Raw genomic sequence first — 115,343 nt, forward strand, 5'->3', positions numbered from 1 at the left:
CGGTGAATAATTTTAGAGTCTATGATAAATTCAATGATACACCTTCAACATATATGGCCAAGCATACGCCCAAAAGGATAGCATTTACGTTCGCAGGTCGCCGCGATATGATGCGTAATCAGGTCATTTGGATGCGGGAACTGTTGGAAGCAGGTGTCCTTGACACATGGCATGTTTGGGATTTTACGCGCAATGAAGATGATAGACGTTGGTTAGAAGAAGAATTCTGTAACGACCATTTTGTCACGCATACTAAGCCAGATTCTAACAATTATGTTCCATTTTCCTTTCGAGGAATGGACGGGGCTGCGATTCAAGTATCCTCTCGAAGTGATGTCCATCTACTATTCGAGCTTGAGAACGGTAAGAAATTTGAAGTGGCGATCGGAATCGCATTGAACTCGGTATCCCTTTTAAGGGAGTTCGATGGAGAATACTTTGAGCATGCTGAGCCCATTAAAACTTCTTCCGTAGTTTTACAAGAGAAAGAAAAAAACTCTCTCACTTTTGATTTTGAAAAAAAATCTTTTTCAGTATTCTGTGAAGGAGTTGCTGTTTTTTCGAATATTCCCTTGAAAGGTTCAAGAGTAGAAAAAATAAGCGTAAAGACTGGATATGGACACAAAGGTGTTTGGGAGTACAATACAAATACTTCTTCTAAGATAAAAGTTATATCTACCAATATAGACTCCGACTCTTCTCTTGTTAACTTTAATAGTTGTTACCGATACTATACAGATCGAGTATATGCTCACTCAACTTTTTTGAAAATAGATGATGACCTTATCGATCTGGATGCCAAGCAGCTGAATGCTATGCTTAATTATGCCGAGTCTTCTGATGGCATGGAGATTGTAAGTGCTAACGTAATTAACAATGATCAGTGTTTATATAATCAAATAAAATATGGTTTCTTTGAAAATTCTTCTTTGAACCTAAAAGCTGATTTGATGACAATGGGGCCCTTCTTCAATACACCAGACCTTTGCGAAAAAGCACATATTTATTACCTACAAAACAGAGAAGATTTCTGGAATAAAGCTCGTTCAATTGATGAAGTGACTTCTGTTCCTAAGTATGATAGGCTGTCCATCAATTGTATTGCTTTTAAATATGATATACTTGTCCTAATGAATTCTTTTCCCGAATTAGCAGACAAAAGAGGAGATGAAGAAATAATGACAATGATGTTGCCTGCATTCGGTGTTAAGAAAACAATATTTAATAAGTGCATGGCTTCACATTTGTCTTTCTTCACTCAGGTTCCGGGATGGGATCAAAAAGAAATTATTGAAGCATATCATAAATTATATTAGTAGTGTTGATAGTACAATAAATATTCCTAGGCGAGAGGTGAAAATTATCATGAATGATTTTGTTAAATGCATTGATTTAACTAAAAGATTTCATGTTGGAAAAACCTCTCGCCTAGTTTTAGACAAAGTAAATTTAGATGTAAGAAAAGGTGATAAAGTTGGGATCCTAGGCCGTAATGGTGCAGGCAAATCGACTCTCATAAAATTAATCGGAGGCGTCGAACAGCCAACTTCAGGAAAGATCCATAGAGGAATGACAGTTTCTTGGCCTTTAGCGTTTTCTGGAGCTTTCCAAGGGAGCTTATCTGGTCATGATAACTTGAGATTTATATGCAGGGTTTATGACCTGGACTATAAAGAAACCCTTGAATACGTAGAAGGCTTTGCTCAGCTAGGAAAACAATTTTATGATCCTGTCAAAACTTATTCATCAGGTATGCATGCACGATTAGCCTTTGCCCTTTCTTTGGCGATAGAATTTGATTGCTATTTAATAGATGAAGTTATTATGGTTGGGGATGCTCGATTTGCACAAAAATGTGAAGATGAATTATTTACTAAGCGCGCAGATCGAACCCTTCTTATCGTTTCGCATAGTACTGACTTTATAAAGTCAACATGCAATAGAAGTGTTTTAATTTATGATAGAAAGATACACTCTTGTTCTTCAGTTGAGGAAGGTATAGAGAAATATCATCTTCTCTAGATTTACCATATTAAGGATTCAATGATGGGTTCAGATACAACTCACAATAGGCGGAGTGCATTAAGACATGCTAATCCAACCCTATTACAAGCTTTTTTGGTTCAATACCGCGTAATTAAAGCCCTCATGATGAGAGAAATTCATACGAGATATGGAAGAGAAAATATAGGTTTCTTATGGGTTATAGGAGAGCCAATCCTTTTTTGTGCTGGCGTTGCCATCGTATGGACGGCTATCAGACCTTCTCACGAACATGGCCTTCCCATGACGGCAATGGTGGTAACCGGTTATATTCCACTTACAATGTATCGTCATACGATGGCCCGGTCCATCAAAGCGTATGCTGTCAATTCTACTTTGTTATTCCATAGACTTGTTACACCGCTAGATATCATCATAGCACGAACTATATTAGAAATATTTGGAACAATATTGGCCGGAGTTATAGTTTTGTTTGGATGTATTAGTCTTGGATATATGGAGCAACCCCAAGATTGGGGGCTAATATTCCTATCAACTGGACTAACTATTTATTTTTGCCTTGCATTTTCAATGATTATTGCAGCCTTAACGGAACGTTCTGATCTTCTAGAAAAAGCAATGGGAATATTTTCCTATCTTTCACTTCCTTTCACCGGAGCCTTTGTAATGGTGGAGTGGGTCCCTCCTCATTATAGATGGATTTTGCAGCTATCTCCATTATCTAATTGTATTGAAATGCTAAGAACAGGACAGTTTGGAATTCACGTTGTTACATATTATTCAGTAAGTTATATTTTAACATCATGTACGATCTTGATGATTATTGGGTTATATATGACCAAAAATATTAGACCTCATATTGACCTAGTGTAATAGACTTTTCAATCTAAAGAGTGCAATTCTGGACACTATTAGATATTGAAGACGAGGCGGATTTCTTATCTGCCTGTCATAAGTATTATAGAGTCCGTGTTTTTCTGATCAGAGCAGGTTCCTCTGAGAGAGGCTTATTGAAGGTGTCCGCTCAAAGAGAAAAGAAACCACCCAAGAACCGTCAGCGACGATTCTGCGATTTTTCTGGTGGCATCAGAACAGTCGACATGGCGCTCTTGGCTGCTCACGTGGAGGCTAGGCTTTGGTACAAAGCTTTGAAGTGGTACGGACGGACACGGTAAAGTGATGTCTTTCACGCTTTCACCTGAGCAAGCACATGAATTATCCTTTACTTATACCCCCCCCCCCTTGATGACCTTTCCCCACCGCCGGGTTATGGCATCTGCGTCCGTGGAGCACGTCCTATCATTTCAACACGGCGAAATGATCCTGACATCAGTTGTCCAAAATGGGCTTGCAGACACCGCCATCTGATTGACAATCTGTGAGCAAGCCTCAAAAAACGGCGGGCTGTCGCAACCCGATATGAAAAGACTGCTCTTTCCTTTCTCTTCGTTGCCTTCATTACTGTTACAGCAGACTCCCTTAATGTTATTAATAGTTTCAAAATCTCTATTGTATACTTTTAAAAGAAGAAAGTGGATCTAAATCTAATTATCTTTTTCGAATGCACCTGCAATACGAAGATCAACATTGTCTTCCACATAAGGAATGAACATTTTTATGCCGAAATCACTTCGTTTTATTGTTGTCTGAGCTTCAAATCCAGCCGTATATTTCTTGCTCATCATACTTGTGCCGGCTCCAATGAAACGTACTTTTAATATCTCTGGTTTCGTGACGCCATGCAGTGTTAATGCCCCCTCAACAGAAGCACTATCCTTCCCAGTCTTCACAATTTTAGTAGCCGAGAAATGAGCTGTCGGAAATTTTTCAGCATCAAACCACTCTTTACCTTTAAGTTCATCATTCAGCTTAGAGCTTGTGGTCAACAGTGAACTCAAAGGAACATCGATGCTGAGTGATGTATTCTTAACCTCAACGGGGTCGAGAACCATCGTCCCCTTTATCCCTGACAGAAGACCAGTGTAATGGCTAAATCCTAGATGAAGAACCGAAAAAACAACCTGTGTATGATTGGGGTCAACGTGATACGTCCCCGCACTGACTTGGCCTGAGGCAGGATCCGTCTGTGCAATAGCTGGCATCCCCCATGACAAAGCCATAACAAGCGACGTCGCTACAATGGGGTAAGAGACTTTCATCATGCACTTTCCTTAGACATTAATAATCGATTCCATAGGACAACCCCACACTAGAACCGGGGTCATTTTCAGGTGTCGTAAAGCCTGTTACCTGTCCGCCTGTTCCTACGGTCGTATTCAGCTTGAGATTTTTGGTAAGATCAACACGTACTTGTGCCTGAGCACCCTTACCAGACAATCCCTCTCTAGCACCAACATAGACACCCTTCATCACATATTTTCCAGCTTCAACGCTACTTCCCCCATTTTCGACGCTTCCCCCTCCACCTATACCGAGATGGTCTAACCCTAAGGTGTTCCGCACTGTTCCTAGTGGATCAAAAGCCGATCCCCCTGTAATTTGCACGACAGCCGCCCCGAGCTCTGCTAACTGTGTTGCAGAGAGCGACCCTCTATTTTGCCCAAAAAGAAGAATGGAAAGAACCTCATCACGAGGAAGTTGTGGTGTGGAAACAAAATCAATTTTGGGAGTACTCGCATGCCCGGAAACAAGAAGACTCGCTAAAGTACCATTTGCGTTTCTGTCCGCTCTAAAGTCTACAGTGGGGTCAATCTTATTTGTTACGCCGGCTCCATCAAACCCAACTCTTCCTTGGGTAAAATTAAGGCTAATCCCCGCAAGATTAAAGCTTCCCCGCCGCAGATCAACTCCTCCTGCGATAGCCGGTGATGCACTCGTTCCTCCAACATTGAGCTTCGCTTGCATCTCAGCAAAGAGCCCATGCCCTCGCACGAAAAGCTTCCCCGGAGATGTCACATCGACATTTAACCCAATAATGAGAGGAGGAGCGGCAGCCTTCCTCTCCTGCTCTTTTTGTAGAGAAATAAGCTCCAGCTGTGGAACAGAAGCCGGCATTGAGTCTGGAATAGTAATAGAAGCCTCTGGGATCTTTACCTTCCCTGCAACATCCAAACGAGTTGTCGCTTGGCCAAAAATATGCAGCTGGCTATCAACCGTTTCCTCAAGCATGTCACTTTGCAATGGTTGAGCATGATCCATAACAAAATTGAGATCAACCGGCAGCCCTGGACGAAGGGCTCCGACCTCCCCTGTCAGATTCATCGTCCCTTTACCTGCATGAATAAGGAAACGTTGAATATGTACCGTATCACCATCAGCGGTGACGTCTCCTGTAATACCAGAAAGATGAACACCTTGAGCATAATGATCGAAACTTCCGTCGCGCATCGTGACCTGACCTGTCACACGCGGTTGCTTCAACGCTCCATTCACGGCCATATCAAGAGAAAGCTGACCACTTACCCCCATGCCTGAAGCACCTAACAGGGCATTGGCTAAAGAAAGGTCAACATTCCCTTTTGCTGTGAGACCGAATTTCCCATCACCTTGCAAAGGGACAGCTCCCTGCACAGCCATCAGAGCCCCTTTCCCTGCCTCCAAATGCGCTTGAACTTGGGCTATTTTCCCATGCAGATCTGTTTGTACATGGAATGAGGCTGGAGGGAGAGAAGCGCCTGGGTCTGTCTTCATATGCAGCCCACGCCCATCCATAGTGACCTGCCCTACAGGAGCCAATAAGGAACCATGTACAGCAGCATGAGCATCAAGCACACCATCAGCCTTCAATGATGGCACAAAAGGTGTCGCTAGCTCCGGCGTAACATGCTGGATAGACGCTTCAAGTGCTAAATCTGGTTTGATATGCCCAGCGACATTGATCATTGCCGATTGACTACGCCCTGCCTGCAACGTTGCTCTCAAATGGTCAACACCAGTCGTCGCTCCATATGACATAGTAGCTGGAGCCATTAACTGAAGCTGCTCTCCCTTTACATCTGCCTTAAGACTTTTCAGCTTAAGCTGCTTTTCAGGGATATTTTCGACAGCCGCCATCGTTAAATGGGCAGCCCCACCCAGAATATGGTCAAAATCCCCTTTTGTTGTGAGTGCTAACGCTGACTGAGGCCCTATAATGTGCGCTTGAAGATTCCCCGTGATTTTTTGAGCCTTTATCCCTTCAACTATTAAGCGAATATCTGCGTAAGGATCATCTGGTAAGTGATTAAGCGTGCCTTTAAGGTCAATATGCCTCAAAGCATAATCGGCCATCGCCACTTGGCCATCCACAGCTAATTGTAAACGTTCCTGTTCAGATTCACTTTTCTGTCCCGCTTGTCCTTCTTGCTGCGTATGTAACCCAACGGTGAGATGCCCACTGATGGGTTTACCAACCAATGGACGAAAAACATCCAATCGGCGAATAGCAACATCAAGGTCTCCTTTCGGAATTTTGTGCCCAGCGGGGAGAATCACGAACCCTTTCCCTTGCATACTCGCCCAGTCTAAAGCTTTGAGATCAAGAGTTAGAGAACCTTGTGTGTCACGCTTAAAATTGGCCCGCACTTGTACCGGCGACCGATTTAGCTCACCCGTAAGCTGCACCCCGCCATCTGGATATGATGGGAGGTGTTCAACATGAGCCTCCAGAGAAAGTGGTGCTGTTTTTATAACAGTTCCTGCTCTTTGAATGCCAAAGAGACTTTTCAGCGTTACTGTTGCCTCAAGGTCATTGAGCGCTCCTTGAGCTAAAACCGCCAAATCTGCCTTGCCGCGTAAGGTCGATTGAGCACGACTGAGGTCGGGCAAACGCACATTAAAAGAGGATGAAAGATGCTGATCTCCACTTAATGTTGCCTGCCCATCAAGATGAAGCGCCGCACCATTGAGCGTGAGTTCTTCTAGATGAACCGCATGGTCAGCTGTACGTTTAACGCGAAGCTGCAATTGCCCGTCACGCCCTATCAACTGAGCCGCCTGCTCTTGCCCTCCCGTAATGGAAAGAACTCCTTTGAGCTGGGCCGTTAGATCGTCCTTTTTAGTCTCAGGTAACGCAAAATCTGCATCAAATTGAGTTTTCCCCTGCAAGGACGTTCCGCCCATCGCCCCAGCTAACCCTTCCAACCGAGGAAGAATGAGCGCCAAATGCCCCGACGCAGCAGGCGATAATTTTCCAGATAGAGCTAACTGTAAGAGATCATGTTTCACCGTGAGTGAAAAAGGACGCAACGTTTCCATGGGTTGCATCCCTGCCTCAAGAAAAACGGGGGACAATGCAAAAAGTCTCGGAGCCTTGCCCGGTATCCTCAGCCCATCAATTTGTCCTTTTAAACTCAGCCTCTGGTTCGTATCACCTAAGTCGACATGAATATTTTGTGCCCCGCTCCCGGCCACTGACAATCCCTGAATCGTCAGAGTTCCATTCCCAGCGGGCGCGGCCATACTTCCATGTAGGTTCGCGGCGAGATTAATACTCTCCCAGCCAATGTCAGGACGCAGTGTCATTTGCGGAGATGTCACATGAACAGACAAATCTCCTGCCCGCTGAAGAGGATCAACCGTTCCAGAAATTGTGCTCTGCAAAGGGCCTGATGGAGCCTGCCCTGCTTTCATCCCCATAGACAGATTTAAATGACGGGGAGGGCCATGAATATCGACCCGCAAAGAAAGCGGATCGAGAGCTGGAAGATGCCCAAAGAGACCAACTAGCCCTTCTGCCCCCTCGTCAAAACGCAGCGTAGCATCCGTGTATTTACGCTGTATGGCTGCATTAAGATGAATCGTCCCTGCTTGGTCTTTTCTCTGAATATTCAGTCCAATTGCCATGACCGGCAAAGCATCAAACCGCAAGGGAGCTGAAAAATCAGCGATATTATGAATAAAAGCATGCCCAAAAAGAGACAAAGCAAGAGCCTGTCCAACGAGATCATGACCAAGATCAATCTCCTTGACGGACAGTTCATCAATACGCACGCCTAGAGAAGGCAGCGATGACTTCTTAGATGCTGGCTCGGGCGGTGTGGAGGAAATGGGGGGCCGAGCCACCTCAAGCTTTGCTGCACGTAAAAACGTTACATGAACAGTCTTACGCATAAGATCTAACAAACCTACACGCAAATCTGCCTTTTCTAATGTAAGCCAGATACCCTTATGATCCTGAAGGGTGGCATGATCTACCGTCAACCGCCACGGGAGAATACGTGAAAGGCCCTTAGCATGTACCATATCCCCAGTGAGTGAAGGCAGCTTATCTTCAATCAAACGCTCCCCATAAGGCGTATTAGCCGCAACAAGCACTCCCGCCACAAGAACTAACGGCACACCTGCCAGGAGAGACAGTGCATAGAGAGCAATTTTATGCATCCGTTTCATTAAAAAGTCTCCCCAAGCCCTAAATAGAGCTCCCATTTATCGCCGCGATAAGGACGGTTCATAGGTAATGCAACATCAACACGCACAGGGCCAATGGGTGTGAAATAACGCACACCACCGCCATAACCGACCCGTAATTTTCCATGCCCGGGAATAGAAGATGACCCTACCTGCCCAGCGTCAGCAAACGCCACAACCCCGAAATTTTTAGGGAGCTTTTGACGAAATTCTACTGTTCCAGCATCCATAGAAGTCCCCCCAACGGCATATTTTGTTCTGCCATATTGGGGGCCCACCCCTTGATAACGGAAGCCACGCACAGTAGCTGGGCCCCCAGCATAAAAACGCTGATCGGGTGGAATATTCCACGTTGAAGCCCCTTGAATTGACCCCACGCTTCCTCGTAAAGCAATCACGCTGTTGCCAGGGCGGCTAATGCCCAAATGATGCAAATCAAAATAAGTCGCTATTTGCGCATTCATCGGCAAGAAAAAAGATGTGTCATGTTCTAAGGAAACTGAAGGCGTGACCCCCACAGTAAAGCGGAAACCATGTGTCGCCGGTTCAATAGGGTTACTACGGTGCGTATTATCAAAGTTCACTTGCAATGGGACAGATGCAATAAAATAATTACGTGATGTTCCAAACTGAATAATCTGCTCTTGCTCCAAAGAGAGAGCACCACTCACAAACCAATCTTTCCCAATAGGCTGCGACACCCCACCATGCGCCAACCAAGCCGTCTGATGGTAGGAATATAAAAGCTGCCTTAACGCTTCAACACGCAAATTCAAGATCCGACTGCGCTCCATAAAGTCAGGCTTATTGAAGTCAGCATAAATATCATACCCCAATCCCTGCTGGGCAGTTCCACCGAGGCCTGTTGCAATAGCCGCAAGGCGGAGCTGTTCCCCTCTCCCTAAGAGATTACGATGCAACCATGTAACCCCCGCTCTTCCGCCTAAGTCTGTTGAATAACCAACATCAGCGGTAATACGGTGGCGCTTCCCTTCGATAAAATCAAAGTTAAGGGGCATGGCTCCATTAATGCCTGCCATTAAGTTCTGCGTTTGTGGAACAGGCTGCACTTTTTTGCCATCTTTAACCTGCACCGAAGAAAAAAGCCCCGTCCCGCCTAGGTCTGTTCGAGCAGCTTCGATCACAGATGGTTGATATAGCTGCCCCTCATGAATCGTAAGACGGCGATATATATAATCAGCTTTTACGTGTTTGAGGCCATTCAACGTGAAAGAACCAAGAACAACTTTTGGCCCACGATTAAGAAAGAAACCTGCATCAATAGTTTTTCTCTCAGTATTCAAAACCGCTTGAGGGGCTGAAACACTCGCCTGCGCGTACCCTTGCTCTTGTAAATAAGTCAAAAGCCGGCTCGGTATGGCGAGAATATTCGCAGCAATTGCAGGGTCACCCTCATGAACCTGCAGAACACCTTGCTCTCCCACCGTTAGTTTGTTTTCCTTCGCAGACAATAACGATTCTGTCGTTCCGCTCTTTCCTAAGACAAAGAAAAGCCTTCCCACTTTAAACTGAAGCCCAAGCACAGCTGAAATACGACATTCAACTGTTTTACCTGGGGGTAAGGCTGCCAGAAATGACGCAAGCTGTACATCATCTCCTTCAAGTGACTTTCCCTCCGCGAGAACTTTAATCCCCACATGACCAACATAATATCCACGTGATCGTAGGGCTCCCATAAGGCGCTCATAATCCCCACGAATACGCCCAGCCAGCGCGTAAGGACTAACATCATGTGTTTTTTGTAATGACTTTAAGGAAGACGCCGCCCCCATTCCTTTAGTCACATCAGAATCAGCCGTGGGAGTAATCGCAGTATGATACGCGATCGTTGTAGACTGATCAGCATGCGCTTTTGGAAGCTCACTGCCAAAGGAAGATTGCCCTACCCAGCCAATGATGATTACAGCGACCCTAGCGATCACCCTAGTAAATGGAGGCCTCACACCATCATCCTCAACGCCTTATGACACACCAATAACAGCTATATTTTACGCCATAGCAAAGAATATAAAAAAACTAACTAAGAAACCCAGCTTATTTATGGTAGCCTTAAAACGAATGTAGCTCTTCGCTTCATCATCCCTTAATGATGATTGAAGATCACGATTGCCTTGCCGCCATAAAGGTGCTTATCACGTATCTCATGTCTTCTGTCACGCCTCTCTTGAAAATGCGCCAACACTCTAGCAAGCAACGCCCTCATTTCGATCCGTCTCAGCTCATTCATCGTCAATGCCCCACAACTCCGTCTTCAGTGTGGCGCACGATGCGTTGTGTCTGCCGTCTTTCTGCTGTGCTTGCATGGAGCCTCATCGGCTGTGGCCTCCAAATGCTTTGCGTGATCCTTCCAGGGAAGATGAATCTTCTTTTCCCTCTCTTATTTTGGCGCGTTCTTTGTTTTTTGCTCGGAATCAATATCCGTCAACTTGGCACAATGGCTGGGCATCTCTCCTCTCGTAAAGATGGTCGACGTGTTGTTTTTGTTTCTAACCACACATCCTGGCTTGACGTCTTAGTATTGGGATCCGTACTCCCTGTTTTTTTTATCGCAAAAGCAGATGTTAGAAACTGGCCTTTTATCGGCTTTCTAACGCGAATTGGCGGCACAATTTATATCACACGCAACCGTCAGGAAGCGGCCCAAAATGTGCAAAATGTTCTGGAACGCCTCATTAAAGGGTACAATATTGCTTTTTTCCCTGAAGGGACCACATCTGACGGAAGCGCTGTAAGGCCATTCCTCTCCTCACTTTTTGCGATTGCCAAACCAACGAAAAAAGAGAAAGAAAGAGAAAGAAAGACTGGCCAAGAACTCCCTCCCCTTCTTATCCAACCGATTTCTCTCACATATGACCAACTTGAAGGTCTCCCTGTCGGACGTTCACGCCGGGCTTCCGTTTTTTCATGGTTTGGTGATATGTATCTCATGCCGCATGTATGGTCTTTGGGGAAATGGCGCTCTATGCGCGCAACCATCCTCTTCCATGAACCTTTAAAGCCTGAGGACTTTCCTTCCCGAAAAGCCCTTGCCAGTGCGTCTTATGACCTCATCCGCAGGGGTAATGAAGCCCTCAGACAAAACCGTGTTGACCCTTCATCCCCACACCGCCTTTAATCGGTTCTTTTAGAAAGTTCACTTTTAACGCCCATGTCTGAACACGTTTCTCCTTCTTCGACACCGCATGGTTTGCACATCATCACTTGGGGCTGCCAGATGAATGTGTATGACAGTGCGCGTATGGCCGATGTCTTACGACCACTGGGATATGCTCCCGTTGATCGTCCTGAAAACGCAGATATGATCATCCTCAATACATGTCATATCCGTGAAAAAGCTGCGGAAAAAGTATTTTCGGAGTTAGGACGACTGCGTAAAATTACTGAGGAACGTAAGGAGACAACCGGAAAATCGACGTTCTTAGCCGTCGCAGGATGTGTTGCGCAGGCTGAAGGGAAAGAAATCCTAGCGCGCGCTCCTTATGTTGATCTAGTTCTCGGCCCACAAACTTATCACCGTTTGCCTGAGATGGTGGCACGCGTTGCGCGTGCCGGTGGCGGCGTTATTGATACGGATTTCCCGGTCGAAGCGAAATTCGACTTTCTGCCAGAAGAAGCCGCTCCACAGACAAGTGCAAACCTCACCGCCTTTCTCACCATCCAAGAAGGCTGTGATAAATTCTGCTCTTTCTGTGTCGTCCCTTACACCCGTGGTGCTGAGACGAGCCGCCCTGTATCCTCCGTCTTGGACGAGGCTAAGCGCCTTGTTGAAAGCGGCGTCAAGGAAATCACTCTCCTTGGTCAAAATGTGAATGCCTATCACGGCACATGGGAAGGGCGTTCCGTCACTTTAGCCGAGCTTGCTGATAAGCTCAGGAGCATCCATGGTCTTGAACGCCTCCGCTACATGACCTCTCATCCACGCGATATGGAAGAGACGCTCATTGAAGCCCATCGCGATAATCCGATCTTCATGCCTTTCTTGCACCTTCCCGTGCAAAGCGGTTCTGACCGTATTTTAAAGGCCATGAACCGTGGTCATACAGCTGATGAATATCGTAATATTATCACGCGTCTTCGCCAAGCGCGGCCCGACATCGCTTTGTCCTCAGACTTTATCGTTGGGCACCCTGGTGAAACGGATGAGGACTTTGAAGCCACGATGCAACTGGTGAAAGATGTGACCTTCGCCTGTACTTATAGCTTTAAATACTCGGCTCGTCCGGGCACGCCTGCCGCTGGGCAACCTTTTCAGGTTCCAGAGGATGTGAAAGACCGCCGTCTCGCACGCTTACAGGCACTTCTCCGTGAGCAACAAGATGCGTTTAATGCTTCCCTTCTTGGCACTGTTCAAGATATCCTCGTCAGCAGTACGGGCCGAAAGCCAGGGCAAGTTATGGGACGTTCCCCTTATCTTCAGCCTGTGCATTTTGAAGGAGACCCATCACTGATTGGTCGCGTTGTTAAGGTTCGTATCACAACACAACGCACAAACTCCCTCGGGGGTGTTTTGTGTGAGGAGGCATTGGCCGTTTGACTTCGTCTGCCAAAACTTCATCCTTTTCTCCCTCCAGCGGAGAACATCGTACAACCACGTTGCGATTTAATGACAACCACCTGCTTCAAAAGCTCGTTGGAGATCATAACCGCTACCTTACGAAACTTGAGCACGGGCTTGATGTTCGCTTAACATGTCGAGGTAATAGAATTGCGGTTTCTGGGTCTCCAGAGACCGTTGAGCAGGCCCAAGCAGCCCTGATCGCTCTTTACCGTCAGGTTGAGCAAGGGCATAGTCTTGACGCAGAACATATTGAGGGAATTATTCGCCTCAGCTCTCTTCCTTCCTCTCGTCAAGCAGCCCCTATGCCTCATTCCTCCCCAGCTCGTGAGCATCCACCTGCAGCCCGCCTAAAAGACCTTCCAACCATCCAAACGAAGCGCGGTGTACTCTCTCCTCGCTCCCACGGGCAGACAGCCTATATGGAAGCGCTAGCCCAGCAAGAAATGGTCTTCGGAATTGGGCCAGCAGGCACGGGAAAAACCTACCTCGCCGTGGCGCAGGCCGTCGCCATGTTTCAAGCAGGCCAGGTCGATCGTATCATTCTCTCACGTCCCGCCGTTGAAGCCGGTGAACGTCTCGGGTTTCTACCTGGTGATATGCGTGAGAAAATTGATCCTTATCTACGGCCTCTCTATGACGCCCTACATGACATGATGCCAGGGGACCAAGTGACGCGGCGTATGAGCAGTGGTGAAATTGAAGTCGCTCCTCTCGCCTTCATGCGTGGCCGTACACTAGGCCATGCTTATGTCATCTTGGATGAAGCACAGAACACGACCCCTGCTCAGATGAAAATGTTCCTCACGCGGATGGGACCCAATACCCATATGGCCATCACAGGCGATATGAGCCAAATTGACCTTCCCGCAGGCGTTACATCTGGCTTAAAGGATGCTGTTGCAACACTTGAAGGGGTGCAAGGCATTTCAATCTGCCATCTCACCGCGCTTGATGTGGTACGTCATCCACTTGTCTCTCGTATCGTTGAAGCTTACGATCATTCCTCTTCCGACACCTCATCCCGGGAAGCTCATGACACCGCGAAACCCTATCGCACGCGCTGATCTTATTGTAGAATCGATGCGTTGGTATGGCGCTATTAGCGACCTTGATCGCCTTGTGCAGCGAACATGCCAGATGGTGCGCCGTTTTGGTGGGATAAATGCTAACCAACAAACAGCACCGTCGCTGCTTTTCTCTGACGATCAGCATGTAAAGAAACTCAACTTCCAATTCCGTGGGAAGAACAAGCCAACGAATGTTTTAACATTCGAACCCCTTAGCCCACAGCATGGCGGCGATATTGTCCTTGCTTACGAGACAATGAAGCGTGAAGCCGACAAAGCTCAACGCCCATTGCGAGCGCATGTGACACATCTGCTTGTTCATGGCCTCCTGCATCTCGCTGGGCATGACCATCTCCATCCAGGTGAAGCACGCCGTATGGAAACGTTAGAAACTTATATTATGCGTCGTATGGGGTTCCCTGACCCTTGGAAAACCGGAGCAAAGCCACACGCATGACGTCCGATCATTCCTCAAGTTCTCTTTCAAGCTTTTTCAACTTTTTCCATCGAAAAAGTCGGGACTATAGCCTTCGTCATGCGATTGAAGAAATCGTCAGCGAAGCCTCCCACCGCGCGGCCACATCGCAAGAAACACCTGAGCTTGACCGCCAAGAGCGCGCCCTCATCATGAATGTTCTGCATTTGCGTAACATTACAGCCGATGACGTCATGGTACCTCGGGCAGATATCGTCGCCATGCCCGACCATATCTCTTTTGAAGATGCACTCGCCCTTGTTCGGCAGGAACATCACTCCCGTATGCCGGTCTATCATGACCAGCTTGATGATATTGTGGGAATGATCCACGTCAAAGACCTCATCACTCACCTTGATGAGAAAGCCCCTTTTAATATTCAATCGCTCTTACGCCAGCCCTTATTAATTGCACCCACAATCCCTGTGCTGGATCTTCAATTACAAATGCGGCAACGCCGTACTCATATGGCTCTCGTCATTGACGAATATGGCAGTATCGACGGACTTGTCACGATTGAAGACCTCATTGAGAAAATTGTGGGTGACATCTCCGACGAACATGATGACCCCGTAGAAACACCGTGGATTGAACGGCCTGATGGGTCTATCGACCTTGACGCACGGCTTTCCGTTAAAGAGCTAGAGCAACGCTTCGGAGAGGTTCTTACGTCCGAAGAGCGTGAAGCTGAAATTGAAACAGTCGGTGGGCTTGTCTTCCATCTTGCCGAACATGTCCCTGCTCGTGATGAAGTGCTCACCCACCCAAGCGGCATAGAATTCCGTGTGCTAGAAGCTGATGCGCGCCATATCCTCACCCTCAGGATGCATTTACCTCCTGACTGGAGCAAAAGGCACGATCCTCCCAACTTAGAAGAAGACACATCACCAGCCCTTGACGCTTAAACGGCTCTATGTCGTTGATAGAGTTATTCTCCGCTTTCTTCATTAAGGAATTTTAGTCGTGACCCAGCGTCTTCTCTCTCGCCGTGCCATGTTAGGTGCGCTTCCTGCTTTTGCTGCAAGCACGCAATTTGCACGTGCAGCGGAAACGCCAGATACACGCTTCACCCCTCGTATTATTGGCAATCCTCATGCCCCTGTCCTCGTACAGGAATGGTTTTCCCTCACCTGCACACATTGCGCGCATTTCGCGACAGACGTCTTCCCCGAAGTGCGGAAGAAATTCATTGATACAGGAAAAATTCGCTACCAGTTTCACGACTTCCCACTTGATCAAATTGGCCTGATTGCCGCCGCGGTTGCTCGCTCGTTGCCAGAAGAGCGTTATGAACCTTTCATCATGTCTCTGTTCTCACGTTTACAGCAATGGGCGTTCAGCTCTAACGATCCGATTGAGCATTTACGTCAGGAAGCCGCTCTTGCTGGTATGGCCCCTAGCCGCTTTGACGCTATCCGTAACGATCAAACCCTTGCTAAAGCGCTGTATGAGCAATCGCAAAATGATGGCCGTATCTATTCCATCCAAGGCACGCCGTATTTCCGTTTCAATGACAAACCTTTCGCCCAAGACCCCGAAACTATTGAAAAATTTGCTGAATTAGTGCGTAACGCCTAAAAGCGTTTCTTTACCATCTAACACACACGGTTTTTCATGACGCAGCACAGGGCAACCATTACCCGTTTGGACATTGCCGGGTTCAAAAGCTTTGCTGATGATGTCCACCTGGACATCCTGCCTGGGCTTACGGGCATTGTCGGCCCCAATGGATGTGGCAAGTCTAATATTGTCGAAGCCCTGCGCTGGACGATGGGAGAAAGTTCAGCTCGCGCTCTCCGTGGTGGTGAAAGTGATGACCTTATCTTTGCTGGAACGGGCGCTCGTCCATCACGTAATGTTGCTAAGGTCACGCTTTCACTTGATCATGCCCAAGGCCTCGCTCCCGCTCCTTTTGAGGAAAGTGATGAACTCAATATCTCACGCCAAGCTGAACGTGGGCGCGGGAGCACCTACCGCATTAATGGCCAAACTATGCGGGCACGCGATGTTCAAACGATTTTCGCAGATCTTTCCTCTGGGGCGCGTAGCTCGTCCATTATCAGCCAAAACCGTGTCAGTCAGCTGATCGCCGCTAAACCGGAAGAACGCCGTGCACTCCTTGAAGAAGCCGCTGGAATCACAGGGTTATATGCGCGACGTCGTGACGCTGAATTGAAACTACGCCAATCAGAAAGCAATTTAGAACGCGCTGAAGATAGGCGGCAACAGCTCACCGAGCAGCTGGATGTTCTTGAAGATCAATCAACGCACGCACGGCATTATCGCTCTCTTTCTGAGAAAATTCGTGAATCAGAGCTTCTTTTACTCACCGCACAACATGCTCGTGCTCAAAAATCGATACAACAGCACCAGAAAAACCTTTCTCAAATTCAAGACAAACTTCATAAAACAGAAGCACAGGTTCGCGATGCGGAAAAATATTCTGCTGAGCAAAAAGAAAAAGAAGAAAGCTATCAACACCATATTGAAACACTTCGCCCCGCTATTGAAGAGCTTCGTGTTAGCATTCAGGTCGCCCAAAAAAGCCTAGAACATTCGCAGAAAACCGAACAAGAAACGGCTGAACGGCTTGCACAAATTGGAAATGACCTACAACGCCAGAAGAACACGCGCGACCAACTCACCGCACGCAAAGATGCCCTTGTATCCGAGATCAATACTCTGAAGGAAAAAGAAGCTCTCTTTCCTGAAAAGCAGGAGACACTCCGTGAAGAACTTGAACGCCTCTCTCATGAGCAAGCGGACAAGCAACGTTCTTACGATGAGCTCACTGCTCAGTACAATAAAGAATATCTCCAACACGAAACGCTAAAAAGCCAGCTGAAGGATCGCAACCAACAGCTTAAAAAGGAACGTACTGCGCTCCAAGAGCTTGAGAACGAACACGAAAAAATTCACCAAAAACAGGCTGACTTTCCGTCGCTGCATCATGCTTCTCAGCAAGCAAAGGAAGCCCGCGACCAAGCACAGCATGCCCAGCGAAAACTGCAAGAGGCACAGTCCAGTCACCAAGAATGTGTGGTGGAGGCGAAGCTTGCTGCTCAAGCTCTTAAACAAGCCGGAGAGCAAGAAAAACAGCTTAAAACACGCCTCCATGGTGTAAAGAGCCATCTGGAAAAACTCGAGGAACGCCGCCAGTCGGACGCAACGCAACGCCAAATATTGACAGATTCTCTGCTTTCAGATGAGCAGAAGCACCTTATGGAACACACCATACGCGACGCTAAAAAAACGACCAAAGAAGCGGAAGAACGCGAGAAAACACTCTTCCAGAAAAAAGAACAGGTTGAGCAAGAGTGGCTGACTAAACGCGCTGGGCATGAAGAATGGCAGCGCAAGCACACCGCCTTAACCGAAGAGATTGAACGCCTCACCCACGCTCTACCTCAACAAGAAAAACGTTATCAACATGCTCTTGATGCCATTGAAAAAATGAATCAAGAACCTCTCTCCGCTCACGATGTTGAACAAGCTGAGAGCAACTTCTCTTCTTTAGAGAAAGAGCTTTCCTCCCACAATAAAACACTCTCCAAAGCCCAAAATGAGCTCACGCAAGCACAACGTCATGCGGAGAAAATACGCCAAGAAGTTATGCGGCGGGAAGCGGAACTAGCGCAACTCCAAGGCGAATGCGAAGGTCTCCGTCAAAGCCTTGGAGCCAATGAAACCCAAACACCAGACCCTGTTATTGACCATATCCAAGTTCCTGAAGAGCTTACGCGTGCCCTCGCCTGCGCTTTGACAGAGGGACTGGAAGCCTCACTGTCTCCCCTCCCACTTCCACCTTCAAGCAATCACGAAACATTGCGCTATTGGCGGGATCTACCGATTTTATCGGCAGATGGCGTTGCTTCTTTACACCCCTTGAGCGCGTATATGACCGCTCCAAAAGTGCTCTCACGTGCTCTTTCTTCAGTCTTCTTGGTAGATGACCCGAAGCAGGGCGAAACACTCCAATCCCAGTTAGCTCCAGGGCAAAGCCTTGTCTCACGTGAGGGGCATGTATGGCGCTGGGATGGATTTGTTCGTAGTCATAAAGCTCCATCTGCCGAAACGATACGATTAGAGCAACAGCAGCGCCTTCGCAGTCTTGAAAAAGAAATTAAAACCATAAAAACAGCCCTGACCGAAGCACAGGAAAAATTTACTACCAGCCAAAAAACGCTTGTATCATGCCGCACGCACGTCGCTACGCTCACGCGACAGCATCAGCAGCTTAAAGAGAGCCATGGTAAAGCCCATCTTCAGGCGCAGGAACTGTCACGCCGGTTCTCTTTCCATCAAGAACGGCTTACGCTAGCCCACGAACAGCTAGAGGAGCAGAAGAACGCCCTTCAAAGCCTTAAAGAGCAGCGACAACATCAAGAAAACGCTCTCACGCATTTTCCCAAACAACCACATGATGCGCTTCGCCTCGCGGAAGAAGCCACACACTCTATACAAGAACAGGCACGGCAAGCTCGCGATGCTTATCAAAAACGTCAGGAAGAACTTCATAAAGCTGAACGCTCTTACGAGCAGGCCCTTTTGACGCATAAAACGACGCAAGAGCGTCTCACGGAATTAAAGCTCTCTGACCAGAGGCTCTCTCAAGAAATACGCTCCCAACAGGGAGAGCATAATGAGCTTCTTGAGGAGCAGAAACGTCTTGATGCCAGCACCTTCCATACCCGTGTCGAACAAGGTGACAGCTCACTTTCTGAGGCTGCGGCACAGCTTCAACAGGCCGAACAGGCTTACAAAGAAGCTCAACAACATGCTGACCAACTGACACAGCACTACACACAATTAGAACGTGAGCTCACAGCCCTAAACACCCAATCTGACACTATTGGGCAGCGTATTGAGACGCAGAAAAAAACACTCTCCCATTCAGAAGAACAAACTACACGGCTAGAACAAGAGGCAATGTCCCTTCCAGTTCTAGAAAACACACAACGTGCGGTGACTGAAGCGCAGCAAGCCCTTGAAACGGTACGCACGCACGTACAAAAAATGCACCAGCAGCATGCGCAGCTAAAACAAGAGGAACAGAGCTGTCATGCGCACTATGAAGCTCTTCAGCAGCAACATAAAATGCTTGAAGAAACATTAGACCATCTTCATGAAGAAGAAACCGCGCTCTTGCAGCGGCAAAAAGAACTTCTTCCCTCCCCAGAAAATAGTGAGAACAGCCAAACTGCCCTAGAGAAAAATATAACGCTCTCTTCCGAAAAACTCACGAAACTAGAAGAAAAGATGGAACAGAACCGCAATGCTCTAGAAGCATTGCGTAAAGACAAAGACCAACATTCTGCCCATCGACAACATGATCATCAACAGCGCGCCCAATATGCTGCAGAAGTTATCCGTATCAAAGAGCGTCTGGAACAAGCCTATTCCGCATATGATACGCTCCGCCACAATGCGCCTCTTCCAGAAAAATCCCCCACATTAACGGATGTCACTGCACAGGCCGAGCAACAGTTCCGGCGGAATGTAAGGCGCTTTACGCAGGAACGCGAAGCGCTCGGCCCTGTTAATCTATGTGCTGAAGAAGAATTTCAGAAAGCTCGTAACGAATCAGATCATTTGCTCAAAGAACATACCGAGCTTACCACGGCTATTGCGCGTCTTCGCGGTGGGATTGGAGCTATTAATCGACAAGGGCGCTCAAAACTCACAACGATCTTCACAGAGATCAACCAGCATTTTCAGTCTCTTTTTGAGCGTATGTTTGGAGGTGGGAAGGCGCATCTCGCCATGGTCGGAAGTGACGACCCATTAGATGCTGGGCTCGAGATTTTTGCGCAACCACCAGGAAAAAAGTTATCAACCCTTTCCCTGCTTTCTGGCGGCGAACAAGCATTGACAGCTCTCTCTCTGATTTTTGCCGCGTTCCACTGTACACCAGCGCCGATTTGTGTGCTGGACGAGGTAGATGCTCCTTTAGATGATGCTAATATTGAGCGCTTCTGCCACCTTCTAACCGATATGACGAAACAGACAAAAACACGCTTTTTGGTGGTTACCCATCATCAGCTCACCATGGCGCATATGGATCGTCTTTTTGGCGTTACAATGCAAGAAAGAGGTGTCAGCCGTCTGCTCTCTGTTAACTTAGATGAAAGTATCAAGATGGCTAACGGTTGACGATTACGCCCTGACATCAGACAATCAGCACCTCCTGTTAACAAACCGGATAACCAAGACAGCCGGAGCCGTGAAAGATCGACCTATTTTTGCCGAACCTACACTTTGCGAATCGGTATTGACCCGCATTCGCCAGCATGGGCTGCGCGTTGTGGGAGACGTGCATGGTGATCTCAACGCCTTTCGGCACGCCATCGCAACCCAACGTTATGTCTTACAATTGGGCGATCTTGTGGATCACGGCCCCGATAGCGCTGGCGTGCTTGAAGTCATGCTGGATCTTATTGAGACTCAACGAGGGATGTTCGTCCTTGGAAACCATGACCGCAAACTCGGCCGTGCTTTAGAGGGACGACGACTGAGACGCGATCCACCGCTTGAGGAAACACTTAGGCAAATTAGCCTTTCTGCTCAGGATGATCTCGCTCAACGTGCACATGAAGCTATTCGTCATGCACCGGCTTGGCAGCGATTAAATAATATTATTTTTGTCCATGGCGGCTTTCACACAACCATGCTGTCATCGCCACCTCCTCCAACGGGACTGGACGATATGTCTCCTCCGCTTTCCCGTGCGCTATTCGGTGAAACAACGAGCCGTATGCAGCCTGATGGGTACCCTGAGCGCCGCCTAAGCTGGATTAACCGCATCCCTGCAGGTATCACCGTTTATGTCGGTCATGACCGCCGCTCTTATGACGGAAGGCCATGGCACCGTACTGGACGTTTGGGTGGAAAAGCGGTCTTTATGGATCTTGGCGCCGGAAAAGGCGGCCATTTAGCATGGATTGACCTCAATGACTTCTGAGACAGCTGACTTCGCTCTTCAGCAGCTCCGCAACACGATTGATAATATCGACACAGCTCTTATTTGCTTGCTTGCAGAGCGCTTTAAAACAACACAGACGGTCGGAGAGTTAAAAGCGCATTACCAAATTCCTGCGTCTGATCCCGAACGTGAAGCTCAACAAGTTGCTCGTCTTCGTCAGCTTGCTGAAAATGCCCAGCTTGATCCTGATTTTGCAGAACGTTTCTTTTCCTTTGTCGTGTCAGAAGTCATCGCTCATCATAAACGTATCGCTAGCTCTTTAGAGAATGATTGATCTGCTCATATTTTTGTGATCACTCCTTCACGTAAACGTGTTGGATCATAGGTTTTTTTACTTTTTGACGCTCCCCTAATTGAAAAGATAATATTTTCAGTTGTGAGGTCGTCAGTGATTTCTTCTTCTCCCTCCCATCGTTCTCGGTGGAAGGCCGCTCCTATTCTCATAGGAATACTTGCGGCGGTTATTTTGGTCTTTGGCCTTTATTTTGTCATATTAGGTGCAGAGCTCGCGTGGCTCGGTGGTTCTTGGTATTACGTGCTGTGCGGCATCCTCCTTACAGCTTCAGGTCTGCTCATGCTCCGTCAACAAGCACTTGGCGGTTGGCTTTACCTGCTTGCATGGTTTTTAACGATCCCTTGGACAATTTACGAAGTTGGATTCGATTTCTGGGGATGGCTCCCTCGCCTCTTAGGCCCCACTCTAATTGCCATCGCTGTCGCGTTCAGCCTTCTCACACTATCCCGTATCCAGAAAGAAGCACGCCATGCGTAAGAACTTTTTTCTTGCAACACTTCTTGCAAGCAGCGCATCCATCTCCCTTTCAGCTTTTGCACAAATCCCACCATCTTCTGAGCCTCCCGGCCTAGAGCAGCAAGACTCTTCTCATGACCAGCCTTACCATTCCCTGTATCCTCCACCGTTACCAACAACCCCCCAACCGTTAAGCGTCAACCCCGCTCATCTTCCCGATATCAGTGAAATACCTGCTGACCAACTACCAACAATGGCCCCACAACAAGGAGCACACCCCCAAGAAAACGACTGGCCTGTTTACGGGCATGACGACCACCAAAGCCGGTTTTCACCTCTTAAACAAATTACACCTGAGAATGTCGCACAGCTGAAACGTACCTTCATCTATCATACGGGAAGTTTAGTGCCGAAGGGGAAAGCCAATAAATGGGCTCCCGAAACCACTCCAATTAAGGTTGGTTCCTCACTTTATTTATGCTCCGCTACCAATGATATGATGCGCGTTGACGCCACCAATGGACAGGAAAAATGGCATTTTCATTCAGGCGAGAAATATGAAAGCATTCCGTACACAGCTGCCTGCAAAGGGGTAACCTATTTTACCTCCTCCCTCGTTCCTGAAGGCCAGCCCTGCCATAATCGTATTATGGAAGCGACACTTGATGAACGTTTGATTCAGGTTGATGCAGATACAGGGGCTCTCTGCCCAATGTTTGGCCATGACGGGCAAGTTAACCTCATGCAAGGCATCGGATGGTCTGTGCCCGGTTTTGTCGCCATGACGACACCACCTCCGGTGATCAATGGTGTTGCTGTCGTCAATCATGAGGTTCTTGATGGACAGCGGCGTTGGGCTCCTTCTGGTGTCATCCGCGGCTATGACGCCGAAAGCGGTAAATTCGTTTGGGCGTGGGATGTCAATAATCCTGACGATCACCACCAACCTGCACAAGACAAATTCTATAGCCGCGGCACACCCAACTCATGGGCCGCTATGACAGGCGATAATGAACTTGGGCTCGTTTACGTTCCTACGGGGAATTCAGCCGTTGATTATTACAGCGCCTTACGCACTGATGCTGAAAATAAAGTCTCATCCTCCGTCGTTGCTCTTGATGTCAAAACGGGCTCCCCACGCTGGGTTTTTCAGACGGTTCACAAAGATGTATGGGACTATGACATTGGCTCCCAAGCAACGCTATTTGACGCTCATGCACCAGATGGAAGCATCATTCCCGCTCTTATCATGCCAACAAAACGCGGTCAGACATTCATCTTAGACAGACGCACCGGTAAGCCTCTCCCCAACTTCCCTGTCGTTGAAAAAGCAGCTCCCTCGCCTGGTTTTGTGCCCGGTGATACGCGCGCGCCAACACAACCATGGTCTGTTGCTGTACCACGGCTTGGCTTCCCCAAACTCAGAGAAGCTGACATGTGGGGCATGTCGCCTCTGGATCAACTTTTCTGCCGTATTAAATTCCGTCGTGCCGCCTATACAGGTGAATTTACGCCTCCTCGTCTCGATAAACCATGGATCGAATATCCCGGTTATAATGGAGGAAGCGACTGGGGCAGTATGGCCTATGACCCTCAAACAGGCATTCTTCTTGCCAATTGGAATAATCTCCCCATGTATGATGCGCTCGTCACACGCAGACAAGCAGATCATCTTGGCTTAGTATCTATCGACTCTCCGAGCTACAAACCCGGAGGTGGCGGTGCTGAAGGAAACGGAGCTCAAGCCGATACGCCCTACGGCATCATTGTTGCGCCATTCTGGAACCAATTTACTAAAATGATGTGCAACCAACCTCCTTACGGTATGATCACAGCAATTAATCTCAAAACACATTCTGTGCTATGGCAGCGGCCATTAGGAACAGCACGCGCTAATGGCCCTTGGGGCTTGCCAACTGGCATGCCGTTTACCATTGGTACACCCAATAATGGTGGCCCAATCATTACCGCCGGTGGTGTCGCCTTTGTAGCCGCAACAACGGATAATCTTCTCCATGCTATAGATATGAAATCCGGCAAAGAACTATGGCATGATGTTCTGCCCGGAGGCGGTCAAACGACCCCAATGACCTATGCTGTTAATGGACGCCAATATGTTGCCGTCATGGCAGGAGGGCACCATTTCATGGGAACACCTATCTCTGATTCTCTTGTTGTTTATGCGCTCCCTGAAACCACTCATTAAATAAATTTATTTTCCTAGTGTATCATTGCGGTGGAGAGGAGCTTTTCCTTTTCACCGTTTTTTTATTTTGATTTAAAAATGAAAACATTCCATAACCTGTATTGTTCTCAATAAAAAATAGGGCTAGCCTTTTCCCTGTAATAGACCACGGGGATACCCAAAAGATGACGCATCAAAGTCCCGAACTCTCTCTTTCTGTATCTCTACCGATCGTTCAATCGACTATCGGGCCTTCTGGATTTGATCAGCGACATCTCACATCTCAATATTCAACACTCGCTTTTGATCCAGGATTTTCTTCTACAGCGTCATGCTGCAGCGGAATCACGTACATTGATGGGGAAAAGGGTGTTCTGCTCCACCGCGGGTATCCGATTGAAGAACTTGCATTAAAAGCAGATTTCACAGAACTAACCTATCTTCTCCTTTTAGGACATCTCCCAACACGGCCTGAATATGTGTCTTTCTGCCATGAAATGGCTGAGCTTCGTATTCTCAATGAGCAAATCCGTAATTTCTTCAATGGGTTCCGTCGTGATACGCACCCAATGGCCATTTTATGTGGAACAGTAGCAGCGCTTTCGACATTTTATACAGACGAGCTTGATACGAACAATCAAGATCACCGTGAATTCGCGGCCCGTCAGTTGATCGCAAAAGTGCCAACGATTGCCGCTTGGGCCTATAAATATACGGTTGGTGAACCCTTTATATATCCAGAAGAAGAGCTCTCTTTTTCGGAAAATATCCTACATATGCTCTTTGCACGTCCTGGGCGCCGCTATAGTGTTAACCCCGTTCTCGCGCGAGCAATCGATCGCATCCTCATGCTCCATGCCGACCATGAGCAGAATGCATCAACTACTGCTGTGCGTTTAGTTGGCTCCACGGGCGCCAACCCATTCGCCTGTGTTTCCGCTGGGATTGCCGCCCTATGGGGGCCAGCCCATGGTGGCGCTAATGAGGCCGCCCTTGATATGTTCCACCAGATTGGATCCAAAGAAAATATCCCAGCCTTCCTCGCTAAGGTGAAAGACAAAACATCAGGCATTCGCCTTATGGGGTTTGGACACCGTATTTACCGCAACGTGGATCCTCGCTCTAAGTTGCTCCGGACAAGCTTTCATGAGGTAATTGAAACTCTGGGTTTAGAACGTGACCCTCTGCTTGATCTCGCCATAGAACTAGAGCGTATCGCTACGGAAGATGAGTATTTTATCAAAAGAAAGCTTTATCCGAATGTCGACTTCTATTCTGGCCTCATCTTAAAGGCCTTGGGCATCCCGACATCTATGTTCACGGCCCTATTTGCTATCGCTCGAACGACCGGTTGGGTGAGTCAATGGCTTGAGATGACAAAAAACCCCAACGGCCGAATCATGCGCCCGCGCCAAATCTACACGGGCGAAGCACCACGCTCCGTCCCTTCTATGGACGAACGGTAAAACAATATTCTACGTCGTGCTGTAACTGCTTTAACAGTTGCAGCCCCGGGTCGCACCACGATCACGACGCACAATGTGGTGGTCAATCCACTCAGACACGAGAAGCCGTGCTTCTGGAATGGACGATTCAGGGTGATGGATACGATAGAGTGTCGTACAGGCTGAGAAGATCTGCATCTCGCTTTGCCCCATACCATGAAGCTCCTGATACGCCGTAACAACAGCACGTTCGCATTTGCGACCGATATGGCTAATTTCGAGTTCCATCTCTGAGCCTTACTCTCTCAGGTTAACTGGGTATCTCACAAAAGCTGTGAGCTAGGGCGTTCCACCATATAGAAAAACTTATAACTGGAACAAGGTTTTCTTTAACAGAAAGAGACGATGAAACCATCTTTTCTCTACCCCTCTTGCTTTGTAACCGTTAGATGTCTCAAAAGGAACCTCTTTATTTGGAGAAGATAATGACCGCACCTGGCACCTCCTCTCATAGCGGCCGCCACACACAGTGGGACCGCGATGCCGCCTTAACAACAGCTCGCATTCTTCTGGAAATTAAAGCTATTAATTTCCGCCCAGATGAGCCCTACACGCTCACTTCTGGATGGAAGTCGCCCGTCTATATTGATTGTCGGAAAATTATCTTCTTCCCCCGCGCACGCGCCAAGCTGATGGAGCTTGCTGTCGAAAAAATTGGGCGCCATATCGGCTATGAAAGCATTGATGCCGTGGTCGGTGGGGAAACGGCTGGTATTCCCTTCGCAGCATGGATTGCTGACCGTCTCATGACCCCTATGGCTTATGTGCGGAAAAAACCTAAAGGGTTTGGACGGAACGCACAGATTGAAGGGGATGTGCCAGAAAATATGCGCACCCTCCTTGTGGAAGATCTCACAACAGATGGTGCGTCTAAAATCCGTTTTGCCAATGCTCTCCGCCAGGCCGGTGCCATTGTAGATCATACCTTCGTCGTCTTCTATTATGGGGTGTTCCCGGGGGCGCAAAAAACTCTCTCGGATATGGGAATTTCCCTACACTCCCTTTGCACATGGTGGGACGTCTTAGAGGCATGCGCCAATGGTCAGTATTTCTCAGACCAAGACAGCGCTGAAGTACGCCGCTTTTTGGAAGACCCATGCGGCTGGTCACGCGCCCATGGTGGGGTCGGTAGCGCTGAAGAAGCTCTCGCTTTTAAAAAGAGCTGATTCGTCCCTCTAATCACGAAGGCCCCCATGCTCAACCAAAACCCACATATTCTCGTCTTTGATTCTGGCATTGGGGGCATGGGGGTCGTTCAAGCGTTGCGCAGCCTCGCTCCCTCTGTGCACGTAGACTATCTAGCTGATACAGCGCTGTTCCCCTATGGAGAGCAGCCTGATGCTCCTCTGACAGAACGCATTGTCATGCTCCTCAAAGAGGTGTGCCAGAAGCTTTCTCCTGATTTACTCATCATCGCCTGCAATACAGCAAGCACGCTTGCTTTGCCGGCTGTTAGAGCGGCACTTAACCTTCCTGTTGTCGGCTGTGTTCCACCCATTCGTTGGGCTGGCCGGGTCTCTGTCAGTCGCACAATCGGCCTTCTCGTCACCAAGGCCACAGCCCGCAGACCTTATCTGCATGATCTCCATCATCGCTTTGCTGCTGATTGCCGCCTTATCGTTCACGGGTCTGCTCATCTTGCTCAACTGGCAGAGCAGGCATTTCGAGGCGAAACGCCTTCCTCAGAAGACGTTGCCTTTGAGCTGACGCAACTTTTCTCTCAAGAAGGCGGGGAAAAGATCGATACAATCGGGCTAGGATGCACGCATTATACCTTTCTCATGCCCATCTTCCGTCGCCTTAATGCAGCGGCCTCCATCATGTGGCTAGACCCGGCACCTGCCGTCGCTCAACATGCACTCTCTCTTCTTTCGGAGAATTTTGAGCTCATAAGCCAGCCGCCCCAACACACGGCTCCCCAGCGTTGCTTTGTCACCGCCTTCCCAGAGGGGAATGACAGCTTAACGCAACATATTAAATGGTTAGGTTTTGCTGACTGTGTGCTTTTCCCTTTCTCAGAAAAAGCACGAGCCTTTTAGTTAACGCGGTTCACTGTGTAGAGAACAGTCTTCACCAAAAGTGCTTTTAGTTCACTGTCTGGAAAAACTTCCAATGCTTCAGCTGCCTTGTGCGCATAACGCTCTGCTCGCTTCAACGTCGTCTTAATCGCATCTGTCCGAGCGATAATGTCTAAAGCCCGCGGCAAGTCAGCATCAGTCTGCTCGTTGTCTTCTATGACGCGTTTCCAAAAAACACGCTCTTCCTCAGTTCCCGCATCATAGGCGGCTAAAACGGGCAGGGTAATTTTACCCTCGCGCAGATCATCACCGATCGTTTTACCAAGCACTTGCTGATCGGCTGCATAGTCTAACGCATCATCAACAAGCTGGAAGGCCATACCGAGATTGGTTCCGTAAGCTTCCAGAGCTAATTCTTCCTTCTCGGACTGTTCAGCGACCACAGCGCCGACGCGACAGGCAGCGGCAAACAGAGCTGCTGTCTTCCCGTGAATAACCTCCAAATACCGTTCAATAGGGGTTGAGAGATCATTCTGGGTCGACATCTGTAACACTTCACCCTCAGCGATCGTTGCCGATGCCTCAGACAAAATAGCCATGACTTTAAGTGAACCATCTGCCGTCATAAGCTGGAACGAACGTGCAAAAAGGAAGTCCCCAACCAGCACGGAAGATTTATTCCCAAACAACGCATTAGCCGACGCCATGCCACGCCTTAGCGTGCTCTCATCCACGACGTCATCATGGAGCAGTGTCGCCGTATGGATAAATTCAACACAGGCTGCCAAACCGACATGGCGCTGTTGCTCTGCACTTGGTTGATAACCGCACAAGCGAGCCGAGGCGAGCGTCAATAATGGGCGCAGGCGTTTCCCCCCTGCTGCAACAAGATGCGCTCCTAATTGCGGGATAAGTGGAACCGAGCTTTGCATTCTATCAATGATAGCCTGATTACACGCTCGCATATCATCAGCCAGATAGGCTGACAAAACCTTCAAAGCATCCTCTTCCCTTACATTTTCACGACTGACGGTAGAATGACGCGTAGCAAGGGGATCTGACGAGGAAGAAACCAAGGCTCACAACTCCACTCCCTAACCCCTACGATAAGGGTATCAGGGCACATACAAGGAGCCGTCCCATGTCTTTGAAGGAGCAAAGACACCAGACGGCCGTTTTAACAAAGACTTACGCCTACCATATGAGCAGACGAACAGACGGGGTCAAGATCATAGCTCTTATTCCCCGCTCTATTCGTGCGATTTTACCACCAAAACGTTAGTTGAAAACATCACTTTCAAACGCTTCTTCCCAGCTTCCTTGTGTTGATGCACGTGAATATTCTGTTGCACGATTTTCAAAGAAATTCGTATGCTCAACAGCATTCAGCATATCATCAACCCATGGAAGCGGATTCTTATCAATACCATAGATTGGATCCAACCCGAGCTGTGTCAGACGTCGGTCTGCAATAAAGCGGATATAACGCTCAACTAATGTGGGATCCAACCCTTCTACCGGCCCCATTTCAAAAGCCAACTCAATGAAAGCATCTTCATGCTTGACGGTCTGGCGACAAATTTCAACAAGCTCATCACGGAAATCCTGCGTCCAGAGTTCAGGATTCTCGCGAATAAAGGTTCTGAAGAGCCGTATCATGGACAGGCAATGCAATGTTTCATCTCGCACAGACCATGAGACAATCTGCCCCATTCCCTTGAGCTTATTAAAGCGTGGGAAGTTCAGCAGAATGGCGAAAGATGCAAAGAGCTGCAGCCCTTCCATGAAAGCCCCAAAGGCCGCCATGGTCTTCGCAATGTCGCGCTTACTGTTAATGTTGAAGGATTGCATGAAATCATACTTATCCTTCATTTCCTTATATTTTAGGAAAGCAGAATACTCAGTTTCTGGAATACCAATTGTATCCAAGAGATGTGAATAAGCTGCGATATGAATGGTTTCAATGTTGGAAAAACATGAAAGCATCATCAATACTTCAGTCGGTTTAAACACCTGACTGTAATATTTCATATACGCAGAGTTCACTTCCACATCAGCTTGAGTGAAGAAGCGGAAAATCTGCGTTACCAGATTACGTTCTACATCACTCAGCGTACGATGCCAGTCCTTAACGTCCTCAGCCATAGGGACTTCTTCGGGAAGCCAATGCAAACGCTGCTGCGTCAACCATGCATCATAAGCCCAAGGGTAACGAAATGGCTTATAAACGGGGTTTTCAACAAGCAAATTCGCTTCGACTTCTGATTCTGGTGCAGACGGAAGAGGTGCTTGATCTACCATCATTTAGTTCCTTCGCATTCCTATAACTAACACTTATCGCTTACCAAGACCGCCTTACTGGCAAGACAAGCATTCTTCATAACTACCCGCCCCTGTTTCATTATGGCGCGGTGTTGTCTGTGGCAGATGATCGTCATCACCTTCCATGATGTCTTTCTTCGAGGCCATATTAGAAACCGTATCTGCCCGCTGAATGGACAAAGAACGGCAGTAATAAAGAGATTTTACGCCCTTTTTCCACGCCTCGTAATGGATACGAACAAGGTCACGCTTATGCACATCTGCCGGCAAAAACAGATTGACAGACTGTGCCTGACAGATAAATGGCGCGCGATCTGCTGCATGCTCAATCACCCAGCGCTGATCCAGCTCAAAGGCTGTTTTAAAGACGTCTTTTTCATCCTGAGACAAGAAGTCCAGATGCTGAACAGACCCCTTCGTTAACGTGATAGAAGACCACACTTCCTCATTATCACGGCCATGTTTTTTCAGCAGCTGTGCCAAATGACGATTGCGCACAGTAAAGGAACCCGAGAGCGTTTTTTGCAGAAAAACATTCGCACTAATGGGATCAATCCCAGGGCTCGCATTACCAGCAATGATGGAAATAGACGCTGTCGGAGCTACGGCCATCTTATGAGAGAAGCGTTCCATAATGCCATATTCTTCAGCATCTGGGCATGCTCCACGCGTCTGTGCAAGATCCTTAGACGCTTGATTGGCCTGTTCAGAAATATGTTTGAATATTTTCTTATTCCAGACCTTTGCCATCACACTGCCAAACGGCACCATCTTGCTTTGCAAGAAGGAGTGGAAGCCCATCGCACCCAGCCCAACAGAGCGCTCACGCATCGCAGCATAACGAGCATGATCCATATGGTTTGGCGCGTTATCAATAAAGTCCTGCAAGACATTATCAAGGAAGAGCATCACATCAGCAATGAACTGTGGTTCATCTTTCCACTCATCCCAATATTCGAGATTGAGGGAGGATAAGCAGCATACTGCTGTCCGGTTTTTACCGTGATGATCAATCCCTGTTGGCAGAGTAATTTCAGCACACAGATTGGAGGTTTTAACCTCAAGCCCTGCCAAACGATGCTGTTCCGGCCGCGCACGATTCACCGTATCTGAATAGATGATATACGGCTCGCCCTGCTCCATCCGCGCTGTTAGAAGACGGATCCACAAGGCTCGGGCTGAGACCTTGCGAATCACGCTATGGTCTTTAGGAGAAATCAGAGGCCATTCTTCATCCTGCGCAACAGCACGCATGAAGTCATCAGTCACCAATACGCCATGATGAAGATTCATCGCCTTACGGTTCGGATCCCCACCTGTGGGACGACGCATCTCAATAAATTCTTCAATTTCAGGATGCCAAATTGGCAGATACACCGCTGCTGAGCCACGGCGCAAACTCCCTTGGCTGATGGCCAATGTCAGACTATCCATCACCCGAATAAAAGGAATCACACCCGACGTACGCCCATTACGCCCGATGCTCTCACCGATAGAGCGCAGGTTGCCCCAATAAGAGCCAATCCCGCCACCTTTAGCGGCAAGCCACACATTCTCGTTCCAGAGCTCAACGATGCCTTCGAGGCTATCTTCTGATTCGTTGAGAAAGCAGGAAATGGGCAAACCACGATTCGTCCCACCATTGGAAAGAATCGGCGTGGCCGGCATAAACCAATGACGCGACATATAGTCGTAAATCCGCTGGGTATGCTCAGCATCTGCTCCGTAACGAGACGCCACACGGGCGAAAAGCCCCTGATAGGTTTCCCCCTCAAGCAGATAGCGGTCATCCAACGTCGCCCGCCCGAAAGCCGTCAGACGCTCATCGCGCGACGGATCAATCTTTACAGGGTGACGTCCAGGAAGCTGCACGACACTCTCAAACAGCTCTGGTTCAACAGTTGCGGACGTCGGTTGAGACGTTGTCCGGGTATCGTGAAAACTCATGGTAACAAACCCCTGTCAGGCTCTTTTAATTGTCGGTAAGTGACCCCTTCATTCCCATGAGTTGAGGGGACTTCGCAAGCAAACTCTTCGCTTGCAAATTTGAGCAAGCTATGCCTTGGGAAACCACATATATGGCTAATTAATTTAATATTGCACTATATCTTGTGTGTTATCTACTCCCCGTCTCAAAAGGGGAGCACCTTAAAAAGCTCGTTTTTCCAACTGGTTGGGAGGGCAGATGGCCGCCCTCACCACCCACATTGTGCATGATGACGCAGAAGATGATCCACAACTGTACACGCAACCATAGCCTCTGCGACCGGTACTGCTCGCACACCGATACAAGGGTCATGACGCCCTTTAGTTTGAACTTCCACAGGAGCTCCCGTCCGATCAACACTCGGAACAGGGATTAGAATCGAACTTGTCGGCTTCATAGCCATCCGCGCAACCAAAGGCTGACTCGTCGAAATGCCTCCAAGAATCCCGCCGGCATGATTGCTCGCAAAAGTTGGTACTTTTGCATCACCCTCAGCAGGATACATCGGGTCGGCATTGTCCTCGCCTCGTAATTGAGCGGCGTGGAAGCCTTCCCCTATCTCAACACCTTTGGCCCCATTAATGCCCATTAAGGCACTGGCCAGCTCAGCATCCAGCTTCCCATAAACGGGTTCCCCTAAACCCGCCGGCACGCCTTCTGCCACAACCTCAAGCGTTGCCCCGATGGAAGAGCCAGACTTACGAACACGGTCGAGCTCTGCACTCCATTGTGGAAGAATTTCTGCATCTGGACACCAAAATGGGTTGCGTTCAATCTCACCCCAGTCCCAACGCTCACGCTCAATGCTTAACGACCCGATAGACGTCAACGCACCACGTATCGTAAGATGTTTTCCAACAAGCTCACGCAGAACGACGCGCGCCACCGCACCGGCAGCCACGCGCATAGCCGTTTCACGTGCTGAAGACCGTCCGCCGCCACGATAATCCCGAATGCCATATTTCAGGTCATACGCGATATCAGCGTGACCAGGGCGATAACGCTGCGCAATCTCACCATAATCACGCGACCGTTGATCGGTATTCTCGATCAACAAAGAAATAGGCGTTCCGGTTGTCTGTCCTTCAAACACACCGGACAGAATCTTTACGCGGTCTGCTTCTCGCCGTTGTGTCGTAAAGCGCGACTGCCCCGGCCGACGTCGGTCGAGCCAAGGCTGAATATCTTCCTCCGATAGCTTCAGGCGAGGAGGACAGCCATCAATGACACAACCAATGGCCGGACCATGACTCTCGCCCCAAGTGGTCACACGAAACAAACGCCCAAAGCTATTATCAGACACGTTTTATTCTCCAGATGGTGCCGCAATGTCAGGAGCGTGAGGGTTTTTCATCCCAACGGTGTTGTACCCACAATCGACATGATGGATTTCACCCGTCACACCGCTTGAAAGGTCTGAAAGGAAATACATGCCAGACCCGCCAACATCTTTTAACGATACATTGCGCTCCATCGGTGCATTCAGCTGGTTCCACCGTAGAATATAGCGGAAAGCACCAATGCCATTAGCCGCAAGTGTCATAATAGGCCCAGCAGAAATTCCGTTTACGCGGATATCATCACGCCCCAGATCAGCAGCCATATAACGTACGGAAGCTTCCAGCGCAGCTTTGGCAACACCCATCACATTATAATGCGGCATCACACGCTCTGCTCCGAGATACGTCATCGTTAGCAATGACCCACCTGGATTCATCATCGCCGCCGCACGCCGTGCTACCGCCGTGAACGAGAAACAAGAAATATCCATCGCCTTTAAGAAGGCATCACGCGGCGTATCGACATAACGACCACGCAGATACTGCTTATCAGCCCACCCAATCGCGTGAAGGACAAAGTCAATCTTCCCCCACTCTTTCTCAATAGCGTCAAATGTCTCATTGATCGCTTCATCATCGCTGACATCACAAGGAAAAACCAGCGAGGACCCTACACTCTCAGCAAGAGGGCGTACCCGTTTACCCAGTGCATCACCTTGATAGGTGAAAGCCAGTTCAGCTCCCTGAGCGGCACAAGCACTCGCAATTGCCCAAGCTATCGAGCTTTTATTGGCAACACCCATGATCACACCGCGTTTCCCAGCCATTATGGTGCCTTTTGCTGGCTCCTTACTTGTATTGTCTTTCATTTCAGACATGTTCTACCATCCTCATGGTCATATATGATCATTTGCTGGAACAGGTGGTTGCACAAGCGTCGCCCCTGGACAAGAGTCGCTCTCTCTCGCAGGTGAGTTTTTTCGCTCTCTTTCGAGTTAGGGCACATTTATAGTGTCTTATTCGCATCACTCAAAAGGAGTTGAAAGATGACGGACTCTCCTTCTCACCATATTCCTAACCAGTCTCTTATTGATCTAAATGCTCATCCTTACCAGCTTTTTGCAGACTGGTTAGCAGAAGCTGAAATTCACGAACCCAACGATCCCAACGCCATGTCGGTTGCTACGGCAACGCCTGATGGGCGGCCTTCTGTTCGCATTTTGCTTCTCAAAGGTGTCGATGAACGTGGATTTGTTTTTTATACAAACAGCGAGAGTCGCAAGGGAGAGGAACTGCGTGATAACCCACATGCCGCTCTACTCTTCCACTGGAAATCACTGCGTCGGCAAATCCGCATCGAAGGGCCTGTTCAACCAGTCAGCGCTGACGAGACTGACCGTTATTTTGCAAGCCGGTCGCGCGTGTCGCGTCTTGGCGCTCTAGCTTCTGACCAATCACGCCCCCTCGCTGACCGCTCCATTTTTGAAGAGCGTCTCACTAAAGTTTCCGAAACTTATGGCGAAGATAGCCCTATTCCGCGTCCTCCGCATTGGCTCGGATATCGCGTCGTGCCAGAACGGTTCGAATTTTGGCAGGAACGTGCTTTCCGCCTTCATGATCGCGCAACCTGGACACGCCGCGCAACATCCACCGACCCTCAATGGGACGTCACACGCCTCTATCCTTAATTGTAATGCACAGGTAGCGGCTTCATACGACATGCCGCTACCTCTTATTTTACGCCATCTACCCAAATCTTTTTTTAAGCTTTAGAACACATCCCAAGAATACGTTTGACAGCGTTGAGCTTTGCATAGTGGCCTTTTTTTCTTTCTCTTCCACCCTCCCTCTCTTATGGCAAGGGTTTGGTGCTTTTATGGCACCTGTCCTAAGGCTCTATCTTACGCGTACCCTCCGTAAAAAAGGGGACGATGCCAGCCGCATTCCCGAAAGATATGGTATCCCCTCTCACATTCCGCGTGAATTTTACGCCAGTCGCCATGTCCTTTGGATTCATGCTGCAAGTGTCGGAGAAACACGCGCAAGCTTTCCTCTCATTGACGCACTCCTCTCTCAAAAAAGCGATTTATCTATTCTTTTTACAACAACGACGGCCACCGGTGCGCGTATCTGTGCACATCACCCAGCCTTTGGCGCGCGCCTCCAGCATCAATTTATTCCCTATGATACCCCTCTATGGGTGACGAAGTTTCTTAATTTCTGGTCGCCTTCTGGCGCGGTTTTTATTGAAAGCGAGCTTTGGCCAGGAATCATTGCAGCATGTAAGCGCCATGCCATTCCAACTATGGTAGCTAATGCACGCCTTTCAGACCGTAGCTTTCAACGCTGGCACCGCATTCCTTCTCTCTTCCAAGCGCTCTTTTGCAGCCTATCCTGGGTTTCCCCGCGAAGTTGTGAAGATAGGAAACGCTTTGAACAGCTTGGCTTTTCACGCTTCATGAAAGAGGGAGATATAAAGGAAGACTCTCCTGCTTTATCCTTTTGTCCAATCGAAGAACAGCGGCTAAGGCACCTCATTGGATCACGCCGCGTTTTTGTCGCGGCCTCCACCCATGAGGGCGAAGAAGAAATAATTGCTCAAGCCGTTCAACAGGCCACCATCCACCGCCCTGACATGCTCGCGATTATTGTGCCACGCCACCCAGAACGTGGCCCTTTGCTAGCGCAGAAACTCGCGGCCCCCTGCCGCTCTGCCGGGCAAGATCCGTCGCCTCTCTGCTCTTTATGGATCGCCGATACACTTGATGAACTTGGATTGTTTTTTCAGCTCGCCACCCACGCCTTTGTGGGCCATTCCTTGTGCGCTCCGGGAGGGGGGCATAACCCCTTAGAACCGTTACGCCAACACTGCCTTACTGCTACCGGCCCATATATGGGAAATTGGCGGGAAACCTGCCAAAAACTCGCTCCTTTTCTCACGATTGTTCACGATTCTACAGCCCTTGCCCAATGGCTTGCATCAGAAAGTCTCTTCCATTCCCCCCCTCAAAATAATAAGAACTTCTCGCGGGAGCTTGCCGCCCGTATTATAGACACAATTTTCACACACCCTGCTTCATTATGAAAATGCGTCCGCCCTCTTTTTGGCATCAGCCACCAAGTCTCGCGACAACATTACTGACGCCGCTTGCCGGAGCTGTACGTCTTCAAGGACAGAGGCGGTTGAAAAAACCCGCCTCACATGTAGCTGTACCCGTCTTATGCTGCGGGAATATTACAGTTGGCGGAACAGGAAAAACCCCTCTTACCCTTCATTTAGCGCGTCACCTACAAGCGAACGGTTATAACCCGCATATTCTTACAAAAGGGTATGGCGGGCGTTCAAAACAGCAGCGTCTTATCCTCCCCTCTGATGACCCTATCGATTGCGGAGATGAGACAATTCTCCTTGCCCGCCAAGCCCCTACATGGCGAGGGAAAAATAGAGTGGACAGCGCGCAAAGTGCTATTGCTCATGGAGCCGATTGTCTCATTCTAGATGATGGCCTCCAAGACCCATCACTCTATAAAGATGTGTCTATTCTCGTTATTGACGGCCCAGCAGGCTTGGGAAATGGCCTTATTCTCCCCGCTGGCCCTCTGCGCGAAACACTCGACAGTGCTCTTTCACGTATTCAGGCAGCTGTCATGATCGGCAAAGACCGCCATCATCTCTCTAAACACTTTCCTTCTCATATACCGCTCTTCAAGGCTGAGTTTTCACCCGGCCCAGAAATCCGAGATCTGGTAGGCAAGCAGTGCATTGCCTTCAGTGGGATTGGCCGACCCGAAAAATTTTTCACGATGCTCAAAGAAATGGGCGTGACAGTTATCCGCACGCTCTCTTTTCCTGATCATCATCTCTACACGCAGCGTGACCTTCACCGTCTGTCACAACTCGCCTCTCTCCCCGGCGTTACCCTTGTAACGACGGAAAAGGACGCCGTTAAGCTTCCTCAAGAATTCATTAAAAATATTAAAATCATTACCGTTGATCTTCTATGGCATGATGATACATCAGCGTCCTGCATTATAGATCAACTCTTTCCAAAGACCTTATGACATGAAGAAATTCTCTCAGAAGATAGAATATTATGCATTACTCCTATGCATAAATTTACTAAAACTCTTCAAACCAGAACACGCCTCTACAATAATGGGCACCCTATTGCGTATAATTGGCCCAATAGCACCATTATCTTCTATTGGAAGAGCTAATCTCAACCTAGCGTTCCCCCATCTGTCAAAACAGCAAAAAAAAGTGATTCTAAAGGAGTGTTGGGAAAACCTTGGTCGCACATTTGCAGAGCTCCCTCACATCCCAACATTACCTTATAACTCGTCATCAGGTGCGGGATGGTCTGTCGAAGGAGCCTGCTGGCTGGAAGAAGCCAAACTCAGCAAGCGACCCATCATCTTTTTTTCGGGCCATCTAGGGAATTGGGAGATTATGCCAACTGCTGTTGCGCATTTTGGGCTTCCATTTGCCTCTTTCTACCGGGCCCCCAACAATCCTTATGTTGACCGCCTTCTCTCTCAACTCCGCAAAAAAAATATTGGCCGTTCAGATATTCCCTCATTTCCCAAAGGAGCAAAAGGCGCGCGCGCTTCTATGCGCTATCTTTCCCAAGGGAATCATTTAGGTATTTTAGGCGATCAGAAAATGAATGATGGAATATGCGCCGACTTTTTTAGCCGTCCGACCATGACCGCACCAGCTGCAGCCGCCCTAGCCCTTAAATTTAATGCACTGATTGTCACCGGCTATGTCCGCCGAGAAGGCCCCGCCCGTCTGGTTTTGGAAGTATCTCCTCCGTTTGACCCTCACTCATATGCTCTTCCTTCCCAAAAACGGCATGATACCATTCAAAAAGTTACGCAAATTCTTAATGATCGTTTGCAAGAATGGATTACCAACCGCCCGGGCGAATGGCTTTGGTTGCATCGTCGGTGGGACAAAAAGCTTTACCATTAAAACAAATCTGCCATGCACAAAGAACATGGTAGATTTGCAACACCTAGAATTCTTCGTCGCGAATATCTCTTTTTACAATTGAGAAAGCCTCCATCCTCCTCCAAGCTCATAATAGATGTCAGCCATAAACGGAGTGAATAGCTCACTCTCTGTTCGGAAGAGGATATCCTGATGGCACAGAAGGCTTTTCTTAACACGCGCTCTCTAACCACGTCGCATCAGACGAGTATCTGTGAAGTAATTCCTCTTCGGCAGCGTATTCTCCCACGCCATAAAGACTATCTCATGCGTTGGCTTGAAGCTGGTGAAGCTATGGGGTTGCTGGATGCCGCTGTTGATACTCTTTCATCCTCTCCCATACCCTATGAAGTAGCCGAGCAGGTACTTATCTGGGTTCGAGAAAACGCAGAACCAGCCTATATTGTTCGTCCTGAAGGGCGAGGCTGGGTACTGATTGACCATCTGCGTGACCGTGAAATTGGACGCTACGTCAATTTTACGACAGCACTTCGCACCATTCGACCTGTACTGCCACTTAACGAACAAGCGTAAAACGATTTAGCGTTTTATACTGAGAAGAAAAACGACCCCTAGAGGCCGTTTTTCTTTTGTCCCCTATGCTCCTCTTAAGGGGTAAAGGATGTTTTTGTCAGCCCATCGGTCACCTTGGGAGCCACCCTTCCTTGCACCGGAGCGGGCAAAGCCTGCACGGGCGCATTTACTTGGAAATGTCGCGACGGAGGGATGACAAGCTGTCCTCCACCTCCTGGAAGAATCTGATAAATCCCAAGATCACGCAGCACACGCCCATCAGCTTTTAACCGGAACACACCATTCACGCCCATAAAGCCATCTGGACGCGTCAAACTCGCTGTATCCAACGCATTCTGACGGGTTAATGCTGCAGCTAATGCAACCGAATCATAGGCAAAGTCCGTCACAGGTGACGGCGCATGTTGATACACCGCTTGATAACGCTGCACATAACCACTTCTCTGTTTCGGATCGAATGCTACGTACCAAGCTCCTCGTAATTCTCCTAGCTTCCCGTCAAATGAACGCCAGAGCATAGGCCCTAAAATACGCACGGCTGATAGCGAATCGATTTGGTCATTTTTAAGAGACGTAATCACACGTGCCAAATTCAGGCCCGTATCTCCCAACAATAAAGCATCAAAAGGAGGCGGTGCAATCACTCCCCCTCCGTTCGCCGGCGCCACTCCTCCAGGAGTCGTCGGTGACACAGTTCCATCATTCGTCGAATCGGGAACGGGATTGATTGCTGAGGGCTGGTTATCATCTGCACTATTAGAAGAAGTATATGTTTGCTGAGGCGCTCTGCGCGCTGAAATGGCCGATAGATCTGCCATTTTTGTTGCAATATCCTCAGGCTGATCAGTATGGAAAACAATCTTAGGAGGTTCCAAATTGGCCTCCTGACAGGCTGCGGCAAGCCCCTCTCCCATCGCATGCCCCAATGCTGTATCGGGAAGGAAGGCAGCAAAATGTTTGCGTCCATCAGCAATCGACGCATCTACAAGGCGATGCACCTGTTGCTCTGGTGTTAGACCCATCGTCCATACACCCGGACGGGCTTGCTGCACGTCACTCGTAAACGCCAATTCAGGCACATGAGCAGGCTGGACAATGTCTGCAACCTGGGCCGTTTCTCCTGCCGTAAGAGGCCCTGTCACGATACGATCTTTTGCGGCCAACGCGGCTTGGGCGGCTTTAATGGCTCCACCGGGCTGAGCGCTATCAAAAATATCAAGCCCAGGCTTTTGTCCTTCAGGCAGCGCCAGACGCGCCGCTTCCCGCATGCGTAATCCAATCGCGGCCCTTGGCCCCGTTAATGGAAGGATCAGGCCAATCCGTTGCTCACCTGTGGAAGTCTGGTTTTGGTTATTCATCGAGATAGGAGACTGAGAAAATGGCTTCTCATGCTCACCTGAACACGCATTTAATGTCATCAAAACACCGGCCATCAGGGCCAGTTTCCAATTCTGCCCCTTGCCGTGTGATCGTCTATCACGGCAATAAGGAGCAGAGCGGCTCACCGAGGATACCGATGTCTGAAAAACCATATAATACTCCTAGAAATGAACACTCTTCTTGCGGACAACTTATGTTAGTCGCAACGCCTATTGGCAATCTTGCTGATATATCGGCGCGCGCTTTAGATAGTTTACGAGAAGCTGATGCAATTTTGTGTGAAGATACACGCGTTACAACGAAACTTATCCGCCATTATGGTATTACCAATACACTGATTCCGGTTCATGACCATAATGAGCAAGACAGAATCCCTTCTCTTATAGCGCGTTTACATAATGGAGAACGGCTCGCTTTTGTCTCAGATGCAGGCACACCCATTGTCTCAGACCCCGGCTATCGCCTTGTGCGAGCAGCCCTGCAAGCTGGCCTAGCCGTTACGTCCCTTCCGGGTGCCAATGCGGCCATCACAGCACTGACACTTTCTGGCCTACCTCCGATTCCCTTTATGTTCCTTGGGTTTCCCGCACGAGGGGAAGCACGCAAGCATCATTTTGCGTCCCTCCGTGCACAGGAGCAAGCTGGACTGGCCGCAACACTGGTTTGGTACGAATCGCCTCATCGCTTATGCGACACACTCGACACCTTAAAAGATGTTTTCGGTGAAAAACGCGAGGCGGCCGTTGGGCGTGAACTCTCTAAACGCTTTGAAGAAATGGTTCGTGGATCTCTTGCTGAGGTCGCTGCCCACTTCCGCCAAAACGCTCCTCGCGGAGAGATTACGCTCTTACTTGGCCCCCCACCCGCTGATGACACGGGCGCGCAAGACCTCGATCAGGCGCTCACAGAAGCTTTGCGTACTCATTCCGTCAAAGACGCAGCAACCCTTGTCGCAGGAATGGTCAACCTTCCTAAGCGCACAGTCTATAGCCGCGCCCTCGAACTTTCACGTAAGTAAGAGGTTATTCATCGTCCTTAGGCAGAGCAAACTCCTTGGCATCAACCGGGACACCCGTCTGCACCTCTGAGAGATGGATGCGCGTCTGTCGCCCTTGTGCATCCACAACGTTCCAGCCCTGTAGCGCAAGAGGATGAGCTGTAAAGAATAAGGTTAGCTCTCCTTCGCTGGGGCTTTCCGTTCTCACCACATGCAGCTCAATCTGCCCTTTTTGTTGATGATATCCTGTGATTGTCACATCACCCGAAAAATGCGGATGAGGACGCAGTAACAACCCTAGCGGAGTACGATCCAAAGGCATGGTCGTCACTTGGTCAATGCTAGTATCTTGGAAGACCATCCGTCCTTCATTAGCAACAACGGATAAAGGACTCGGGGCGTCATAGGTAAAGCGCATCCGTCCCGGGCGCGCCACAAGCACAGTCCCGTGGCTTGTCTGCCCATCGGCAGAACTCACCTGCTCAAAGCGCGCTTGAAAACTCTCTGTCTGAGAGAGCGTGTCTTCAATATGATGAACGATCGTTTGCTGCGGGGCCGTCAAAGCGACTTCAGCGTGAGCTTGTGGCACCATAAGAGCACCACTTGAAAAGCTCAATGCAGACGCTAAGAACACACGTTTCATCATATGATCATTTCCCTACAAATGATAAGCACTTAAAGAAGAGCCAACCGCATTGCCGGCTTTCTTCTCATCCTATTAGATCTGCGCCTCTTTAAAGATAGGCCGAACATCACCCTGCCACGCCGTTTGATAACGATTCAGCCAATGCTCCGCTTGCGTTGGCGCCCCGTCTGCTATGGCATGAAGTGGTGCTAAGAGCGACTGCTCATCCAACTGACGCGCGACCAAACCCTGCTCAGCCAAAGCCAAAACACGCCGTGCCAAGGCCCGCAACCCGCCAGAAGGGAATGGTGCATCCATCGCTAATCGCGCGGCATCAGTCCGTAAGTTATGATACACATCCCAAGGCTGTTCACGCACCAAGGCCTCAGCAGCCTCTAATGTCGCAGAATCATACAACAAACCGACCCAAAACGCGGACTGTGCCACCATCATATCGGGTCGTCCCGCATCAGCTCCACGCATCTCCAAAAACTGCTTTAATCTCACATCTGGAAAAGCCGTCGTTAGATGGTCTTCAAAATCCCCAACCGTTGGCGTCAGTCCTGCGAGAGGGGCCTGCGGCTCTCCTGCAAGCCAACGACGGAACGAACAACCCGCCACGTCGATATTCCGCCCATCACGTTGAACAAAATACATCGGCACATCGAGCAACCAATCAACATAGCGCTCAAATCCGAACCCTTCCTCAAAGAAGAGAGGCGGCTGGCCACTACGCTGATTGTCTGTATCCAACCATGTCCGACCACGATTAGAGAGCCACCCCGTCGGCTTCCCTTCAATGAACGGTGAATTCGCCATAAGAGCAGTAATAAGAGGCTGCAACGCTAAAGAGACACGCATCTTACGTGCCATGTCGGCTTCATTGCTAAAATCCAGATTAACTTGAACGGTGCATGTGCGTTGCATCATGTCTAAGCCACGTTGCCCCACTTTCGGCATATACCGACGCATAATCGCATAACGGCTTTTAGGCATCCATGGCAGCTCAGCACGTGACCATAAAGGCTGAAAACCCAACGGGGCAAAACCTAAACCAAGCTGCTCCATCGGTTCTCTCAACGCAGTGAAATGATCCATCATTTCACACTGGGTATCATGCACTGTTTTTAAAGGCGCACCAGAGAGTTCAAATTGACCTGCAGGCTCCAGCGAAACCGACGCGCCCTTATGCGCCTCTACGCCCTTCAAACCAATAAGAGCATCGCCATCATAAATAGGCTGCCAAGGCCCTGCCGCTAAGTTTTCCAGCAGAGCCTGAATACCTTTGGGGGTATAGGGAGGAGCCGAAAAAGCAGGACGTCCCTCACCAGCATCGTCAGGCTGCACAAAACCAAACTTTTCATGCTCCGTTCCGATGCGCCAATCCTGCTTGGGTTTACAGCCTTGCGCCAGGACTTCAACAAGTTGAGCGCGATGATCAATCGGTGTCGTGTCGTTCTGGCCAGGATTGGACATTCTTTATGCAACCTTAAATAGCGTAACGTGGTGAGCTGAGATTCACATGACAGCTCTTTGTTCGACCGAGGCCAAACTATCTCATACGGCCTTATCAGCTTCGTTTGTGTAATCCTATACCCCTATCGCTCATTTAACGCTGATAGAAGCCAGAATAAACCAAACAACACTTATTTAGTGTGCCGCCCCCCGACGTCTGACGTCAAGCTGAGAAAGTCCTGCACAAACAGCTGTTTCGGCACGTAACACGAGAGCACCAAGGGAAAAACATCGTACCGCTTCGTGCGTTGTAAGGCGACGTATCTCTTCCTCAGAAAAGCCTCCCTCTGGGCCAATGAGTAAGGCTTCACTATCGCTAGAGGCGAGCCCTTCCCCCTCTCGTTCCAGCGCAACGGAGAGTGGACGTCTCGCCGGCCAACGTGCGAGAAGAGCCGCTAACGGCTCCATCGGCACAATATCGGGCACGTCTAAACGCTCACATTGTTCGGCAGCTTCCTGCGCGATGAGGGATAATCGCTCATAATTAAGACGGTGCGTGTTAGTTCTAGCCGTCACAATAGGACGAAAACGCGTTACACCAAGCTCCGTTCCCATCCGAATGACAAGCTCTGTCGCATCACGCTTAAGTGGGGAAAACAGCAGCTCAACCCCATCCGTTTCTTGCTGTAGCCGTTCCTGCGTCAAAAGGCGCACTACTCCGCTATGACGTTTTAGCTCCTTGATCTGAGCAGACCATTCCCCATCCCGGCCATTAAAGAGCCTTACCAGATGGTCAGGCTGAAGACGCATCACTTTACCCAGATAGTGCGCTTGCCCACCGGTGAGAGAAACATCATGGCCTTCCTGCCAAGCGGGGCCATCTGCAACACAATAAAGACGAGGATCCATACGAGTCATACGTTGAGGCATACCGCCTTCCCCGCTGTGAGGCCAGCCTCTTCTGGTAAGAACGTTACCTCTTTGCGTTGACGCGCCGCTTATTCTGACAGATGACGTAAGAATGCCTGATCATTCTTCCCATACTGATATACGTCGTGACGGCTTGATCGCACATCTTGCTGAACCATGGCAGTCTTACGCTCTTCTCGCCCGGCTTGATCGTCCCGTTGGGAGCTGGTTACTTTTTCTCCCCGGTGTGTTCGGCATTTTTCTGCCAGCAGAAGGGGCCTCTCTTAAAATACGTTTCTTCTACACGGCACTCTTTGCCATAGGCTCCGTTGCCATGCGCTCTGCAGGTTGCGTCGTGAATGACATCTGGGATCGTGATATTGACCGCCATGTATCACGCACAGCTGGTCGCCCCCTTGCGAGCGGAGCTTTGACCCTCCGTCAGGCCTTGTCCCTTCTCACATGCCTTTTACTCATTGGGCTTGCGGTTTTACTCGCTCTACCACCAATATGTTGGGCCTTAGCACCGATTGCCCTGCTCCTCGTTGCCCTCTATCCCGCTGCTAAACGCGTCACCTGGTGGCCTCAACTGGTTATGGGCTTTACGTTCGGATTCGGAGCGCCAATGGGCTATGTCGCCAGCCACGGTACGTTTGATTCTCGCGGCTGGGCCCTCTACATGGGCGTCGTGATGTGGCAGCTTGGCTTTGACACAATTTATGGCTTCCAAGATATGGAGGACGATGCACGAATCGGTGTTAAATCGACCTCACAACGTATGTTGACTATGGCTAAACCATTTATATGTGGTTGCTATATCCTCACACTCATTCTCTTTGGCTGGAGCGCCTCCGCTGCATCTCTCAGCCCTTATTTCTGGATTGGCTTTGCCCCTGCTGCTCTCTGGCTGCTCTATCAAGGCATCACGCTAGAGCCACACGATGCACCAGCCTGCCTAAAAGACTTCCGACAAAATATCCCCATCGGCATTCTTTTAGCGATCGGCTTTATCATGGGGCGTCTCATATAAAAACGCCCCATGATCATTCCTTACGAAACCTTACTGACCTTAAACCAAGCGCGAGCAGCACTCAGCAGTGCGCCACTTGCTGCGACACAAGCCGCCGCGCCTAGGCAGATAAAGGCAGGATGAGGAAAAATCGTAAACAGACCCGCTACTAATAATGCACCCGTTGTTTGACCCGATAAACGTGAGACTGACAGCATACCGCTCGCCCCCCCTTCACGTCCTGGAGGCGCTGTCACCATAATCGCGCGATTATTAGGCGGTTGAAACAGACCGAACCCCAAACCAGCCACTAGGGTGCGCCAAGCAATAGCGCTATTGCTCGCCTCTGGGGATAAAGTCCACAACAGAACAAACCCTATCGCCGTTACAAGCAACCCTAAAGACGACAGCATTGAGGCCGGGAAGCGGTCTGCCACACGTCCAACAATAAAGGACATAGACGCAACACCAATCGCCCAAGGAGCAATCAGCAAACCAACGGTCGCTGGGTTACGGTGGAAGGCTTCAGTAAGGGTAAAGGGCATCGCAACGATATAAAGGTTGGACGCTACAAAACCAGAAAATCCCACAAGGCAGGCAATGAGAAATGGCCCTCTTTTAAGAAGATCCAACGGCACAATCGGTTCGACATGATCTCTTTGCCAACGAAGCAATAAAGCCCAGCACACGATACTGCCGACTGTTAAGCCAATACCTGGCACAAAATCGCCATGCATCAAGCTATCTAAGCCAATTCCAGTCAGCGCAAAAGAAGCAACCGTCAGCAACGACCCTGGAATATCAACCTTCAACGCACTCCGTGGCGTTTTGGGCAAAGCCATACTGGAAAGAATGAACGCTAACCCGCCTAGAGGTAAATTCACCCAGAAAATCCACGGCCATGACGAAACTGACAGAATGAAAGAACCAATCGTAGGGCCAAGCGCAACCCCTAAGCCAACGAAAAGACCATTAATCGCAATACCGCGCCCAAGGAGCTTATGTGGATAGATAAAGCGCACCAAGGCAATATTGACGCTCATAACGCAAGAACCACCAATACCCTGCAACGCACGTGCGAGCGTGATCTCCAGCATCGTATGAGACAGAGCGCAGGCAGCAGAAGCGACCAGGAACAATAAGATCCCTATCTGGCTCATACGCCCAAAACCAATACGCGCCCCCAAAGCAGCCAAGGGGAGCAGGCAGGATAAATTGGCGAGCTGATACGCGTTAACGACCCAAATCGCTTGAGAAGGGTCAGAATGGAGGTCTGTCGCAATACTCGGCAAGGCAACATTGGCAACAGAATAATCAAGAATGGATAAAAGCAGAGCCAGTAAGACAGCCGTCATCGCCTTAATACGCTGCGCTCCATAAAGCCCAGCATGGCGTTCCGGGTCGTATTCTCCTTCCAGACTAGGGTCTGCCTTACTGGCTACCATGACAGATTATTCTCCTAATTGACGCAGGGGCTTGCCTGCAAAAAGATTAGTCTCGATTTTTTCCAATGATGCGCCACGCGTTTCAGGCACAAACCCCAACGTGATCAAAAGAAAGACACCATTAAATGCGGCAAAGAGGACAAACGTCCAAGAGGCTCCGGCCGCGACCATTAAAAGCGGGAAAAGACTGGAAATAACCCAGTTCGCAGCCCAGTTCGTCACTGTTGAACAACCAATCCCGAAATCACGTCCGCGTGTTGGTTGCACCTCCGAGCACAAAGCCCAGACGAGCGGTCCTTCCCCAATGGCAAAGCCTGCAACAAAGAGCAAAATAAGACCGCAGAGCACGATAGCCGTCATGGTATCCTGATGGCCTAAGGCCAGAATCCCAGCGACCCCTAAAAGCGATACCGCCACAACAATGCAGCTTGTCAGCAGCAACGGACGCCGCCCCCAACGGTCAGCGAACATAATCGCCACCGCTGTAAAGGCCATATTCGTCAAACCAACGAGCGTTGTCGCCCAGACCGACGCATTCGTGCCAAAATGAGCAGCTTGGAAAACCCGCGGCGCATAGTAAAGAAGCGCATTAATACCGCTTAATTGCTGCATAACCTGCAAGATAACGCCTAGGAATACAGAGCGTTTGAAGTTTCTATTGCTCCGAAAAAGGCCAAAACCAGAATCACTGTTTTTTGCTAGACGGCCTTGAATATCCTGTAATTCTGCTTCTGCAACTTCTTCATCAGACCGCAACACATGCAGCACTTTGCGTGCGCGATCATGCTCGCCCCGCATCATGAGCCAGCGCGGGCTATGGGGAAGAATGAGCACAACCAAAATAAATAAAATGGCTGGAACGGCCATAACACCGAGCATCCAACGCCAATGCCCACCTGCTGAGAGAAGACTATCGGAGATAAAAGCGAGGAAAATCCCTAAAGCGACCATCAGCTGATAGAGAGAAATCATCGCTCCACGAGCCGATTCAACGGTAATCTCAGAAATATACAACGGAGCAGCGAAAGCAGCGACCCCGACGGCAAGTCCCAAAAAAATACGCCCGATCACAAGCATGCTCACCCCAGGAGCAAGGGCGCATAATAACGTCCCAGCTAGGAAGAGGACACCTGCCCCAAACATGGCGCCTGTCCGCCCGAATGTCACCGAGATACGCCCAGCAAACGCAGAGCCGAAGGCCGCTCCGGCCATCATGGAAGAGACAATCCAGCCCTGCATCGCAGTGCTCGCGTGGAAGTCAACCGCAATGAAAGGCAAAGCCCCCGCGACAACCCCTGTATCAAGACCAAACATCAGTCCTGATAGAGCCGCCAAAATTCCCAAAACAGTGGCACGCGCTGTACTTCTTTGTGCTGCTGCCTCTCCCTCATGACGGGGAGTTGTTGGCGTTACCCCTACCATACTCTCTCTCTTTCCTTAGCAAGCTCTCCCCCGTATCATTTTATACAGAGCTTGCTATCACGGCATTTAGGGCCGGAAGACATCTCCCGACCCGTATCTACCTTCTTCATCCATACTTCCTGCAGCTACTTGCCATCCTGCTGCACAAAAGGATTGCGGCTTCCGCGTAGCTGCAAACGAATCGGCGTTCCCGGTAAATGGAAGGTTTCACGCAGTCCATTGACCAAATAGCGCTTATAACTATCGGGCACCTGCTCAGCACGCGTTCCAAAAACAACAAAGGTTGGAGGACGTGACTTCACCTGAGTAATGTAACGTAGCTTTAAACGCCGCCCATCAACTAAGGGCGGTTGGTGCTTCTCAAGCGCATCTTCAAACCAGCGATTGAGGTCACTCGTCCCAACACGAGCATTCCATACCTCACTCGCACGGCGCACAGTTGGTAAGAGACGACGTACCCCTTCGCCCGTCAGCGCAGAGAATGTCACAACCGGAATTCCGCGCATCTGCGCTAATGAAATCTCGATACGGTCAGAAATAGCCCGGCGTGTTGCCTGACGGTCTGTCACCATATCCCACTTATTTAAAGCGAGAACACACGCCCGGCCTTCACGCTCAATCAAACGCGCAATCTGCAAATCTTGCTCGTCAATGCCGCGGTCTGCATCAAGTACGAGGACAACCACTTCTGCCATCTTCATCGCTTCAATGGAGGCAGACACTGAAACACTTTCAAGGCCCGCTTTTACGCGTGCCCGTTTACGCATACCGGCCGTATCCACGACCTCAATTGGGCCATTCTCATCTTCAAGCCACGCACTAACAGCATCGCGCGTCAAACCCGCCTCAGGGCCTGTGATCATGCGTTCTTCGCCCAGTAAGGCATTCAGTAGCGTTGACTTACCAGCATTAGGACGGCCGATAATTGCCATCCGTAAAGGTTTAACAGCCTCTTCTTCCTCTACAGTATCATGCTTGGGAAGATGTTCAGCAATCACCGACATAAGGTCAGCCATGCCTTCCCCATGCTCTGCGGAGACAGCAAGAGGCGTTCCCAACCCTAACGAATAGGCATCATACGCCCCTTGCACACCTGCACGCCCCTCAGCCTTGTTGGCGACCAACAGGACAGGACGATTTTGACGGCGCAGCCAGTTCGCAAAATGCGCATCAGCCGGCGCGATACCAGAACGCGCATCCACGCAGAACAAGACGAGATCCGCCTGTGCGATACCTTGCTCTGACGATGCTCGCATCCGCCCAAAGAGCGTTTCTGGCGCAGCTTCTTCCAGCCCAGCCGTATCAATTAAACGAACACGATGACCGCGTAACAAGGCTTCACCTTCTTTACGATCACGCGTAACGCCGGGTTCATCGGACACAATCGCCCGACGACGCCCAATCAACCGATTAAATAACGTCGATTTCCCGACATTGGGCCGCCCAACGACAGCCACGACAGGCAGTTGTCCTGCCTTGTTTTTATCAACCATATGCGCGCAGCACACCATCTTGCGTCAGTGCCAGTACTTTCCCATCGCATACAATAGGTTGCACCTGACAGGAGGCCGGAATGGAAGAAGAACCTTCCACCTTCCCCGTTATTGCATCAACCACCACCATGCCGTCTTCCGGCAAGGAGGAGAAACAAACGATCTTATTTTCAACAAGCAATGGCCCAACCCATTGCACACTCCCTTTCTGGGCTTGTTCATTTTCAAAACGCCGAAGCTGCGTCACCCAACGCACTTGCCCCGTCAAACGATCCAGACAAGCAATTTGCTGGTCTAACGACACAACGTAGAGCCAGTCTCCACACACGCAAAGCGGGTTTTGGCTGCTGACTTCACGCTCCCATAGGCGACGGCCAGAGCGCATATCAATCGCCACCATCACCTGGGACATAGAAACCGCATAGGCCGTGCCCCCAACAATCACAGGAGCCCCGCGCACACAGGCGAAATCGAGCATAGCCCCCAAACCATTACCACCACCTAAGCTATCGCTCCATACGACTTCACCCGACGTGGCACGCAGTGCGACAAGATCGCCACTACCAAATCCTGCCAACACGATGCCATTCACAATCGCAGGTGTCGCCTGCCCAAGAATACCAGTGCTGACCTCAGTGGCTTGGTACGACCATGCTTGACGCCCTGTTGCGGTCTCTAAAGCATAGAGACGCTCATCAATCGTGCTGAAGACCATCAAGCCGTTAACGATAGCAGGGGCTGAACGACCTGGAGTGATGAGATCGACACTCCATTTTTGGCGTCCCGTCGCTGCATCAACAGCCAACGCTTGAGAGACACCATCCACAATATAAAGCGTGTTGCCGTCTAGGGCTAAACCGCCACCAATATTCGTCGAACGCGTATGGCGAGCCGGTTGCAAATGCCATTGCAAGGAGAGCTGAGGCCAGCTCCATGCTCGTACATGGCCTTGCGCATCAATGGTAAACATGCGCTGGTTGCCAATAACCGGCGGAGATTGCAACGCACCATGCTCATTAGGAATAATCGCGACTAAAGCAAGAAGACTCATTGGGTCTACCTGCGCCCCGATTGAATGCGTCCATGCCTTTTGAACGCCCGTCCACCGCGCATTAACCGCTTCATGCGAGGGAGTACGGCCATCTTGAGACCATTGTGTGACGTTCTCAACAGCAGGAAGCGTAATGGATGCAGTGTTCTTCTGGCTCACACTCAACCCTGCCCCAGTGGACAGAACATCAGAACGCCGGCCGGGTAAAGCTGGCTTGCGAGGGTCATCCTCAAACATGCCACAACCGCCAAAAGACGCGAGTGCCCCGCTGGCGCACGCCGCCTTTAGGAGAGCACGACGTGGCACTCTCCTCACCTTTTCCTGCTCTTTATGTGAAGAACAAAAGCGACGAATCATCCAGCATCTCCCAATGTCTGCAACAACAAACCAGCCCGATCGCGTAAAGATTCACTGCTATCTGGTGACATCTTTACTTCCACCAACAAACGACGCGCTTCATTTTTCTGAGCTTTTGTCGCATCAGCGCGCATATCCAAAACAGCCAACCCTTCTCGAGCGAGCGAAGCCCAGCTTCCCCCTTCTTGCACGAGATTTTGATAACCTTGTCTTAACATCTCAGGAGAAGCCGTATCCATCTGCGCATTCAAGCTAAGATAACGTGCCATCTTCCTTAATGCAGGTTCGGCCTTTGTGTCATCTGAGACCTGCTTCCAAAGTGATAAAGCTTCAGACGTGTCGTGACTTTTTTGCTTGAGATCAGCCAAGGCCATAGCAGCATAGCCTCGCACACCTTGAGGAGCATGGGCAGCGAGGTCAGCCAATGTCCCAACGGCCTTAGGCTCCCCATCCGGACTATTGCGCATTTGCATTGCGTCCATATAGGCAACAGAAGCCTTGTTTTGCGCGAGATGCAGCGTGTGTTGTTGCCACTCCCAAACACCAACGCCTACACCACAGGCGAGGATCACTCCAAGAGCCACGATTCCCACACGGCCTGCAATGGTTCGGATACGTTCAGCTTGCAGATCATCGTTGATCTCTTGGATAAATTCGTCTGCCACGGTATTTCCCTGCTGGATCAGTCAGTTAACTGTAAGCAACCATACAGTGCCGCACCGCTGGCAGCAAACAGGCTAAACATGAAAGAGTTATAAAAAGGACGGAATAAATCATGCCAGTCGTTAAAGTCCTCATGATGCAGAAAGATGAAGGCCCTCGTCTTGCGCGATGGCTGACACATTACGGGCAAATTTTCGGCATGAAGAATCTTATTCTTTTTGACAATGGATCCCAAGATCCCTTTACGCTTGCCCTTCTGAAAGAAGCGGAACGCCATGGATGTCATGTGCGCTATGATCTCACTTCAACTGGAGATTTCCGGGAAAAAGGGCAGCATTTCACCAATGTTATTGCCTCTCTCGACCACGATGTGCATTACGATTTCGCGCTGCCTGTCGATTGTGATGAACTACTCTGTGCTTTTACTGAAGACGGTCTCTCCCTTCAGAAAGAAGCCATCTATGAAGAACTTGAACGTCTGAAACCCTGCCGTGGCCCTCTGACCATCAACCTATCTCTCTTCAACGTTCCACAGCAAGAAGGATGGTACGCTCCGCGTCGTCTCTTCCCCAAAGGCTTTGTACCAGCTCGCTGTGGGGCCCGAATCGACAATGGTCATCATTTCCCGACATCACAAGAAGAGCCCAACTCTACCCTAACACGTTTTACCTACCTCCATAATCATCACCGCCCCTATCAAGAGATGATCGACCGCGCCAAGGCAAAGCTTGCTTTGGAGGTCAATGACATTTCTGACCTCGAAGAGTTACGCGAGCATGAAAGCAAAGGTCTTCCCGGTGGGCATCTCGTCCGAACAGTTTTGCAGAACCGCAGACAATATAACGCCACATATAACAATGAAGTGCAGCTCTATTTCCGCGGGAACGGCATTTTACTCCGCCGCCCTCGCGAAAAAGAAGTGCGTATTTGGGATGCTCAACGCTATCTAGAACGTCATCCTGACACGGCGAGTTACGTTCCAGGGCCCCTCAGCCATTACCTGACATACGGGGCCCCAGAAGGACGCGAACTTCCCTAACCCTTCATCAAGGCTGGAATGTTACCGTCTGTCCGACCTTTTCTTCACATATTTCATCATCTTTCATGACGATATGACCACGAACGATCGTCGCGACAGGCCAACCTGTTACGGTGGTGCCATTGAAAGGCGTCCATCCAGCAGGTGACGCAATCCAATCATTGGTGATTTCCCGCTGCTTCTTCATATCCACCAGCGTGAAGTCAGCATCAAACCCAACAGCTAACCGACCTTTATTCGGCACGCCATAAACGCGTGCTGGCCCAGCGGCCATCACATCAGCAAGACGAGAAAGGCTCAACCGTCCTGCGTTCACGTGGTCAAGCATAACCGGAACGATCGTTTGCACGCCTGTCAGACCAGAGGGGCATTCCAACCAAGGCTTCTGTTTTTCACCTAGAGGGTGTGGTGCATGATCTGAAGACACGACGTCCACGCGACCATCCCGAAGAGCCGCCCAGCTTTCCAGATAATGACGCTCATCATTGCGGATAGGCGGGTTCATGACCGACAGCCCCCCCAAACGCTCATAGGATTCTGGCCCCTGTTGCGTCAGATGGTTCGCCAACAACTCAACCGTTGCAATATCACGATGCTCTTTCAGGTAGAGCAGTTCCTCTTGGGTCGAGACATGCAGGATATGAACGGGGCGATTAACTTTATGGCCGAGCGCAACAATACGTTTCGTGCCACGGAATGCGCATTCTTCATCACGCCACTCCGCATGCATCCGATGAGGCTGCCCCACATGAAAATGAGGGCGACGCTCCTGAAGGCGATATTCATCTTCTGAATGAAAGGCGACACGACGATGACCTGAGCGCAGCACCGCTTCAATCCCCTCATCGTCCTCAATCATCAGGTTCCCTGTTGAAGAACCCGCAAAGACTTTGACCGCACAAACGCCGGGTTCAGCTTCCATTTTAGCAAGCAATGGCGTGTTCTCACGCGTCGCACCGATATACATCGCCACATCAATATGAGCGTTTTTCTCAATGTGCTGGCGCTTCCAGTCCAGCATGTCGATGCTGGTTACTGCAGGGTTGGTATTGGGCATATCAAAGACAGAGGTTATCCCGCCCAAAGCCGCGGCTTTCGTCCCTGTTTCAATCGTTTCTACTTCTGGACGACCAGGGTCACGCAGATGCACATGAGCATCAATCAAACCAGGCAGAACATGCAGCCCTGTTGCATCAATCTCCTGCTCTGCTTCATCTGACGCTGTCACCGAAAAAGACGCTATGCGCTTGTCTTTCACACCGATATCAGCCTGCGCCTCTCCCCATGGGAACACGCAGGTTCCATTACGGATAATCACATCATAGCGCATCATTTCTCTCCCTCTGCGAGGCACCATCTTCTGTTAACTGAAAAAGACGAAAGGCGGCCTCTTTCACATCATCGACCTTTAATTGCTCCATCTTCCCCTCACCTTCAATGCCTGGCGCGCAAACTGTCATCGTATAAGGGCCTACCGGTGCATATTGCGACACACAGCTCGGCCCAAAAAGCCCCAGAGTTGGCACAGAAGAGGCTGCGGCTAAATGCATTAAGCCAGAATCATTTCCCACAAAAAGCCGGCATTGCCCCAGCAGACACGCAACATCTTCAATAGGGTAACGCCCCCCTAGATCATAGGCGTAGGGCAGAGCCTCCACCACAGGACGTGCCTGTTCATATTCCGCCTCACCTGGCCCATAGAAAATCACAGGGTGCAGACCCAATGTCTCCAACGCTCGCGCTAAGGCAACAAAAGAAGCTGCTGACCAAGCCTTAACCGGGCTCCCCGCCGTTGGTGCCAACGCAACCCATTGGTGTTGCTTAGGTAATATAGAGCGCCGTTTTGCTACTCTCTCTTGGCTGAGCCAAAGACGCGGCTTTGGGATGTCGACCCATCCCAAAGCATGTGCATGCTGCGTAATTTTATGACCGGGCCGGCGTCCTCCTTTTACGAGCACACGATGGCGCGCCCAGAGACCAAAACCAACAAGCGAAGACCGCAGATCCACCACCATAAACCAGCGCTGGGTAACGCATTTCCTCCATAACGACAGCCAATGTCGGTTATAGCTGCGCTTGTTGAGCGCAATGACAGCCTCACAACGGGGAACATTCTGGAACAATCCTGTCACCGTTGGGCCGCATGCAATCGTAAAACGTGCCTGCGGATAACGCTCCACAAGCGCAGATAACACGGCCATTGACAAAACAGCATCACCAAGCCTGTGAGCCGTAATGAAAAGGATCTTCATCCTTCCCGCAGCCATAATGGGTCGTTCAGCTCGGCAATAAAAGCCTTATGACGCTCCAACTCCTCATACTCAGGAGGTGCCATCGGTCGCGGAGTGCGGCCTGTCACCACACGGCGTTTAGGGCGGCCCGTCTCTGCATCATTCGCACGCTCAGGCCCTGCAAGCCCAAGCCCGCGCTGCCGCCCACCAATCAACTCCACATACACGTCAGAGAGAAGACGACAATCAAGCAACGCGTTGTGAGTGCCACGCTCAGAGAGATCAATGCCAAAGCGTCGACACAGCGCATCCAAGCTCGCAGGCATTCCGGGATATTTCTTGCGCGCCATAATGACTGTATCAATCGCACGGCTGTCATAATCCAACTCAGCCCGGCCGCAATTTTTGAGCTCCGCATTGATAAATTTAAAGTCAAACGGCGCATTATGCGCAATCATCCGACTGTCACCGACAAATGCTAGAAAATCATCGGCAATTTGCGCAAAAATTGGCTTACCTTTGAGATCATCTAACGTGAAACCATGCACACGCGTAGCTTCAGCAGGAATATCCCGCTCTGGATTGATCAAAACATGGTAATAATTCTCTGTGCGTAGATCATTCACCAACTCCAGCGCCGCAATCTCGATCACTCGATCTCCCTGCACTGGGTCCAGACCTGTTGTTTCTGTATCAAAAAGGATCGTGCGGGACATGGTTTCCTCACATTGATGAGAGCTCGCCTGTTTCAAGGCGATGGATCAGCGCATGAATCTGCCGCGCTAGATGCCCGCGCGACAACCCTGTTTGTAGCACAATATCAGCACGTTTCTTCCGTTCATGGTCAGACATTTGCCGTGCAATCAGCAGCCGCGCTTCAGCCTCGCTCATCCGCCCCCCTTCACGAGAACGCTTGCGAATACGCGCGAGCCTAACAGAGAGCGGTGCGTGAACCAGAACGACAAGGTCACATTCTTTATCGGCCCCCGTTTCCCACAATAATGGAATATCCAACACACAGAAACGCACGTTTTGCTGGCGACAAATGTGCAAAAAAGTCTGGCGCTCCTGCCTGACAAGAGGGTGCATAATCCCTTCAAGGACAGGGAGCACGTTCTCATCTCGCGCGACTAACTCACGCAGTTTCCCACGATGAAGGACACCATCATGCACAATATCAGGGAAAGCCTGTGCAAGAGCCGCAATAGCGCGGCCATGCGGCCTTTGCAGCGCCTTAACACAGGCATCTGCATCAAAAACTGGGACGCCAGCACGCTGAAAAAGATCAGAAGCTGTGCTCTTTCCCGCCGCCATCCCGCCTGTCAGGCCCAAAACCAGCATAGATTTACTCTATTATTTCTAGGTTTAAATCATGCGCAAGCAAATCGAAGACCGTTTTATCCACGTCAGGTAGCACACCAAACCAACGCTCAAACCCAGCACGCGCTTGATAGATAAGCATGCCCAGACCATCGACAGTTTGCCATCCACGCTTTTGAGCCGCTTTAAGTAAAGGCGTTTGACGGGGTGTATAGACAATATCAGCAACACGAAGCCCCTCATGGCCATCGGCAAGAGCCGCATTCCAATCGAAGTCTGGCTGCCCGTTCATCCCCAGTGATGTTGCATTAACGAGTATTGAAGCCCCTGCGAGCTGTTCAGGCCACTCTTCCCACGCAATGACCTCGCCAGCGCCTAACGCATTCACAAGGGCACGTGCTCGCTCAAGAGAACGGTTTGTAATAAGAACATCACAGCCATGATCCAGCAAAGACGCCGCAACCGCACGCGCCGCACCTCCCGCTCCAAGGATCAAGACTTTTCCCATGACACTCACACCATGAGCGGCAAGATTATCGCAAAAGCCAACGCCATCTGTGCAGTCCCCAACAATCTCTCCTTGGTCGAAGGATAAGGTATTCACCGCACCAGCTCGTCGCGCCACAGTTGTGAGACGATCACACACATGGAAGACCGCCTCTTTATGAGGAATCGTCACATTTGCCCCACGAAAGCCCGCCGCAACAAGCCCATGAACGGCTGTTTTAAGCTGTTTGGGCGGCACTGGAAGTGGTACATAGGCGCCATTAACCTGATAGGTGCGGCACCAATAATTATGCAGCAGCGGAGAGCGTGAATGACTCACCGGCCAGCCAATCACACCGGCCAGACGTGTTTCCCCATTAATCATGTGCTTTGTCCTTTTCGTCTATCCCAAAAACGCGGCAACAAGCGGGCAAGACGCTCAATCCACTGCTCTTGTCCTTCTTTATGAGCGATCTGGTCTTGTCGAATTTCAATTTCCAGCGCCGGCAATTGCCGCGTCGCGCCATGATGAGGCACCGTATATTCGTTTAAAGGATTAAGCACGTAAGGCTGATTGTCCCCTACGCATAGCCCACCTTCCTCTTCTAAGAGCTGGCGCATGATCTGAGCACTTTTGGGGTCATGATCGTGTAATAGTCCGACATGCCATGGCCGCTGCTCGGCCTCTGGCCCTTTCATATGCGGTGTAAAACTATGCAAAGAGACAAAAACTGTTTCTTCTTCCCCTTGCTGGTCTAACAAACGATCAATCTGGTCATGATAAGCGTGCAAGATAGCCTCTTCTCGCGCTTCTCTCTCATGAGCCGATAAAGAGTTATTAGCGGGAATCAGAGTTTCATCACTGATAGCAGGGATAGAGGTGGCATGCCCAGCAGCGCGGTTACAGTCGATAACCAAACGTGAATACACCTGTTCGATCAGCGCACATCCCAGACGATCCCGCAGTCCGTATCCAACCTCACGAATACCAATGTCATAAGCAATATGGCGCTCCCACTGCTCATCCGACAATCCCATATCCCCTAGTCGTTGGGGAACCTGACGCCCTGCATGATCACTGACGAGTAAAAACGGCGAGCGTTGGCGTGCTGGCCACACATGATAAGGGGCCGGGTCATGAGTGCTTAAGAAAGAAGGCTCTGTCATTTCGCCTCACGTAAAAGCTGTTGAAGACTCTGCTGAGAATCGGGGGCATCCCACGCAATCCCACCATCTGAAACCGCACGAATGCGTCCTTGGCTATCAACAAGAACTGTCATGGGCAGCCCTGTATCCTTCAGGTGGGAAAGTGCCGATTGAATGGCCGATTGCTCCCCCACCCAAATGGGAAGGCCTTGCAGAGAAAGACGTTGTGTAAAAGCAGCAACCCGCTCCGGTGCCCCACTCTCTACAGCAACCGGCACAATCGGGAGGTCTGGATGCGCTTGTATAAAATGAGACAGTTTCGGTAGCTCTAAACGGCATGGGCCGCACCATGTTGCCCATAAATGCAATATATACGGCTTCCCGCTTGGCGTTAAGCGCTGAGTATGGTCGGGGCCCTGCAACTTTAACGTAAAAGGAGCAGAAAGAGGCGCCTGTACTGTCAATTCCTGAAGTTTCTGCATCTCTTCAGCCGTTGCGCAATTGTGTAACACGGCCCCGGTCGCTAGGATTGCGGCACTAATAGTACGGACCCACCGTCTTTTTTTCTTCCAGAATGTCAACATAACGGCCATCATGACACAGCTTACTCCCGGAAATACAGAACAACACACGTCATCATCTTCTGACGCAGCCAACCCACAATGGGGTGGGCGCTTCGCAAGCGGCCCCGCTGCGATTATGGAAGAGATTAATGCCTCTGTTGGATTTGACCATATTTTATGGCGTCAAGATATCCGTGGATCACTTGCACACGCCGCTATGCTCCGCAAGGTTGGCCTCCTAACGGAGGAAGAAGAAAACGACATCCGCCGTGGCCTTGCTGATATTGCACGGGATATTGAAGAAGGGCGCTTTGATTTTTCTCCAGCTCTTGAAGATATTCATATGAATATCGAATCACGCCTGTCTGAGCGAATTGGAGAAGCAGGAAAACGTCTGCATACAGCGCGCTCCCGCAACGACCAGATTGCAACGGATTTCCGCCTATGGGTACGGGATTCGATTGATGGCGTTTTAAAGCAAACAGAAGCGCTCATGGCCGGTCTCGCAACTCAGGCATTGCGTTATCACGACGTGCCTATGCCAGGCTTTACCCATCTTCAAGTCGCTCAGCCTGTCACCTTTGGCCATCATCTGCTGGCTTATGTCGAAATGCTCAGTCGCGATGCATCACGGTTAAGCGATGCTCGCGCACGCCTCAATGAATGCCCTCTTGGGTCTGCCGCCCTTGCTGGTACATCATTCCCCATTGATCGTTCCATGACCGCTCAAGAGCTTGGCTTTGACCGCCCCACAGCAAATTCTCTTGATGCTGTGTCTGACCGTGACTTTGCTCTGGAATACCTCTCTGTTCTATCGATGGAGGCCATGCATCTCTCCCGTCTTTCAGAAGAGATTGTGCAATGGGCTTCTGCAGCCTTTAACTTTGTCCATCTCTCCGACGCTTTTACAACGGGCTCCTCCATCATGCCGCAAAAGCGTAACCCCGATGCCGCTGAGTTGGTGCGTGCTAAAGTGGGCCGTATCACCGGAGACCTCGTAGGGCTGCTCACCGTTATGAAGGGCCTCCCCCTCGCTTACGCGAAGGACACACAAGAGGACAAAGAGCCTGTCTTTGACGCAACAACAGCCATTACGCTTTCTCTCGCTGCTATGGACGGGATGATCCGCGATCTGAAACCTAACAAAGAACGGATGCGCGAATTGGCCGGAGCAGGTTTCTCCACGGCGACCGACCTTGCTGATTGGCTCGTGCGTGAGCTACGCCTTCCTTTCCGAACAGCTCACCACGTGACCGGGCGGCTCGTCAGCATGGCTGAACAAAAGACGTGCGATCTTGCTGATCTCTCACTTGAAGAAATGACATCCGTTGAGCCCAACATTAACGCATCTGTTTATGATGTACTCACCGTTGACGCCTCTCTCGCCTCTCGTACAAGCATAGGCGGCACAGCCCCTGCTAATGTCAAGAAACAGGCGGAAGCTTGGCTAGAACGTCTTTCCAAATAAGGAACGCTCTCATGATGTCTTTTGCAATCTTCAATCAACGCAGAATAAAGGCACTGGCTGTGCTAGCGCTCTGCATAACATGCCTCGGCCTAAGTGCATGTGGACGCAAAGGGGCCCCGACACCACCAGGCCCTGAGAACAAGGTCATCTACCCACACACTTATCCAGCTGATTGATCAGCTGGGTATTTTGAAGAGGTGCAAATGTCAATCACACCTCTTCAAACAATATCTCATCTAGTCGTTAGTCAGCAGAAATATCTGCTATTTCCACATTCTTCAAACAGGAGACTGGTGTTCCCTCAAGCTGTTTCGTCAACACGAGAAACACACCACCATTATTACCAAAAGAGAAAGAAACGGGGTTACCTGCTAAATACGATATGTACAGCCCTCGGGACGGACTAGGAGCTTCAAAGGGGTTTTCATCTTCTTCCAATTGCTGAAGACTTTCTTCCTCTGAAATTCCTCCTCTTCCACCTTCTTTCACATCAATAGAGACTTCTCCACCCACGAATACCGAAGCCAGCTCGGCTTGCTCGGACGGCGTAATGGTGTAAGCCTTCTTATGGCTGCCATAAAAAAGTTCAGCTTGAAAGCAGCCTCGCCGGTAAATAGTAACCGCAGCTGCCCCATCAACAAAAACCATCGGTGCTTTTACAGGCACAGCTGATAGGACACCCGGCCCCTCAGGCGAGATAAGCCAATCTTTAAACTCTTCTAGTGTTTCAAAAGACGGTTCGCTCATCATATATCTCCCCCATTAGTCAATGATCATTCCATCCCATGCCGGTTCCACGCCATTAGGAAGCGTTTCCCGTAAGGTAGGGTAATCCATATCAGGCCCCATATGTGTCAAAATTGTATGCTTTGGTTGGATGATATCACGCCACTCCAGCACACGCTCAAGCCACGCATGGGATGGGTGAGGTTTTTCCTGAAGGCAGCCGACAATCCATACATCCAGTCCTTTGAGCACATCCAATCCAGGCTCGGGGAAACTCTCAACATCCGTACAATAAGCCACCTTTCCAAAGCGGACGCCAAGACTAGCCATAAAGCCATGATTTTGCGCAATCCCAAGGCCATTTAAAGACCCCACAGAAAAAGGAGATCCGGGCTCAATAGCTTGCACCTCAAAAGCGGCGCGGTAAAAAGATCCGCCCTTCCATGGCTGGAACACATAATCAAAGCGCGCTCTGAGTTCTGCTAATGTTTCCTCAGTGGCAAGTAGTGGAAGAGGCCGGCCAATCACACGATTCACGGCCCTCAGCTCATCAAGCCCAGCGATATGGTCGCTATGTGCATGAGTATAAAGTACAGCATCCACATGACTAAGATCAGCCGCTAACATTTGATGGCGGAAATCCGGCCCGCTATCAACGAGGAGCCGGAACCCCTCATGCTCAATCACAATTGATGAACGCGTTCGCCGATTACGCGGATGCATGGGGTCGCATTGTCCCCAAATACCCGCAGGCCCCTCGCCTTCATTCCCTCCGATCATGGGAATTCCCGCAGAACCACCACAGCCGAGGATTGTGATTTTCATGAAGATGCCTTTGCAAAGAGCCGATACGCATTTTCCGTTGTCTGAGCAATAACCTCATCCAACGTCACTTCGCGTTCTTGCGCTAGGCGCGTCGCTGTATGGAGGACGTATCCTGGCATATTAGGTTTTCCACGCTTGGGAACAGGCGCCAAGAACGGGCTGTCCGTTTCAACCAACATCCGCTCCTTAGGCACCATTTTCGCTACAGCGCGAATTTCATCGCATTTAGGAAAGGTCAGCAGACCAGAAAAACTGATATACCCGCCTAATTCTAGCGCGGTTTCAGCCAAAGCTTTCCCTGATGCGAAGCAATGAAGCAGAAATGGAAACGCCCCTTTAGCATGTTCATCACGCAGGATCGCAGCAACATCATTATCAGCCTGACGTGCATGGATCACAAGTGGTAAACCTGTAGCGCGCGCCGCTTCAATATGCCGCCTGAAGGTCGCTTGCTGCGCGGGGCGCACTTCCTCAGTTCCGTGGAAATAATCCAGCCCTGCTTCACCAACCGCCACAATACCCGGTGCAGACAAGGCCTCAACCATTTCATCCAACTCAGGAAGACGCTCTTCATGCGCATAATCAGGATGTGTACCGATAGCCCCCCAAATACGCAGTTCAGGCGTATCACGCTGAACGAGGTCATTTTGCTCATGACGACGAGACCAGCGCGTGCCAATGGTTACCATCCCCTCTATCCCGTTCTCACGGGCAAACAATAAAGCATCCTCAAGTGCGTCGAGCTTATCAAGGTGACAGTGGGTATCAATCAAACCACTCATATTTTACCCTTCCTCAACAAAGCGCGGAAATAAACCTTGTGGTTTCGGCAATTGACGACCACCCGGTGTTGGTGTTTTCAGCGCGTCAATCGTACGCTCATCAGCCTGTACACCAAGTTGATCGAGCATCTTATCCATCGTGTCCGGCATATAAGGCTGAAGAAGCGTTGCCACCGTGCGGATAACATCCACCAAAACACGCAAAACATCAGCCATACGCGCTTTATCGGTCTTTTTCAGAACCCATGGTGCTTGCCGGTCGATATAAGCATTCGCAGCACGAATAAGTTTCCAAATGTCTTCTAACGCATCGCTAATCGCTAAACGTTCAATGTAATCTGAAACAATGCTCGGCAGCAATTCCGCTTGTGCCAAGATAGCTTGATCTTCCTGCGTTAAAGCCCCACGCTCTGGTAAAATACCGTCAAAATTGCGTGCCACTTGGCTTAAGGTGCGTTGCGCTAAATTGCCAAGATCATTCGCCAGTTCGACATTCATGCGCGTGATCATAGAGCGACGGCTAAAGTTGGAATCGCCTCCAAAAGGCACTTCACGCATCAAGAAGAAACGCAACTGATCCAGTCCAAACTCATCGGAGAGCGCTTTAGGATCCAACACATTTCCCAAAGATTTGCTCATCTTCTCGCCTTCAACCGTCCACCAGCCATGGGCAAACACACGCTTTGGCAGCGGCAAATTGGCGGCCATCAAGAAAGCAGGCCAGTAAATGCAATGGAAACGAATAATCTCTTTACCCACAACATGCACATCAGCTGGCCAATACGCCCATTTCTCACTGTTTAAATCAGGATAACCAGCTGCTGTCAGATAGTTTGCCAAAGCATCAAACCAGACATACATGACATGGTCAGGGTCGCCCGGTACCTCAATCCCCCAACGGAAGCTTGTGCGACTGATCGACAAGTCACGAAGCCCTTGCTTCACAAAGCTCTCAATTTCACGCTTTGGGCCAGCAGGACCGATAAAGTCAGGATTCTCTTCGTAAAACTTTAGCAAACGATCCTGAAAGTCTGTCAAACGGAAGAAGTAAGAAGGCTCCCGCACACGTTCCACGGGCGCTCCTGAAGGGGCTGTCCGGCTTCCATCAGGATGAACGGTTATTTCATCTTCCCCAATAAAAGCTTCATCACGTGTCGAGTACCATCCCTCATACGCATCAAGGTAAATATGGCCGTTTTCAGCAACCTTTTCCCACAAAGCCCGTGCGGACTTTTTATGACGTTTTTCGGTCGTGCGCACAAAATCATCAGCGGTAATGTTCATCTCACGCTGCATTTGACGGAATTGCGCAGAAACACGATCGGCAAATTCTTGCGGTGGCACCCCTTGGGCAAGAGCGCTCTGCTCTACTTTCTGTCCGTGCTCGTCCGTCCCGCTTACAAATAGAACATCATTTCCCATCAGGCGATGGAAACGCGCGATCACATCGCACGCGATGGATGTGTAGGCATGACCGATATGCGGTGCGCCATTCACATAGAAAATGGGAGTTGTGATGGTGAAGCGCCGGGTCATGTCATTATCCTGCATTTAATCTTACATTTATAAAGGACGAGAGGCCTCCAGGCTGGAAACCATGTCAAAGGCCTGCCTCATCGCCTGCCCTTTGTCTAGACTAAAGGATTCTGTTTGAGAACGCAGGGTCTCAAGAGCACTTTTTTTCTCAGCAAAGCGCGCAGCCCCAGCAAGATCGCCATGTTGTGCGGCGTGTCTTGCGCGTTGTGCGATACCTTCACCTAACAAATCACACAACAAAGCGAAACCGTCTGCCTCACGAGCAAGCTGGCCAATCTCTTGCCATAAAGCGCTTTCCATTGGCTGACCTTCCAAGGCCTGCTGCGCCAAGGCAGCAATACGCCCATCTTTATCGCGTGCCAAAAAGAGTGCCCGCCCTGGTGAACCATGCGCGCGTTTAATCACATCCATCGAGACATGAGGCAGTACAGCGCGCATAGCGTCATCTGACAATGGAGAAAGCGCAAGGCGGCGGCACCGGCTACGCAATGTCGGCAACAAGGCCCCAGGGGCCGTCGTTGTCAGCAGCAGCACGGTTTGGGCGGGTGGTTCTTCTAAAATTTTCAAAAGCGCATTGGCGGCAAAACGATTAAGAAACTCTACTCCATCAACAATCACAACACGCCAGCCGCCCTCTGTTGCGGTGTGATGGAGGAAGTTTTGGATAGGCTGCACATCGGACACAGTGATTTCCCCACGTAGCCGCCCTTTACGTGGGTCTATCTGACGTGAAATTTCCAACAAATCACCGTGCGTTCCCGCCCGGACACGCCGCCCCGTTGGGCTCATAGGGTCATCCCCCTTGAGGAGATGGCGTGCCAGCCGGAAAGCGAGCGTCGCTTTCCCGATTCCCGCAGGGCCAGAAATAAGCCAAGCGTGATGAAGACGTTCCGTTTGAAACGCATTCAGAAAACACTGCTCAGCCTCATGATGACCAAAAAGCTCTTCTGTGTGCCGAGGAGACGGCATCGTCATAAAAGGCCACGCGCGCTTAAACGCTCTTTCACGAGCTCATAAAGAGCATGATGCACCTCTTCCTCAGAACGTGCAGCATCAACGCGAATCATTCGGTCTGTTTGCTGCTGATAGGCTTGAGAAAACCCCTCACGCACGCGCTGGTGGAATGCTTCGGCCTGTCCTTCATAACGATCTGTTGGGCCTTGGCGTTGGGCCACCCTGTGTTGTGCAACCTCCAAAGGCACATCAAGCCAGAACGTCAGATCTGGCTCATGTCCGACAAGCTGACGAAGTGAGCGAATGAAAGAGAGCTTATCCGCCTCTCCGCAGCCAATGCCATATCCTTGATAAGCCCATGTCGAGTCGTGGAAACGATCACACACTACCACATGACCAGCCGCCAACGCGGGAAGAATTTGATGATCCAGATGGTCACAGCGCGCCGCCATATGCGTCATAACCTCGGCCTTCCAAGACAAGGCTTCTTCACCAAAAAGGAGCTGCCGCCGCAATGCTTCAGCCCCGGGTGTACCGCCTGGCTCTCGCGTCTGGCAGACAGACAATCCATCTGCCTTCAATGCCTCAGAAAGATGACGAAGTTGGGTGGATTTCCCAGCCCCTTCGCCCCCTTCTAGAGAAATAAAGAAACCGTTTTTAGTGTGAAGAACCATAACCCAACCGAGATAGTGCACGCCCAACAAGCCCTAAAGCTTCTACCGATTGTCCCACAAGAAGGGGCTGTGTCTGTGTGAAATGCCCTGGAACAGTCATCGTCACACGCCCCCATTCCCGCCCAGCTCTTACAGGCGCTTGTATAGGCGATGGATAATCAACACTAATCTGCACATGCTGGCGCCATCCAACTGGGATCGTCATACTCACATCCGAGGGGGCGATCAGAGGAACAGTGCGCTCTTGCCCCATCCAGACAGGTGCGCGTGCCTCCAGAACCTGACCTTTCTTAACAAAAGTCACCGTTTCAAAAGTCTCAAAAGCCCACGACATGAGGCGCTCGCCTTCATGTGCCCGCTCATTGGACGATGGCGTGCCATTCAAAACCACAATCACCCGAGTACCATTGCGCAATGAACTCGCACATAACCCGAACCCACCTGCGTCCGTGTGACCTGTTTTTAGTCCATCTGCGAGCCCCTTATCCACCAACACATTCCGATTACCTTGGCGGATATGGTTAAAGGTAAATTCTTTTTCCCCAAAAAATGGATAATATTGCGGGAAATCACGGATAAGATGCTGAGCAACGCGCCCAACATCACGTGCCGTCATGTAGTGATTATCGTCTGGCCAGCCTGTCACATTCATAAAATGCGACCCTGTTAAACCCAGACGCCCAGCTTCCTGGTTCATCATCTCAACAAAGCGCGCTTCTGAGCCAGCAATCCCTTCTGCCAGAACGATACAGGCATCATTCCCAGACTGAATGAGCATTCCCTGAATCAGCTCACGCACGGACACATTTTCACCATGGGGGACAAACATTTTTGACCCCTGCATACGCCACGCTTTGTCACTCACGGGGAAATGCTGATCAAGCTGAATACGACCAGAGGCTAAAAAGGCAAAAACAACATAAGCCGTCATCATCTTCGTCAGCGATGATGGCGGCATTCTCTGGTCTGCGTCTTTTTCGAGCAACACGGTACCGGTCGTGCTGTTGAGAACGTACGCCCAGCGTGCAGAGGTCATAAAGGGACCTGCGGGCGTCGTCGCAACACCTTCTGCGGGCGCTTCGGCACTCTCTGCATGCGCAGACTTTGAGCCTTTTTGAGGATGCGCTTTCGCACGAGCCGCAGCCGAGGCCTCCCCTAATGACCACCCTGAAAGGACTGACACGGCCGAGATGCCAGCTATTCCACTCATAAGAGAACGTCTTGTCTGCACGCTTATCCCCGCATCTATCTTGACCGAACGCACTATAACAGCCGTTCCCATCGTGATGTTGTTCTTTCTTTTACTAACGCCCCGTCCCCCTACGGTCTAGATCGTTCCTTAGACCGTACAGCGATCCCCAAGCAGGCCAACCGCCAAGGCATAATAATCGGACGGATTATAGGCACGCAGCACCCGAAAATTACGATACACTAAAAAGGCTTGCCCACCGGATCCATCAGGCTGCACAAGTTTAGCCAAACGCTGTGATGGCTCAAGAGCACGACCATTGAGCTCACGCACACCCGCACTGGCCCAGTCCGCTACCGTACGCTGGGGAGCATGCCGTGACGTTGACGCGCCTTTGCTCCCATCATTCAAGGTTTCACCTAGAGGAACTGTGACTTCTTCGCCCCAAGGCTCTCCAAACACCCACCCACTTTTAGCAAGATAATTCGCTGCTGAGGCGAAAATATCCGCTTGCGTATTCCAAATATCTTTACGTCCATCACCATTACCATCGGCAGCAAAGCGTAGATACGCGCTCGGCATAAACTGAACCTGCCCCATCGCCCCCGCATAGCTCCCCAGCATACGCGCTGGGGCAATTTGCCCTTGACCTAAAATAATCAACGCTTTGATAAGTTCTTGACGGAAAAATGCCGCTCGCCGTCCATCAAAGCCCAGCGTCGCGAGGGCATCAATCACGTTGAAGCTCCCTTGGCTCGCACCAAAACCCGATTCCAGCCCCCATATTCCCATCACAGCCGCTGAATTACACCCAAATCGCTGGCAAATACTGTCCATATTTTGGCGCATATCTTGGTATAAACGCTGCCCTTGCTGGCACCGCTCATCGCGCACAACACGCGCTCTATATTGGCTCCAGCTCAACGTAAATTCTGGCTGATGTCGGTCTCTTTTCAGGACTTTTTGATTAGGCTGCCTTGTACACGCAAAAGCCTCATCTAATATTTGGCTTGCCACGCCCTGCTCTAAAGCATCACGACGAACGGATGCACAAAAAGCCTGATAACTCTTAGCCTTATGGGCTGTCATAGAACGTGCCCAGCCGCTCTGCGATGCCGCCACACTGCCCACCAAAGCGCCCAGAAAATATCGCCGCTCCATTAAAAGCCCTCCAACTACGCTTATCTCGTTACATGTTCAGAAAATCAAAATAGGGTTCTTTTCAACATTTCGGTAATTGTCGAACCTTCCCCAACATGGCACAATCTCCGGCCATGTTCACAATATTGTCTCTCTCATGATCCGTCTTGGCCCTATTCTGGCATCTCAACCTCTTTGGTTAAAGGCACTCAGCATCATTGTTGGTACCTTCATTTTAGAAGATGTCGCAACGGTTCTCTCAGCCATTGCAACGCAAGCTCATCAAATCAACCTTTTTGCAGCACTTTGTGCGCTTTATGTTGGTGTTGTCCTCGGTGACCTTGGGCTTTACCTGCTCGGGCTCGGTGGGGCTCATTGGCCATTTCTAAAACGCTTTTTAACCCTCCCTAGTGAGAAACAAGCCCAGCGCTGGTTTTCGCGCAATATCATCAAAGTCGTTGCTATTTCTCGTTTTGTCCCTGGGGCACGCCTTCCTTTGTACACAGCCTGTGGCTTCTTTAAGGCGCCTTTCCTTTCTTTTGCTTTAACCGCCATTGTAGCAACGCTCGTCTGGACCAGCTTGCTGTTTGCGCTGTCGCTGCGTATTGGAGGGTGGCTTCTTGCCCATCAGGGCGGATGGCGTTGGGCCGGTATTATCGGCTTTGTTTTATGTATCGTTCTCATGGGCCGTTTTATTGCCCATATACAACGTGTGAGTTCAGTAGATTCATGACCGATAAGACCAAAGAACAGAACCCTCTCTCCCTGTTCGAATTCTGGCCAGGATCGGTCTTCTACACGCCTATTGTCCTGTACTGGATCATCATGGGCCTGCGCTATCGTGATCTCAGCGTCGCTACAGCCGCAAACCCTCGTATTGAAACGGGCGGCCTGTGTGGGGAAAGTAAAAGCTCTATCTTGGATATGGCCGGCCCTATCGCACGGGAAGCCATCGCTCCTTATCGCGTTTTTTATAACGGCCCTACAGCGTTACAAGAAGTGCTTGATGCCATGGATGATATGGGCACCACATTTCCTGTCGTTGTTAAGCCCGATATTGGCTGCAATGGTACGGGAGTGCGTCTTATCGCAGACCGCGCCATGCTCGAACATGTGCTGCCACTCTTCCCAACAGGTGTGGCTCTGTTGGTTCAGGAGCTTATTACAGCCCCGATTGAGGCTGGCATTTTCTACATTCGCCACCCGCATGAGGAAAAGGGCCGCATCACGTCCCTTACGTATAAAGAGGCCCCTCTCCTGATAGGCGATGGTACGTCAACGCTTCATGAACTTGTGATGCAAGACCCACGCATGAGCCAAGTACCTCAGCTTTATCTTCCACGCCTTGAAGGGCAAGAGCGGTCGGTTCTCACAAAAGGAGAAAAATTCCCGCTCGTTTTCGCAGGGAACCATTGCAAAGGTTCTATCTTCCGCGATGGACGCAATGACATTACAGAGGCCCTTACGAAGCGCATTAACGCGATCATGACCGATATTCCGGATTTTCACTTCGGCCGCATTGACGTCAAAGCCACCTCTGTTGAGGCATTACGTCGCGGAGAAGGATTTTCCATTATTGAAATTAACGGGGTTGGATCTGAGGCGATTCATATATGGGATCGTCGCACCACTTTATGGGAAGCGTATAGAACGCAATTCTACCATTATCGTCAGACCTTTCTCATTGGAGCCGCCAAGAAGAAAGAGGGTTGGAAAAGCTCTGGGGCTTTCTCCATGCTGTTTTCATGGCTCAAGCAACGGCGCCTTCTCTCTTCCTATCCAACGAATGATTGATCCTTAGAAATCGAAGGAGAGCTTCCCTCTCCTTCGACCCTTACAGCTTGCCGGCGTTGAAAATATAATTGCTAATTTGCTGTTCAAGCGACAGCAACGGCCGGGCATCTATGATCGTGCTACCCTCTGCCAAAAAAGACGCACTCTTCCCCGGTAGAATTTTCAAAACATTGTCACCCGACATCGTTGGGGCCCCGATGGTCACCGCTGTATCTGAAGGCAGGCGGATGGATTTTTCAACATCAAAGCGCACATCCGCAATCGCAAGCTCTGAGTTCAGCGTAATCGCTTCAACATGCCCAACGCTCACTCCGCCCAGCTCAACCCCCGCCCCTTTAGCCAAGCCGTTAGCTGAGGGAAAAGACGCATGATACGTTGCTAAGTCACCAACTGGCCCTTGCGATAGGCGTGCTCCATACAGCAAAAAACCGCCAGCTAAGCACAGCACTGCAGCACTTGCTAAGAAAGCTCCCCCACGTCCCTTGATCATGCTACGCATTCTCTTGGCCCTCACATTAACACTCAATATCTCACACGATGCTTCGTTCCGTGAAGAGTAACCATCATCTGACACGGTCAAGCTTTTGACACCCTACCATGTCCCGTCAATAATAGCATGAGCAAAGATGGAGTATGCGACCCCTATGACTTTATTACAGGCTCTTATTCTCGCCATTACCCAAGGGATTACCGAACCCTTCCCTGTCAGTAGCCTTGGGCATGCTGTTCTTTTACCGAGCCTGCTTCATTGGTCACTTGACCAACATAGCCCATTTTTTCTCCCATTCCTGACAATGCTCCATGTCGGCACGCTTGTTGCGCTCGCACACGTCTTTTGGAGTGACTGGGTCGGGATTATACGCGGGATTGGCGGCCTTGATGGCACCCGTGGACGCACACAAGCGCTCCATCTCTGTATTCGGCTCGTCGTTGCAACCATTCCTGCCGTTATCATTGGTGGATTGTTCGAGCATCATCTTCGCGCTATTTTTGCAACGCCTCTCGCTGTAGCGAGTTTTCTAACGCTGAATGGTGTGCTGCTCCTCGCAACAGAATGGCGTTTGAAGCGCACATCCTCTCCCACCCTTCGTGATATTGCTCAACTTAGCTTGAAAGATGCCTTTATCATTGGTTGCTGGCAATGTTTGGCTCTTCTCCCTGGCCTCTCTCGCTCAGGGGCCACGATTAATGGGGGACTAACACGCGGTCTCAGTGCCCTCGCTGCAACGCGTTTTTCACTCCTCCTCGCACAGCCCATTATTCTCGCAGCAACGGCAAAAGAAACGTGGCAGATGCGTCATCTTTCACTCAGCACTTCAATCATTGAACAGTCCCTTATCGGTGCTGTCATAGCAGGTCTCACAGCACTTATTTGCTCTCGCCTATTGCTCCGCTTTTTTAACGAAGAAGACAATAAGGCTCTCACGCCTTTCGGCATCTATTGCATCATCGCAGGTATCGGATCTGGGCTTTGGTTGGCGCTTTAACAACACCCCGCCTTGCTCTTTACACCTGTCTTCTTCCTCGGCATGAGTGTCTTATATCTTTCGATTTCGAATTATTTTATCGTAAAGCGATGCCCCAATGACTGCTCCCCATAGCTCCTCTCGCTCTTCATCATCACGCCGCAAAACAATGGAGCAAATAGAAGGGACGACTGCCTCACAAGGGCTTAAACGCAACCTCACTGCCATTCAATTACTGGTCATGGGGGTCGGCACCACAGTTGGAGCAGGCGTTTATGTCATGACAGGCACAGCCGCTGCCGAATATGCTGGGCCCGCCGTTCTCCTTTCATTTCTCATTGCCGCTGCAGCCTGTCTATTTACAGCCTTTTGTTATGGAGAGCTGGCCTCCTCCTTTCCTGTCTCTGGATCGGCCTATTCCTACGCATATCTTTCCATGGGTGAAAAAGCAGCTTGGGCTGTCGGATGGCTTATTTTACTAGAATATAGCGTCGCAGGGACGGCGGTTGCGTCTGGTCTATCAGGATATCTCGTCTCCTTATTGGAAACCTGTCACATCCATCTCTCCCCTATCGTCACGCAATCCACCCTTCAACCTCGTCCCGGCTCTCATGGCAGTGCTCTTACAGTCCATCATGGGCTCAATCTTGTCGGCTTCATAGTAGTTATGATTATGGGGACGCTTCTCGCTCGTGGAAATGAAGGGTCATCGCGTTTTAATAGCCTACTCGTCGCGCTCAAGGTCGGTGTATTAGGTCTTTTCTTCATCATAGGCCTAAGCGCTATCCACCCTGCTTATTGGCACCCTTTCATTCCCCCTTCCCAGGGGAATTTTCACTTCGGCATTGCTGGGGTTTTTCGCGCTGCGTCGATTATCTTCTTCGCCTATGGTGGTTTTGAAATCGTCTCAACAGCTTCAGCAGAAGCACGCAATCCCACACGAGACGTTCCGATTGGCATTATTGGCAGTCTCATTATCTGCACACTCATTTACTGTGCCATCGCTGCTGTGTTGCTCGGGATTGTCCCTTATCACGATCTTGATGTTGCTGACCCGCTTGCTGTTGCCACCAAAGTCATGGGCAAACCTTGGCTCGCTCTCTTCGTGAACACAGGAGCAACCATCGGCCTTTGCTCTGTTTTGCTCGGACTGCTCTATGCTGCATCACGCGTTCTGCTTACCATTGGGAATGATGGGCTTATTCCGCGTCTATTTTGCCATATCCATCCACGCCTCAAAACGCCATGGCGCGGCACAATGGTACTCAGCCTCATCATGGGAAGCATGACCGCAACCCTCCCCATCGCCCTGATTGGGGATCTACTCTGTATCGGCACGACACTTGCTTTTGCGATGGTCTGTTTTACCGTGATCTGGCAACGTAATTACGCACCTAATACCCCACGTCCCTTCCGTGTTCCCTTAGGTGGAATCCGCATCAAAGGTTTTTGGCTTGGCACCGTCCCATCCTTAGGAATCTTCTGCTGCTTTGTGATGATTGCCCCTTTGTTTTTAAACATGGCTCATGCCATTTTAACCGGAAACCCCATCCCTCTTCTGATCTTACTGATCTACCTCGCTTTAGGGGCCGGAACCTACATTCTTTACGGAAGAAAGCATTCTCTCATGGCCTCACAACACCGTTCTTAAAAACGTGATAGATAGAATCTTTCGCGCATAGAATCGCCTGCTCAATACTCTCTAGGCCATTTACAGAACGACAAGACTGCGCCATGAGACAAGGCTTTCTACGCCTTTATGGCTCACCGCTTTATGAGACAGCACCTAAAATCCATGACCAGCCCTGCCCCTTCCCAGAACAGTCGCCGGAAAACTCTGGAACATATTGCGGCGGAAAACAACAACCACCCCCTCAAGCGCAGCCTTACCGCCACGCAACTTCTCTTTATGGGTGTAGGCACGACCGTTGGGGCCGGTGTTTACGTCATGACGGGGACAGCGGCAGCCAATTATGCTGGCCCCTCTATTCTACTATCGTTTTTAATTGCAGCAGCCGCCTGCCTCTTTACCGCTCTATGTTATGGCGAGCTTGCCTCCTCTTTCCCTGTTTCTGGCTCGGCCTATTCCTACGCCTATATCTCCATGGGGGAAAAAGCCGCTTGGACAGTTGGCTGGCTTCTGTTGTTGGAATACGGCATTTCTTGCACAGGGGTCGCCTCAGGTTTATCGGGGTATCTCACATCACTCCTTGATACATTCAACCTCCATATCCCTGCTTTTCTTACCCACTCAACACTCCAGCCGCTCCCCGGTGGGGACGATACCGTTCTTACCTATCATTGGCAGATAGACCTTGTTGGTCTCCTTGCAGTATGCGCCGTTACAGCCCTTCTTGTGCGAGGCGTGGAAGAATCAGCTCGCTTTAATACGGTCGTCGTCGGTTTGAAAGTGGGAGTATTGTTGCTATTTCTCATCATGGGCGTCAGCTTTGTTAATCCTGCTAACTGGCACCCTTTTATTCCTCCGTCTGAAGGAAACTTTCATTACGGCATCACCGGCATTTTCCGTGCGGCTTCTATTATGTTTTTTGCTTATGCTGGGTTTGAGGCCGTCTCTACTGCCTCTGCCGAGGCACGCAATCCAACACGAGATATTCCCATCGGGATTATCGGCAGCCTTGTTATATGCACCATTATTTATGTTGCCGTTGCTGCTGTCCTTCTGGGTATTGTCCCCTATCGTAGCCTCAACGTGGCAGACCCTTTGGCTATAGCCACAAAAACCATGCACAAGCCGTGGCTAGCCCTTCTTGTCAATTCAGGTGCTACGATTGGCCTTTGCTCCGTTCTTCTTGGCCTCATGTATGGGCAAACGCGCGTTCTTCTGACAGTGGGACGAGACCGCCTTATCCCTGAAATATTCAGCCGTATTCATCCCAAATTCCGCACGCCTTGGCTAGGTACACTCATCATTGGGGCTCTCGTCGGCTTCATGACGGCAACCATGCCGATTGATATTATCAGCGATCTTGTCTCTATCGGCACCGCTCTAGCTTTTGCAATTGTCTGCTTCACCGTTATCTGGCAGCGCAATCAAGCACCAGATGCAACACGCCCCTTTAAAGTCCCTCTCGGCGGTTTCACGATTAAAGGCATATGGGTTGGTATTGTGCCAACATTGGGCATCGTTTTCTGTATCCTGATGGCTCTACCACTCACCATCAATATGTTTCACGCTGTTATAATGGGGAACCCAATCCCCCTTATTCTGATCGTCACATATGTTGCGCTTGGTGTGCTTACCTACCAATGTTACGGCAAAAAAAATTCGGTTATGGCCCAAAATAAAGAGCCATAACCAATAACTCGTCAACACACCGTTTTTTAGAAAGAGGAAGCTCCGCCGCTACGATCAGGAGGCCCCGTGTAGCTTCCCGGTGGTGGACGCTTGATGGGTGGAGACAGAATATCATCATCCGTTTCTTGTGCAGGGGCTGGAACCATTCTCTCCCCTGCTTTCACGAGAGACATGCGCGTCCGTGGTAGAGCTTGCGGAAATTCTTCGCGAATACGTGCGATCGCTTTTTCACGAATATCACAGCGCAAGTCCCAGCTCTGCATCGCATTACGGGCACTCGCTGTGATCCGGATTTTCATCGCGCTATGGTCAAAATCCGACACTTGAACATCGAAGATTTTCCCGTCCCATAGAGGACAAGCACGGACAATTTCTCGCAGCGCTTCTCGTATTTCCTCCATAGGTGCATCAAAATCGAGCCACATCACGACGAGCCCTGTAATGGCCTCAGAATTATGTGTCCAATTTTCAAAACGATTTTCCAAAAAATACGAGATAGGAACAATATAGCGTCGCCAATCCCACACACGAAGCACCACATAGGTTGCTGTAATTTCCTCAACCCAACACCAATCATCGTTAATAATAACGAGGTCTTCCATACGGATCGGTTGAGTAATAGCAATCTGCACACCAGCAATAAGGTTCGTCAGCAGTCCACGGGCAGACAAACCCACAACCAGCGACGCCGCACCAGCAGATGCAAAAAGCGACACCCCATATTGTTTCACAGACGGGAAGAGCATCAAAGCTGATGCGACAGTAATAATCCCGATTAAAATCTCACCAAGCCGTCTCAGAACCTTAATCTGCGTTTGGTGAGCACGCACCATAATGTCATCAGCATAATCACGCTTTGCTAAACGAGCGAGATACGCTTCTGTCATCAAACGCAAGCTGATGATCACCGATGTTCCGACAACCAAAATCAACGCAAAAAGAAAACCAAGCTGAAGCGTTTGCTCTGTCTCAAAAGACAAACCCGTTGCTGCAGGTAGGGCCGCTAACAGTGCAAGCAACGTGACGATAATCCGTGATGGACGACGCAGCGCATGCACAACATTCCGAAGCATCGCAACACTGCGTGTCCCGGGTATTTTCAAGAGTAGGCTGATCGTTCCCTGCCCAAAATAATAGGCCGCCAGCCCTACAATAACCAGCATCACCACAGAGACAACCGATCCCGGAAGCCACGATAACGCATTGCTAAACGCAAACAAGATTCCGGTAAAATGCTGCGACAACGACAAAGTTCTCCAGTTGGCGGGATTTTTAGGGGTGCAGAGTGACAGGGTCTCTAGGAAAAATAAACCAAAAATAGAAATATTCTTCTTACTTCCTTGGTTGACACCCCCTTAAAGATATCATAAAAACCCACTCAACGACGGACTTCAACAAGTTCGGCATTTTAAAGATGGCGGCGTAGCTCAGTGGTAGAGCAGGGGAATCATAATCCCTTGGTCGGCGGTTCAAATCCGTCCGCCGCTACCATCTTTATATTCCCCTAAAAATAGATATTTTGCAGATTAGTCCTACCTTATCGTAGGAATGGCTGTACTTCTGTCTCTACCACAAAAGAAGAGAGAAGCTACACTTCCCCCTTCCTTCAAAACCAATCACATTACTCAGCTGATGGTTCTTCAATATTTTTAGGGCGGCGCCCACGCGGTGGACGTGGCGTTTCTTGCACTGGTGGCTGCGCCTCTCTGTCAGCTGCCCCATGCTCTTCCACATCCCCAGATCCCGGCTCTTCACGACGCTCACGACGCTCTTGCCGGCCTTGCTCGTATGCACGCTGGCGCTCTGCACGTTCTTGCTGTGCGGTCTGGGCTGCTTGATTCATCGCATTTAGAATACGAAAATAATGTTCAGCATGCTGAAAGTAAGCTTCCGCCTGCACACGGTCACCTGTACCTGTCGCATCCCGCCCGAGCTGAAGATATTTTTCCGAGAGTTGCTGAGCCGTTCCGCGTACGCGTATATCCGGACCATTACTTTCAAAAACATGATTCCGGTTCAGAGGAATCTGACCGTTATTACCACGCGATGCTCCCCCACCGCCTCCAGAACGGTGATGGCGGCTTCTCATACGCTTCATAGTCTTCTAACCTGTAATTTGCGTTCCGATGGCTTCTCAAAACAATAACCCATCCCCGATCTCTTCCATCAGTTCAAAAGAATATTTTCTACGTAGGGATGAGGATACTCACACGTGCTGGGACATTTTTCCGCTGAGCTCACGCTCTGCTCCCGCCTCATGCAAATCAGTTCTACCAATTCTACTCTCACAAGCCAACCTGTTTTCTAAGATCGTGCTAAAACCAGAGCACGCGGAACCCCGCCTAAATCAGTATGGCACCGCAACTTGCGTAATCCTTGAGATTCAGCCAGTTGCGTTACAGCCTCTTCCTGCCCAATCCCCAGCTCAAAAATCGCTAACCCTGTTGCACTCAACAAGCGTGGCAGCTCTTGGCACAAAAGCCGATAAGCCTCCAAACCGTCATCTCCGCCATCAAGCGCACGATGTGGTTCGTAATGCTCTACTTCGGGCATAAGCTGCGCGACAACATCACGTTCGATATACGGCGGGTTAGACAAAATCACATCAAAAGGCCCTGTTATCCCCTCAGCCCAAGAGCCAACCATAAAGCGCGCACGTTCACCCAGCCCATTGCGCTGCGCATTATGACGAGCAAGACGAACTGCACCTTCCGCAATATCAACACCAACCCCCATTGCCCGAGGATATTCAGCAAGAGCAGCTAACAACAAACACCCCGTCCCAGTCCCTAAATCTAAGAACGAAAGCTCCTTGTTCCGCTCAGGCCCGCACTCAAGGAGCGCTTCAATCAAAGCTTCGCTATCTCCTCTTGGGATTAACGTCTCTGGGGAAACTGATAGATCAAGCGTCCAAAAGCCTTGCTCTCCTGTAATAAACGCAAAAGGCTCCCGCTTGGCTCGTCGTTGGACAACGTGGCGATAACGAGCAGCATCCTCAGCTCCCACCTCTAGAAGGCTTAGCATCGCCAAACGGTCTTTTTTTAATACCCATTCCAAGAGCAAGTACGCTTCTCTGGAAGCGTCTTCCACGCCCGCTTGCTGCAAGATAGAGAGAGCCTCCCGCACAAGAAGATCCTTGCGCTGTGATACAGATGCGCTCATTGTGCCTCCGATTGTTTGGGATGAACCATAATGAGACGACTCCATCATTTATCTCTTCTTTGCATGATCATGCTCACCATAGCGCCTACACGTGCGCAAAATAGCTCTCCCCCAGATGGACTGGTTGGAGGCAGCTTTACCGTCACAGACGGTCGTGCTCATGACGAAATTTCTGAAATTTCCCATCTTTATATTAATGACCATCTGGCCGCGACTTTTCGCCTTGATCTGAATCATTCCATCGAACACGCTACAATCGCTCTGCCTGTTGGCCGCGAGAATGTCTCCTATAGTCTCTGCGGAACCATCACAATTACGCGTCATGGTCATCCTGAAACACATATTGTCAGCAGCGACGGTGTGCTTCATCATCCCGATGGCCATCATTATGAAGCCGTAGGAACACGTAATTTCACTGACTTCTTTCTCGTTGACGAAGACGAGAACGATCCTTCTGCTGACCACAAAAACGGCCACTCCAACCGTTGTACAGTGTCCAACTCCTAAAAGAACTTAATGCACGGACGTTTCGGTCAAAAGCTCCATTTGCTCATGATGGGTCAACGCATCCACGATTTCATCAAAATCCCCCCCCATGATGGAAGCAATTTTGTAAAGTGTGAGGTTGATACGATGGTCTGTTACCCGATTTTGTGGGAAATTATAGGTTCGGATACGCTCTGAGCGATCCCCCGTTCCGACCTGCGCTTTACGGTTAGCGGCTCGATCATTATGAGCACGCTGGCGCTCTTGCTCGTAGAGCCGTGCCCGCAAAATCTGCATCGCTTTCGCTTTGTTGCGATGCTGACTTTTCTCTTCCTGCATGGCGACCACAAGCCCTGTCGGCATATGCGTTATTCGAACCGCACTTTCGGTCTTGTTCACATGCTGTCCGCCAGCTCCTGATGCACGATAGACGTCAATCCGCAAATCATCATCATGCACCTCAACGTCCACTTCTTCCGCCTCAGGAAGCACCGCAACCGTCACAGTTGATGTATGAATACGCCCTTGATTTTCCGTCGCCGGAACGCGTTGAACACGATGCACACCAGATTCATACTTAAAGCGCGCAAACACCCCGTTACCAGAAATAGTGGCGATCCCTTCTTTGAGACCCGACACCTCATTTTCCGTCAGCGACATGACCTCAAAACGCCAGCCCCGCTTCTCGGCATAACGGCGATAGGATTCAAAAAGTTCCGCGGCAAACAAGCCCGCTTCGTCCCCTCCCGCAGCGGGACGCACTTCCAAAATAGCGCTGCCTTCATCGGCTTTATCTTTAGGAAGCAACGCAAGCTGCATGGCATGTTCAAGACTGGGAAGCTGCTCCTTAAGTTCTTGCAGCTCCCCTTCTGCCAGTTCACGAAATTCCGGGTCTTCAACCAAAGCCTGCGCATCATCACGACGAGAGAGGGCATCTTGCCAAACTCGAATAGCCGCTACAGGTTCTTCGAGTGAAGCATATTCACGCGACAGCCGCACGAAATCCTCTCCCGCCCCTTCTGTCGATGACATAAGCGCTTGAAGCTCTTCAAACCGAGCAACAATCTGCTCCAGGCGATGGTCAATAGCAGAACTCATACAGACAATGCGTTTTCCAAAACAGTTGCGATATCAGAAACAGAGACTTCACTTTGCTCCCGCGTTGAAAGATCACGCAACTGCACAACCTCACGCTGCAAATCATCATCTCCAAGGAACACAACATGTGTTGCCCCTGATTTAACGATGCGATCCATACGCTTCTTCATCGCACCCCGGGTTTCAATAGACACGACCATGCCACGATCACGTAAGCGCTGAGCGATGGCAGCCCCTTGCAACGTTGCCTCTTGGCCCAAAGGCACGATCGCAATGCCCGTTGTCTTCTGCTCAGGCAGCTCAATCAAGGATGCTAAACGTTCAATCCCAGCTGCCCAACCAATCGCAGGAACAGCAGGGCCGCCCATTTCTTCCACAAGACCTTCATAACGGCCACCGGCCAGCACAGTCCCTTGAGCACCAAGCTTATCGGTCACGAACTCAAAAACCGTATGGCTGTAATAATCAAGTCCGCGAACAATCCGTGGATTTTCAACGAAAGCGATCCCGAAGGCTTTTAATGTCGCACGCAGCTCGTCCCAAAACTGACGGGACTCATCATTGAGATAGTCATCAAAAGCAGGCGCATCTGCTAATAAACGACGATCTTGCTCTGACTTACTGTCCAAAATCCGCAACGGATTAGCTTCAAGACGCGTGCGGCTTTCCTCTGAAAGTTGGTCTGCATGCTGACGGAAATACGCAACCAGCGCTTCTCGCCATGCCAGGCGGCTAGAAAGATCCCCAAGCGTGTTCAGCTCAAGCCGTATTCCCTCATCTAAACCAAGAGAGACCAAAAAATCACGCGCCATGGCGATCGTTTCAGCATCGCGCAGCGGACCTTCTGCACCAATCAGCTCCGCACCAATTTGGTGAAACTGCCGGTACCGTCCCTTTTGAGGGCGCTCATAACGAAACATCGGCCCTTGATAGAAGATCTTTTGTGGCAAAGACTGCGCCAAAGAATTCGAGACCAGCGCACGCGCAATGCTCGCCGTTCCTTCGGGACGGAGCGTTAAGCTTTCACCTCCGCGATCCTGAAAGCTATACATCTCTTTAGACACAACATCAGATGTTTCGCCCAATGAACGCGCAAAGACGCGCGTTTCTTCAAAGATTGGTGTCGCCCACTCAGAAAAGCCATAACGCGCAAAAATAACCCGTCCCGTCTCAACGATATGGCGATGACGCAGCATGTCATCGCCTAAAATATCATGTGTCCCTCTTACAGGTTGCAAACGTGCCATTATTGTGCCGCCGGATCCATTACTTTTGCTGTCTCGCCTTCAGCCTTAGCCGCCTCAATAGCACTCACACGCTTTTCAACAAGCTCAACAATATGGTTGACCATATCATCAGCTGCCATGGTGTGATCCTGCTTGCCAGCGGCATAGACCATATGGCGCCCTTGGCCGCCGCCCGTCACACCAATATCAGTCATAAGCGCTTCACCCGGCCCATTAACCACGCAACCAATAATAGAAAGCGTTAACGGTGTTTTAATATGCTGTAGGCGCTCCTCAAGAGTTTGCACCGTTTCCACCACATTAAAGCCCTGACGCGCACAGGATGGGCAGGAAATAATTTTCACACCGCGATGGCGCAAACCAAGGGATTTCAGAATATCCCACCCGACCAATACTTCCTCTTCAGGAGGGGCTGAAAGAGAAACACGCATCGTGTCACCCACACCAGCCCATAGCAAATTCCCTAGGCCAAGAGCTGACTTCACCGTTCCTGCACGCTTCGAGCCGGCTTCTGTAATCCCAATATGAAGGGGATGGTCACAACATTCAGCCAGCTGCTGATAAGCCGCAACAGCCATGAATACGTCTGATGCTTTGACGCTAATTTTGAACTCATGAAAGTCATGATCTTGCAAAATGCGTGCATGCTCAAGCGCACTTTCGACGAGCGCTTCAGGGTTTGGCTCACCGTATTTTTCCAGCAAATGCTTCTCAAGAGAACCCGCATTCACACCAATACGAATGGAACAACCATGATCACGCGCAGCATTCACGACTTCGCGAACACGCTCCGCCTTACCAATATTGCCTGGATTAATACGAAGACACGCAGCCCCAGCCTCGGCCGCTTCAATCGCACGTTTATAATGGAAGTGAATATCCGCAACAATTGGCGTATTCACCTCTTCAACGATGGTTTTTAGCGCTTTCGTGCTGGCCTCATCGGGGCAGGAAACACGCACAATATCAACACCAGCAAGCTCAGCTTTACGAATTTGAGCGATTGTTCCTTCGATATCCGTTGTCAGCGTATTGGTCATGGTTTGCACAGATACTGGGGCATCACCACCAACGGCCACATTGCCGACGTAAATCTTCCGCGACTTGCGACGCTCAATATGCTGATAAGGACGAATACTGCTCATGAACAACCTCTCTGAGCCCGACCCTCGGACTCATGATAAAACTAAGCGGATATAAACAAATCTGTTGTCTATTTAATGCGATATGCCGCAATGTTCCAGCACCTTCCTCATTAAGAATGATGCAATCACATTATTTCTGCTCTCAATGAGCTGTTTGCGGGCTGTTTTCGCTATGACCATATTGACCATTTATGATGTCTTGCGGTGCCAACGTGACGTTATGCCGCACTGTCCCTTCTCGCCCTAATGGCGCACTCGTGACAGAACCGGCTTGCACAACGACACCGCCCGCATTGCCTGCTGTAAGATGATAAGGCCCTTCCTCATCATGCCCCTGCCAAGTCTCGCCCTTTTTCATCAAGCGTGATTGCACCACTTTCCCCTGGGCATTTTTAATTTGCACCCAACTATCTTGCGTCATAACCACCGTTACCGTGTGATCATCAGAAACAGCTCCTGAACTACCAGCAGAGGGTGCTGTTTCACGATGTGAATCGACATGAGGTGCGTCTTGCGCAGGCTTCGCTACAAACGGCGAATTATTCCCCTCTGCATTTTGAGCCAAATTTGAGCTATTATTTCCTGAGGGTGGCGTTAACTTAGTGCCCGCTTCCTGATCGCTCTTCGATTTCTCACCAAGCGGTGAAGGTTCTGGTGTTAAATCGGCTTGCTGTCCTGCTGTTTCATGAGGGGGCGTAAACGTATCATGCTGCTCTCCCTCCATGCCAGAAGAAGGCACGGGTGGAAGTTGAGAAGCAGGATTCGCACCCATTTTCGCCATATTAGACGAGGAAGGCGATACATTCTCCTCAGACGTAACCGCTGGCGGTGTTACATGTGGCAATGTGACATGATTAGAAAAATGGTACCAACCTGCGTAAGCAACACCGACGACCACTACACCAATGCTCACGAGCACACCGATCGACATACCATGCTCGTTTCGCGGCTGTGGTAACGCAAATGATGGGCTTTCTTTACGATCAGCTTGCGCAAGCCGCTGCCGATCAAGCGCGGCAATAAGCTGCTCGGCATCTAAACCTAAATACGTCGCATAGCTTTTGAGGAAACCAAGTGCATAGGTCCTCCCAGGGAGCTGGTCATAAGCATCGCTCTCCAAAGCCTCAAGTGTTGATAAACGCAGGCGTAAACTTTCTGCAATGTCCTCCAGAGGCCATTGCAACTGCTCACGCCGCGCTTTTAACATCAAGCCGATACTTGACTGCTCAGAACCTTGCTTATCAGAACGCAGCTCAGGCACGGACAGAACCCCTCTTTACCAGTCAGATCGACCTATTGACTCTAGCTAAACACTCCAAATGGTTTCTTGGCTACCATTATTTTGGAGGATGAACACGCCCTTCACGACGCTTAAGCGCAGCAACCGCCTGTTCGACGAGCATTGAAGTAATATCAGCTACAGGTTTAATTTCCTTTACCATCCCAACAGACTGCCCAGCCATGAGCGATCCGTTATCAACGTCACCTTCAACAACAGCCCGACGCAAAGCCCCAGACCAGAAATGTTCAATCTCCAGCTGAGCGGCTTCACGCTCAATATCGCCCGCCTGGAAACGACGCAACATTTCGGCTTGATGTTTCATGAAGTGACGGGTTGCTGCATTAGCCAGACCGCGCACCGGAATAACGGGGAAACGCTCATCAAGCTGAACAGAGACGGTTGCATCACGCGCATTTCCTCGGCGGAAAGCGACCTTGAAGTTTTCATGGGCGATACTTTCCTGAGACGCTGCAAAAAGCGTGCCAAGCTGCGCTCCTGCCGCCCCTTGCTCCAGATAAGAGACAATAGCGTCCCCTCGCCCCAATCCACCCGCAACGAAGACCGGAACTTCTGTCACGTGGGGAAGAATTTCTTGAGCAAGCACGTTCAGCGAAACGGGGCCTACATGACCACCAGCCTCTGAGCCTTCAATAATGAGTGCTTCAATCCCCATTTTAATAAGACGACGCCCTAAGGCTAGAGCTGGCGCAAAACCAATCGCCCGCGCCCCACCGTCACGTACACGACGGATAGTCGCCCCTGTTGGTACTCCCCCGGCAAGCACAATGTGAGTAACGTTATGGGATAAACATACATTCACCAGCGCATCCAAATCTGGATGCATGGTAATCAGGTTAACGCCAAAAGGACGTTTAGTCAGCGCTTGAGTAGCGACAATCTCTTCCTCTAAACGCTCGGGAGACATGGCGCCACATGCAATAACGCCAAACCCGCCTGCATTAGAAATAGCCGAAACCAGGTTACGTTCACTAACCCAAGACATCGCACCGCCAAGAATGGCCAGTTCACTTCCTAAGAAGTCACAGCCTGGCTTCCATAGACGTTGAAGGGTTTCACGTGCTTGCGCATCATCTGTTGAGGCAATATCCGTCATGAACTTAATCTTCCTTCTTAGCGTCTAATCCATAGGCTGTGTGCAACGCACGCATGGCCAATTCTGTATATTCAGCATCAATTAAAACAGAAATCTTAATCTCGCTCGTGGAAATAACCTGAATATTAATTCCTCGTTCAGCTAATGTACGAAACATCTTTGCCGCAACACCAGTGTTAGAACGCATACCGACACCAACGACGCTGATCTTAACCACATCGCGAGAGGTTGTGAGTTCGCCATAGCGAATCTCTGATTTCATTCCTTCCAACAAAGCACAAGCACGTGCCTCTTCTTTTTTACTGACTGTAAAAGTCATATTCGTGCTGTGATCAACACCAATACTTTGCACAATCATATCTACATTGACACCAGCACCCGACAATGGCCCAAAAATAGCTGCAGAAATACCCGGTTCATCCGGAAGGTTACGGATCGTAATCTTCGCATCATCTTGCGAGTAAGCAATCCCGGCGACGAGTTCTTTCTCCACGCTATCATCCTCTTCCACAACAAGTGTGCCGCTGCTGTCATCAGTTTCTGTGAAAGACGACAGAACACGCACCTTCACATTCTCACGCATCGCAAGCCCAACACTACGAGTCTGCAACACTTTGGCACCAACTGACGCTAGCTCCAGCATTTCCTCATACGTAATACGTTCCAAACGCTTGGCGCGTTTTACAATCCGTGGGTCAGTCGTATAAATCCCGTCAACATCAGTATAGATATCGCACTGGTCAGCTCCAATCGCCGCAGCCAAAGCAACAGCTGATGTATCAGACCCCCCACGACCCAGAGTGGCGATCCGCTGTGCTTTATCAACACCTTGGAACCCTGCCATCACCGGAACAATGCCTTGCTCCAGACATTCTTTAACGGCACGCCCATCAACACGCTCAATAGCGGCACAACCGTGAGCCTCATCGGTCAAAAGCGGCACCTGCCAACCTTGAAATGAACGTGCAGGCACACCAATTGCGCCCAACGCAATCGCTAGAAGTCCACTTGTGACCTGTTCTCCCGAAGCAACAACGGCATCGTACTCACACGCATCCGCTTCTGGGTCGAGCCCATGACAATATTGTACCATTTGGTTCGTCACGCCCGACATTGCAGACACAACAACAGCAACGTGCCGTCCTTTACGACGTTCTGTCTGAACTTTTTGAGCGACACTACGAATTCGGTCTAGATCTTTAACAGATGTCCCACCAAACTTCATGACAATCGTTTGGGGTGTTTTTTGTGTCACAGCTGGCAAAACGGTGTCACCATCACCGCCTCCTACACAATCAGGCATGGACATCTAGACCTTTGGCTCCGATAAATTTAGGCGAATAAGTACGCAAATACCCACTCCACATACCGTTCCCTCTCTTTCCCGTCCAGATGAAACGTGGCAGAAAACACATATTCTACGCATAAGGACTGACTATGACATCCGCTGAGCATTCCCCATCCAGTTCTTCAGTTGTGGATGAAGAAATTGATCATTTTAGTGCACTGGCCCAACAATGGTGGGATCCACGCGGCCCCATGGCGCCACTGCACGCAATGAATCCTCTTCGTACCTCATGGGTCAAAGACCATATTCCTCGTGCTTTCTTCCAAGCAGAAGCCCCCCCTTCCTTACTAGACATCGGCTGTGGAGCCGGACTAGCCAGCGAAAGCTTTGCAAAACTAGGGTTCAAAACATTAGGCGTCGATGCCAGCGCAGAGGCCATCTCAGCAGCTGAAGAGCATCAAAAAAAAGCTCCTCTCCCACATTCAGCGCAATCATTGACATATAAAGCAGGCAACGCTGAAGAACTCGTTGATCAGAAACATCAATTTGACGTTGTTTCAGCTCTCGAAGTTATTGAGCATGTGCGAGACCCACAAGCATTTCTACATTTGCTGGCAACTTTAACACGCCCAGGGGGCTACATCGCTCTCTCGACACTCAACAGGACGGTACGGTCATTCCTCATGGCAAAACTAGGAGCAGAATACCTCCTGCGCCTTTTACCTGTTGGCACGCATGATTGGAAAAAATTCATCCGCCCTGCCGATCTAGATGCTATGGCATCTCAAGCTGGGCTACGCCTTATTGCACTGAACGGCATGTCCTTCATTCCACCGCGTTGGCGCATCACACGAGACACAAGCGTTAATTATATCGCGTTATTTATAAAAGATTGAAAATAACTTTCCTTGTGAAAAAGGGGCTTTACAGCCCCCTTCTCCATATTACGCATCAGTGACCATAAAGGCAAAGGTGGTTGGGCTCCCCACCGGCGTGAATTTATGCACAAAACGTGGCTTCCCTGTATCACGATCAACACGAAAGGTTGTAACAACATCAGAACGCTGATTTGCACAGAATAAGAAGTTCCCACTCGGATCAAACATCATGGCACGTCCATAATCTGCATGCATCCAGACTTCATCCTGCAAGATCAGAGTTCCATCCTGCCCGACAGCAAAAACAGCCAACGAATCACCTAGACGGTTGGAAACGTAGATATATTTTCCGCTTTCAGAAATTAAAATTTCAGCCGCCAATGTCGATCCACGGAAGTGAGATGTCACCGTGCTCACGCTCTGGATAAACGTAATTTCACCTGTTTTAGGATCAAATTTAGAAACGACGACCTTAGAGTTCTGCTCACACAAATTATACAGCATGCGGCCGCTATGATCGAAAACAAAATGCCGCGGCGCTGAACCAGGTGTCATATTATAATATGGTTTCTTCGCTGGAATGAGCTTTCCGCGCTTCTCATCTAATGTCCATACATAGACGCGATCTAGCCCAGCATCGTCTGCTAAAACAAAACGACCACTTGGATCTGTCCCAATCATATGGGGATGTGCACTGGAGTGATCTGAAACAGCAAAATTACCTTGCGGATTATCTTCTGCCCTCTCAGGCTGGCGCGGCCCTGTATTATGCACAACATCCGTCGCTTCCCCTAGAGAGCCGTCATGTCGAATCGGAATAACCGAAACACAGCCCCCCACATAGTTCGCAACGAGCACATATTTCCCTGAAGGATGGATGCTTAAATGTGCCGGCACAGCGCCACCGGAGCCCACTGTATTAATCTTAGCCAAAGTTCCCGTGCGCGTATCAACAGCAAAAGCGGTAATACAACCATCACCTTCAGCGTTATAATCATTAATCTCACTAAGAGCGTATAAAAACTTTCGGTCTTTCGTAAGAGTAATAAAAGAAGGGCTTGGAATATCCATAAATGTCGTGATCAGAGTGAGCACACCCGTATCGCGCTCCATCTCGAACACTGCAATCCCTTCGCCATTGCCCGAAATACCTGGAGGCCCATGCTGGGTATAACCACCAACGAAACATAATGTTTTAGACTCACCCTCGCCTTCACGCGGAACTGCTGCACGAACAGGGCCTGCCAAAGCCGTTGCCCCTAGCCCTGCAAGGCCTAGAGAGAAATGACGCCGAGAAAGATGCTGAGACATAATATATATGCCCTCCTTGTGCCAAATGCCCGCTCTGAAACTCCCTTCAGACGGCGCTGTAAAATTTAGTTTACTCTGTTAAGTAATTTTGTTCCAGATGCACATAATGTTGCAGCATCAACCCAGCTTCATCCATGCTTCATGCGACATTTCTGGCCGATCGAAGCACCATGGTAACGGCTCCATGTCTGCGTCTGCCCAAACATAGGAATCCCCAGATAACCAAGCAGCTTCAGATGGCCACTCTTTGCCACCCAAAGACGCGCGTCATACGTACGCCCAGTATGTGGGTCTAGGATATGGCCATCCCACCGCCCATTATCGACAGGTTTCATGTCAGAAATGATTTGCAAACCACACTCAGAACGTCCCCAGACATCTTTCTCAGGCTCGGCTTCTGTATAATCCATCCCGACAAGCCAGCCACAAAGCCGATCTTTCCGGTCATCACACGGGCCGATCTGGAATATCCCATCTTTCTCTTTCACAAGCCATAATCCCTCTTCAGGACGTGACAGATGAGAAGCCGTCGAAGATGACTGTGATGGCTCAGCAGAAGCCTGAGAAGACATTCCTCCCAGGCCACAGACGACCAACATTATGAGGCCGCTATAGTGTAGAAAGCGTAACATGACTACGAGCGCTGCAATAGAAACTCTAGAGCACCACCATGGTCGAGTTGCATCAACTCGCGGCACCCACCAAGAGACTGATCATCCACAAAAATTTGTGGAACCGTTTGCCCTCCACCTGAACGCTTAATCGCTTCTTCACGCTCGGGTGTGCCTCGCGGTGCGTCGATCTCTTGAAATGGAACACCTTTCTGCTTCAACAACGCCACAGCTTGCACGCAAAATGGGCAACCCGCTTGTGTATAAATTTCAACCTTCGCCATACCAAAAATCCTCATGTTAAGACTGTATGTCCCGCACAAGCACGGGCAGCTACTATAATATCGACCTTTGAGCAGCCTATATCAAGTAAAGCCCGAGAGCAGGCTTCAGCTGTTGCTCCCGTTGTTAGAATATCATCAACGAGCACCACATGCTTACCTTTTAGACGTGCATGATAACATGGCTTAACGCCAAACATATTATGGAGTTCTTCTTTCCGTTCAGAGACTGGGAGATGCGCTAAAGAGCGTGTGTTTTGGCGCCGATACAGCCCATCGAACAGCACGTTAGCATGCTGTTTCTTCGCAAGATGAAAGGCCAAAAGGCCCGCTTGGTTGTAACGTCGTTTTCTGAGTTTTTTGATATGAAGAGGCACGGGAATCACAACAACCCCAGGCTGAAACAGCTCGCGTGCAGCCTCCTCCATAAAAGTCGCAAGAAAAGCCGCGTGCCCGGGACGATCTGAATACTTCAACGGGAAAATCAGGCGCCGTGCCATATCGTTATAGACAAAAGCAGCGCGCGCCTGCTGCCATAGCGGAGGATCTTGCTGACAGGCAGCACAAACCCCCTGCCCGTCATCCGTTACTTCATAAACTGACAAAGGCTCACCACATCGTTGGCAACACGGCGCTACGATAAGATGGAGTGCACTAAAGCAGGAGGCGCATAAGCAACCTCCCGCTTGGATAGATTGACCACAAGCTAGGCAGGTCGGTGGGCATACAAAATCCACCACCAACCGCCATATAGAAGAGCCCCAGCGGGACACGTGCTTCAGCCAGCCTTAATGACCTGAAGCAGCAGCATCAAAGTTTGGTGCTTCAAGCCCGGAGGCTTTCAACTGCGCTGTAAACGCTGCTTTGAGGCGGTCTAGGCCCTCGTGCGAGCGTGCTTCAATACGCCCCACCAAAACCGCTTGCGTATTGGAGGCTCTCAGCAGCCACCAGCCATCATCTGTTTGCACCCGAACACCATCAATAGCGGACACATTCGCGCCTTCCTGCTCCAGACGCTTAGCAACCTCAGAGATAACCTCAAACTTACGTGTGTCATCACAAGGGAAGCGCAGCTCGGGCGTATTCACCATCACTGGAAGAGCACTCCGCCACGCCGCTAGAGTTTCCGGCAAACGCGCTACAATACCCAAGACGCGAATAGCGCCATAGAGCGCATCGTCGAAGCCATACCATTTATCTGCAAAGAAAATATGACCCGACATTTCCCCAGCCAACGGTGAGGCTGTTTCTGCCATTTTGCTTTTAATCAGAGAATGACCTGTGCGCCACATAAGTGGCTTACCACCAGCCTTAGCAACCTCATCAAAGAGAACCTGACTAGCCTTCACGTCTGCAATAATGGTTTCACCAGGACGCTTTTTCAGCACATCACGCGCAAGAAGCACGAGAATCTGATCCCCCCACAGAATGTTGCCTTCGCCATCCACAACACCAACGCGATCTGCATCGCCATCAAAAGCGACCCCAACATCCGCCTTTTGGCGACGGACTTCCGCAATCAAATCGGCTAGATTAGCTTCAACGGTTGGGTCAGGATGGTGATTAGGGAATGTGCCGTCAATCTCTGGATAGAGAACCGTGTGCTCTCCGGGTAAATGCTTAACAAGACGCGTAAGCACGTCACCAGCTGCCGAGTTCCCATTATCCCAAACAACTTTTAGAGGCTTTTCACCGTCGTAATCTTGTAGAAGACGCGTGATATAGCTTTCCGACGGATCAACCGTCTCAACCTGCCCAGCGGCTTCCTCCACAACATCGCCTGCTTCCGCAAAGCCACCTAGCTGCTTGATTTGCTTACCAAAAAATGGCTTGCCATGCAGCATCATCTTAAAGCCATTATGGTCAGGTGGATTATGGCTCCCCGTGACCATAATCGCCCCATCAGCTTTACGCGTTACAGACGTATAGTACAGCATTGGGGTCGGCCCTAAGCCTACGCGCAGCACCGTGATGCCAGAAGCGACCAGCCCTTTCACTAAGGCCTGCTCTAAATCAGGTGATGACACGCGTCCATCATAGCCAACAGCAACAACTTGCCCACCTGAACGCCGAACAATACTGCCAAAAGTGCGCCCAAGAGCATAGGCGTCGTCATTATGAAGACTTTTGCCGACAATCCCGCGGATATCATACTCACGCAGGTTAGATGGCTCAAAATGATGCTTAAAAGATGTCATGATAAAGTCTCAGATATATTTTTTAAGGAAAGCCCGCACAGCATCACCTAAATCGGGGCGATCAACCCCCATAGCGATCTGCGCTTCTAAGAAACCAAGCTTGTCACCGCAATCGAAACGCGTGCCTTCATAGCGCAAACCATGGAAAGGCTGTTTGCCGATCAACTCAGCCATCGCATCTGTCAGCTGAACTTCGCCTCCAACGCCAGATTTATGCTCTGAAAGCGGTTTGAGCACGTCAGCCGTCAAAATATAACGACCAATAATGGCAAGGTTTGACGGCGCTTCCGAAGGTTTAGGTTTTTCAACCAACCCTTCTACGTCAACGATACGCCCATCATCAGCACCCGTTTTCAACACACCATAACGATCTGTTCGGTCTGCCGGCACCTCATTAACCGCAACAACATTGCCACCTGTTTGATTATAGACATCAGCCAGCTGAGCGACGCAACTGCGACCACTTTTTACAATGTCGTCTGGCAGTAAGATTGCAAAAGGATCATCCCCTATGAAGCTGCGTGCACACCAAATAGCGTGGCCCAACCCAAGCGGTTTCTGCTGACGCACAGCAACAAGAGAACCAGCCGGCACACTACTTGCTTCCAGAGCAGCCATGGAGGCAATCTTCCCACGGCTACGCAGCGTATCTTCAAGCTCATACGCAACGTCAAAATAATCAATAAGATTATCTTTTCCGCGCGCTGTCACAAGACAGAATTCCTCAATGCCTGCAGCGCGCGCCTCATCAATAGCGTATTGGATGAGAGGTTTGTCCACAACGGGCAGCATTTCTTTCGGCATTGCTTTCGTCGCAGGTAAAAAACGCGTCCCAAGCCCCGCCACAGGAAGAACTGCTTTACGCAATGGCTTAATCATACCCTCTCCTTAATCCTTATGCCCCTACAATACAGTCATTACATCAAAAAGGGGCGCCAGCTCTTATGTAAACCCAGATAGCTTACATTTCCAGACTGACCTTATGAGGGGACAAAAAAGGAAAAATGGGTCAAAACTATGAAGGAAATAGGGCTTTCTCGCAGCTATATTGAAAAATATTTTTCAATATACTCAATTATCATATTATACGAGAAAACAATGTTCCGTTTTATCGAAACATTGGTGCGGCCGAGAAGACTCGAACTTCCACGGGGTTATCCCCCACAAGCACCTCAAGCTTGCGCGTCTACCATTCCGCCACGGCCGCTCCGTAGCTAGACAATCAAGCGGATAATTTCGCGTGACCGTCTCGGTGAAAACGCCTATAGCCCATCATTAGAAGAAGGGCAATAACTATGACGCATATTTCTAAAGAAATTCTATGGGAGCACGATTCCTCTCTTCGTGCTTACCCCGATGCATTAGCACGCATGCAAACGCTTACCCAGGACATTCGCAGCGGAAAATCCCCCGAACATATCTGGTTAACCGAACATCCCCCACTTTATACGGCCGGCACCTCTGCTAAAGAAGAAGACCTCCTCAATCCGCAACATTACCCAACATATGATGCAGGGCGAGGCGGCCAGTGGACCTATCACGGCCCCGGACAACGGCTCGCTTACGTTATGTTGGACCTAACACGCCCTCATGGTCTTATCCCGCCACGAGATCTTCGTGCTTACGTGAAGGGGTTGGAGCAATGGCTCATCAATACGCTTGCCCTTCTAGATGTAGACGCTTTCACCCGTGAAGGACGTATCGGCGTATGGTGTATAGACCCCACGACTGGGCAAGAAGCAAAAATTGCCGCTTTAGGCATTCGCATTAGCCGTTGGGTTAGTTGGCACGGCATCTCATTGAATGTCGCGCCTAACCTTGATGATTTTTCAGGTATTATTCCCTGCGGCATTCGCGAATATGGGGTAACAAGTCTTCAGCGTTTCCACCCACATATGACCATGCACGACGCTGACCAAGCCCTTCGTGCAAGTTGGGAAGGCGTTTTCGGCACTACTGCGCTGATGAGGACGGACTAACCACATCGTTAGGTTCTGACAGCTCTTCCTTCACATTGAACAAGGACAAGCCAAAATGATGTCCATGAGCATCAACACCCTGAAGACCGATAAGGGAAAGACGCCCGTGGAGGTCTGAAAACTGCATCGTTAACAACCCTTGGGAGGGATTATCCGCCTCAGCCAGCGAAATTTGAAGCGAGTCACTCCCATGTATCACATTCGTTACTTGAATCCCGTCATTGAAGCGCAAGGGATGACGCAGCAAATACCCCAACGGATTACGCTTTAATGAGATTTTCGTCACAGATCCATTGGACGGATCCTTCAATGTCAGTCGTTCATTACGCGCAACCAGCGTCATCCCTTGAGGAAGCGCATAATCCATCTTCAAAACACGGGTGTTATAGGTGAACTGGCCATCACCCTGCTGTTGCCCTGGCCCTTCTTGAGCAAAATCTGCTCTAAGAGAGGCAATACTATTGAGGTAATCCTCTATGCGACGAACGGCCTCCTGCTGGTCACTCGGAAGATGGGCATACCCACTTGTCGCACAACCAGAGATCCCCAATGGAACGGCACTCAAAACACCCACATAAAATAATGCACTCCACCAGCGCCGTTTCGCCGCATGTTTCATGCCTCTTTACTCCCCTTCAAGGTCAATGAAAGAGCATGAAGGCCATGCTCAAACTCATCAGAAAGAATCTCATTCACAAGTCGATGCCGTGCAAGTGGGCGTAACGAATCGAATCGTTCACTCACGATCTCCATCGTATAGTGCGTTTGCCCAACTTGCTGCGGCCCACGAGCATTTCTCTGAGCAGACCGAGTATGAGCATGATGCTGATGGCGCTTACTTTCATCACGAATGATAAGCTTTGAAGGCGCCAATGCATCCTCCAAAAGGGCTGTCATCCGTTCTTTTCGATCAGACAAACCTGCCTCATCTGTGATGTGAGTAGAAGGAGTATCAGTCGGCTTCATGGGCAAAATCTCTCTTTAAACGCGACTCAATGCTTGCATCTCGGGGGACGCTTTCCCCATATCATCCCTCATGCAGCGCAGAACGTCCAAAACACGAGCCTTTGATCCTGATCCAGATGCACCAAACCAAAGCTGTGATCATCCCGACTGTGACCAGCCGGCCGGATATCGTGCGCCACGCGGTCGGGACAATCTTCGCAGCTATTACTGGTTTTGTCTCCAGCATGTACGCCAATATAATGCAAATTGGGATTATTATCGCGGAATGACACCGGGACAGATTGAAAATCATCTACGAGCTGACACGTCGTGGCAACGTCCCTCTTGGAAGCTAGGCGCCATGACAGGAAGCGCTCGATCCTCTTTTACCGTGGATGATCTTCAAGACCCGCTGGATATTCTCAATGCCCGGCGCACCCATCCCACGCAGGAATCCCCACCGCGCCAACAGGCCCCAGAAGCACTCCGCCAACCTTTGGCCTTGCTTGATCTTGGGTGGCCTACAACATTAGAGGACGTAAAAACACGATACAGGGCACTCGCCCGACGTTATCATCCCGACGCGAACAAGGATGACCCCCGCGCTGAAGAGCGCTTTAAGACCATTGCTTCAGCTTATGCGACGTTGCGATCACATTTTACATCTGCCGAGAACGTTGCCACAGCTGAGTAAGTTTTGTTCACATGATGTGACCTCTTATGCAGGAGCCCTGACATGACACTCTCAATGACCCATTCTTTAACTGAGACTCTGCCACCGACTCCTGACACGCTGCGTCCAGCGCGTGAGGTTTTTGGGCTTGATATTGATATTGATGTGCCGGTTTGGTCTAAGCGTACAGATCAAGTGCCCGAGATCGACCCGGCCTATTGCTTTGATTATGATACGACGCGCGCTATTTTAGCGGGCTTTATCTACAATAAACGCGTTATGGTTCAAGGGTTTCACGGCACAGGAAAATCATCTCATATTGACCAGATTGCAGCCCGCCTGAATTGGCCCTGCGTGCGCATTAATCTCGATAGTCATATTTCTCGTATCGACTTGATCGGTAAAGATGCGATCACCCTGCGTGATGGTCAGCAGGTCACTGAATTCCGTGAGGGGCTCCTCCCTTGGTGTTTGCAAAACCCCTGCGCGCTTATTTTCGATGAATATGATGCGGGGCGCCCTGATGTCATGTTCGTTATCCAACGTGTTCTCGAAGCACATGGTGCTCTTACGCTGCTTGACCAAAATCGCGTCATTCACCCCCATCCCTCTTTCCGCCTGTTTTCAACCGCTAATACGGTCGGACTTGGCGATACAACAGGGCTGTATCACGGCACGCAGCAAATCAATCAGGGGCAGATGGATCGCTGGAACATCGTCGCGACATTGAACTATCTCCCTGCTGAACAAGAGGCACGCATCGTGCAGTCACGTATGGGAGACCAGTTTGACCCTGCCCTTATTCAAAGTATGGTCGCTCTCGCAAATTTAAGCCGTGTTGGCTTCATGAATGGCGATATCTCAACGGTTATTTCGCCCCGTACGGTCATTTCTTGGGCTGAAAATGTCACCATCTTCCATGATGTCGCTTTCGCTTTCCGCCTGAGCTTCCTCAATAAATGCGATGAAGCTGAACGTGAGACAGTCGCTGAATATTATCAGCGTTGCTTCAACACTTCTCCTTTGGGGTGACCACCGATGTCCAGCCAGCATGAGCCTTTCCGTAAAGCGACTTTTGCCACCCTGCGTGCCCTGAGCGGAGCCCAGGAGGGCGGCGAAAAACCAGATTTTTCCGCCCTTAATAATGATGAGCTCTCGCCCCAAGCACAAACCATCATTCGCAGTGACGTCGATGCAAAAGCCCTCTACCAGCGCTATCATAATCCAGAGCTAGCGCCTGCTATTGCAGACCGTGAAGCACAGCGCGTCTTTGACGCTGTGGAACATGCGCGCTGTGAGGTCTACGGGGCGCGTCATATGGCTGGTGTTAGAGCCAATCTTCTGGATCGTCTTACACGCCATTGCACAGCCTTGCGCGTTGATGACATGACGAAGCGTGAGGACATGCCAGCTCCTCTGGCCTTAGAGCTGCTCACGCGGCAAACTCTGGATCCGACAACATACGCATCCTTGGATCACAATGCCGCCCTGCAACAGTGGCGCCAATCGCTTAGCCCGCAAGCTCAGCAGGCCCTGAAAGACATGGCGCACCAACAGGGTGACCAGAAAGAATTTTCTCAGGCTAGTCAGCATTTTATCGAAGCTTGCGGTTTGCACCATACAACCGCTGAGCAACAAGAGAACGTGCAACCGCCGACAGGCGATAACGCGAACCCCGACCCACAAAAAGAAGAATCCCCTTCTCCTGAAGGGGACGAAGAGGGAGAAGAAGGCGCTACGGACGAAGAAAGCGGTGAGCTCTCGCAGGAAGGCTCCCAAGGTGGCATGTCTGAGAACCCTGATTCTGACGAGATGGAAGCCCTTCCAACGTCTGACGATCAAGGGGAAGAAGAAGCGGCTGGCCCCTCCTCTTCTCCCACGTCCTCAGAAGGGTCAGAGCACGAAGAGCCCTACCACGTATTCACGCAAGAATTTGATGAAGAAATCTATGCGTCAGATCTCTGTGACCCTGAAGAGCTTGAAGTCTTACGTGACACGCTTGATGAACAGCTTGAACAAACACAAGAGTTCGTCTCTCGTCTGGCGCACCGTTTGCAACGGCGCCTCATGGCCCAACAGCAGCGCCATTGGTTCTTTGACCAAGAAGAGGGTATCTTAGACTCTGCCCGCCTGCCTCGTATCATTAGCAACCCGGCCCTGCCCCTCTCTTACAAGCGTGAGGGAGACACTGAGTTCCGTGATACGGTTGTTACGCTTCTCGTTGACAATTCCGGCTCTATGCGCGGCCGTCCTATCGCCACCGCTGCGATCTGTGGGGATATTCTTGCTCGCACACTTGAGCGTTGCGGCGTTAAGGTGGAAGTTCTCGGTTTCACCACCCGTACCTGGAAAGGAGGGCAAAGCCGCGTTAAATGGCTGCAAGAAGATCGTCCCCCACAGCCAGGACGGCTCAATGATTTACGCCACATCATCTATAAGTCAGCTGATATGCCGTGGCGGCGGGCCCGGCGCAATATTGGCTTAATGTTGCGCGAAGGTCTGCTTAAAGAAAATATTGATGGCGAAGCGCTCCTATGGGCATGGAAGCGCCTCAAACATCGGCCAGAACATCGACGTATTTTGATGGTCATCTCCGATGGTGCTCCTGTTGATGACAGCACATCAACGGCCAATAGCCCAGACTATCTAGATCAGCATCTACACCGCGTCATCGCTCAGCTTGAAAGTGACAAAAGCGCGGAACTCCTCGCCATCGGTATTGGCCATGATGTGACACGCTATTATCAAGACAGTGTCACGATCGGTTCAGCCGAGGATCTGGGCGATACGATGGTGTCCCAACTCACCACCCTGCTCAGCTCTTATGCTCATGCACGCCGGCGTTGAGACGCTTTGTTGCAAGGGCGATCACGGCATCGAGCATTTGATCCACGTCCTGTGTCTCTGTCCGGTGGTTCACAATCGCAGCACGGATAGCAAGTTGACCGTTTATCCGTGTTGTGGAAGGGGCGGCAATCCCTGTTTCATGAAGGTCTTTCACAAGTTCTGAAAGCGCGTCATCACTTAATGCATCAACGGTGAAACAAACGATATTCAGCGTTACAGGAGCAAGCAACGTCACGCCATCTGTACGGTCTATCTGTTGAGCTAAATGCCGCGCTACTGCACAGCTTTTGTCCACAACCTGTCCCATACGGTCAGCCCCGTAATGGCTTAGGGTCATCCATACCTTAAGCGCACGAAACCCACGGGAGAGGTCTGGCCCAAAGTCACAAAACCATGGAGCATTGCCAGCAAGACCACGGTCTTCTCGCACGAGATAATCCAATGATTGTGCGAAAGCCGCCGCATGACGCTTCCCATCACGCACCAACACACATCCTGCATCGTAGGGCACTTGCGCCCATTTATGGAAGTCAAACGCCACGCTATCAGCGCGTTCAATTCCCTTTAACAGCGGCGCATAATGTGGGGACAAACACGCTAAAGCCCCAAAAGCCCCATCGACATGGAACCAAAGCTGCTCCTCTTGTGCGACATCTGCTAAGTGGTCAAGCGGGTCAACAGCACCACAATCCACAGTGCCCGCTGTCCCGGCTATCATAAAAGGCTCTAATCCCGCCGCGCGATCACGCTTAATCTGTTCTCGCAGCGCCGCAACATTGACGCGATGAGCGCCATCAGTCGGGATTTTTCGCAATGCATCACTGCCTAATCCCGCAATATCAAAAGCGCGCGGCAAGCAGCCATGTGCACTTTCTGGCGCGTACCCAACAAGAGCATGATGCCGCACACCTTGTTGACGCAATGCGGGTTGATAGGTGCGGCTTGCCGTAATCACGGCAATAAAATTCGCCATTGAGGATCCTGTTACAAGACAGCCCGACCCTGTTTCCACCGGCAAACCAACCATTTCTCGCGCCCAGCGTAACACTTCTCGCTCGACTTCAATGGCGGCATGATCACGCCCTCCGCAATTCGCGTTCAAGCCTCCTGCCAGCATTTCAGCCAGCATCCCAATGGGCGTGCCCGCTCCATGCACCCATCCCATAAAACGTGGATGACGATTCCCGTTATCATAAGGCACGATAAGCTCTTGGAAGCACTCATAAATTTCTGGAAGAGAACACCCATCATGAGGTAGGCTTTGCCGCAATTCTTCACGTGCCTTGTGAGGCATAGGGGTCCAGACCGGTTGCTGATGACGATGTTCAATCTGAGTAAACATGTCATCAAGCATCTGATGACCCAAAGCACGTAATGCTGACCAGTTTTCAGGATCCAACCCAGCCATGACCCATACCTCTCTTTTCTCTTATCCTGATGCTTCATTGCCAGAAGCGCAGCGCGGCGTCACGAAAAGGATGATGTCACGGCTTTCATATATGGTAGGGGCGTTGTCCTGTGTCGGTATGTTTGGGGTGCTCTCTCCTCTTGCCTCTGCAAAGACACTCCCACCGCTTTCTGAGGCATGCTTTACCTATACGCCTGGTCATGCAAAAGACGGCTCACACACGCTCGCCAGCACAGACTTTCGTGCAGTCCTCCCGGGCACAGGCCTGTCACTGCGCATTGCGAGCACACAACTTACAGACCATAGCCACCACCTTGATGCATCCGCGCTGGAACGTATTAATGCTGCAGCCGCTTATGCCGCATTAAGTGCGCTTAACCACGGGGTTAGCGACGCTTGCCAGGGCATGCCTATCCCTGAAACAGACGAAGTAAAAGGCGCAACCCCAGAAGCCCACTGGTCCATCGCAACGCTTTCTAGAACGGGGAAAACAGATATTACAGTTAAGAATATCCATCTCTCTGTTTTAACAACCTCGCCCGGCATTCATGTTAAATTTGATGCAATTGGCCTGCCAACGGATCATCCCCTATTGCCAAGTAAAGGCTCCGGCGACCTTACATTCTACCCAGCTGCTACACCTCCCTATCATGTTGATCTTCATAGTCTCAGAAATACAATTGGTAAGAGTGAGATTGAGGGTAAAGGAACGTTATGGGTCGCCCCAGGCGTGCAGAACCTCAAAGGTACGCTGCATCTCTCCATTAGCCATATTGGCGCTCTTATCCAACGTGTTAGCACAGTCGCCCCTGTTAGCGTCACGGCAGGACTGTCTGTCGCCCGTATGATGAGCAATACGGAAGGAGCAGATATGAGCGGTTGGGATATTCAACTGAATGACGGCAAAGCAGTCGTCAACGGAATCTCTATTCCACTGCCTAAGCATTAACGCTGTTTATTGCGAAAAGGCGTCATATATGAGCCATAACCAAGAGACTCACTCAAATTCGAGCATATATGGCGCTTTTTTCATTTTTAGAAGAAGAATATCGCATAGGCCCGTCCTCCGGCATTGTAGGATTGCTGGGGAGCTTGTCACGTAATCTCTGGACAAATCGAATACCAGCCGCCCTCGGCACATGAGAACAATGGGAAGAAACTGTTAGCCTCACCTTGAGTAAAAATGCACCCTCTTTTAAGAACGATAGCAATAAAAATGCGTGACCTATTGAAAGAGGGTTTATCGACTTCCCAATATTAATGCGTGACCTATTGAAAGAGGGTTTATCGACTTCCCAATATTAAGGAAGAGTAAGCACTTTTTCACATTTCACAAAATAAGTGTGCTCTTAGGAGCATTCTACATATTATGTGCCAGAGTGTCCTCACCCTCATTCTGGCACATAATGCTTCTGCTATCTCTGCTCTAACGACCCAACACCTTTGATCGTTTTCAAACGCTCGGCCAGACGAGGTGTGACGCGGTAAGAGGTCGGCAGCTTCACCTCTACATCAGACGTTTCCTCAAGCGAAGGAAGCAAAACCACACGCCCTCGCCCCCCTTGCACGCCCTCAAGCATATCACGAATAGCAGGCAAAGCGTCCTGTTGCTCAACCCAAATACGCAGCTCGCCCCGCTCTTCTGCTGCGGCGCGTTCTAGGTCTGTCACATGATGTGCTGTAATGCGCAACGCATCGCCATCAAGTTTCAATTCTGCATTTACAAGCACCGCTTGCCCTGCAACCAGCAAATCACGACAGTTCGCCAAAGTTTCAGCAAATAAAGTGACCTCACAGCCACCACTGGCATCGGTCAGATTAACCCATGCCATTTTCTTGCCCGTGCGAGTGGGCCGCTCTTTTTTGTCCACCACACAACCCGCAATCTTCACACGCGTCGTGCCAGCATGGGCGCTTCGGTCGAGCTGAATGGACGGTGTTACGCCCATCCGCCGTAAAGTCGCACGATACCCATCAAGCGGATGCGCGCTCATATGGAAACCTATCACAGCAGCTTCATGAGAAAGACGCTCAAAGTCTGGCCATGGGCGTACCGATTTAAGCCTTAGAATTTCACGAGTCGCGCTATCTGATCCACCGAACAATCCAGCCTGACCGACCTGCTTCTCCTGCGCGCGGGCTTGTGCACGCCGCATGATCATATCGGCACTCTTAAAAACCGTATGACGATCAGGCTCTAAACGATCAAAAGCCCCTGCCTTAGCGAGGCTCTCAATCTGAATTTTGTTGATATGTTTCGAGTCGCACCGTTCTGCAAAATCCGTAATATCTTTAAACGGCGTATCACCACGATCACTCACGACCCCTTCCATCGCAGCAGCTCCAACACGCTTAATGGCTGAAAGCGCGTAACGAATCGCTAAACGGCCATCATCGAGCTTCTCAATAGAGAAATCGGCTTGTGACCGGTTCACATCCACGGGCAGAACCGGGATTCCCATGCGCTTGGCTTCTTGGCAAAGTGCGGCAAGCTTCTCGGTTTTTTCACGCGCCAATGACATACAGCCTGCAAGGAAAGGCACCGGGTGATTAGCCTTCATCCATGCCGTTTGATAGGACACAAGCGCATAGGCTGCGGCGTGGGACTTATTGAACCCATAATCGGCAAACTTTGCCATCAAGTCGAAAACTTCTTCGGCTTTTTCTGGCGTAATCCCTCGCGCCACCGCCCCTTCACGGAAAATAACGCGCTGCTTTTCCATCTCAGAAGCGATCTTTTTACCCATCGCACGCCGTAAAAGATCAGCTCCACCCAGGCTGTAGCCCGCCATTTTCTGGGCGATCTGCATCACCTGCTCCTGATAGACCATAATGCCATAGGTCTCTTCGAGGATGGAGCGAATCTCCTCATGCGGCGGCGTCCATTGCGCCCCATGTTTCCGGCGGCAATATTCAGGAATATTCGCCATAGGCCCCGGCCTGTAGAGCGACACACCGGCGATCAAATCTTCAAGCCGGCTGGCTTCCATTTGCTTAAGCATATCGCGCATGCCCGCCCCTTCAAACTGGAACACGCCGGCGGTATCCCCGCGCGCCATCATGTCGAAGGTTTTTTTGTCATCCAGCGGGATATGAGAGAGATCGACCTCAACGCCCAGCTCTTTTAAGAAATCAACACCCCTTTTGAGGATTGTCAGCGTCGTCAGCCCTAAGAAGTCGAACTTAACCAGCCCCGCTTGCTCAACAAACTTCATATTATACTGCGTGACTTGCATGTCACTTCGCGGGTCTCGATAAAGCGGAACAAGCTCAACGAGGTTACGATCCCCGATCACCACCCCGGCCGCATGGGTCGATGCATGACGGAACAGCCCTTCAAGCTGAAGCGCAATCTCCAGCAAACGCCGGATCATCTCATCAGTGTCACGCATCTCCTGCAAGCGTGGTTCTTCTTTAATAGCCTGTGCCAGAGGCGTTGGTTTAGCAGGATTATTGGGAATAAGCTCTGCAACGCGGTTGACCATCCCATAAGGTAGCCCCAACACACGGCCCACATCGCGCACGGCTGCCTTTGCTTGCAATTTCCCAAAAGTAATAATCTGCGCGACACGTTCATTGCCATATTCTTCTTGAACGTAACGAATCACTTCATCCCGTCGATCCTGACAAAAATCAATATCGAAGTCAGGCATCGACACACGTTCTGGATTGAGAAAGCGCTCAAACAGCAACCCAAACGGAATAGGGTCAAGATCAGTAATCGTCAGTGCATAGGCCACGAGAGACCCAGCACCCGATCCACGCCCCGGCCCTACAGGAATACCGTGATCTTTCGCCCATTGAATAAAGTCCGCAACGATCAAGAAATAACCGGGGAATCCCATTCGGACGATAATGCCCAGCTCTGTTTCAAGCCGTTCTTCATACTCTGCCCGACGCGCTTCCCCACCTTTCATGACAGCAAGGCGCTTCTCCAGCCCCTCTTTCGCCATGGCACGAAGCGTTTCTTCTTCCGTCGCGCCTTCATTGACCTTAGGACAAACGGGCAAAAGTGGCTTGCGCGTTGGCGCGGCTACCGCGCAATGCTGTGCAATAATTAACGTATTGTCACAGGCATCGGGGAGGTCATGAAATAATGCTCGCATCTCTTGCGGGGTTTTAAACCATGCCTGCGAAGAAACACGCCAACGCTCTTCCTCCGCCATCGTGCGACCTTGCGCAATGCAGAGCAACGCATCATGGGCCTCGTGCATATCTGGCTTCGGGAAAAAACACTCATTGGTCGCAACAAGTGGAATCCCTCGTTCATCAGCCATACGAATCAAAGCGGGCTCTGTGACATCCTCACCCGCTTCATCAAGGCGGTTAATCTCAATGGCAAGATAGGGGCCAAATGCCTGATGTACACGCTTTAAAAATTTTGCAGCAGCCTCATCTTGTTCTGCTAAAATACGTCGGTTAAGCGGCCCTCTATTCCCTCCCGTTAAGAGGAACAACCCAGCAGATTTGTCGCACAACACATCAAGCGCCACGCTTGGATCGGCAGGATCTCCGTTCAAAAATCCTTGTGTCGACAGATATTGAAGGTTAGCCAGCCCTTCTTCCGTTCGCGCTAATACAACAACGGGCTCCGCCGGTGTTCCAGGCTTATCGCTCATGGGTGGCAAAGCAAGCTGGCACCCAATAATAGGTTGAACCCCGGCTTTACGGCACGTCAAAGAAAATTCCAGCGCACCAAAAAGATTCCCACTGTCAGTCAGTGCAACAGCGGGCATTTTGTTCGCAACGGCCAGGTCAACGAGCTCAGCAGCGCGAATAGCGCCCTGACTTAAAGAGTAAGCAGAATGATTACGGAGATGGATAAAATCAGCGTGAGACATATCGGCATTCTACCACGCTCACCCTACAGGCTGGAACGTCTTTCAGGGCCAAGACGCGCAGAAAAATGTACTCATGCTCTTCAAAAAGGGACGATCTTACCGTCTCGCAACGTAACCGTACGATCCATTGACGCGGCCAATGCTTCATTATGCGTAGCGACCAGAGCCGCAGCTCCCTCCTGCCGCACAACGCGGGTTAACTCCCCAAACACGAGGTCAGCTGTTTTGACGTCCAAATTACCCGTTGGCTCATCCGCCAAAAGTAGGCTGGGAGCATTCGCAAGGGCACGCGCAATGGCCGTGCGTTGCTGCTCTCCCCCCGACATGCGGCCCGGTAAGGACTCTAAGCGGTGCTGCACGCCAAAGCGTCCAAGCAAATCCTCTGCCCGCTGCCGTGCATCACGCGGAGACTGCCCGGCAGCTAGTTGCGGTAACATGACATTTTCACACGCGGTAAACTCACCCAGCAAATGATGGAACTGATACACAAAACCAATTTCATCACGACGCAACGCTGTGCGTCCCGCCTCCCCCAAGCGCCGCGTTTCTTTCCCATTAATCAGCACATCGCCGCGGCTAGGAGCTTCCAACAAACCCGCCAAATGCAAAAGTGTTGATTTTCCCGTGCCACTCGGCGCCACTAGCGCGACCATTTCACCGGGATGTAACGCAAAATCAGTCTCTTTCAGAATCGTCAGGTCATCATCACCAGAACGATAAGAACGCGAAACCTGCTGAAGCTCCAACGTCAACGCACGTGATACGGCTTCACTCATGACGCAAGGCCTCCACCGGATCTGTTTTTGCCGCACGCCATGACGGATAAAGCGTTGCTAACAAAGAAAGCGCTAGAGACAGCAATACGACTTCAATCACCTGAGACCATACGATACGGGCGGGCAAACGGGCGAGAAAATACACTTCGGAGTTAAAGAGGTTCGTGCCGGTAAGCCCTTCAAGCACATGGCGAATACGCTCAATATTAAGTGCGAACGTAATGCCAAGCCCCGTACCCAACACGGTTCCAATCACACCGACCGATGCGCCGCACATAAGAAAAATGCGCATCACAGCCCCACGGCTCGCACCAAATGTGCGCAAAATAGCAATGTCACGCGTTTTGTCTTTAACCATCATGATAAGCGAGGAAATCACGTTAAACGCTGCGACTAGAATAATCAGCGTTAAGATGAGGAACATCACGTTTTGCTCAACCGTCACGGCGTCTAAGAACCCATTGGCACTATGCGTCCAATCCACAACACGCAGCCTCGGGTCTCCAAGCGTATCGGCAATCGTCTGCCCTATAGGCTGGACATGAATAGGATCTATCGTGCTGACCTGAATAAGTGACACTGCATTGCCTAGCATGAAGAACTTCTGTGACGCAGGCAGCGGCATGAGCACGATGTTACTGTTATAATCGTTCCAGTTCGCATCAAAAATCGCGACAACACGCACCTTTTTCACACGAGGCATCGTGCCAAAAGGTGTTGAACGTCCATCTGGTGAGAGCAAGGTCATCGTTGAACCGACTTGCAAGCCAGCGCGCTCTGCCATACTCACCCCAATCGCCACAGCATCATCACCACGGAAATCATTAAGGCTTCCGCTAAACACACCTTGGCTTAGAGCCGTCCAATTTTTAAGATCATCAGAGGCAATCCCTTCCAGCATCGCCCCCGTAGAATAACGAGAGGCTTCTGCTAAGATAGTGCCCTGTGTCATCGGTAAAACTTGCGTAACACCCGACACACTGCGGATCAGACGCGCCGTATCTTGATAACCCTCAATGCGTTGGCTGTAGCTATACACATTTAAGTCACCATGAAGGCCCAAAATACGGCCCATCAAATCTGCTTTAAAACCGTTCATTACGGCCATGACGATAATGAGCGTGGCAACACCAAGCGCGATCCCCACAAGAGAGAAAAGCGCAATGATTGAGGCAAAGCGCTCCCCTTTCCGTGCCCGAAGATACCGCCCTGCAACAACACGCTCAAAACGTCCAAACATATTAAGCCAGCCCAAGCTTCTTCAGTGCTTCATCAACGGAAAGCTCAAAACGCTCACCAGTTGCCCGCTCTTTGAGTTCCACCATGCCATTCTTGGCCCCGCGTGGGCCAATGATGATCTGCCAAGGATGGCCGAGCAGATCCGCATCGTTAAACTTCACACCTGCACGCTCTGAACGATCATCATAAAGAATGTCATCCGGCGCACATTGGTAGAACCGTTCACACAGCGCATCACAGGTGTCGTCCCCAGAACGCAAGTTCAAGATCGCCGCTCGGTAAGGCGCAATCGACTCGGGCCAGATAATGCCATTATCATCATGAGAGGCTTCAATAATCGCCCCGACCAGACGAGAGACACCAACCCCATATGAGCCCATATGCGGATGGAAAGCTGCGCCATCTGCACCGCTGACTTCCACACCCATCGCTTCGGTATATTTTGTACCGAAATAGAAGATGTGCCCCACTTCAATCCCACGACCAGACGCCTGCCTTTCTTGGGGAACCTGTTCCCAAGCGGCCGTATCATGCTTCTCGTCCGTTGCAGAATAAGTGGTGCTCACCAAATCCTGAAGCTTTTTGAGATCCTCAGGACGATTGCCATCGAGGTCTTCTTTATCCCAATCAATCTCATCCCAGCGACTATCATAAAAAACCTCGCTCTCCCCCGTAGGAGCAAGCACTTGGAATTCATGGCTGAGATCACCACCAATCGGCCCTGTATCGGCCGCCGTTGGCACCGCTTTAATGCCAAGACGACGGAAAATGCGAAGGTAAGAGAGCATCATGCGATAATAGCTGCTCACCGCTCCTTCATAGGACGCATCAAACGAGTACGCATCCTTCATGTAGAATTCACGCCCGCGCATCACACCGAAGCGTGGGCGAATTTCATCACGGAATTTCCACTGAATATGATACAGCGTCTTCGGCAGTTCACGATAAGATTTAACCGTGCTCCCGAATAAGTCTGTCACGACCTCTTCATTCGTGGGGCCATAAAGGAGTTCACGTTTTTGCCGATCCTGAATCCGCAGCATTTCAGGCCCATAAGCATCATAACGCCCAGAACGTTTCCATAATTCAGCAGACTGCAGGGTTGGCATCAGCACTTCCTGCGCACCCACTCCATCCTGCTCTTCGCGCACGATCTGAGCAATATTGCGCAGCACACGCAACCCTGCCGGCAGCCATGTATAAATTCCTGATGCTGTCTGGCGGATTAACCCGGCACGCAGCATCAAACGATGAGACATAATCTGAGCTTCAGCCGGCACTTCTTTCAGTGTCGGCTGGAATGCTTGGCTTAAACGCATGAAGAACTTCCTTTAAACGCGCAACAGATGGACATCAACGAGCGGACGCTTCTGCAGCTTACGTCCTAACGCACGGCGCAACGCTGTGCGTGCTGCATCACGGAACGCAATATCGTCATACCGGAGTTCATCGGGAATCTCATCAATCGCATAGGCGAAATCTTCTCGAATACGCTCGCTTTCTGGATCTTCACGATCCAACAATCCGGGCGCGCTGATGCGTGGCTCGCCAATGACATACCCCTCATCATCAACAGCAAAACTGGCCAGAACAACACCATTGAACAACATACGACGACGCGCTGCCAGCACCCCGCCCGTCATCGGAAGCAACCGTCCACCATCAAGAGCCAAGCGCCCTGTTGGGGCCGTATCTTCAACTTTCACCTCACCCGGTGCAAGATTGAGAATATCGCCATCTTCTAGCAAAACAACGTCAGACCCTGCTTCACGAGCAAGAGCCGCATGAGCTGTTAGATGCCGCCACTCCCCATGCGTCGGGACACTGTATTTAGGACGGACAAGGCCATAGAGATAACTAATATCACCACCTGTCGCATGGCCAGAAACGTGAACCATACCGTCTTTATCTGTCAGCACCATCACACCACGGCGCGTCAGATTGTCCTGAACCGTCATCACAGCTTGTTCATTCCCCGGAATAACACGAGAGCTGTAAATAACCGTATCCCCTTCCCCTAAGGAAATAGTGGAATGAGTATCAGACGCGATACGCGATAGAGCTGAACGTGATTCGCCTTGGCTTCCCGTAATAATCATCAGCAGATTATCATCAGGAACATCGCGCGCATCATACTCTGTAAGGAAAGGTGGAATATCCGTCAGATAGCCACATTCACGCGCGGCACTTTCCAAATTCCTCAAAGAACGCCCAACCACCATGACCTGACGACCAGAAGCCAGCGCCGCCTTCGCGATGCTCTCAACACGCGCCACGTTGCTCGCAAAGCATGTGACGGCAATGCGCCCTTCAAGCCCTGCAATCAGCTCTGTTAGGCCAATACGCACTTCAGATTCAGATTGAGATGGCCCCTCTCTCAAGCAGTTCGTGCTATCGCCCACCATCGCGAGCACACCTTCATCGCCAAGTGCTTTAAAGGTATCCAAAGCGGTTAAAGGCCCAACCAGCGGATTAGGATCAAGCTTCCAGTCACCTGTATGCACCACCATTCCGTAAGGTGTGCGGATCGCAATAGACTGAGCTTCCACCACGGAATGAGTCACGGGGACAAATTGTAGGTCAAATGGCCCGACATCAAAGCGAGAGGCCGGCATAATGACGTTAAGAACAACCCGATTATTCAGACGTGCTTCACCCAATTTACGACGCAATACAGCAGCAGCAAACGGCGTCGCATAAACAGGGCAGCGCAGATACGGCCAAAGATGAGCAATCGCGCCCAAATGGTCTTCATGGGCGTGGGTAATCACCAGCCCGCATAAACGCTCGCTACGCTCTGCGATAAAAGTCGGGTCTGCCATCAGCACTTCAGCTTCTGGTGTGTCATTGCCCGAAAAACCAATACCGCAATCAATAGCGAGCCATGTTTCCTCGCCTTCATGACGCAAACGGTACAGGTTGAAATTCATACCAATTTCACCCGTTCCTCCTAGTGGAAGATAGGCTAGTCCATCTTTATATTCTGTCATACTCAATCCCACAGCTGTTATGTGCTTAACGGTTTATGTGTCATCGAACGAACAAGACGTTCGGGAGAAGTCGTGATGAAGCGCTGCTCATTTTGCTGTGCAAGGAAACGGAGACCATCAAGGGTCAAATCCGGAGCGACCTCATCAAAAAATGCTGTGCCTTCAGAAAAAAGCGGGGCTAGGCCACCGGTCGCGACAACCTTAGGGGTCTCATTCATTTCCGCTCTAATTTGTCGAACAATTCCTTCTACAAGCCCGACATATCCCCAAAAAAGACCAGAGCGCATCGCAACGCTCGTGCTGCGCCCAATCGCTTCAGCAGGGCGCCCAACACTCACACGAGGCAAGCGCGCTGCTGCCTGATGCAGCGCATCCATAGAAAGATTAACACCGGGGGCAATCGCTCCCCCACAATAACGCCCCTGTTGGTCAATCACATCAAATGTCGTTGCTGTTCCAAAATCAACAACCACCAAAGGGCCTGCATAAAGACGATGAGCAGCGAGACCATTCAACCGACGATCCGCACCAAGCTCATCAGGCTGGTCAACCAGCACCTCCATATCCCAATCAAGGTCATTGTTGGCGACAAGAGGCTCTACATCCAACCAAGAACGGCAAAAACGCCTCAGATCATACAAAACAGCAGGAACAACTGTCCCAATAATTGCGTGATTAATAGCCGCAGGATCCAAACCAACCCGCTCCATTAATCCTAAAAGCCAAGAAGCATATTCATCAGACGTACGACGATCATCAGTGGAGATACGCCAACGCCCACACCAAGCCGTTCCATCATGAACGGCAAAAACAACATTCGTATTGCCTGCATCAATGACGAGAAGCACCGCCGCGTTCCTACTCACAAAGGATGTCGCCGGTTACAACCGGGATGACATCACCATTATCCAGCGTGAGCAGTAGGTGCCCCTGTGCATCAAGCCCACTAAACATGCCAGTTTTATACGTATCGCGTCCTTGTACCGCAAGACGCGTTCCTATTGGATGAGCGTAGGATAACCACGCCTGATGCACAACAGAGGAGCCCTTCTCTTCCCATTCTTTTTTCCATCGATCAAAAGAATGAACGATCTTCCTCGCACACTCTTCTGCATCAGGCGGTGTGGCAAGATCAGCGAAACACGCTAAACGCCTATCTGGCAATTTAGGGGCATTTTTCAAATTCGCACCAATACCAATCACAGCCCATTGATGCGCCTCATTATACCCGGTCTCAATAAGAATGCCGGCCATTTTACATTGATGAAGCAGAAGGTCATTGGGCCATTTTAACGTGAAATGTTTTTCTGTTGAAAATGAAGCAGGCAGACATGCTGTCATCCCCTCGTACAGGGCTACAGCCGTCAAAAAAGGAAGCGCTTGAAGAAAAGTCGAATTTTCAGGAATGCGACATACGAACGAAAAGGCAAGATTCCCTTTCCCCGTTGTCCAAGAGCGCCCACGACTACCACGCGCTGCGCTCTGCTCTTTTGCAAGGACGACTAAGCCTTGATCATCGCCGGCTTGAGCCCGACCCCGGCAAAAGTCGGAAGTCGATGCCAGCGCCTCATGAATATCGAAACGCCAGATCATAACTCTATCAATAAATGGATGGTGGGCAATGACGGGATCGAACCGCCGACCCTCTCGGTGTAAACGAGACGCTCTACCTCTGAGCTAATTGCCCGCAGCGGTATATAGGATAAACAGAGATGGGACGCAACCAGGTTATTCAACTTTTTTTGATGAATAACCTGGAGCCCCCCTGCGAGCTTACTTGCTCACGGCATCCTTCAGACCTTTACCAGGCTTGAAACGGACAGAAGTAGAGGCAGGAATATCAATTTCCTCACCTGTACGTGGGTTGCGACCCTTGGCCGCCTTACGTGTGGCTGTCACGAAGCTACCGAAACCAACCAGACGCACTTCCTGACCTTTGGAAAGGGTTTTCTCAATCGTACCGAAAACCGCATCCACAACTTCACTTGCCTTCGCTTTTGGAAGATCAGCCGCCTCAGCAACAGAAGCAATCAGTTCCTGCTTATTCAAAGGTTTCTCCATGATATGCCTTTCTAAGGATAGGCGCCCCTCTATCCTACGTTGAAAAGAGGAGGCGCTGATTAAGGGTCAACGGTTCGCACTATGAAGCGCTTTTTTGCCGCGTCAACCGGTAGAATCGCATCAAGTGTCGAAAGTCAGTGCTGATACGACTGAGAAAGCACACTTGTATCAGTCTGCTCCCCATTTTTATCCATCACAGCTCCCGGCGGAAGCGCTTGTGGTTGACGCGTCAGAGCGACATCAAGCACATCATCCATATGTTTAACAGGAATGATTGTCAGTGCCTGACGCACGTTCTCTGGAACATCAGCAAGGTCTTTTTCATTCGCCTCAGGGATAAGCACCGTTTTAATACCGGCTCTCAGCGCTGCTAGAAGCTTTTCTTTCAGACCGCCAATTTCCAAAATACGCCCACGTAACGTCACCTCTCCCGTCATAGCAACATCATGACGGACAGGAATACCAGTAAGAACACTTACAAAAGACGTCGTAAGCGCTCCCCCTGCAGACGGACCATCTTTGGGCACGGCCCCTTCTGGAAGATGAACATGGATATCGTTCTTCTCCAAAAGCGTTTGGTCAATACCAAATTCCGCTGCACGGGACTTCACGTAAGAAAACGCCGCTGAAACGCTTTCTTTCATCACATCGCCGAGCTTCCCGGTTTGCTTGATATTCCCCTTACCCGGGACAACCAGACTTTCAATGGTGAGGATTTCTCCCCCCACCTGCGTCCAGGCCAAGCCAGTTACAATACCCACTTGGTCGTCAGATTCAGCTTCACCGTGACGATAACGTGGAATACCTGCATAGTCCTCAAGATTCTTCGGCGTGATTTTAATGCGTTTTTTCCGCGTTGTTAAAATCTCACGCACAACCTTACGAGCTAAGCGAGCAATCATTCTCTCCAAATTACGCACACCCGCCTCACGCGTGTACGAGCGAATCAGGGCAAGCAGAGTCTGATCGGACAGCTCCCACTCACTCGGCTTTAGATTATGCAGCTTTTCTTGTTTCTCAAGCAAATGGCGCCGCGCAATCTGAACCTTTTCTTCCTCCGTGTATCCTGACAGACGAATGACCTCCATCCGGTCAAGAAGCGGTTGCGGCATGTTGAGTGAGTTGGCCGTTGTCACAAACATCACATCAGACAGATCATACTCAACTTCTAAGTAATGATCTCCAAAAGTGCTATTTTGTTCTGGATCCAAGACCTCTAACAACGCAGAGCTCGGATCACCCCGCCAATCAGAGCCAAGCTTATCAATCTCATCAAGCAAGAAAAGTGGATTAGAAACTCCCACCTTTTTCATACCTTGAATGATCTTACCCGGCATGGCGCCAATATAGGTGCGTCTATGACCACGGATTTCCGATTCGTCCCGTACACCACCGAGGGACATGCGGACATATTTCCGCCCCGTGGAACGCGCTATAGAACGAGCCAGCGAGGTTTTACCCACACCAGGAGGGCCAACCAAGCAAAGTATCGGGCCTTTGAGCTTTCTAGAGCGACTCTGAACAGCCAAATACTCCAAGATGCGCTCTTTTATTTTCTCTAAGCCGTAATGATCGCTCTCAAGCACATTCTCCGCTTTTTCCAAAGAACGCGTAATGCGCGAACGCTTCTTCCACGGAAGGTCTGTCAGCCACTCCAGATAATTCCGCACCACAGCGCCCTCGGCTGAGGAAGGACTCATATTGCGGAGTTTCTTAAGCTCGGAGCGTGCCTTGTCATACGCTTCTTGGGTTAAATCGAGCGTCTCGATTTTTTCCTCAAGCTCACTGAGCTCATCACGACCATCTTCCCCCTCGCCTAATTCCTTCTGAATGGCTTTCATCTGCTCATTCAAATAATATTCGCGCTGGGTCTTCTCCATCTGTTTTTTAACGCGCGTGCGAATGCGCTGCTCAACTTGGAGAACGTCAATCTCCGCCTCCATATGGGCGAACACTTGCTCTAGCCGCTGCTCAACCTTTGACATCTCCAAAAGCGCTTGCTTCTCAGGAATGCGTAAATTGAGATGGCTTGTGATCGTATCCGCTAGATGGGACGAATCGTCCAACTGCGCAACCGAACTCAAAACCTCTGGTGCGACTTTCTTATTAAGACGCGCATATTCCTCAAAGCGTCCTAAGGTCGAACGAGCAAGAACCTTACGCTCACTTTCAGAAAGCTCATAATCATTAGCAATATCTTCAACAGGAGAGACAAAATGCCCGTCATCTCCCTCTTGCAAGTCGGTTAAACGTACACGACGCATCCCTTCTACGAGAACCTTAACGGTTCCATCTGGAAGCTTCAAAAGCTGAAGAATCGTCGCAACAGTACCAACTCGGTAGACATCATCTTTTCCAGGATCGTCCTGATCGACCTCTTTCTGGGCAACCAGAACAATCTCATCTTGATCAGACGCAAGGCTATCGAGCGCGCGAACGGACTTATCACGCCCCACAAACAGCGGAACGATCATATGTGGGAAAACGACAATATTGCGCAGAGGCAACACAGGCAGCCCAGTAGCTGCCTTACGCTTCGTCGTCACCTTCTTGCCGCCTACTGCTTTGGAAGACCGACGACGTGTTTTAGAGGGGGGGGCATTTTTGACCTGCCCCTTTTTGTCGTCAGCAGCACGCTTCCGAGGACGGCGCTTTGGCTTAGTTTCATCGTTCATAAATTTAAGATCTCCACCAAGGACGATCACCCGCATCCTGCCCCATTATGAGCACAGGGTGCGGCGTATCTTCGCTAAACCTAATATGGTGCACCACACCTAGTCGAGCAATAGCCGTTCCTACACAGTTAAACCGCAGCAGAAACGGTGCTCTATCGCTTATGAGGAAGATGTCTCTTCCGCCGTCTTCTCCATGCGATACACATATGTTGGCTTAGCTTTCCCTGCTGCTACATCGGCATTCACAACCACTTTTTCAACAGTTGTCTGACCTGGCAGATCAAACATCGGCTCCATCAAGATTTTCTCTAAAATAGAGCGTAATCCACGAGCCCCTGTTTTGCGTTCAATAGCACGATGAGCGATCGTTTTCAGAGCATCTTCTGTGAAGACAAGCTCCACATTATTCATCTGGAACAAGCACACATACTGCTTCACAAGCGCATTGCGTGGCTCACCTAATATTCGCACCAAAGCGGCCTCATCAAGGTCTTCCAACGTTGCGATGACGGGCAAACGACCGATGAATTCGGGAATAAGTCCATATTTCATCAGATCTTCTGGCTCAACATCACGCAAGACATCGCCTAACTGGCGTTCATTCTCCGAGCGTACATCCGCTCCAAAGCCGATGGATGTCCCACGACCGCGTTCGTTGATAACCTTGTCCAACCCTGCAAAGGCACCGCCACAGATAAAGAGCATATTTGTGGTATCAACCTGAACCAGCTCTTGCTGAGGATGCTTACGCCCCCCTTGCGGCGGTACTGAAGCGACAGTCCCTTCCATCATTTTCAGCAGAGCTTGCTGCACCCCCTCACCCGATACATCGCGTGTGAGAGAAGGATTTTCTGCCTTACGAGAAATTTTATCAATTTCATCAATATAGACAATGCCACGCTGCGCACGCTCAACATCATGATTAGCAGCCTGAAGAAGTTTGAGAATAATATTCTCAACGTCTTCACCAACGTACCCAGCTTCCGTCAATGTCGTGGCATCAGCCATCGTGAACGGCACATCCAAAATACGCGCCAAAGTCTGAGCAAGGAAGGTCTTCCCTGTTCCGGTAGGGCCGATCATCATGATGTTCGATTTACCAATCTCAACATCACTTCCATATTGGGAAATATGCCCAAGACGTCGATAATGGTTATGAACAGCAACAGACAGAACTTTTTTGGCCTCATTTTGGCCAATGACGTATTCGTCTAAAATTGCACAGATCTCACGCGGCGTCGGCAGACCATCCTGCGCTTGCCCAGGATTCGTGATCCGCTCTTCACGGATAATATCCATGCTTAGCTCAACGCACTCATCACAGATAAACACTGTCGGGCCCGCGATCAGCTTCTTTACTTCGCGTTTAGACTTTCCACAGAACGAACAATAGAGCGTGTTCTTGGAGTCGTTATCTTTCTCGCTCATCACAGCTCCTCTTACCCCGCAGCATCCGAGAGTAAACTGCTGCGGGCAAGTTCAGATGAATCCGATATACGGAAACGCCACATAGTGATTCGAGTTATTGAGCGGTCGGGTGTCGCCGCACAACCTCATCCACAAGCCCAAACTCTTGCGCTTCTGTTGCAGACAAGTAGCGGTCACGCTCCAGCGCTTCCTCGATTTCTTCCAAGGTTCGCCCGGTATGTTCGCGGTAAATTTCGTTGAGGCGCCTACGAATGTTGAGAATCTCACGTGCTTGAATCTCAATGTCAGAGGCCTGCCCCTGCGCACCACCTGAAGGCTGATGCACCATAACGCGCGCATTTGGCAGACAGAAACGACGCCCTGCCTCACCAGCAGCTAAAAGCAAAGACCCCATAGAGGCCGCCTGCCCAATACACACCGTGCTCACTGGAGAGCGGATATACTGCATGGTGTCATACATCGCCAACCCGGCAGAAACGACCCCACCAGGGCTGTTAATATAGAACGAAATTTCCTTATCGGGATTAACGCTCTCTAGGTACAAAAGCTGTGCACAGATCAACGATGATACCTGATCGTACACCGTACCTGTCAGGAAAATAATTCTTTCCTGCAAGAGGCGCGAATAAATATCGAAAGAACGCTCACCGCGGGAAGTTTGCTCAACCACCATCGGCACGAGAGTGTTGCTAAAAACATCGAGAGGGTCACGGTCCCCAATGGCCATAGTCTCTTTCCTTTATGCCTCCCCTCATCTCACTAACAGGGTCGACTTCATGTCTTTACCAGAAATGGAGCAGGAAACGTCTTTCGTCAAAGGGGGACAAGCAAATTAGGCAACAAAAAAGGGGTGCCAGATGCCCCGACACCCCCTTGATCGTCTCTT

General features: G+C 50.3%; 103 protein-coding genes and 3 tRNA genes (1 of these 106 only partly in view). 40 read left to right on the plus strand and 66 right to left on the minus strand.

Going from position 1 to position 115,343, the window contains the following annotated elements; translation table 11 throughout:
- Nucleotides 1–2: 2 nt before the first annotated feature.
- From F457_RS0102410 to F457_RS0102420, 3 genes are read left to right on the plus strand one after another with little or no spacing between them, the layout of a single operon-like run.
- Nucleotides 3–1,316, plus strand: a complete 1,314-nt coding sequence (locus F457_RS0102410; RefSeq protein ID WP_018979538.1) for a hypothetical protein — start codon at nt 3–5, stop codon at nt 1,314–1,316.
- Between the two features lie 49 nt (nt 1,317–1,365).
- Nucleotides 1,366–2,022 (plus strand): ABC transporter ATP-binding protein, encoded by a 657-nt coding sequence (locus F457_RS0102415; RefSeq protein WP_018979539.1) that lies wholly within the window; start codon nt 1,366–1,368, stop codon nt 2,020–2,022.
- A 21-nt stretch (nt 2,023–2,043) separates the two neighbouring features.
- Nucleotides 2,044–2,877, plus strand: a complete 834-nt coding sequence (locus F457_RS0102420; protein WP_245539091.1) for an ABC transporter permease — start codon at nt 2,044–2,046, stop codon at nt 2,875–2,877.
- A 671-nt stretch (nt 2,878–3,548) separates the two neighbouring features.
- On the opposite strand, the gene F457_RS0102425 is transcribed toward F457_RS0102420, so the two are convergent.
- Genes F457_RS0102425 through F457_RS0102435 form a run of 3 tightly spaced genes read right to left on the minus strand, consistent with a single transcriptional unit; the run spans nt 3,549 to nt 10,316 of the window.
- Nucleotides 3,549–4,166 (minus strand): YceI family protein, encoded by a 618-nt coding sequence (locus F457_RS0102425; RefSeq protein WP_018979541.1) that lies wholly within the window; start codon nt 4,164–4,166, stop codon nt 3,549–3,551.
- A gap of 16 nt (nt 4,167–4,182) precedes the next feature.
- On the minus strand, nt 4,183–8,334 hold the full coding sequence (locus F457_RS0102430; RefSeq protein ID WP_018979542.1) for a translocation/assembly module TamB domain-containing protein: 4,152 nt from the start codon (nt 8,332–8,334) through the stop codon (nt 4,183–4,185).
- Complete coding sequence (locus F457_RS0102435; RefSeq protein ID WP_245539092.1) at nt 8,334–10,316, minus strand: autotransporter assembly complex protein TamA; 1,983 nt, start codon at nt 10,314–10,316, stop codon at nt 8,334–8,336. Before F457_RS0102435 ends, F457_RS0102430 begins: the two co-directional genes overlap by 1 nt.
- Before the next feature lie 227 nt (nt 10,317–10,543).
- Here F457_RS0102435 and F457_RS0102440 point away from each other — a divergent pair, with 227 nt between their 5' ends.
- The 12 genes from F457_RS0102440 (at nt 10,544) to F457_RS0102495 (ending at nt 25,857) form a co-directional block, all read left to right on the plus strand.
- Nucleotides 10,544–11,488 carry a lysophospholipid acyltransferase family protein gene (locus F457_RS0102440; RefSeq protein ID WP_245539093.1) on the plus strand — a complete coding sequence of 315 codons (945 nt, stop codon included), beginning with the start codon at nt 10,544–10,546 and terminating at the stop codon, nt 11,486–11,488.
- A 33-nt stretch (nt 11,489–11,521) separates the two neighbouring features.
- A complete protein-coding gene (miaB, locus tag F457_RS0102445; protein WP_018979545.1) occupies nt 11,522–12,907 on the plus strand; it encodes a tRNA (N6-isopentenyl adenosine(37)-C2)-methylthiotransferase MiaB in 1,386 nt (461 codons plus the stop codon).
- The gene (locus F457_RS0102450) at nt 12,904–13,995 is read left to right on the plus strand and encodes a PhoH family protein (protein ID WP_018979546.1); all 1,092 of its coding nucleotides are present in this window, start codon (nt 12,904–12,906) and stop codon (nt 13,993–13,995) included. The genes miaB and F457_RS0102450 overlap by 4 nt, the downstream gene beginning before the upstream one ends.
- Nucleotides 13,964–14,455, plus strand: a complete 492-nt coding sequence (gene ybeY, locus F457_RS0102455; RefSeq protein WP_018979547.1) for an rRNA maturation RNase YbeY — start codon at nt 13,964–13,966, stop codon at nt 14,453–14,455. Before F457_RS0102450 ends, ybeY begins: the two co-directional genes overlap by 32 nt.
- The gene (locus F457_RS0102460; RefSeq protein ID WP_018979548.1) at nt 14,452–15,378 is read left to right on the plus strand and encodes a hemolysin family protein; all 927 of its coding nucleotides are present in this window, start codon (nt 14,452–14,454) and stop codon (nt 15,376–15,378) included. Before ybeY ends, F457_RS0102460 begins: the two co-directional genes overlap by 4 nt.
- A 58-nt stretch (nt 15,379–15,436) precedes the next feature.
- On the plus strand, nt 15,437–16,051 hold the full coding sequence (locus F457_RS0102465; protein ID WP_018979549.1) for a thioredoxin domain-containing protein: 615 nt from the start codon (nt 15,437–15,439) through the stop codon (nt 16,049–16,051).
- A gap of 36 nt (nt 16,052–16,087) precedes the next feature.
- Nucleotides 16,088–20,626, plus strand: a complete 4,539-nt coding sequence (locus tag F457_RS0102470; RefSeq protein ID WP_018979550.1) for a coiled-coil domain-containing protein — start codon at nt 16,088–16,090, stop codon at nt 20,624–20,626.
- Nucleotides 20,627–20,744: 118 nt separating this feature from the next.
- Nucleotides 20,745–21,434, plus strand: a complete 690-nt coding sequence (locus tag F457_RS0102475) for a metallophosphoesterase (protein ID WP_026294109.1) — start codon at nt 20,745–20,747, stop codon at nt 21,432–21,434.
- Nucleotides 21,424–21,729: a chorismate mutase gene (locus F457_RS0102480; protein ID WP_018979552.1), complete on the plus strand. Its 306-nt coding sequence runs from the start codon at nt 21,424–21,426 to the stop codon at nt 21,727–21,729. Before F457_RS0102475 ends, F457_RS0102480 begins: the two co-directional genes overlap by 11 nt.
- 114 nt (nt 21,730–21,843) lie before the next feature.
- On the plus strand, nt 21,844–22,227 hold the full coding sequence (locus F457_RS0102485; protein WP_018979553.1) for a hypothetical protein: 384 nt from the start codon (nt 21,844–21,846) through the stop codon (nt 22,225–22,227).
- On the plus strand, nt 22,220–24,412 hold the full coding sequence (locus F457_RS0102490; protein WP_018979554.1) for a pyrroloquinoline quinone-dependent dehydrogenase: 2,193 nt from the start codon (nt 22,220–22,222) through the stop codon (nt 24,410–24,412). Before F457_RS0102485 ends, F457_RS0102490 begins: the two co-directional genes overlap by 8 nt.
- 164 nt (nt 24,413–24,576) lie before the next feature.
- Entirely contained in the window at nt 24,577–25,857 is a 1,281-nt protein-coding gene (locus F457_RS0102495; RefSeq protein WP_018979555.1) for a citrate synthase, read from the plus strand.
- Between the two features lie 30 nt (nt 25,858–25,887).
- Here the strand turns inward: F457_RS0102495 and F457_RS0102500 are convergent, their stop codons facing one another.
- Nucleotides 25,888–26,124 (minus strand): hypothetical protein, encoded by a 237-nt coding sequence (locus tag F457_RS0102500; RefSeq protein ID WP_018979556.1) that lies wholly within the window; start codon nt 26,122–26,124, stop codon nt 25,888–25,890.
- 197 nt (nt 26,125–26,321) lie between these two features.
- Here F457_RS0102500 and F457_RS0102505 point away from each other — a divergent pair, with 197 nt between their 5' ends.
- Both F457_RS0102505 and murI read left to right on the plus strand, forming a co-directional pair.
- Nucleotides 26,322–27,062: an orotate phosphoribosyltransferase gene (locus F457_RS0102505; protein WP_018979557.1), complete on the plus strand. Its 741-nt coding sequence runs from the start codon at nt 26,322–26,324 to the stop codon at nt 27,060–27,062.
- Nucleotides 27,063–27,089: 27 nt separating this feature from the next.
- Nucleotides 27,090–27,935, plus strand: a complete 846-nt coding sequence (gene murI, locus F457_RS0102510; protein WP_018979558.1) for a glutamate racemase — start codon at nt 27,090–27,092, stop codon at nt 27,933–27,935.
- Here murI and F457_RS0102515 read toward each other — a convergent pair.
- The 5 genes from F457_RS0102515 to F457_RS0102535 form a co-directional block, all read right to left on the minus strand.
- On the minus strand, nt 27,932–28,879 hold the full coding sequence (locus F457_RS0102515) for a polyprenyl synthetase family protein (RefSeq protein WP_051081277.1): 948 nt from the start codon (nt 28,877–28,879) through the stop codon (nt 27,932–27,934). The two genes, murI and F457_RS0102515, sit on opposite strands and share 4 nt — an antisense overlap.
- A gap of 313 nt (nt 28,880–29,192) precedes the next feature.
- Nucleotides 29,193–30,215: a ribonucleotide-diphosphate reductase subunit beta gene (locus F457_RS0102520; RefSeq protein WP_018979560.1), complete on the minus strand. Its 1,023-nt coding sequence runs from the start codon at nt 30,213–30,215 to the stop codon at nt 29,193–29,195.
- Between the two features lie 54 nt (nt 30,216–30,269).
- Nucleotides 30,270–32,183, minus strand: coding sequence for a ribonucleoside-diphosphate reductase subunit alpha (locus F457_RS0102525; RefSeq protein WP_018979561.1), 1,914 nt, complete (start codon nt 32,181–32,183; stop codon nt 30,270–30,272).
- Nucleotides 32,184–32,431: 248 nt separating this feature from the next.
- Nucleotides 32,432–33,526 (minus strand): chorismate synthase, encoded by a 1,095-nt coding sequence (gene aroC / locus F457_RS0102530; RefSeq protein ID WP_018979562.1) that lies wholly within the window; start codon nt 33,524–33,526, stop codon nt 32,432–32,434.
- Nucleotides 33,527–33,529: 3 nt separating this feature from the next.
- The gene (locus tag F457_RS0102535; protein ID WP_018979563.1) at nt 33,530–34,381 is read right to left on the minus strand and encodes an enoyl-[acyl-carrier-protein] reductase FabI; all 852 of its coding nucleotides are present in this window, start codon (nt 34,379–34,381) and stop codon (nt 33,530–33,532) included.
- 168 nt (nt 34,382–34,549) lie between these two features.
- Between F457_RS0102535 and pdxH the strand changes: the two genes are divergently transcribed.
- The 5 genes from pdxH to F457_RS0102560 all read left to right on the plus strand — a co-directional run bounded on the left by pdxH (nt 34,550) and on the right by F457_RS0102560 (nt 39,030).
- Nucleotides 34,550–35,191 carry a pyridoxamine 5'-phosphate oxidase gene (gene pdxH / locus F457_RS0102540; protein ID WP_018979564.1) on the plus strand — a complete coding sequence of 214 codons (642 nt, stop codon included), beginning with the start codon at nt 34,550–34,552 and terminating at the stop codon, nt 35,189–35,191.
- 188 nt (nt 35,192–35,379) lie between these two features.
- Complete coding sequence (locus F457_RS11975) at nt 35,380–36,588, plus strand: 3-deoxy-D-manno-octulosonic acid transferase (RefSeq protein ID WP_040920715.1); 1,209 nt, start codon at nt 35,380–35,382, stop codon at nt 36,586–36,588.
- A gap of 2 nt (nt 36,589–36,590) precedes the next feature.
- On the plus strand, nt 36,591–37,565 hold the full coding sequence (gene lpxK / locus F457_RS0102550) for a tetraacyldisaccharide 4'-kinase (RefSeq protein WP_245539094.1): 975 nt from the start codon (nt 36,591–36,593) through the stop codon (nt 37,563–37,565).
- Between the two features lies 1 nt (nt 37,566).
- Nucleotides 37,567–38,478 (plus strand): lysophospholipid acyltransferase family protein, encoded by a 912-nt coding sequence (locus F457_RS0102555; RefSeq protein WP_026294114.1) that lies wholly within the window; start codon nt 37,567–37,569, stop codon nt 38,476–38,478.
- 171 nt (nt 38,479–38,649) lie between these two features.
- Complete coding sequence (locus F457_RS0102560; RefSeq protein ID WP_018979568.1) at nt 38,650–39,030, plus strand: hypothetical protein; 381 nt, start codon at nt 38,650–38,652, stop codon at nt 39,028–39,030.
- A 74-nt stretch (nt 39,031–39,104) separates the two neighbouring features.
- Here F457_RS0102560 and F457_RS0102565 read toward each other — a convergent pair whose 3' ends face one another.
- A complete protein-coding gene (locus F457_RS0102565) occupies nt 39,105–40,562 on the minus strand; it encodes a penicillin-binding protein activator (RefSeq protein WP_245539095.1) in 1,458 nt (485 codons plus the stop codon).
- Here F457_RS0102565 and rsmI point away from each other — a divergent pair.
- Nucleotides 40,547–41,428, plus strand: a complete 882-nt coding sequence (rsmI, locus tag F457_RS0102570) for a 16S rRNA (cytidine(1402)-2'-O)-methyltransferase (protein WP_211209030.1) — start codon at nt 40,547–40,549, stop codon at nt 41,426–41,428. The genes F457_RS0102565 and rsmI overlap by 16 nt on opposite strands.
- 4 nt (nt 41,429–41,432) lie before the next feature.
- On the opposite strand, the gene F457_RS0102575 is transcribed toward rsmI, so the two are convergent.
- From F457_RS0102575 to F457_RS0102585, 3 genes are all read right to left on the minus strand, one after another.
- The gene (locus F457_RS0102575) at nt 41,433–42,053 is read right to left on the minus strand and encodes a LolA family protein (protein WP_018979571.1); all 621 of its coding nucleotides are present in this window, start codon (nt 42,051–42,053) and stop codon (nt 41,433–41,435) included.
- 72 nt (nt 42,054–42,125) lie between these two features.
- Nucleotides 42,126–43,508: a glutamate--cysteine ligase gene (locus F457_RS0102580; protein ID WP_018979572.1), complete on the minus strand. Its 1,383-nt coding sequence runs from the start codon at nt 43,506–43,508 to the stop codon at nt 42,126–42,128.
- 174 nt (nt 43,509–43,682) lie between these two features.
- The gene (locus tag F457_RS0102585) at nt 43,683–44,417 is read right to left on the minus strand and encodes a 16S rRNA (uracil(1498)-N(3))-methyltransferase (RefSeq protein WP_018979573.1); all 735 of its coding nucleotides are present in this window, start codon (nt 44,415–44,417) and stop codon (nt 43,683–43,685) included.
- A gap of 91 nt (nt 44,418–44,508) precedes the next feature.
- On the opposite strand from F457_RS0102585, the gene ubiA reads away from it, so the two are divergent.
- On the plus strand, nt 44,509–45,426 hold the full coding sequence (gene ubiA, locus F457_RS0102590) for a 4-hydroxybenzoate octaprenyltransferase (protein ID WP_018979574.1): 918 nt from the start codon (nt 44,509–44,511) through the stop codon (nt 45,424–45,426).
- A gap of 20 nt (nt 45,427–45,446) precedes the next feature.
- Here the strand turns inward: ubiA and F457_RS0102595 are convergent, their stop codons facing one another.
- The 5 genes from F457_RS0102595 to F457_RS0102615 form a co-directional block, all read right to left on the minus strand.
- The gene (locus F457_RS0102595) at nt 45,447–46,850 is read right to left on the minus strand and encodes an MFS transporter (protein WP_018979575.1); all 1,404 of its coding nucleotides are present in this window, start codon (nt 46,848–46,850) and stop codon (nt 45,447–45,449) included.
- Nucleotides 46,851–46,856: 6 nt separating this feature from the next.
- The gene (locus tag F457_RS0102600) at nt 46,857–48,272 is read right to left on the minus strand and encodes a sugar porter family MFS transporter (RefSeq protein WP_018979576.1); all 1,416 of its coding nucleotides are present in this window, start codon (nt 48,270–48,272) and stop codon (nt 46,857–46,859) included.
- 125 nt (nt 48,273–48,397) lie between these two features.
- A complete protein-coding gene (gene der / locus F457_RS0102605) occupies nt 48,398–49,765 on the minus strand; it encodes a ribosome biogenesis GTPase Der (RefSeq protein WP_018979577.1) in 1,368 nt (455 codons plus the stop codon).
- Nucleotides 49,758–51,173: a PQQ-like beta-propeller repeat protein gene (locus tag F457_RS0102610; RefSeq protein WP_018979578.1), complete on the minus strand. Its 1,416-nt coding sequence runs from the start codon at nt 51,171–51,173 to the stop codon at nt 49,758–49,760. Before F457_RS0102610 ends, der begins: the two co-directional genes overlap by 8 nt.
- Complete coding sequence (locus F457_RS0102615) at nt 51,170–51,838, minus strand: tetratricopeptide repeat protein (protein WP_018979579.1); 669 nt, start codon at nt 51,836–51,838, stop codon at nt 51,170–51,172. Before F457_RS0102615 ends, F457_RS0102610 begins: the two co-directional genes overlap by 4 nt.
- 110 nt (nt 51,839–51,948) lie before the next feature.
- Here F457_RS0102615 and F457_RS11980 point away from each other — a divergent pair, with 110 nt between their 5' ends.
- Nucleotides 51,949–52,875: a glycosyltransferase family 2 protein gene (locus tag F457_RS11980; RefSeq protein WP_018979580.1), complete on the plus strand. Its 927-nt coding sequence runs from the start codon at nt 51,949–51,951 to the stop codon at nt 52,873–52,875.
- Nucleotides 52,876–52,882: 7 nt separating this feature from the next.
- On the opposite strand, the gene F457_RS0102625 is transcribed toward F457_RS11980, so the two are convergent.
- From F457_RS0102625 to F457_RS11985, 7 genes are read right to left on the minus strand one after another with little or no spacing between them, the layout of a single operon-like run.
- The gene (locus tag F457_RS0102625) at nt 52,883–54,205 is read right to left on the minus strand and encodes a dihydroorotase (protein ID WP_026294117.1); all 1,323 of its coding nucleotides are present in this window, start codon (nt 54,203–54,205) and stop codon (nt 52,883–52,885) included.
- Nucleotides 54,195–55,127 (minus strand): glycosyltransferase family 9 protein, encoded by a 933-nt coding sequence (locus F457_RS0102630; protein ID WP_018979582.1) that lies wholly within the window; start codon nt 55,125–55,127, stop codon nt 54,195–54,197. Before F457_RS0102630 ends, F457_RS0102625 begins: the two co-directional genes overlap by 11 nt.
- Complete coding sequence (dnaQ, locus tag F457_RS0102635) at nt 55,124–55,822, minus strand: DNA polymerase III subunit epsilon (RefSeq protein WP_018979583.1); 699 nt, start codon at nt 55,820–55,822, stop codon at nt 55,124–55,126. Before dnaQ ends, F457_RS0102630 begins: the two co-directional genes overlap by 4 nt.
- A gap of 7 nt (nt 55,823–55,829) precedes the next feature.
- Entirely contained in the window at nt 55,830–56,447 is a 618-nt protein-coding gene (coaE, locus tag F457_RS0102640) for a dephospho-CoA kinase (RefSeq protein WP_018979584.1), read from the minus strand.
- Nucleotides 56,448–56,451: 4 nt separating this feature from the next.
- Complete coding sequence (locus tag F457_RS0102645; RefSeq protein WP_018979585.1) at nt 56,452–57,297, minus strand: shikimate dehydrogenase; 846 nt, start codon at nt 57,295–57,297, stop codon at nt 56,452–56,454.
- Nucleotides 57,294–58,079 carry an N-formylglutamate amidohydrolase gene (locus F457_RS0102650; RefSeq protein WP_018979586.1) on the minus strand — a complete coding sequence of 262 codons (786 nt, stop codon included), beginning with the start codon at nt 58,077–58,079 and terminating at the stop codon, nt 57,294–57,296. Before F457_RS0102650 ends, F457_RS0102645 begins: the two co-directional genes overlap by 4 nt.
- Complete coding sequence (locus tag F457_RS11985) at nt 58,076–58,654, minus strand: TlpA disulfide reductase family protein (protein ID WP_083912691.1); 579 nt, start codon at nt 58,652–58,654, stop codon at nt 58,076–58,078. Before F457_RS11985 ends, F457_RS0102650 begins: the two co-directional genes overlap by 4 nt.
- Here F457_RS11985 and argH point away from each other — a divergent pair.
- Nucleotides 58,653–60,089: an argininosuccinate lyase gene (gene argH / locus F457_RS0102660; RefSeq protein WP_018979588.1), complete on the plus strand. Its 1,437-nt coding sequence runs from the start codon at nt 58,653–58,655 to the stop codon at nt 60,087–60,089. The genes F457_RS11985 and argH overlap by 2 nt on opposite strands.
- Nucleotides 60,090–60,103: 14 nt before the next feature.
- Nucleotides 60,104–60,265: an LPS translocon maturation chaperone LptM gene (gene lptM, locus F457_RS14185; protein WP_245539098.1), complete on the plus strand. Its 162-nt coding sequence runs from the start codon at nt 60,104–60,106 to the stop codon at nt 60,263–60,265.
- Nucleotides 60,266–60,332: 67 nt separating this feature from the next.
- Here lptM and F457_RS0102665 read toward each other — a convergent pair whose 3' ends face one another.
- The 8 genes from F457_RS0102665 to F457_RS0102700 form a co-directional block, all read right to left on the minus strand.
- Nucleotides 60,333–60,836 carry a hypothetical protein gene (locus F457_RS0102665; protein WP_156809324.1) on the minus strand — a complete coding sequence of 168 codons (504 nt, stop codon included), beginning with the start codon at nt 60,834–60,836 and terminating at the stop codon, nt 60,333–60,335.
- Nucleotides 60,837–60,851: 15 nt separating this feature from the next.
- Nucleotides 60,852–61,640 carry an MBL fold metallo-hydrolase gene (locus F457_RS0102670; RefSeq protein WP_018979590.1) on the minus strand — a complete coding sequence of 263 codons (789 nt, stop codon included), beginning with the start codon at nt 61,638–61,640 and terminating at the stop codon, nt 60,852–60,854.
- Nucleotides 61,637–62,422: a TatD family hydrolase gene (locus F457_RS0102675; RefSeq protein WP_018979591.1), complete on the minus strand. Its 786-nt coding sequence runs from the start codon at nt 62,420–62,422 to the stop codon at nt 61,637–61,639. The genes F457_RS0102670 and F457_RS0102675 overlap by 4 nt, the downstream gene beginning before the upstream one ends.
- A gap of 3 nt (nt 62,423–62,425) precedes the next feature.
- Nucleotides 62,426–63,958, minus strand: coding sequence for a methionine--tRNA ligase (gene metG / locus F457_RS0102680; protein ID WP_018979592.1), 1,533 nt, complete (start codon nt 63,956–63,958; stop codon nt 62,426–62,428).
- Nucleotides 63,959–63,985: 27 nt separating this feature from the next.
- Nucleotides 63,986–64,927 carry a DNA polymerase III subunit delta' gene (locus tag F457_RS0102685; RefSeq protein WP_026294118.1) on the minus strand — a complete coding sequence of 314 codons (942 nt, stop codon included), beginning with the start codon at nt 64,925–64,927 and terminating at the stop codon, nt 63,986–63,988.
- Between the two features lie 2 nt (nt 64,928–64,929).
- A complete protein-coding gene (gene tmk / locus F457_RS0102690; RefSeq protein WP_018979594.1) occupies nt 64,930–65,586 on the minus strand; it encodes a dTMP kinase in 657 nt (218 codons plus the stop codon).
- Entirely contained in the window at nt 65,570–66,796 is a 1,227-nt protein-coding gene (locus F457_RS0102695) for a D-alanyl-D-alanine carboxypeptidase family protein (protein WP_018979595.1), read from the minus strand. Before F457_RS0102695 ends, tmk begins: the two co-directional genes overlap by 17 nt.
- 129 nt (nt 66,797–66,925) lie before the next feature.
- Nucleotides 66,926–67,936 (minus strand): lytic murein transglycosylase, encoded by a 1,011-nt coding sequence (locus F457_RS0102700; RefSeq protein WP_018979596.1) that lies wholly within the window; start codon nt 67,934–67,936, stop codon nt 66,926–66,928.
- A 136-nt stretch (nt 67,937–68,072) separates the two neighbouring features.
- Between F457_RS0102700 and F457_RS0102705 the strand changes: the two genes are divergently transcribed.
- Both F457_RS0102705 and F457_RS0102710 read left to right on the plus strand, forming a co-directional pair.
- Nucleotides 68,073–68,648, plus strand: a complete 576-nt coding sequence (locus tag F457_RS0102705) for a DedA family protein (protein WP_026294120.1) — start codon at nt 68,073–68,075, stop codon at nt 68,646–68,648.
- The gene (locus tag F457_RS0102710; protein ID WP_018979598.1) at nt 68,645–69,709 is read left to right on the plus strand and encodes an ATP-grasp domain-containing protein; all 1,065 of its coding nucleotides are present in this window, start codon (nt 68,645–68,647) and stop codon (nt 69,707–69,709) included. The genes F457_RS0102705 and F457_RS0102710 overlap by 4 nt, the downstream gene beginning before the upstream one ends.
- A 40-nt stretch (nt 69,710–69,749) precedes the next feature.
- On the opposite strand, the gene F457_RS0102715 is transcribed toward F457_RS0102710, so the two are convergent.
- Complete coding sequence (locus tag F457_RS0102715; protein ID WP_018979599.1) at nt 69,750–70,208, minus strand: MlaD family protein; 459 nt, start codon at nt 70,206–70,208, stop codon at nt 69,750–69,752.
- A 145-nt stretch (nt 70,209–70,353) separates the two neighbouring features.
- On the opposite strand from F457_RS0102715, the gene F457_RS0102720 reads away from it, so the two are divergent.
- The 3 genes from F457_RS0102720 (at nt 70,354) to F457_RS0102730 (ending at nt 74,494) form a co-directional block, all read left to right on the plus strand.
- Nucleotides 70,354–71,196 (plus strand): undecaprenyl-diphosphate phosphatase, encoded by an 843-nt coding sequence (locus F457_RS0102720; protein WP_026294122.1) that lies wholly within the window; start codon nt 70,354–70,356, stop codon nt 71,194–71,196.
- Between the two features lie 97 nt (nt 71,197–71,293).
- Entirely contained in the window at nt 71,294–72,826 is a 1,533-nt protein-coding gene (locus F457_RS0102725) for an APC family permease (protein ID WP_018979601.1), read from the plus strand.
- A gap of 144 nt (nt 72,827–72,970) precedes the next feature.
- Nucleotides 72,971–74,494, plus strand: coding sequence for an APC family permease (locus F457_RS0102730; protein ID WP_018979602.1), 1,524 nt, complete (start codon nt 72,971–72,973; stop codon nt 74,492–74,494).
- A 26-nt stretch (nt 74,495–74,520) separates the two neighbouring features.
- Here the strand turns inward: F457_RS0102730 and F457_RS0102735 are convergent, their stop codons facing one another.
- Nucleotides 74,521–75,738, minus strand: coding sequence for a mechanosensitive ion channel family protein (locus F457_RS0102735; RefSeq protein WP_018979603.1), 1,218 nt, complete (start codon nt 75,736–75,738; stop codon nt 74,521–74,523).
- A 172-nt stretch (nt 75,739–75,910) separates the two neighbouring features.
- Between F457_RS0102735 and F457_RS0102740 the strand changes: the two genes are divergently transcribed.
- Nucleotides 75,911–75,985, plus strand: a tRNA-Met gene (locus F457_RS0102740).
- Nucleotides 75,986–76,115: 130 nt separating this feature from the next.
- On the opposite strand, the gene F457_RS0102745 is transcribed toward F457_RS0102740, so the two are convergent.
- The gene (locus F457_RS0102745) at nt 76,116–76,592 is read right to left on the minus strand and encodes a DUF4167 domain-containing protein (protein WP_018979604.1); all 477 of its coding nucleotides are present in this window, start codon (nt 76,590–76,592) and stop codon (nt 76,116–76,118) included.
- Nucleotides 76,593–76,798: 206 nt separating this feature from the next.
- Nucleotides 76,799–77,656, minus strand: coding sequence for a peptide chain release factor N(5)-glutamine methyltransferase (gene prmC / locus F457_RS0102750; RefSeq protein ID WP_026294123.1), 858 nt, complete (start codon nt 77,654–77,656; stop codon nt 76,799–76,801).
- Nucleotides 77,657–77,686: 30 nt separating this feature from the next.
- On the opposite strand from prmC, the gene F457_RS0102755 reads away from it, so the two are divergent.
- Entirely contained in the window at nt 77,687–78,163 is a 477-nt protein-coding gene (locus tag F457_RS0102755) for a hypothetical protein (RefSeq protein WP_026294124.1), read from the plus strand.
- A gap of 6 nt (nt 78,164–78,169) precedes the next feature.
- On the opposite strand, the gene prfA is transcribed toward F457_RS0102755, so the two are convergent.
- From prfA to F457_RS0102785, 6 genes are all read right to left on the minus strand, one after another.
- Complete coding sequence (gene prfA / locus F457_RS0102760; protein WP_018979607.1) at nt 78,170–79,240, minus strand: peptide chain release factor 1; 1,071 nt, start codon at nt 79,238–79,240, stop codon at nt 78,170–78,172.
- Complete coding sequence (gene hisS / locus F457_RS0102765; RefSeq protein ID WP_018979608.1) at nt 79,237–80,487, minus strand: histidine--tRNA ligase; 1,251 nt, start codon at nt 80,485–80,487, stop codon at nt 79,237–79,239. The genes prfA and hisS overlap by 4 nt, the downstream gene beginning before the upstream one ends.
- Entirely contained in the window at nt 80,487–81,632 is a 1,146-nt protein-coding gene (gene ispG, locus F457_RS0102770) for a flavodoxin-dependent (E)-4-hydroxy-3-methylbut-2-enyl-diphosphate synthase (RefSeq protein ID WP_018979609.1), read from the minus strand. The genes hisS and ispG overlap by 1 nt, the downstream gene beginning before the upstream one ends.
- Nucleotides 81,633–81,774: 142 nt before the next feature.
- The gene (locus F457_RS0102775) at nt 81,775–82,893 is read right to left on the minus strand and encodes a helix-turn-helix domain-containing protein (RefSeq protein ID WP_018979610.1); all 1,119 of its coding nucleotides are present in this window, start codon (nt 82,891–82,893) and stop codon (nt 81,775–81,777) included.
- A gap of 76 nt (nt 82,894–82,969) precedes the next feature.
- Complete coding sequence (locus tag F457_RS0102780; RefSeq protein ID WP_018979611.1) at nt 82,970–84,028, minus strand: NAD(P)H-dependent flavin oxidoreductase; 1,059 nt, start codon at nt 84,026–84,028, stop codon at nt 82,970–82,972.
- 4 nt (nt 84,029–84,032) lie between these two features.
- Nucleotides 84,033–85,337, minus strand: a complete 1,305-nt coding sequence (locus F457_RS0102785) for an aspartate kinase (protein ID WP_018979612.1) — start codon at nt 85,335–85,337, stop codon at nt 84,033–84,035.
- Nucleotides 85,338–85,465: 128 nt separating this feature from the next.
- Here F457_RS0102785 and ubiG point away from each other — a divergent pair, with 128 nt between their 5' ends.
- Nucleotides 85,466–86,212: a bifunctional 2-polyprenyl-6-hydroxyphenol methylase/3-demethylubiquinol 3-O-methyltransferase UbiG gene (gene ubiG, locus F457_RS0102790; protein ID WP_018979613.1), complete on the plus strand. Its 747-nt coding sequence runs from the start codon at nt 85,466–85,468 to the stop codon at nt 86,210–86,212.
- Nucleotides 86,213–86,260: 48 nt separating this feature from the next.
- Here the strand turns inward: ubiG and F457_RS0102795 are convergent, their stop codons facing one another.
- The 7 genes from F457_RS0102795 to F457_RS0102825 form a co-directional block, all read right to left on the minus strand.
- Complete coding sequence (locus tag F457_RS0102795) at nt 86,261–87,505, minus strand: lactonase family protein (RefSeq protein WP_018979614.1); 1,245 nt, start codon at nt 87,503–87,505, stop codon at nt 86,261–86,263.
- A gap of 128 nt (nt 87,506–87,633) precedes the next feature.
- On the minus strand, nt 87,634–88,077 hold the full coding sequence (locus F457_RS0102800) for a DUF2147 domain-containing protein (RefSeq protein WP_018979615.1): 444 nt from the start codon (nt 88,075–88,077) through the stop codon (nt 87,634–87,636).
- A gap of 62 nt (nt 88,078–88,139) precedes the next feature.
- Complete coding sequence (gene grxC, locus F457_RS0102805; protein WP_018979616.1) at nt 88,140–88,400, minus strand: glutaredoxin 3; 261 nt, start codon at nt 88,398–88,400, stop codon at nt 88,140–88,142.
- 11 nt (nt 88,401–88,411) lie between these two features.
- Entirely contained in the window at nt 88,412–89,170 is a 759-nt protein-coding gene (locus F457_RS0102810) for a double zinc ribbon domain-containing protein (RefSeq protein ID WP_026294126.1), read from the minus strand.
- A 15-nt stretch (nt 89,171–89,185) separates the two neighbouring features.
- Nucleotides 89,186–90,595 carry a phosphoglucomutase/phosphomannomutase PgmG gene (gene pgmG / locus F457_RS0102815; protein ID WP_018979618.1) on the minus strand — a complete coding sequence of 470 codons (1,410 nt, stop codon included), beginning with the start codon at nt 90,593–90,595 and terminating at the stop codon, nt 89,186–89,188.
- Nucleotides 90,596–90,604: 9 nt separating this feature from the next.
- Complete coding sequence (gene galU / locus F457_RS0102820; protein ID WP_018979619.1) at nt 90,605–91,474, minus strand: UTP--glucose-1-phosphate uridylyltransferase GalU; 870 nt, start codon at nt 91,472–91,474, stop codon at nt 90,605–90,607.
- Between the two features lie 241 nt (nt 91,475–91,715).
- Nucleotides 91,716–91,802: transfer RNA gene (locus F457_RS0102825), tRNA-Leu, on the minus strand.
- Between the two features lie 88 nt (nt 91,803–91,890).
- Between F457_RS0102825 and lipB the strand changes: the two genes are divergently transcribed.
- Complete coding sequence (lipB, locus tag F457_RS0102830; RefSeq protein ID WP_018979620.1) at nt 91,891–92,574, plus strand: lipoyl(octanoyl) transferase LipB; 684 nt, start codon at nt 91,891–91,893, stop codon at nt 92,572–92,574.
- Here lipB and F457_RS0102835 read toward each other — a convergent pair.
- Together F457_RS0102835 and F457_RS0102840 are read right to left on the minus strand one after the other, a co-directional pair.
- Entirely contained in the window at nt 92,549–93,193 is a 645-nt protein-coding gene (locus F457_RS0102835; protein WP_018979621.1) for a LolA family protein, read from the minus strand. The two genes, lipB and F457_RS0102835, sit on opposite strands and share 26 nt — an antisense overlap.
- A complete protein-coding gene (locus tag F457_RS0102840) occupies nt 93,190–93,540 on the minus strand; it encodes a BolA family protein (RefSeq protein ID WP_018979622.1) in 351 nt (116 codons plus the stop codon). The genes F457_RS0102835 and F457_RS0102840 overlap by 4 nt, the downstream gene beginning before the upstream one ends.
- Nucleotides 93,541–93,610: 70 nt before the next feature.
- Between F457_RS0102840 and F457_RS0102845 the strand changes: the two genes are divergently transcribed.
- From F457_RS0102845 to F457_RS0102855, 3 genes are read left to right on the plus strand one after another with little or no spacing between them, the layout of a single operon-like run.
- Entirely contained in the window at nt 93,611–94,213 is a 603-nt protein-coding gene (locus F457_RS0102845) for a J domain-containing protein (RefSeq protein ID WP_018979623.1), read from the plus strand.
- 54 nt (nt 94,214–94,267) lie between these two features.
- Complete coding sequence (locus F457_RS0102850) at nt 94,268–95,224, plus strand: AAA family ATPase (protein WP_051081280.1); 957 nt, start codon at nt 94,268–94,270, stop codon at nt 95,222–95,224.
- Nucleotides 95,225–95,230: 6 nt separating this feature from the next.
- On the plus strand, nt 95,231–97,039 hold the full coding sequence (locus F457_RS0102855) for a cobaltochelatase CobT-related protein (protein WP_018979625.1): 1,809 nt from the start codon (nt 95,231–95,233) through the stop codon (nt 97,037–97,039).
- On the opposite strand, the gene F457_RS0102860 is transcribed toward F457_RS0102855, so the two are convergent.
- Nucleotides 97,008–98,447, minus strand: coding sequence for a pyridoxal phosphate-dependent decarboxylase family protein (locus F457_RS0102860; protein WP_018979626.1), 1,440 nt, complete (start codon nt 98,445–98,447; stop codon nt 97,008–97,010). The genes F457_RS0102855 and F457_RS0102860 overlap by 32 nt on opposite strands.
- On the opposite strand from F457_RS0102860, the gene F457_RS0102865 reads away from it, so the two are divergent.
- Nucleotides 98,446–99,396, plus strand: a complete 951-nt coding sequence (locus F457_RS0102865) for a hypothetical protein (RefSeq protein ID WP_018979627.1) — start codon at nt 98,446–98,448, stop codon at nt 99,394–99,396. The genes F457_RS0102860 and F457_RS0102865 overlap by 2 nt on opposite strands.
- 466 nt (nt 99,397–99,862) lie before the next feature.
- Here F457_RS0102865 and dnaE read toward each other — a convergent pair whose 3' ends face one another.
- The 13 genes from dnaE to tig all read right to left on the minus strand — a co-directional run.
- Entirely contained in the window at nt 99,863–103,288 is a 3,426-nt protein-coding gene (gene dnaE, locus F457_RS0102870; protein WP_018979628.1) for a DNA polymerase III subunit alpha, read from the minus strand.
- A gap of 80 nt (nt 103,289–103,368) precedes the next feature.
- A complete protein-coding gene (locus F457_RS0102875) occupies nt 103,369–104,064 on the minus strand; it encodes an ABC transporter ATP-binding protein (RefSeq protein WP_018979629.1) in 696 nt (231 codons plus the stop codon).
- Nucleotides 104,057–105,304: a lipoprotein-releasing ABC transporter permease subunit gene (locus tag F457_RS0102880; protein ID WP_018979630.1), complete on the minus strand. Its 1,248-nt coding sequence runs from the start codon at nt 105,302–105,304 to the stop codon at nt 104,057–104,059. Before F457_RS0102880 ends, F457_RS0102875 begins: the two co-directional genes overlap by 8 nt.
- Nucleotide 105,305: 1 nt before the next feature.
- Nucleotides 105,306–106,622 carry a proline--tRNA ligase gene (gene proS / locus F457_RS0102885; protein WP_018979631.1) on the minus strand — a complete coding sequence of 439 codons (1,317 nt, stop codon included), beginning with the start codon at nt 106,620–106,622 and terminating at the stop codon, nt 105,306–105,308.
- Between the two features lie 12 nt (nt 106,623–106,634).
- Nucleotides 106,635–108,293 carry a ribonuclease J gene (locus F457_RS0102890; RefSeq protein ID WP_018979632.1) on the minus strand — a complete coding sequence of 553 codons (1,659 nt, stop codon included), beginning with the start codon at nt 108,291–108,293 and terminating at the stop codon, nt 106,635–106,637.
- A gap of 17 nt (nt 108,294–108,310) precedes the next feature.
- Nucleotides 108,311–109,141: a type III pantothenate kinase gene (locus F457_RS0102895; protein WP_018979633.1), complete on the minus strand. Its 831-nt coding sequence runs from the start codon at nt 109,139–109,141 to the stop codon at nt 108,311–108,313.
- A gap of 10 nt (nt 109,142–109,151) precedes the next feature.
- On the minus strand, nt 109,152–109,886 hold the full coding sequence (locus F457_RS0102900) for a biotin--[acetyl-CoA-carboxylase] ligase (protein ID WP_018979634.1): 735 nt from the start codon (nt 109,884–109,886) through the stop codon (nt 109,152–109,154).
- 19 nt (nt 109,887–109,905) lie between these two features.
- A tRNA-Val gene (locus F457_RS0102905) sits at nt 109,906–109,980 on the minus strand.
- 86 nt (nt 109,981–110,066) lie between these two features.
- Nucleotides 110,067–110,354, minus strand: coding sequence for an HU family DNA-binding protein (locus F457_RS0102910; protein ID WP_018979635.1), 288 nt, complete (start codon nt 110,352–110,354; stop codon nt 110,067–110,069).
- Between the two features lie 134 nt (nt 110,355–110,488).
- Nucleotides 110,489–113,029, minus strand: a complete 2,541-nt coding sequence (gene lon, locus F457_RS11990; RefSeq protein ID WP_083912694.1) for an endopeptidase La — start codon at nt 113,027–113,029, stop codon at nt 110,489–110,491.
- A 159-nt stretch (nt 113,030–113,188) separates the two neighbouring features.
- Nucleotides 113,189–114,457 (minus strand): ATP-dependent Clp protease ATP-binding subunit ClpX, encoded by a 1,269-nt coding sequence (clpX, locus tag F457_RS0102920; RefSeq protein WP_018979637.1) that lies wholly within the window; start codon nt 114,455–114,457, stop codon nt 113,189–113,191.
- A 94-nt stretch (nt 114,458–114,551) separates the two neighbouring features.
- Nucleotides 114,552–115,184 carry an ATP-dependent Clp protease proteolytic subunit gene (locus F457_RS0102925; RefSeq protein WP_018979638.1) on the minus strand — a complete coding sequence of 211 codons (633 nt, stop codon included), beginning with the start codon at nt 115,182–115,184 and terminating at the stop codon, nt 114,552–114,554.
- A 157-nt stretch (nt 115,185–115,341) separates the two neighbouring features.
- Nucleotides 115,342–115,343: a 2-nt sliver of a trigger factor gene (gene tig, locus F457_RS0102930; RefSeq protein WP_018979639.1), read on the minus strand. Its footprint extends 1,330 nt past the window's final position; just 2 of its 1,332 coding nucleotides fall inside the window; its start codon lies off the right edge, out of view — the gene reads right to left on this strand; its stop codon straddles the right edge of the window (only 2 of its three bases are visible, at nt 115,342–115,343).

The organism is Saccharibacter floricola DSM 15669, from assembly GCF_000378165.1.
GTDB classification, from domain to species: Bacteria; Pseudomonadota; Alphaproteobacteria; order Acetobacterales; family Acetobacteraceae; genus Saccharibacter; species Saccharibacter floricola.

Bases quoted from the DNA above. Each gene is read 5' to 3' on its own strand.
- F457_RS0102415 (WP_018979539.1), top strand. From the start codon at position 1,366: ATGAATGATTTTGTTAAATGCATTGATTTAACTAAAAGATTTCATGTT.
- F457_RS0102420 (WP_245539091.1), top strand. From the start codon at position 2,044: ATGATGGGTTCAGATACAACTCACAATAGGCGGAGTGCATTAAGACAT.
- F457_RS0102425 (WP_018979541.1), bottom strand. From the start codon at position 4,166: ATGATGAAAGTCTCTTACCCCATTGTAGCGACGTCGCTTGTTATGGCT.
- F457_RS0102430 (WP_018979542.1), bottom strand. From the start codon at position 8,334: ATGAAACGGATGCATAAAATTGCTCTCTATGCACTGTCTCTCCTGGCA.
- F457_RS0102440 (WP_245539093.1), top strand. From the start codon at position 10,544: ATGCGCCAACACTCTAGCAAGCAACGCCCTCATTTCGATCCGTCTCAG.
- miaB (WP_018979545.1), top strand. From the start codon at position 11,522: ATGTCTGAACACGTTTCTCCTTCTTCGACACCGCATGGTTTGCACATC.
- ybeY (WP_018979547.1), top strand. From the start codon at position 13,964: ATGACACCGCGAAACCCTATCGCACGCGCTGATCTTATTGTAGAATCG.
- F457_RS0102460 (WP_018979548.1), top strand. From the start codon at position 14,452: ATGACGTCCGATCATTCCTCAAGTTCTCTTTCAAGCTTTTTCAACTTT.
- F457_RS0102470 (WP_018979550.1), top strand. From the start codon at position 16,088: ATGACGCAGCACAGGGCAACCATTACCCGTTTGGACATTGCCGGGTTC.
- F457_RS0102480 (WP_018979552.1), top strand. From the start codon at position 21,424: ATGACTTCTGAGACAGCTGACTTCGCTCTTCAGCAGCTCCGCAACACG.
- F457_RS0102490 (WP_018979554.1), top strand. From the start codon at position 22,220: ATGCGTAAGAACTTTTTTCTTGCAACACTTCTTGCAAGCAGCGCATCC.
- F457_RS0102495 (WP_018979555.1), top strand. From the start codon at position 24,577: ATGACGCATCAAAGTCCCGAACTCTCTCTTTCTGTATCTCTACCGATC.
- F457_RS0102500 (WP_018979556.1), bottom strand. From the start codon at position 26,124: ATGGAACTCGAAATTAGCCATATCGGTCGCAAATGCGAACGTGCTGTT.
- F457_RS0102505 (WP_018979557.1), top strand. From the start codon at position 26,322: ATGACCGCACCTGGCACCTCCTCTCATAGCGGCCGCCACACACAGTGG.
- murI (WP_018979558.1), top strand. From the start codon at position 27,090: ATGCTCAACCAAAACCCACATATTCTCGTCTTTGATTCTGGCATTGGG.
- F457_RS0102515 (WP_051081277.1), bottom strand. From the start codon at position 28,879: ATGCGAGCGTGTAATCAGGCTATCATTGATAGAATGCAAAGCTCGGTT.
- F457_RS0102520 (WP_018979560.1), bottom strand. From the start codon at position 30,215: ATGGTAGATCAAGCACCTCTTCCGTCTGCACCAGAATCAGAAGTCGAA.
- F457_RS0102525 (WP_018979561.1), bottom strand. From the start codon at position 32,183: ATGAGTTTTCACGATACCCGGACAACGTCTCAACCGACGTCCGCAACT.
- F457_RS0102535 (WP_018979563.1), bottom strand. From the start codon at position 34,381: ATGTCTGAAATGAAAGACAATACAAGTAAGGAGCCAGCAAAAGGCACC.
- pdxH (WP_018979564.1), top strand. From the start codon at position 34,550: ATGACGGACTCTCCTTCTCACCATATTCCTAACCAGTCTCTTATTGAT.
- F457_RS11975 (WP_040920715.1), top strand. From the start codon at position 35,380: ATGGCACCTGTCCTAAGGCTCTATCTTACGCGTACCCTCCGTAAAAAA.
- lpxK (WP_245539094.1), top strand. From the start codon at position 36,591: ATGCGTCCGCCCTCTTTTTGGCATCAGCCACCAAGTCTCGCGACAACA.
- F457_RS0102555 (WP_026294114.1), top strand. From the start codon at position 37,567: ATGAAGAAATTCTCTCAGAAGATAGAATATTATGCATTACTCCTATGC.
- F457_RS0102560 (WP_018979568.1), top strand. From the start codon at position 38,650: ATGGCACAGAAGGCTTTTCTTAACACGCGCTCTCTAACCACGTCGCAT.
- rsmI (WP_211209030.1), top strand. From the start codon at position 40,547: ATGTCTGAAAAACCATATAATACTCCTAGAAATGAACACTCTTCTTGC.
- F457_RS0102565 (WP_245539095.1), bottom strand. From the start codon at position 40,562: ATGGTTTTTCAGACATCGGTATCCTCGGTGAGCCGCTCTGCTCCTTAT.
- F457_RS0102575 (WP_018979571.1), bottom strand. From the start codon at position 42,053: ATGATGAAACGTGTGTTCTTAGCGTCTGCATTGAGCTTTTCAAGTGGT.
- F457_RS0102580 (WP_018979572.1), bottom strand. From the start codon at position 43,508: ATGTCCAATCCTGGCCAGAACGACACGACACCGATTGATCATCGCGCT.
- F457_RS0102585 (WP_018979573.1), bottom strand. From the start codon at position 44,417: ATGCCTCAACGTATGACTCGTATGGATCCTCGTCTTTATTGTGTTGCA.
- ubiA (WP_018979574.1), top strand. From the start codon at position 44,509: ATGCCTGATCATTCTTCCCATACTGATATACGTCGTGACGGCTTGATC.
- F457_RS0102595 (WP_018979575.1), bottom strand. From the start codon at position 46,850: ATGGTAGCCAGTAAGGCAGACCCTAGTCTGGAAGGAGAATACGACCCG.
- F457_RS0102600 (WP_018979576.1), bottom strand. From the start codon at position 48,272: ATGGTAGGGGTAACGCCAACAACTCCCCGTCATGAGGGAGAGGCAGCA.
- der (WP_018979577.1), bottom strand. From the start codon at position 49,765: ATGGTTGATAAAAACAAGGCAGGACAACTGCCTGTCGTGGCTGTCGTT.
- F457_RS0102610 (WP_018979578.1), bottom strand. From the start codon at position 51,173: ATGATTCGTCGCTTTTGTTCTTCACATAAAGAGCAGGAAAAGGTGAGG.
- F457_RS11980 (WP_018979580.1), top strand. From the start codon at position 51,949: ATGCCAGTCGTTAAAGTCCTCATGATGCAGAAAGATGAAGGCCCTCGT.
- F457_RS0102625 (WP_026294117.1), bottom strand. From the start codon at position 54,205: ATGCGCTATGATGTGATTATCCGTAATGGAACCTGCGTGTTCCCATGG.
- F457_RS0102630 (WP_018979582.1), bottom strand. From the start codon at position 55,127: ATGAAGATCCTTTTCATTACGGCTCACAGGCTTGGTGATGCTGTTTTG.
- dnaQ (WP_018979583.1), bottom strand. From the start codon at position 55,822: ATGTCCCGCACGATCCTTTTTGATACAGAAACAACAGGTCTGGACCCA.
- coaE (WP_018979584.1), bottom strand. From the start codon at position 56,447: ATGCTGGTTTTGGGCCTGACAGGCGGGATGGCGGCGGGAAAGAGCACA.
- F457_RS0102645 (WP_018979585.1), bottom strand. From the start codon at position 57,297: ATGATTAATGGGGAAACACGTCTGGCCGGTGTGATTGGCTGGCCGGTG.
- F457_RS0102650 (WP_018979586.1), bottom strand. From the start codon at position 58,079: ATGACAGAGCCTTCTTTCTTAAGCACTCATGACCCGGCCCCTTATCAT.
- argH (WP_018979588.1), top strand. From the start codon at position 58,653: ATGACACAGCTTACTCCCGGAAATACAGAACAACACACGTCATCATCT.
- F457_RS11985 (WP_083912691.1), bottom strand. From the start codon at position 58,654: ATGATGGCCGTTATGTTGACATTCTGGAAGAAAAAAAGACGGTGGGTC.
- lptM (WP_245539098.1), top strand. From the start codon at position 60,104: ATGTCTTTTGCAATCTTCAATCAACGCAGAATAAAGGCACTGGCTGTG.
- F457_RS0102665 (WP_156809324.1), bottom strand. From the start codon at position 60,836: ATGAGCGAACCGTCTTTTGAAACACTAGAAGAGTTTAAAGATTGGCTT.
- F457_RS0102670 (WP_018979590.1), bottom strand. From the start codon at position 61,640: ATGAAAATCACAATCCTCGGCTGTGGTGGTTCTGCGGGAATTCCCATG.
- F457_RS0102675 (WP_018979591.1), bottom strand. From the start codon at position 62,422: ATGAGTGGTTTGATTGATACCCACTGTCACCTTGATAAGCTCGACGCA.
- metG (WP_018979592.1), bottom strand. From the start codon at position 63,958: ATGACCCGGCGCTTCACCATCACAACTCCCATTTTCTATGTGAATGGC.
- F457_RS0102685 (WP_026294118.1), bottom strand. From the start codon at position 64,927: ATGCCGTCTCCTCGGCACACAGAAGAGCTTTTTGGTCATCATGAGGCT.
- tmk (WP_018979594.1), bottom strand. From the start codon at position 65,586: ATGGTTCTTCACACTAAAAACGGTTTCTTTATTTCTCTAGAAGGGGGC.
- F457_RS0102695 (WP_018979595.1), bottom strand. From the start codon at position 66,796: ATGAGTGGAATAGCTGGCATCTCGGCCGTGTCAGTCCTTTCAGGGTGG.
- F457_RS0102700 (WP_018979596.1), bottom strand. From the start codon at position 67,936: ATGGAGCGGCGATATTTTCTGGGCGCTTTGGTGGGCAGTGTGGCGGCA.
- F457_RS0102705 (WP_026294120.1), top strand. From the start codon at position 68,073: ATGATCCGTCTTGGCCCTATTCTGGCATCTCAACCTCTTTGGTTAAAG.
- F457_RS0102710 (WP_018979598.1), top strand. From the start codon at position 68,645: ATGACCGATAAGACCAAAGAACAGAACCCTCTCTCCCTGTTCGAATTC.
- F457_RS0102715 (WP_018979599.1), bottom strand. From the start codon at position 70,208: ATGCGTAGCATGATCAAGGGACGTGGGGGAGCTTTCTTAGCAAGTGCT.
- F457_RS0102720 (WP_026294122.1), top strand. From the start codon at position 70,354: ATGACTTTATTACAGGCTCTTATTCTCGCCATTACCCAAGGGATTACC.
- F457_RS0102725 (WP_018979601.1), top strand. From the start codon at position 71,294: ATGACTGCTCCCCATAGCTCCTCTCGCTCTTCATCATCACGCCGCAAA.
- F457_RS0102730 (WP_018979602.1), top strand. From the start codon at position 72,971: ATGACCAGCCCTGCCCCTTCCCAGAACAGTCGCCGGAAAACTCTGGAA.
- F457_RS0102745 (WP_018979604.1), bottom strand. From the start codon at position 76,592: ATGAAGCGTATGAGAAGCCGCCATCACCGTTCTGGAGGCGGTGGGGGA.
- prmC (WP_026294123.1), bottom strand. From the start codon at position 77,656: ATGAGCGCATCTGTATCACAGCGCAAGGATCTTCTTGTGCGGGAGGCT.
- F457_RS0102755 (WP_026294124.1), top strand. From the start codon at position 77,687: ATGAGACGACTCCATCATTTATCTCTTCTTTGCATGATCATGCTCACC.
- prfA (WP_018979607.1), bottom strand. From the start codon at position 79,240: ATGAGTTCTGCTATTGACCATCGCCTGGAGCAGATTGTTGCTCGGTTT.
- hisS (WP_018979608.1), bottom strand. From the start codon at position 80,487: ATGGCACGTTTGCAACCTGTAAGAGGGACACATGATATTTTAGGCGAT.
- ispG (WP_018979609.1), bottom strand. From the start codon at position 81,632: ATGAGCAGTATTCGTCCTTATCAGCATATTGAGCGTCGCAAGTCGCGG.
- F457_RS0102780 (WP_018979611.1), bottom strand. From the start codon at position 84,028: ATGACGGATATTGCCTCAACAGATGATGCGCAAGCACGTGAAACCCTT.
- F457_RS0102785 (WP_018979612.1), bottom strand. From the start codon at position 85,337: ATGTCCATGCCTGATTGTGTAGGAGGCGGTGATGGTGACACCGTTTTG.
- ubiG (WP_018979613.1), top strand. From the start codon at position 85,466: ATGACATCCGCTGAGCATTCCCCATCCAGTTCTTCAGTTGTGGATGAA.
- F457_RS0102795 (WP_018979614.1), bottom strand. From the start codon at position 87,505: ATGTCTCAGCATCTTTCTCGGCGTCATTTCTCTCTAGGCCTTGCAGGG.
- F457_RS0102800 (WP_018979615.1), bottom strand. From the start codon at position 88,077: ATGTCTTCTCAGGCTTCTGCTGAGCCATCACAGTCATCTTCGACGGCT.
- grxC (WP_018979616.1), bottom strand. From the start codon at position 88,400: ATGGCGAAGGTTGAAATTTATACACAAGCGGGTTGCCCATTTTGCGTG.
- pgmG (WP_018979618.1), bottom strand. From the start codon at position 90,595: ATGACATCTTTTAAGCATCATTTTGAGCCATCTAACCTGCGTGAGTAT.
- galU (WP_018979619.1), bottom strand. From the start codon at position 91,474: ATGATTAAGCCATTGCGTAAAGCAGTTCTTCCTGTGGCGGGGCTTGGG.
- lipB (WP_018979620.1), top strand. From the start codon at position 91,891: ATGACGCATATTTCTAAAGAAATTCTATGGGAGCACGATTCCTCTCTT.
- F457_RS0102835 (WP_018979621.1), bottom strand. From the start codon at position 93,193: ATGAAACATGCGGCGAAACGGCGCTGGTGGAGTGCATTATTTTATGTG.
- F457_RS0102840 (WP_018979622.1), bottom strand. From the start codon at position 93,540: ATGAAGCCGACTGATACTCCTTCTACTCACATCACAGATGAGGCAGGT.
- F457_RS0102845 (WP_018979623.1), top strand. From the start codon at position 93,611: ATGCAGCGCAGAACGTCCAAAACACGAGCCTTTGATCCTGATCCAGAT.
- F457_RS0102850 (WP_051081280.1), top strand. From the start codon at position 94,268: ATGACCCATTCTTTAACTGAGACTCTGCCACCGACTCCTGACACGCTG.
- F457_RS0102855 (WP_018979625.1), top strand. From the start codon at position 95,231: ATGTCCAGCCAGCATGAGCCTTTCCGTAAAGCGACTTTTGCCACCCTG.
- F457_RS0102865 (WP_018979627.1), top strand. From the start codon at position 98,446: ATGACCCATACCTCTCTTTTCTCTTATCCTGATGCTTCATTGCCAGAA.
- F457_RS0102860 (WP_018979626.1), bottom strand. From the start codon at position 98,447: ATGGCTGGGTTGGATCCTGAAAACTGGTCAGCATTACGTGCTTTGGGT.
- dnaE (WP_018979628.1), bottom strand. From the start codon at position 103,288: ATGTCTCACGCTGATTTTATCCATCTCCGTAATCATTCTGCTTACTCT.
- F457_RS0102875 (WP_018979629.1), bottom strand. From the start codon at position 104,064: ATGAGTGAAGCCGTATCACGTGCGTTGACGTTGGAGCTTCAGCAGGTT.
- F457_RS0102880 (WP_018979630.1), bottom strand. From the start codon at position 105,304: ATGTTTGGACGTTTTGAGCGTGTTGTTGCAGGGCGGTATCTTCGGGCA.
- proS (WP_018979631.1), bottom strand. From the start codon at position 106,622: ATGCGTTTAAGCCAAGCATTCCAGCCGACACTGAAAGAAGTGCCGGCT.
- F457_RS0102890 (WP_018979632.1), bottom strand. From the start codon at position 108,293: ATGACAGAATATAAAGATGGACTAGCCTATCTTCCACTAGGAGGAACG.
- F457_RS0102900 (WP_018979634.1), bottom strand. From the start codon at position 109,886: ATGATCTGGCGTTTCGATATTCATGAGGCGCTGGCATCGACTTCCGAC.
- F457_RS0102910 (WP_018979635.1), bottom strand. From the start codon at position 110,354: ATGGAGAAACCTTTGAATAAGCAGGAACTGATTGCTTCTGTTGCTGAG.
- lon (WP_083912694.1), bottom strand. From the start codon at position 113,029: ATGAACGATGAAACTAAGCCAAAGCGCCGTCCTCGGAAGCGTGCTGCT.
- clpX (WP_018979637.1), bottom strand. From the start codon at position 114,457: ATGAGCGAGAAAGATAACGACTCCAAGAACACGCTCTATTGTTCGTTC.
- F457_RS0102925 (WP_018979638.1), bottom strand. From the start codon at position 115,184: ATGGCCATTGGGGACCGTGACCCTCTCGATGTTTTTAGCAACACTCTC.